The organism is Stutzerimonas stutzeri (assembly GCF_019090095.1).
GTDB classification, from domain to species: Bacteria; Pseudomonadota; Gammaproteobacteria; order Pseudomonadales; family Pseudomonadaceae; genus Stutzerimonas; species Stutzerimonas stutzeri_AN.
In genome coordinates this window covers 574,739-688,063 of the sequence record NZ_JAGQFP010000001.1, presented here as the reverse complement: position 1 = coordinate 688,063, position 113,325 = coordinate 574,739, and the positions used below count along the sequence as shown (strand labels likewise).

Annotated in this window: 101 protein-coding genes and 3 tRNA genes (2 of these 104 only partly in view); 56 read left to right on the top strand and 48 right to left on the bottom strand. The window is 63.2% G+C overall.

Annotated elements, in window-relative coordinates; translation table 11 throughout:
• From KVO92_RS02900 to KVO92_RS02890, 3 genes are all read left to right on the top strand, one after another.
• A protein-coding gene (locus KVO92_RS02900; RefSeq protein WP_217474178.1) for an ABC transporter substrate-binding protein crosses the window boundary here: on the top strand, positions 1-881 show its 3' portion. 334 nt of this gene lie to the left of the window's left edge; 881 of the gene's 1,215 nt are visible here — the last part of the coding sequence; its start codon lies off the left edge, out of view; the stop codon is at positions 879-881.
• Positions 882-950: 69 nt separating this feature from the next.
• Entirely contained in the window at positions 951-1,838 is an 888-nt protein-coding gene (locus KVO92_RS02895) for a branched-chain amino acid ABC transporter permease (protein ID WP_217474177.1), read from the top strand.
• A gap of 2 nt (positions 1,839-1,840) precedes the next feature.
• Positions 1,841-2,851, top strand: coding sequence for a branched-chain amino acid ABC transporter permease (locus tag KVO92_RS02890; RefSeq protein ID WP_217474176.1), 1,011 nt, complete (start codon positions 1,841-1,843; stop codon positions 2,849-2,851).
• A gap of 256 nt (positions 2,852-3,107) precedes the next feature.
• On the opposite strand, the gene KVO92_RS02885 is transcribed toward KVO92_RS02890, so the two are convergent.
• Positions 3,108-3,884: an enoyl-CoA hydratase gene (locus KVO92_RS02885; RefSeq protein WP_217474175.1), complete on the bottom strand. Its 777-nt coding sequence runs from the start codon at positions 3,882-3,884 to the stop codon at positions 3,108-3,110.
• Between the two features lie 173 nt (positions 3,885-4,057).
• On the opposite strand from KVO92_RS02885, the gene KVO92_RS02880 reads away from it, so the two are divergent.
• From KVO92_RS02880 to KVO92_RS02860, 5 genes are all read left to right on the top strand, one after another.
• Positions 4,058-4,948 (top strand): LysR family transcriptional regulator, encoded by an 891-nt coding sequence (locus KVO92_RS02880; protein ID WP_021206881.1) that lies wholly within the window; start codon positions 4,058-4,060, stop codon positions 4,946-4,948.
• Positions 4,945-5,988 carry an AraC family transcriptional regulator gene (locus tag KVO92_RS02875; protein ID WP_217474174.1) on the top strand — a complete coding sequence of 348 codons (1,044 nt, stop codon included), beginning with the start codon at positions 4,945-4,947 and terminating at the stop codon, positions 5,986-5,988. The genes KVO92_RS02880 and KVO92_RS02875 overlap by 4 nt, the downstream gene beginning before the upstream one ends.
• An 826-nt stretch (positions 5,989-6,814) precedes the next feature.
• On the top strand, positions 6,815-7,582 hold the full coding sequence (locus KVO92_RS02870; RefSeq protein WP_217474173.1) for an SDR family NAD(P)-dependent oxidoreductase: 768 nt from the start codon (positions 6,815-6,817) through the stop codon (positions 7,580-7,582).
• A 14-nt stretch (positions 7,583-7,596) separates the two neighbouring features.
• On the top strand, positions 7,597-8,784 hold the full coding sequence (locus tag KVO92_RS02865; RefSeq protein ID WP_217474172.1) for an acetyl-CoA C-acyltransferase: 1,188 nt from the start codon (positions 7,597-7,599) through the stop codon (positions 8,782-8,784).
• A gap of 9 nt (positions 8,785-8,793) precedes the next feature.
• Positions 8,794-9,927 (top strand): acyl-CoA dehydrogenase, encoded by a 1,134-nt coding sequence (locus KVO92_RS02860; RefSeq protein WP_217474171.1) that lies wholly within the window; start codon positions 8,794-8,796, stop codon positions 9,925-9,927.
• A 490-nt stretch (positions 9,928-10,417) separates the two neighbouring features.
• Here KVO92_RS02860 and KVO92_RS02855 read toward each other — a convergent pair whose 3' ends face one another.
• The 6 genes from KVO92_RS02855 to KVO92_RS02830 all read right to left on the bottom strand — a co-directional run bounded on the left by KVO92_RS02855 (position 10,418) and on the right by KVO92_RS02830 (position 18,204).
• A complete protein-coding gene (locus KVO92_RS02855; RefSeq protein WP_217474170.1) occupies positions 10,418-11,488 on the bottom strand; it encodes a CaiB/BaiF CoA transferase family protein in 1,071 nt (356 codons plus the stop codon).
• Positions 11,489-11,646: 158 nt separating this feature from the next.
• Positions 11,647-13,299, bottom strand: coding sequence for a long-chain fatty acid--CoA ligase (locus KVO92_RS02850; protein ID WP_254621266.1), 1,653 nt, complete (start codon positions 13,297-13,299; stop codon positions 11,647-11,649).
• A gap of 211 nt (positions 13,300-13,510) precedes the next feature.
• The gene (locus KVO92_RS02845; protein ID WP_217474169.1) at positions 13,511-14,662 is read right to left on the bottom strand and encodes an acyl-CoA dehydrogenase family protein; all 1,152 of its coding nucleotides are present in this window, start codon (positions 14,660-14,662) and stop codon (positions 13,511-13,513) included.
• A gap of 12 nt (positions 14,663-14,674) precedes the next feature.
• Entirely contained in the window at positions 14,675-15,730 is a 1,056-nt protein-coding gene (locus KVO92_RS02840) for an enoyl-CoA hydratase/isomerase family protein (protein ID WP_217474168.1), read from the bottom strand.
• 3 nt (positions 15,731-15,733) lie between these two features.
• Positions 15,734-16,624: a 3-hydroxyisobutyrate dehydrogenase gene (gene mmsB, locus KVO92_RS02835; RefSeq protein WP_217474167.1), complete on the bottom strand. Its 891-nt coding sequence runs from the start codon at positions 16,622-16,624 to the stop codon at positions 15,734-15,736.
• Between the two features lie 68 nt (positions 16,625-16,692).
• Positions 16,693-18,204 carry a CoA-acylating methylmalonate-semialdehyde dehydrogenase gene (locus KVO92_RS02830; RefSeq protein WP_217474166.1) on the bottom strand — a complete coding sequence of 504 codons (1,512 nt, stop codon included), beginning with the start codon at positions 18,202-18,204 and terminating at the stop codon, positions 16,693-16,695.
• A gap of 225 nt (positions 18,205-18,429) precedes the next feature.
• Here KVO92_RS02830 and KVO92_RS02825 point away from each other — a divergent pair, with 225 nt between their 5' ends.
• Both KVO92_RS02825 and KVO92_RS02820 read left to right on the top strand, forming a co-directional pair.
• A complete protein-coding gene (locus tag KVO92_RS02825; RefSeq protein WP_217474165.1) occupies positions 18,430-20,220 on the top strand; it encodes a PAS domain-containing sensor histidine kinase in 1,791 nt (596 codons plus the stop codon).
• The gene (locus tag KVO92_RS02820) at positions 20,217-20,606 is read left to right on the top strand and encodes a response regulator (RefSeq protein WP_336512599.1); all 390 of its coding nucleotides are present in this window, start codon (positions 20,217-20,219) and stop codon (positions 20,604-20,606) included. Before KVO92_RS02825 ends, KVO92_RS02820 begins: the two co-directional genes overlap by 4 nt.
• An 87-nt stretch (positions 20,607-20,693) precedes the next feature.
• Here the strand turns inward: KVO92_RS02820 and KVO92_RS02815 are convergent, their stop codons facing one another.
• Together KVO92_RS02815 and KVO92_RS02810 are read right to left on the bottom strand one after the other, a co-directional pair.
• Positions 20,694-21,791, bottom strand: coding sequence for a hypothetical protein (locus KVO92_RS02815; RefSeq protein ID WP_217474164.1), 1,098 nt, complete (start codon positions 21,789-21,791; stop codon positions 20,694-20,696).
• 226 nt (positions 21,792-22,017) lie between these two features.
• Positions 22,018-22,776, bottom strand: coding sequence for a hypothetical protein (locus KVO92_RS02810; protein ID WP_217474163.1), 759 nt, complete (start codon positions 22,774-22,776; stop codon positions 22,018-22,020).
• Between the two features lie 398 nt (positions 22,777-23,174).
• Between KVO92_RS02810 and KVO92_RS02805 the strand changes: the two genes are divergently transcribed.
• On the top strand, positions 23,175-23,939 hold the full coding sequence (locus KVO92_RS02805) for an SDR family NAD(P)-dependent oxidoreductase (protein ID WP_217474162.1): 765 nt from the start codon (positions 23,175-23,177) through the stop codon (positions 23,937-23,939).
• 272 nt (positions 23,940-24,211) lie between these two features.
• On the opposite strand, the gene KVO92_RS02800 is transcribed toward KVO92_RS02805, so the two are convergent.
• Positions 24,212-24,652: an HU family DNA-binding protein gene (locus KVO92_RS02800; protein WP_272876496.1), complete on the bottom strand. Its 441-nt coding sequence runs from the start codon at positions 24,650-24,652 to the stop codon at positions 24,212-24,214.
• Positions 24,653-24,823: 171 nt separating this feature from the next.
• Positions 24,824-25,252: a DUF2141 domain-containing protein gene (locus KVO92_RS02795; protein ID WP_217474161.1), complete on the bottom strand. Its 429-nt coding sequence runs from the start codon at positions 25,250-25,252 to the stop codon at positions 24,824-24,826.
• A 179-nt stretch (positions 25,253-25,431) separates the two neighbouring features.
• On the opposite strand from KVO92_RS02795, the gene KVO92_RS02790 reads away from it, so the two are divergent.
• The gene (locus KVO92_RS02790) at positions 25,432-25,908 is read left to right on the top strand and encodes a GreA/GreB family elongation factor (protein ID WP_217474160.1); all 477 of its coding nucleotides are present in this window, start codon (positions 25,432-25,434) and stop codon (positions 25,906-25,908) included.
• Positions 25,909-26,139: 231 nt separating this feature from the next.
• Here the strand turns inward: KVO92_RS02790 and putA are convergent, their stop codons facing one another.
• Positions 26,140-30,084, bottom strand: a complete 3,945-nt coding sequence (putA, locus tag KVO92_RS02785) for a trifunctional transcriptional regulator/proline dehydrogenase/L-glutamate gamma-semialdehyde dehydrogenase (RefSeq protein WP_217474159.1) — start codon at positions 30,082-30,084, stop codon at positions 26,140-26,142.
• A 308-nt stretch (positions 30,085-30,392) separates the two neighbouring features.
• Here putA and KVO92_RS02780 point away from each other — a divergent pair, with 308 nt between their 5' ends.
• Positions 30,393-30,851: a hypothetical protein gene (locus tag KVO92_RS02780; protein WP_217474158.1), complete on the top strand. Its 459-nt coding sequence runs from the start codon at positions 30,393-30,395 to the stop codon at positions 30,849-30,851.
• A gap of 34 nt (positions 30,852-30,885) precedes the next feature.
• On the opposite strand, the gene KVO92_RS02775 is transcribed toward KVO92_RS02780, so the two are convergent.
• Both KVO92_RS02775 and KVO92_RS02770 read right to left on the bottom strand, forming a co-directional pair.
• Positions 30,886-31,974, bottom strand: a complete 1,089-nt coding sequence (locus KVO92_RS02775) for an endonuclease/exonuclease/phosphatase family protein (protein WP_217474157.1) — start codon at positions 31,972-31,974, stop codon at positions 30,886-30,888.
• Between the two features lie 186 nt (positions 31,975-32,160).
• Positions 32,161-33,897 carry a glycoside hydrolase family 5 protein gene (locus KVO92_RS02770; RefSeq protein ID WP_217474156.1) on the bottom strand — a complete coding sequence of 579 codons (1,737 nt, stop codon included), beginning with the start codon at positions 33,895-33,897 and terminating at the stop codon, positions 32,161-32,163.
• A 567-nt stretch (positions 33,898-34,464) separates the two neighbouring features.
• Between KVO92_RS02770 and KVO92_RS02765 the strand changes: the two genes are divergently transcribed.
• Positions 34,465-35,601 carry an aminotransferase class V-fold PLP-dependent enzyme gene (locus tag KVO92_RS02765; protein WP_217474155.1) on the top strand — a complete coding sequence of 379 codons (1,137 nt, stop codon included), beginning with the start codon at positions 34,465-34,467 and terminating at the stop codon, positions 35,599-35,601.
• Between the two features lie 258 nt (positions 35,602-35,859).
• Positions 35,860-36,078 (top strand): hypothetical protein, encoded by a 219-nt coding sequence (locus KVO92_RS02760; protein ID WP_217474154.1) that lies wholly within the window; start codon positions 35,860-35,862, stop codon positions 36,076-36,078.
• 204 nt (positions 36,079-36,282) lie between these two features.
• On the opposite strand, the gene uvsE is transcribed toward KVO92_RS02760, so the two are convergent.
• Complete coding sequence (gene uvsE, locus KVO92_RS02755) at positions 36,283-37,296, bottom strand: UV DNA damage repair endonuclease UvsE (RefSeq protein WP_217475409.1); 1,014 nt, start codon at positions 37,294-37,296, stop codon at positions 36,283-36,285.
• A 200-nt stretch (positions 37,297-37,496) separates the two neighbouring features.
• On the opposite strand from uvsE, the gene KVO92_RS02750 reads away from it, so the two are divergent.
• Together KVO92_RS02750 and KVO92_RS02745 are read left to right on the top strand one after the other, a co-directional pair.
• Positions 37,497-39,494: an ATP-dependent helicase gene (locus tag KVO92_RS02750; protein WP_217474153.1), complete on the top strand. Its 1,998-nt coding sequence runs from the start codon at positions 37,497-37,499 to the stop codon at positions 39,492-39,494.
• A gap of 82 nt (positions 39,495-39,576) precedes the next feature.
• The gene (locus KVO92_RS02745; RefSeq protein WP_217474152.1) at positions 39,577-40,197 is read left to right on the top strand and encodes a glutathione S-transferase family protein; all 621 of its coding nucleotides are present in this window, start codon (positions 39,577-39,579) and stop codon (positions 40,195-40,197) included.
• Positions 40,198-40,203: 6 nt separating this feature from the next.
• Here the strand turns inward: KVO92_RS02745 and KVO92_RS02740 are convergent, their stop codons facing one another.
• Positions 40,204-41,088: a LysR substrate-binding domain-containing protein gene (locus tag KVO92_RS02740; RefSeq protein WP_217474151.1), complete on the bottom strand. Its 885-nt coding sequence runs from the start codon at positions 41,086-41,088 to the stop codon at positions 40,204-40,206.
• A 115-nt stretch (positions 41,089-41,203) separates the two neighbouring features.
• Here KVO92_RS02740 and KVO92_RS02735 point away from each other — a divergent pair, with 115 nt between their 5' ends.
• Both KVO92_RS02735 and KVO92_RS02730 read left to right on the top strand, forming a co-directional pair.
• Positions 41,204-41,839: an FMN-dependent NADH-azoreductase gene (locus KVO92_RS02735; protein ID WP_217474150.1), complete on the top strand. Its 636-nt coding sequence runs from the start codon at positions 41,204-41,206 to the stop codon at positions 41,837-41,839.
• Positions 41,839-42,150: a DMT family transporter gene (locus KVO92_RS02730; RefSeq protein ID WP_217474149.1), complete on the top strand. Its 312-nt coding sequence runs from the start codon at positions 41,839-41,841 to the stop codon at positions 42,148-42,150. The genes KVO92_RS02735 and KVO92_RS02730 overlap by 1 nt, the downstream gene beginning before the upstream one ends.
• Positions 42,151-42,233: 83 nt before the next feature.
• On the opposite strand, the gene KVO92_RS02725 is transcribed toward KVO92_RS02730, so the two are convergent.
• The 4 genes from KVO92_RS02725 to KVO92_RS02710 form a co-directional block, all read right to left on the bottom strand.
• Positions 42,234-42,995, bottom strand: a complete 762-nt coding sequence (locus KVO92_RS02725) for an SIR2 family NAD-dependent protein deacylase (RefSeq protein WP_217474148.1) — start codon at positions 42,993-42,995, stop codon at positions 42,234-42,236.
• A 154-nt stretch (positions 42,996-43,149) separates the two neighbouring features.
• Complete coding sequence (gene phrB / locus KVO92_RS02720) at positions 43,150-44,577, bottom strand: deoxyribodipyrimidine photo-lyase (RefSeq protein WP_217474147.1); 1,428 nt, start codon at positions 44,575-44,577, stop codon at positions 43,150-43,152.
• Positions 44,574-45,515: a MerR family transcriptional regulator gene (locus KVO92_RS02715; protein WP_217474146.1), complete on the bottom strand. Its 942-nt coding sequence runs from the start codon at positions 45,513-45,515 to the stop codon at positions 44,574-44,576. The genes phrB and KVO92_RS02715 overlap by 4 nt, the downstream gene beginning before the upstream one ends.
• A 1-nt stretch (position 45,516) precedes the next feature.
• Positions 45,517-46,479 (bottom strand): YbgA family protein, encoded by a 963-nt coding sequence (locus tag KVO92_RS02710; RefSeq protein ID WP_217474145.1) that lies wholly within the window; start codon positions 46,477-46,479, stop codon positions 45,517-45,519.
• Between the two features lie 394 nt (positions 46,480-46,873).
• Here KVO92_RS02710 and KVO92_RS02705 point away from each other — a divergent pair, with 394 nt between their 5' ends.
• Both KVO92_RS02705 and hemH read left to right on the top strand, forming a co-directional pair.
• The gene (locus KVO92_RS02705; RefSeq protein ID WP_217474144.1) at positions 46,874-47,773 is read left to right on the top strand and encodes a TIGR01777 family oxidoreductase; all 900 of its coding nucleotides are present in this window, start codon (positions 46,874-46,876) and stop codon (positions 47,771-47,773) included.
• Between the two features lie 74 nt (positions 47,774-47,847).
• The gene (gene hemH / locus KVO92_RS02700; RefSeq protein ID WP_217474143.1) at positions 47,848-48,873 is read left to right on the top strand and encodes a ferrochelatase; all 1,026 of its coding nucleotides are present in this window, start codon (positions 47,848-47,850) and stop codon (positions 48,871-48,873) included.
• Between the two features lie 48 nt (positions 48,874-48,921).
• On the opposite strand, the gene KVO92_RS02695 is transcribed toward hemH, so the two are convergent.
• A complete protein-coding gene (locus KVO92_RS02695) occupies positions 48,922-51,558 on the bottom strand; it encodes an EAL domain-containing protein (RefSeq protein WP_217474142.1) in 2,637 nt (878 codons plus the stop codon).
• 214 nt (positions 51,559-51,772) lie between these two features.
• Complete coding sequence (locus KVO92_RS02690; RefSeq protein ID WP_217474141.1) at positions 51,773-52,219, bottom strand: PAS domain-containing protein; 447 nt, start codon at positions 52,217-52,219, stop codon at positions 51,773-51,775.
• Between the two features lie 240 nt (positions 52,220-52,459).
• On the opposite strand from KVO92_RS02690, the gene KVO92_RS02685 reads away from it, so the two are divergent.
• From KVO92_RS02685 to nahK, 5 genes are all read left to right on the top strand, one after another.
• On the top strand, positions 52,460-53,407 hold the full coding sequence (locus KVO92_RS02685; protein ID WP_217474140.1) for a MerR family transcriptional regulator: 948 nt from the start codon (positions 52,460-52,462) through the stop codon (positions 53,405-53,407).
• Positions 53,408-53,515: 108 nt separating this feature from the next.
• A complete protein-coding gene (gene pqqF / locus KVO92_RS02680; RefSeq protein WP_217474139.1) occupies positions 53,516-56,047 on the top strand; it encodes a pyrroloquinoline quinone biosynthesis protein PqqF in 2,532 nt (843 codons plus the stop codon).
• 307 nt (positions 56,048-56,354) lie between these two features.
• Positions 56,355-57,542: a porin gene (locus tag KVO92_RS02675; RefSeq protein WP_217474138.1), complete on the top strand. Its 1,188-nt coding sequence runs from the start codon at positions 56,355-56,357 to the stop codon at positions 57,540-57,542.
• A gap of 242 nt (positions 57,543-57,784) precedes the next feature.
• Positions 57,785-58,912, top strand: coding sequence for a nitric oxide-sensing protein NosP (gene nosP / locus KVO92_RS02670; RefSeq protein ID WP_217475408.1), 1,128 nt, complete (start codon positions 57,785-57,787; stop codon positions 58,910-58,912).
• Entirely contained in the window at positions 58,842-61,478 is a 2,637-nt protein-coding gene (nahK, locus tag KVO92_RS02665) for a hybrid sensor histidine kinase/response regulator NahK/ErcS' (RefSeq protein WP_217474137.1), read from the top strand. Before nosP ends, nahK begins: the two co-directional genes overlap by 71 nt.
• A 228-nt stretch (positions 61,479-61,706) precedes the next feature.
• Here the strand turns inward: nahK and KVO92_RS02660 are convergent, their stop codons facing one another.
• The 6 genes from KVO92_RS02660 to KVO92_RS02635 all read right to left on the bottom strand — a co-directional run bounded on the left by KVO92_RS02660 (position 61,707) and on the right by KVO92_RS02635 (position 67,330).
• Positions 61,707-62,372, bottom strand: coding sequence for a response regulator (locus KVO92_RS02660; RefSeq protein ID WP_217474136.1), 666 nt, complete (start codon positions 62,370-62,372; stop codon positions 61,707-61,709).
• 270 nt (positions 62,373-62,642) lie between these two features.
• Positions 62,643-63,434 carry an ABC transporter permease gene (locus tag KVO92_RS02655; RefSeq protein ID WP_217474135.1) on the bottom strand — a complete coding sequence of 264 codons (792 nt, stop codon included), beginning with the start codon at positions 63,432-63,434 and terminating at the stop codon, positions 62,643-62,645.
• Between the two features lie 498 nt (positions 63,435-63,932).
• The gene (locus KVO92_RS02650) at positions 63,933-64,658 is read right to left on the bottom strand and encodes an ABC transporter ATP-binding protein (RefSeq protein WP_217474134.1); all 726 of its coding nucleotides are present in this window, start codon (positions 64,656-64,658) and stop codon (positions 63,933-63,935) included.
• Positions 64,655-65,626, bottom strand: a complete 972-nt coding sequence (locus KVO92_RS02645) for a YVTN family beta-propeller repeat protein (RefSeq protein WP_217474133.1) — start codon at positions 65,624-65,626, stop codon at positions 64,655-64,657. The genes KVO92_RS02650 and KVO92_RS02645 overlap by 4 nt, the downstream gene beginning before the upstream one ends.
• Positions 65,627-65,657: 31 nt before the next feature.
• Positions 65,658-66,137 (bottom strand): tetratricopeptide repeat protein, encoded by a 480-nt coding sequence (locus KVO92_RS02640; RefSeq protein ID WP_217474132.1) that lies wholly within the window; start codon positions 66,135-66,137, stop codon positions 65,658-65,660.
• Positions 66,134-67,330: an ABC transporter substrate-binding protein gene (locus KVO92_RS02635; protein ID WP_217474131.1), complete on the bottom strand. Its 1,197-nt coding sequence runs from the start codon at positions 67,328-67,330 to the stop codon at positions 66,134-66,136. The genes KVO92_RS02640 and KVO92_RS02635 overlap by 4 nt, the downstream gene beginning before the upstream one ends.
• A gap of 154 nt (positions 67,331-67,484) precedes the next feature.
• Here KVO92_RS02635 and KVO92_RS02630 point away from each other — a divergent pair, with 154 nt between their 5' ends.
• From KVO92_RS02630 to KVO92_RS02615, 4 genes are all read left to right on the top strand, one after another.
• Positions 67,485-67,922: a copper-binding protein gene (locus tag KVO92_RS02630; protein ID WP_217474130.1), complete on the top strand. Its 438-nt coding sequence runs from the start codon at positions 67,485-67,487 to the stop codon at positions 67,920-67,922.
• 38 nt (positions 67,923-67,960) lie between these two features.
• Positions 67,961-69,247: a histidine kinase gene (locus KVO92_RS02625; protein ID WP_217474129.1), complete on the top strand. Its 1,287-nt coding sequence runs from the start codon at positions 67,961-67,963 to the stop codon at positions 69,245-69,247.
• Positions 69,225-69,878, top strand: coding sequence for a response regulator (locus tag KVO92_RS02620; protein WP_217474128.1), 654 nt, complete (start codon positions 69,225-69,227; stop codon positions 69,876-69,878). The genes KVO92_RS02625 and KVO92_RS02620 overlap by 23 nt, the downstream gene beginning before the upstream one ends.
• 99 nt (positions 69,879-69,977) lie before the next feature.
• The gene (locus tag KVO92_RS02615) at positions 69,978-70,295 is read left to right on the top strand and encodes an EthD family reductase (RefSeq protein ID WP_217474127.1); all 318 of its coding nucleotides are present in this window, start codon (positions 69,978-69,980) and stop codon (positions 70,293-70,295) included.
• Here the strand turns inward: KVO92_RS02615 and KVO92_RS02610 are convergent.
• Positions 70,270-71,907, bottom strand: a complete 1,638-nt coding sequence (locus KVO92_RS02610; RefSeq protein ID WP_336512597.1) for a diguanylate cyclase — start codon at positions 71,905-71,907, stop codon at positions 70,270-70,272. The genes KVO92_RS02615 and KVO92_RS02610 overlap by 26 nt on opposite strands.
• 255 nt (positions 71,908-72,162) lie before the next feature.
• On the opposite strand from KVO92_RS02610, the gene KVO92_RS02605 reads away from it, so the two are divergent.
• Positions 72,163-73,182 carry a potassium channel family protein gene (locus KVO92_RS02605; protein WP_217474125.1) on the top strand — a complete coding sequence of 340 codons (1,020 nt, stop codon included), beginning with the start codon at positions 72,163-72,165 and terminating at the stop codon, positions 73,180-73,182.
• Between the two features lie 54 nt (positions 73,183-73,236).
• Here the strand turns inward: KVO92_RS02605 and KVO92_RS02600 are convergent, their stop codons facing one another.
• The 5 genes from KVO92_RS02600 to exaA form a co-directional block, all read right to left on the bottom strand.
• Positions 73,237-74,553 carry a methyl-accepting chemotaxis protein gene (locus KVO92_RS02600; RefSeq protein ID WP_217474124.1) on the bottom strand — a complete coding sequence of 439 codons (1,317 nt, stop codon included), beginning with the start codon at positions 74,551-74,553 and terminating at the stop codon, positions 73,237-73,239.
• Positions 74,554-74,744: 191 nt separating this feature from the next.
• Positions 74,745-75,290: a DUF421 domain-containing protein gene (locus KVO92_RS02595; RefSeq protein WP_217474123.1), complete on the bottom strand. Its 546-nt coding sequence runs from the start codon at positions 75,288-75,290 to the stop codon at positions 74,745-74,747.
• A gap of 98 nt (positions 75,291-75,388) precedes the next feature.
• Positions 75,389-76,075, bottom strand: a complete 687-nt coding sequence (locus tag KVO92_RS02590) for a 3'-5' exonuclease (RefSeq protein ID WP_217474122.1) — start codon at positions 76,073-76,075, stop codon at positions 75,389-75,391.
• Positions 76,076-76,114: 39 nt separating this feature from the next.
• Positions 76,115-76,765: a pentapeptide repeat-containing protein gene (locus KVO92_RS02585; RefSeq protein ID WP_217474121.1), complete on the bottom strand. Its 651-nt coding sequence runs from the start codon at positions 76,763-76,765 to the stop codon at positions 76,115-76,117.
• 117 nt (positions 76,766-76,882) lie between these two features.
• Positions 76,883-78,742: a quinoprotein ethanol dehydrogenase gene (exaA, locus tag KVO92_RS02580; RefSeq protein ID WP_217474120.1), complete on the bottom strand. Its 1,860-nt coding sequence runs from the start codon at positions 78,740-78,742 to the stop codon at positions 76,883-76,885.
• 344 nt (positions 78,743-79,086) lie between these two features.
• On the opposite strand from exaA, the gene pedF reads away from it, so the two are divergent.
• On the top strand, positions 79,087-79,524 hold the full coding sequence (gene pedF / locus KVO92_RS02575; RefSeq protein ID WP_217474119.1) for a cytochrome c-550 PedF: 438 nt from the start codon (positions 79,087-79,089) through the stop codon (positions 79,522-79,524).
• Positions 79,525-79,529: 5 nt separating this feature from the next.
• On the top strand, positions 79,530-80,429 hold the full coding sequence (locus KVO92_RS02570; protein WP_217474118.1) for a substrate-binding periplasmic protein: 900 nt from the start codon (positions 79,530-79,532) through the stop codon (positions 80,427-80,429).
• Between the two features lie 82 nt (positions 80,430-80,511).
• Here the strand turns inward: KVO92_RS02570 and KVO92_RS02565 are convergent, their stop codons facing one another.
• Both KVO92_RS02565 and KVO92_RS02560 read right to left on the bottom strand, forming a co-directional pair.
• Positions 80,512-81,708 carry an MFS transporter gene (locus tag KVO92_RS02565; RefSeq protein WP_217474117.1) on the bottom strand — a complete coding sequence of 399 codons (1,197 nt, stop codon included), beginning with the start codon at positions 81,706-81,708 and terminating at the stop codon, positions 80,512-80,514.
• A 220-nt stretch (positions 81,709-81,928) separates the two neighbouring features.
• Positions 81,929-83,164, bottom strand: coding sequence for an ABC transporter substrate-binding protein (locus KVO92_RS02560; RefSeq protein WP_217474116.1), 1,236 nt, complete (start codon positions 83,162-83,164; stop codon positions 81,929-81,931).
• 284 nt (positions 83,165-83,448) lie between these two features.
• On the opposite strand from KVO92_RS02560, the gene KVO92_RS02555 reads away from it, so the two are divergent.
• Positions 83,449-85,227, top strand: a complete 1,779-nt coding sequence (locus KVO92_RS02555; RefSeq protein ID WP_217474115.1) for a PQQ-dependent methanol/ethanol family dehydrogenase — start codon at positions 83,449-83,451, stop codon at positions 85,225-85,227.
• Between the two features lie 29 nt (positions 85,228-85,256).
• Here KVO92_RS02555 and KVO92_RS02550 read toward each other — a convergent pair whose 3' ends face one another.
• The gene (locus KVO92_RS02550) at positions 85,257-85,622 is read right to left on the bottom strand and encodes a hypothetical protein (RefSeq protein WP_217474114.1); all 366 of its coding nucleotides are present in this window, start codon (positions 85,620-85,622) and stop codon (positions 85,257-85,259) included.
• Here KVO92_RS02550 and KVO92_RS22885 point away from each other — a divergent pair.
• The 11 genes from KVO92_RS22885 to KVO92_RS02495 all read left to right on the top strand — a co-directional run bounded on the left by KVO92_RS22885 (position 85,612) and on the right by KVO92_RS02495 (position 97,315).
• On the top strand, positions 85,612-85,884 hold the full coding sequence (locus KVO92_RS22885; protein WP_217474113.1) for a hypothetical protein: 273 nt from the start codon (positions 85,612-85,614) through the stop codon (positions 85,882-85,884). The two genes, KVO92_RS02550 and KVO92_RS22885, sit on opposite strands and share 11 nt — an antisense overlap.
• A gap of 112 nt (positions 85,885-85,996) precedes the next feature.
• Positions 85,997-87,517, top strand: a complete 1,521-nt coding sequence (exaC, locus tag KVO92_RS02540) for an acetaldehyde dehydrogenase ExaC (RefSeq protein WP_217474112.1) — start codon at positions 85,997-85,999, stop codon at positions 87,515-87,517.
• A gap of 235 nt (positions 87,518-87,752) precedes the next feature.
• Complete coding sequence (locus KVO92_RS02535) at positions 87,753-88,871, top strand: NADH:flavin oxidoreductase (protein WP_217474111.1); 1,119 nt, start codon at positions 87,753-87,755, stop codon at positions 88,869-88,871.
• Between the two features lie 138 nt (positions 88,872-89,009).
• Positions 89,010-89,081, top strand: coding sequence for a pyrroloquinoline quinone precursor peptide PqqA (gene pqqA, locus KVO92_RS02530; protein ID WP_003253598.1), 72 nt, complete (start codon positions 89,010-89,012; stop codon positions 89,079-89,081).
• Between the two features lie 48 nt (positions 89,082-89,129).
• Entirely contained in the window at positions 89,130-90,041 is a 912-nt protein-coding gene (pqqB, locus tag KVO92_RS02525; RefSeq protein WP_217474110.1) for a pyrroloquinoline quinone biosynthesis protein PqqB, read from the top strand.
• 87 nt (positions 90,042-90,128) lie between these two features.
• Positions 90,129-90,881, top strand: coding sequence for a pyrroloquinoline-quinone synthase PqqC (gene pqqC, locus KVO92_RS02520; protein ID WP_217474109.1), 753 nt, complete (start codon positions 90,129-90,131; stop codon positions 90,879-90,881).
• 58 nt (positions 90,882-90,939) lie between these two features.
• Positions 90,940-91,218 (top strand): pyrroloquinoline quinone biosynthesis peptide chaperone PqqD, encoded by a 279-nt coding sequence (gene pqqD, locus KVO92_RS02515; protein ID WP_217474108.1) that lies wholly within the window; start codon positions 90,940-90,942, stop codon positions 91,216-91,218.
• On the top strand, positions 91,190-92,344 hold the full coding sequence (gene pqqE, locus KVO92_RS02510) for a pyrroloquinoline quinone biosynthesis protein PqqE (RefSeq protein ID WP_217474107.1): 1,155 nt from the start codon (positions 91,190-91,192) through the stop codon (positions 92,342-92,344). Before pqqD ends, pqqE begins: the two co-directional genes overlap by 29 nt.
• Positions 92,345-92,385: 41 nt before the next feature.
• On the top strand, positions 92,386-94,284 hold the full coding sequence (locus tag KVO92_RS02505) for an alpha/beta hydrolase family protein (protein ID WP_217474106.1): 1,899 nt from the start codon (positions 92,386-92,388) through the stop codon (positions 94,282-94,284).
• 153 nt (positions 94,285-94,437) lie between these two features.
• Positions 94,438-95,601: an alcohol dehydrogenase-like regulatory protein ErcA gene (gene ercA / locus KVO92_RS02500; protein WP_217474105.1), complete on the top strand. Its 1,164-nt coding sequence runs from the start codon at positions 94,438-94,440 to the stop codon at positions 95,599-95,601.
• Positions 95,585-97,315, top strand: coding sequence for a PAS domain-containing hybrid sensor histidine kinase/response regulator (locus KVO92_RS02495; protein WP_217474104.1), 1,731 nt, complete (start codon positions 95,585-95,587; stop codon positions 97,313-97,315). Before ercA ends, KVO92_RS02495 begins: the two co-directional genes overlap by 17 nt.
• A gap of 61 nt (positions 97,316-97,376) precedes the next feature.
• Here KVO92_RS02495 and arsJ read toward each other — a convergent pair whose 3' ends face one another.
• From arsJ to KVO92_RS02470, 5 genes are read right to left on the bottom strand one after another with little or no spacing between them, the layout of a single operon-like run.
• Positions 97,377-98,609 carry an organoarsenical effux MFS transporter ArsJ gene (arsJ, locus tag KVO92_RS02490; protein ID WP_217474103.1) on the bottom strand — a complete coding sequence of 411 codons (1,233 nt, stop codon included), beginning with the start codon at positions 98,607-98,609 and terminating at the stop codon, positions 97,377-97,379.
• Positions 98,610-98,641: 32 nt separating this feature from the next.
• On the bottom strand, positions 98,642-99,649 hold the full coding sequence (locus KVO92_RS02485) for an ArsJ-associated glyceraldehyde-3-phosphate dehydrogenase (protein WP_217474102.1): 1,008 nt from the start codon (positions 99,647-99,649) through the stop codon (positions 98,642-98,644).
• A 24-nt stretch (positions 99,650-99,673) separates the two neighbouring features.
• Positions 99,674-100,000 carry a YnfA family protein gene (locus tag KVO92_RS02480; protein WP_217474101.1) on the bottom strand — a complete coding sequence of 109 codons (327 nt, stop codon included), beginning with the start codon at positions 99,998-100,000 and terminating at the stop codon, positions 99,674-99,676.
• A 25-nt stretch (positions 100,001-100,025) separates the two neighbouring features.
• On the bottom strand, positions 100,026-100,757 hold the full coding sequence (gene arsH / locus KVO92_RS02475) for an arsenical resistance protein ArsH (RefSeq protein WP_217474100.1): 732 nt from the start codon (positions 100,755-100,757) through the stop codon (positions 100,026-100,028).
• Between the two features lie 18 nt (positions 100,758-100,775).
• Positions 100,776-101,123, bottom strand: a complete 348-nt coding sequence (locus KVO92_RS02470; RefSeq protein WP_217475407.1) for a metalloregulator ArsR/SmtB family transcription factor — start codon at positions 101,121-101,123, stop codon at positions 100,776-100,778.
• A gap of 201 nt (positions 101,124-101,324) precedes the next feature.
• Here KVO92_RS02470 and arsB point away from each other — a divergent pair, with 201 nt between their 5' ends.
• The 10 genes from arsB (at position 101,325) to KVO92_RS02420 (ending at position 107,457) form a co-directional block, all read left to right on the top strand.
• The gene (arsB, locus tag KVO92_RS02465; RefSeq protein WP_217474099.1) at positions 101,325-102,404 is read left to right on the top strand and encodes an ACR3 family arsenite efflux transporter; all 1,080 of its coding nucleotides are present in this window, start codon (positions 101,325-101,327) and stop codon (positions 102,402-102,404) included.
• Between the two features lie 224 nt (positions 102,405-102,628).
• Positions 102,629-103,273, top strand: coding sequence for a response regulator transcription factor GacA (gene gacA / locus KVO92_RS02460; protein WP_217474098.1), 645 nt, complete (start codon positions 102,629-102,631; stop codon positions 103,271-103,273).
• Complete coding sequence (uvrC, locus tag KVO92_RS02455; protein WP_423836218.1) at positions 103,273-105,093, top strand: excinuclease ABC subunit UvrC; 1,821 nt, start codon at positions 103,273-103,275, stop codon at positions 105,091-105,093. The genes gacA and uvrC overlap by 1 nt, the downstream gene beginning before the upstream one ends.
• 34 nt (positions 105,094-105,127) lie before the next feature.
• Positions 105,128-105,685, top strand: coding sequence for a CDP-diacylglycerol--glycerol-3-phosphate 3-phosphatidyltransferase (pgsA, locus tag KVO92_RS02450; RefSeq protein WP_217474096.1), 558 nt, complete (start codon positions 105,128-105,130; stop codon positions 105,683-105,685).
• Positions 105,686-105,755: 70 nt separating this feature from the next.
• A tRNA-Gly gene (locus KVO92_RS02445) sits at positions 105,756-105,831 on the top strand.
• A gap of 44 nt (positions 105,832-105,875) precedes the next feature.
• Positions 105,876-105,949, top strand: a tRNA-Cys gene (locus KVO92_RS02440).
• 180 nt (positions 105,950-106,129) lie between these two features.
• A complete protein-coding gene (locus tag KVO92_RS02435) occupies positions 106,130-106,324 on the top strand; it encodes a PLD nuclease N-terminal domain-containing protein (protein WP_217474095.1) in 195 nt (64 codons plus the stop codon).
• Between the two features lie 153 nt (positions 106,325-106,477).
• Positions 106,478-106,564: transfer RNA gene (locus KVO92_RS02430), tRNA-Leu, on the top strand.
• Between the two features lie 159 nt (positions 106,565-106,723).
• Positions 106,724-107,002, top strand: a complete 279-nt coding sequence (locus KVO92_RS02425) for a hypothetical protein (protein WP_254621265.1) — start codon at positions 106,724-106,726, stop codon at positions 107,000-107,002.
• A gap of 209 nt (positions 107,003-107,211) precedes the next feature.
• Positions 107,212-107,457, top strand: a complete 246-nt coding sequence (locus KVO92_RS02420; protein ID WP_217474094.1) for a hypothetical protein — start codon at positions 107,212-107,214, stop codon at positions 107,455-107,457.
• A 67-nt stretch (positions 107,458-107,524) separates the two neighbouring features.
• On the opposite strand, the gene KVO92_RS02415 is transcribed toward KVO92_RS02420, so the two are convergent.
• Positions 107,525-107,773 (bottom strand): hypothetical protein, encoded by a 249-nt coding sequence (locus KVO92_RS02415; RefSeq protein ID WP_217474093.1) that lies wholly within the window; start codon positions 107,771-107,773, stop codon positions 107,525-107,527.
• A gap of 165 nt (positions 107,774-107,938) precedes the next feature.
• On the opposite strand from KVO92_RS02415, the gene KVO92_RS02410 reads away from it, so the two are divergent.
• On the top strand, positions 107,939-108,697 hold the full coding sequence (locus KVO92_RS02410) for a FadR/GntR family transcriptional regulator (RefSeq protein WP_217474092.1): 759 nt from the start codon (positions 107,939-107,941) through the stop codon (positions 108,695-108,697).
• Between the two features lie 184 nt (positions 108,698-108,881).
• Here the strand turns inward: KVO92_RS02410 and KVO92_RS02405 are convergent, their stop codons facing one another.
• The 5 genes from KVO92_RS02405 to KVO92_RS02385 all read right to left on the bottom strand — a co-directional run.
• Positions 108,882-109,790, bottom strand: a complete 909-nt coding sequence (locus KVO92_RS02405; protein ID WP_217474091.1) for an EamA family transporter — start codon at positions 109,788-109,790, stop codon at positions 108,882-108,884.
• Positions 109,791-109,924: 134 nt separating this feature from the next.
• On the bottom strand, positions 109,925-111,205 hold the full coding sequence (locus KVO92_RS02400; RefSeq protein WP_217474090.1) for a TRAP transporter large permease: 1,281 nt from the start codon (positions 111,203-111,205) through the stop codon (positions 109,925-109,927).
• Positions 111,205-111,732 (bottom strand): TRAP transporter small permease, encoded by a 528-nt coding sequence (locus KVO92_RS02395; RefSeq protein WP_217474089.1) that lies wholly within the window; start codon positions 111,730-111,732, stop codon positions 111,205-111,207. The genes KVO92_RS02400 and KVO92_RS02395 overlap by 1 nt, the downstream gene beginning before the upstream one ends.
• Positions 111,733-111,796: 64 nt before the next feature.
• Positions 111,797-112,771 (bottom strand): TRAP transporter substrate-binding protein, encoded by a 975-nt coding sequence (locus tag KVO92_RS02390; RefSeq protein WP_021208227.1) that lies wholly within the window; start codon positions 112,769-112,771, stop codon positions 111,797-111,799.
• Between the two features lie 85 nt (positions 112,772-112,856).
• Positions 112,857-113,325: the 3' portion of an SMP-30/gluconolactonase/LRE family protein gene (locus tag KVO92_RS02385; protein WP_217474088.1), read on the bottom strand. 431 nt of this gene lie beyond the right edge of the window; only the last 469 of its 900 coding nucleotides appear in the window; the start codon falls outside the window, past its right edge; its stop codon occupies positions 112,857-112,859.

Genomic DNA, 113,325 nt, shown 5'->3' with positions numbered 1-113,325 from the left:
CGGCCAAGGTGGTGGAGCAGGGTGGCAAGCTGGCGCTGATCTCCGGCGCGGCGGCGTCGAGCATCACCAACGAGTTCTGCTCGCCCAACCACATCCACTGGACCTACGATACCTTCGCCCTGGCCAACGGTACGGCCAATGCCGTGCTCAAGGACGGCGGCAAGAGCTGGTTCATCCTCACCGCCGACTACGCCTTCGGCCACGCGATGGAAGCCGACATCAAGAAGGTGGTCGAGGCCGAGGGGGGCAGTGTCGTGGGTACCGTGCGTCATCCGTTCCCGAGCAGCGACTTCTCGTCCTACATCCTGCAGGCGCAAGGTTCCGGTGCTGACGTCGTTGCCCTGGCCAACGCCGGCGCCGACACGGTGAACTCGTTGAAGACCGCCAGTGAATTCGGCGTGACCCAGTCCGGGCAACGGTTGGCGGGCATGGTGGTGTTCCTGAACGATATCCATGCCATGGGCCTGAACGTGACCCAGGGCTTGATGCTTACCACGGGCTGGTACTGGGACATGAACGACGAAGCCCGCGCCTGGGCGAAACGTTACGAAGCGCGGGTTGGCAGCATGCCGACCATGGTGCATGCCGGTATCTATTCGGCGACCACGCATTACCTGAACGCGGTAAAGGCGACTGGCAGCGACGACACACAGACCGTCCGAGCAGAAATGGCCAAGACGCCGGTCAACGACATGTTCGCCAAGAACGGCAAGATCCGCGAAGACGGCCGCATGGTGCATGACATGTACCTCGTGCAGGTCAAGAAGCCGGAAGAGTCCAAGGGTGAATGGGACCTGTACAAGGTCATCCGCACCATCCCAGGCGATGAGGCGTTCCGTCCGCTTGCCGAGAGCCAGTGCAAGCTGGTCACCCAGAACTGATCGATCTGCACCGAGCCATCCCCGGCCAACGCCGGCCGGGGCGTCACGGACTTTTCTGGGTAGTGAATCATGACTCTCGTTTTCGGCGTTCCCCTGAGCGTATTGCTCGGACAGTTGCTGCTCGGGCTGATCAACGGCTCTTTCTACGCGTTGTTGAGCCTGGGGCTGGCGATCATTTTCGGCTTGCTGCGGATCATCAACTTCGCTCATGGCGCGCAGTACATGCTCGGCGCCTTCGCCGCGTACCTCGGGCTCAATTACCTGGGCATCAACTACTGGGCGGCGTTGCTGCTGTCACCCTTGCTGGTCGGGTTGCTCGGCATCGGCATCGAGCGCGGCTTGTTGCGCCGCATTGCCGGTGAGGATCACCTGTACGGGCTGTTGTTGACTTTCGGCCTGGCACTGATCGTCGAGGGCAGTTTCGTCAAGCTGTTCGGCGTCTCCGGCTCCTCCTATCCGATGCCCGAGCTGCTCAAGGGCGGCCACAACCTGGGCTTCATGTTCCTGCCGACCTATCGCGGTTGGGTGATCGTCGCCGCGCTTTCGGTGTGCCTGGTCACCTGGTACATGATCGAGCGCACGCGGCTGGGTTCCTACCTGCGCGCCGGCACGGAAAACCCCAAGCTGATGCAGGCCTTCGGCATCAACGTGCCGTTGCTGATTACCTTGACGTACGGCTACGGGGTTGCCTTGGCGGCGTTCGCCGGCGTGCTCGCAGCGCCGATCTACGCGGTGACGCCGGGCATGGGGTCGAACCTGCTGATCGTGGTGTTCGCCGTGGTGGTGATCGGCGGCATGGGTTCGATCATGGGGGCGATCGTCACAGGGCTCGCCATGGGCTTGATCGAAGGCCTGACCAAGGTCTTCTACCCCGAGGCGGCCAACACGGTGATTTTTCTGATCATGGTATTGGTCCTGCTGGTTCGTCCGGCTGGCCTGTTCGGTAAGGAGGCGTGAAGATGACGACCCCACAAAGCGTTTCAGCGTCTCCCATGAGCGTACGGGCCAATGCCGAGCGGGAACGGCGGCAGGCAGCACGGCGCCGTCAGCATCTGTTCTACCTGGCGCTACTCGGCGTGGCGCTGGTGGCACCGATGATGGTCTATCCGGTGTTCCTGATGAAGCTGCTGTGCTTCGCCCTGTTCGCCTGCGCGTTCAACCTGCTGCTGGGTTATGCCGGCCTGCTGTCGTTCGGCCATGCGGCGTTTTTCGCCTGTGGCGGCTATATCACGGGTTATATGTTGAGCACCTACAGCGGGCTGAGTACCGAACTCGGAATACTCGCCGGGACGTTGGCCTCAACGGTGCTGGGGGCGGTCTTCGGCTTGCTGGCGATCCGGCGGCAAGGCATCTATTTCGCCATGATTACCCTGGCGCTGGCGCAGATGGTCTTCTTCGTCTTCGTCCAGGCGCCATTCACCGGCGGGGAGAACGGCCTGCAGGGCGTACCGCGCGGACACTTGCTGGGGCTGTTCGACATGCAGAACAACCTGTCCCTGTACTACTTCGTGCTGACAGTGTTCGTGCTCGGCTTCGTGATCATCCAGCGCACCATCCACTCGCCCTACGGGCAGGTCCTCAAGGCGATCCGTGAGAACGAGCCGCGGGCGATCTCGCTCGGCTACAACGTCGATGCACATAAGCTGCTGGCCTTCGTCATCTCGGCGGCGCTGACCGGTCTGGCGGGTGCAACCAAGACCGTAGTGTTCCAGCTCGCGTCGCTGACCGACGCCCATTGGCACATGTCCGGCGAGGTCATTCTGATGACCTTGCTCGGCGGCGTTGGCACCATTCTGGGCCCGGTGGTGGGAGCGACGGTCGTGGTCACGCTGCAGAGCTCACTGTCCAACGGTCCGTTGGGGGAGTGGGTGCATGTGATTCTCGGGGTGATCTTCGTGCTCTGCGTGCTGCTGTTCCGCTCGGGGATCGTGGGCTGGATCGAACGGCTGATCAAACGCAATTTCAAGTAGAACGCGGCGGGCGGTTGAGGCGGAAGTGGCCGGGCTCTCTTGCTCGCCATTAGTGGGCGAGGCGAGTTGCCCCTGCGCAAAGCTGCAGGGCCGAAGAGTGCGGTCTGCTTCATTGCGCGGGCGGTGCGCCTTTCACAAAAACGGTTCAGTCTGGGTGCCCCGACAAGGAGCAGGCGGACTGATGGTAGGAGCCCCGACCCCGGGGCGAAGCTGTCTAGTGGCGAGCTAGCCCTGCGTTCACGCAGGGCCTTGTCACTCAGGCGTTTTTCCAGCTCGGGCTGCGCTTTTCCAGGAAGGCATTGACACCTTCCTTCTGGTCCTGCGTATCGAACAGCTCGGCGAACAGTTCTCGCTCTGCCGCCCAGCCATCGACATGGGTATCGTTGCGCGCATTCATCACCAGGCGCTTGCAGCGGCTGACGGAGGAGGGGCTTTGCTTGCTGGCGCCTTCGGCCAGTTTGAGCGCTGCCTCCAGCGCCTGGCCGCGAGGGACGACTTCTTCGACCAGGCCAATCTTCTCGGCACGCTGCGCATCGATACGCTCGCCGCAGAGAATCATCCGCTTGGCCCAGCCTTCGCCCACCAGCCACGGCAGATTCTGCGTGCCGCCAGCGCACGGCAACAGGCCGACGCTGGCTTCGGGCAGCGCCATCTGCGCCTGCTCTTCGGCGATGCGGATGTCGCAGGCCAGCGCGCACTCGAGGCCGCCACCCATGGCGTAGCCGTTGATCGCGGCGATGGACACGCCGCGGAAGCGCGTCAGCGCATCAAAGGCGCGGCCGAAGAGGGCGGCGACTTCACTGGCCGATGCCTTGTTGCCATCAGCGAACTGCTTGAGGTCGGCGCCAGCGGAGAAGAACTTCTCGCCCTGGCCGGTGATGACCAGCGCATAGACTTCAGGGTTTTCGTTGAGCTCTCCGATCATCCGTTCCAGGTCGGCGAGCGATTCGCGATCCCAGGTATTGGCGGGCGGATTGGCGATGGTCAGCAGGGCAGTATGGCCACGCATGTCGAGCTGGATCTTCTGGCTCATTCTCGGTTCCTTTGTTCTTGGAAAAATGCGGATGCCGTGAGGCGATACCGGTTCGATGGACGAGCCTAGCAGCGGAAAAATAGTAAACCCATGGTGCGAAATGCACAGGTATTCTGTGTTTTTGCACAACAGGCCTGCCGAGGCCTGCTCAACCGAAGGATCTGGAGCCTGCAGTGGACTGGGACAATCTGCGTTTCTTTCTCGAACTTGCGCGTGCCGGCAAGCTGACCATCGCCGCGCGCCGGTTGGCGGTCGACCACACCACGGTGGCGCGCCGCGTGCAAGCGTTGGAGAAGGCCCTGGACCGGCAACTGTTCATCCGCGCGAAGGCGGGTTATCGGCTCTCCGAGGCCGGGCGCGAATTGCTCGCCCAGGCCGAGGCCATGGAAAGCGCCATCGCTTCCATCGAACAGCCGAGCCTGACGGCCGATAAGCTGTCCGGTCAGGTGCGCATCGGTGCCACCGAGGGTTACGGCACGCTGATGCTGGCCGGCCAGTTGGCCAACCTGACCCGCGACTATCCGCACCTCGGCGTGGATCTGCTGGCCGTGCCGCGTTCGGTGCGTCTGGCCCGGCACGAAGCCGATATCGTCATCACGCTGGAACGCCCCGAACGTGGGCCGTACGTCATCACCAAGCTGACCGACTACGTGTTGCGGCTCTACGCGTCGGAAGCTTACCTGGCGGCGCATCCGCCCATCCGCAGCCGTGAGGATCTCGCTGGCCATGTGTTCGTCAGCTACATCGAGGATCTGCTCTACAGCAAGGAGCTGTACTTCCTCGATGAAATCGTTCGTCCGCGCCAGCATTCGCTGCGCAGCACCAGCATCATGGCCCAGCAGGAGGCGGTCGCAGCCGGCGCCGGGCTGGCGATCCTGCCCGCCTTCTCGGCACACAAGGAGCCCTTGCTGAAAGAAGTGCTGGTCGACGAGATAGAGTTCACCCGCACCTTCTGGATGCTGATGCCCGTGGAAAACAAGGATCTGGCGCGGATGCGGGTGTGCTGGGACTTCCTGCGTGACGTGGCCGCCAATACCCATGACGTGATGATGGGGCGCGCATGAACCGCGACGGCAAGGGCACGATTTCCGTCCAGCTGGTCGAGCAGGCGCTGCTGGCCTTAATCTCGCCAACGCTGCCCCCGGAACAGCTCATGCGCCAGCTGGGCTTGGCCCCGGTTGACCTTTCCGATCCTGACGGCCGGGTCGACGTCGCCGAGTACAGCAAACTGTGGCGGCGCCTGGCGCGGCATTTCGATGACGAATTCTTCGGCATGGACCCGCGGCGCATGCGGGCAGGCAGTTTCGCCTTCGTCTGCCGCGCCGCCATGGCCCAGCCGACGCTGGACAGCGCGTTGCGGGTGGCGCTGGATTTCTTCGGGCTGACCTTCGAGGGCTTTCGCGGCGAGCTGAAACGCAGCGAGAGCCTGGCGGAGGTAGCGCTTGTGGAGAAAGCCAACGCAACGCCGCTGCGTGCCTTTGGTTACTTCACGTTCTGGATGTTGCTGCACGGCCTGGCCTGCTGGCTGATCGGCCGACGCATACCGCTGCTGGCCGTCGAGCTGCGCTGCGAAGCGCCGAGCTATACCGACGACTATCGAGTGATGTTCTCGCGCAACCTGCGCTTTGCCCGTCCGAGTACGCGGATCATCTTCGCGGCTGAAGTGCTCGATCTGCCGGTACGGCGAAGCGAGCAGGAGCTGCACGGCTTCCTGGCCCAGGCGCCGGCCAACATCCTCGTGAGATACCGCGACCCGACCAGCCTGCCCAGCCACATCAAGAAGCAGCTGCGCGAGCTGCCAGCGGAACAGTGGCCGACCAGCGAACGAATGGCGCAATCGCTGTGCGTATCCCCATCGACCCTGCGCCGACGACTCGCCGAGGCCGGGCAGCCCTACCAGGCGATCAAGGACCAGATTCGCCAGGAAATGGCCACGCTCTGGCTGGCGGACGCCAGCGTCAGCTATGCCGACATCGCCGAACGGCTCGGCTTCGCCGACGTCAGCTCCTTCTACAAGGCCTTCCGCAAATGGACCGGGACCAACCCGGGCCAGTACCGCGGGCTGATTCTTCGCGGCGATGAAGCGCATCATTTGCCAGTCTAAGGTTCATTCACCGAGCCTCGTCGTTTAGCCGCGGGTCGCTACCGCTTCTGTAGGAACCGGCTCTGCCTGCGACCGGCGCCCGATAACCGACACCCTGTGGCGGCCGTACCCACCGGTCGCGGGCAGAGCCCACTCCTACAGCGGGCAGGCCTGAACGCGGACGCTTTTGTAGGAGCCGGCTCTGCCTGCCACCGGCGCCCATAACCGACACCCTGTGGAGACCGAACCCACGGGTCGCGGGCAGAGCCCACTCCTACAGTGATCAGGCCTGAACGCGGACGCTTCTGTAGGAGCCGGCTCTGCCTGCTACCGGCGCCCGATAACCGACACCCTGTGGCGGCCGTACCCACGGGTCGCGGGCAGAGCCCACTCCTACAGCGGGCAGCATAAACGCCGACGCGTTTGTAGGAGCTGGCTCTGCCTGCGACCGGTGCCCGATAACCGACACCCTGTGGAGGCCGAACCCACGGGTCGCGGGCAGAGCCCACTCCTACAGTGGGCAGCATAAACGCCGACGCGTTTGTAGGAGCTGGCTCTGCCTGCGACCGGTGCCCGATAACCGACACCCTGTGGAGGCCGAACCTCCGGGTCGCGGGCAGAGCCCACTCCTACAGCGGTCAGGCCTGAACTCGGACGCTTTTGTAGGAGCCGGCTCTGCCTGCGACGGGTGTGTCGATAACCGAGACCAGGTGGGGCTATGTTGGCCAAAACAGTCACCGCGATTGCGTGCAACGACCATTGTCGGTGGCTATTGGTCTGATGAAGATGAACTCATCGAACGGGCGCCGGTTGTGCAGCGTCCCGAACATCTTCGTGAGGTCGTGCAGTGAACATTCAAGACAAGATTTTCCTGATCACCGGTGGCGCATCCGGCCTGGGCGCGGCCGCTGCCGAAACCTTGGTCGCCGCGGGTGCAAAGGTGGTGCTCGCCGATATCAATGCCGAGCTGCTCAGCGAACGTAGCGAGGCGCTGGGTGCTAACGCTCACGCCGTGGTCACCAATGTTTGTGACGAAGCCGCCGCTCAAGCGGCAGTCAACGCCGCGGTCGAGCATTTCGGTGGCCTGCACGGGCTGGTCAACTGCGCCGGCGTCGCCAGTGGCGAAAAGATCCTCGGCCGCCAGGGCGCGCACGGCCTGGCCAGCTTCAGCAAGGTCATCAACCTCAACCTGATCGGCAGCTTCAACATGCTGCGTCTGGCTGCCGAAGCCATTGCCCGTGGCGAGCCGGATGCCCAGGGCAATCGCGGCGTGATCATCAATACTGCTTCTATCGCCGCTTACGACGGGCAGATCGGCCAGGCGGCCTATGCAGCCTCCAAGGGTGGCGTGGTGGCCATGACGTTACCGGCGGCACGTGAACTGGCACGCCATGGTATTCGCGTCATGACCATCGCCCCGGGTGTGTTCGAGACGCCGATGATGGCCGGCATGCCTCAGGAAGTGCGCGACTCGCTGGCCGCGGGTGTGCCGTTCCCGCCACGTCTGGGCCGCGCCAGCGAATACGCGGCGCTGGTCCGCCATATCGCCGAGAACGACATGCTCAACGGCGAAGTGATCCGCCTCGACGGCGCGCTGCGCATGGCCGCCAAATAATCGGGAGACAGATGATGAACAACGATCCAATCGTGATTCTGGGCTCGGCCCGCACCCCCATGGGCGGCTTCCAGGGTGATTTGAAAAGCCTCAGCGCGCCGGAACTGGGTGCCGCAGCGATTCGCGCGGCGGTGGAACGCAGCGGTGTTGCCGCCGAGCAGGTGCAGGAAGTGTTGATGGGTTGCGTACTGCCGGCCGGCCTCGGCCAGGCGCCTGCCCGTCAGGCGGCACTCGGCGCGGGGCTGGGCAAAGCGACCGCGTCCACCACGCTGAACAAGATGTGCGGCTCGGGCATGCAGGCGGCCATCCTCGCCCACGATGCGCTGCGCGCCGGCAGTGTCGATCTGGTCGTCGCCGGCGGCATGGAAAGCATGTCCAACGCGCCTTATTTGCTGGAAAAAGCCCGTGGCGGCTATCGAATGGGCCACGGCAAGGTGCTCGACCATATGTTCCTCGACGGCCTTGAAGACGCCTATGACAAGGGCCGCCTGATGGGCACCTTTGCCGAGGATTGCGCACAGAATCATGGCTTCAGCCGTGAGGAACAGGATGCCTATGCCTTGACCTCGCTGCAGCGTGCGCGTGATGCCATTTCCAGTGGCCGCTTCGCCAGCGAAATCGTCCCGCTGGAGGTTACCCAGGGCCGCGAACAACGCACCGTGCGCGACGATGAGCAGCCGCCCAAGGCGATGCCGGAGAAGATCCCCTCGCTCAAGCCCGCATTCCGTGAAGGCGGCACCGTGACGGCGGCCAACTCCAGTTCGATCTCTGACGGTGCCGCCGCACTGCTGTTGACGCGGCGGTCCCACGCCGAGCAGCTCGGGGTGAAACCCCAGGCCGTGATTCATGGCCATGCGGTGTTCGCCGACGCGCCTAACCTGTTTCCGACCGCGCCCATCGGTGCCATCCACAAGCTGCTCGAGCGCACTGGCTGGCGCCTCGACGAGGTCGATCTGTTCGAGATCAACGAGGCGTTTGCGGTGGTCAGTATGGTCACCATGCGCGAGTTGGGGCTCGACCACGCCAAGGTCAACGTCAATGGCGGCGCCTGCGCCCTGGGCCACCCAATCGGTGCGTCCGGCGCGCGGATTCTGGTGACCTTGATCGCTGCACTGCGCGACCGCGGCCTGCGCAAGGGCATCGCGGCCATCTGCATCGGTGGTGGCGAAGCGACCGCCATGGCCGTCGAACTGCTCGACTGAGGACTCGTCATGCTGCTTAACGAAGATCAAACCAGCATTCGCGACATGGCCCGGCAGTTCGCTCAGGAGCGCCTAAAGCCCTTCGCCGCCGATTGGGATCGCGAGCATCGCTATCCAGCTGAAGCGATCGACGAGATGGCCGAGCTCGGCTTTTTCGGCATGCTCTGCCCCGAACAGTGGGGCGGCAGCGAGACCGGCTATATCGCCTATGCGCTGGCGCTGGAAGAGATCGCGGCCGGGGACGGTGCCTGCTCGACCATCATGAGCGTGCACAACTCGGTCGGCTGCGTGCCGATCCTGCGCTTTGGCAACGAGGAGCAGAAGCAGCGCTACCTGACGCCGCTGGCCAGCGGTGCGCAGATCGGCGCCTTTGCCCTGACCGAACCCCATGCCGGCTCGGATGCCAGCAGCCTGCGCACCCGTGCGCGGCGAGACGGTGACGGCTATGTGCTTAACGGCGCCAAGCAGTTCATCACCTCGGGCCAGCACGCCGGTACGGTAATCGTCTTCGCCGTGACCGACCCGGACGCCGGCAAGCGCGGTATCAGCGCCTTTATCGTGCCGACCGACACGCCCGGTTATCAGGTGGTGCGCGTCGAGGACAAGCTCGGACAGCACGCCTCGGATACCTGCCAACTGGCGTTCGAGGACATGCGCGTGCATGAGTCCCAGCGCCTGGGCGAGGAGGGCGAGGGTTACCGCATCGCCCTGGCCAATCTGGAAGGTGGCCGTATCGGCATTGCCGCTCAAGCGGTCGGCATGGCCCGCGCAGCGTTCGAAGCCGCCCGCGACTACGCCCGCGAACGTGAAGCCTTCGGCAAGGCGCTTACCGAACACCAGGCCGTCGCCTTCCGCCTCGCCGACATGGCCACGCAGATTGCTGTTGCGCGGCAAATGGTGCTGCACGCGGCGGCCCTGCGCGAAGCCGGCCAGCCGGCACTGGTCGAGGCTTCCATGGCCAAGCTGTTCGCCTCCGAAATGGCTGAAAAGGTCTGCTCGGCGGCGATCCAGACGCTAGGCGGCTACGGCTATCTGCAGGACTTCCCGGTGGAGCGCATTTATCGCGATGTGCGGGTGTGCCAGATCTACGAAGGCACCAGCGATATCCAGCGGTTGGTGATCGCGCGTAATTTGGGTGAGTGACCGGCCCTGCGACGCACCGGACCGGAGTAGCGTGCGGGCGCGTGGTCGCAGGTAGAACCTGCTCCTACAGGTGGTTGCGTTGGGCTGTTGTAGGAGCTGCCTCTGGCTACGACCGGGGTGACGTGTGGGAGCGGGTCGCAGGTAGAACCTGCTCCTACAGGCGGCTGCGTTGGGCTTTTGTAGGAGCTGCCTCTGGCTGCGACCGGGGTGACGTGCGGGTGCGGGTCGCAGGTAGAACCTGCTCCTACAGGTGGTTGCGTTGGGCTTTTGTAGGAGCTGCCTCTGGCTGCGACCGGGGTGACGTGTGGGAGCGGGTCGCAGGTAGAACCTGCTCCTACAGGTGGTTGCGTTGGGCTTCTGTAGGAGCTGCCTCTGGCTGCGACCGGGATGACGTGCGGGAGCGGGTCGTAGGTGGTTGCGGTGGGGTTATGGGGACGCGCCACAACCGGGGCGGTTTCAGGTTGCCAGCGACGGAGGCATACAGACAGGTCTAGTCCCAACCTTCCGCGTTGCGCGAGGGGAGAATCGTGCCGGGGGTGCGGGAGAATCTCGGCGCGGGTGCAGCGTGGAGGACGCCGTCGATGTCGCGATACACGCCGCGCTGTTGCATGTGCGGGTGCTGCGCGGCTTCTTCGAGGGTCAGCACCGGGGCGAAGCAGGCATCGGTGCCTTCAAGCAGGGCGCACCAGTCGGCCTGGGTGCGGCTGGCGAAGAGGGTGGCGAGCTGTTCGCTTTGTGCCTGCCAATGGTCAGGATTGGCGCAACCTTCGAGCAGGCTCTCTGAGGCGCCGATACGCTTCATCAGCTCGGCAAGAAACTGTGGCTCCAGTGGCCCGATGGCAATTTCGCGACCATCGGCGCAGGTGTAGCAGCGGTAATGCGGGGCGGCGCCGGAGAGCAGGTTGCGGTCGCGCTCGAGGGAAATCGCGCCGCTGGGCAGCAGTCCGGCGAAGAAGGTCATCAGCGAGGACACGCCGTCGACGATGGCGGCGTCGACCACTTGTCCCTGGCCCGATCGCTCTCGTTCCCAGAGTGCAGCCATGATGCCGAACGCCAGATACAGCGAGCCGCCGCCGAAGTCGCCGACCAGGTTGAGCGGCGGAATCGCCGGCCCTTCACGGCCTCCAATGGCGGCGAGGGCGCCGGTCAGCGCGATGTAGTTGATGTCGTGCCCGGCACTCTGGGCCAAGGGGCCGATCTGGCCCCAGCCGGTCATGCGGCCGTAGACCAGCCGCGGGTTGCGTGCATGGACCTGTTCCGGACCGAGCCCGAGGCGTTCCATCACGCCGGGTCGCATGCCTTCGATGAGCACGTCGGCACCCTCCGCCAGGGCAAGGCAGCGCTCGCGTCCGGCATCGGTGCGGATATCCAGCGTCATGCGCTTGCGACCACGATCAGCCACCGGGTTGGGCCAACCATTGCCGCCCTCGCGCTCGATGCGGATCACCTCGGCACCGAGATCGGCCAGCAGCATCGCGCAGTGCGGGCCGGGCCCAATGCTGGCGAATTCGAGCACGCGCAGGCCGAGCAGAGGGCCTTGGCGAGGTTGCGATTGATCCATCGACATCGAGCTCCGGAGGCATAGCGCATCGAGTCAAGCGGATGATTCGTTCACCCGCATGGTTATCTGTAGGATGGGTGCAACCCATCGAGCGGCTGACAGCGTTACGGCGGGTCCCGGCTGACGCTCAATGTGATGAGTTGCACCCATCCTACGTTCTACAGGCTCGCCGCGCCGGCCTTGCTTTCTTCTTGCTCGATCAGATGGTCGCGGTAGCGGTCGCGCAGGGTCTTCTTGTCGATCTTGCCGGTGGCGGTCAGCGGAACGCTGTCGAAGATCACGGCATCGGGCATCCACCATTTGACAATTTGCGACTCCAGGAACGTGAGCACGGTTTCGGCGCAGACCTCGGCATCATCGTGGGCTTCGATGATGAGGATCGGCCGCTCCTCCCATTTCTCGTGGGGAACGCCGACCACCGCGGCGATGCGCACGCCCGGGCAGGCCACGGCAATGTTTTCAATGTCGATGGAGCTGATCCACTCACCGCCGGATTTGATCACATCCTTGCTGCGGTCAGTGATGCGCATGTAGCCGTTGGGGTCTAGGGTGGCGATATCGCCGGTGTCGAACCAGCCATCCTTGTCCAGCGCGCTGGTGTCGCTGCGGAAGTAGCGCTCGACCGTCCACGGGCCGCGTACCAGCAAGGCACCGGAACTGACGCCGTCATGCGGCAGCTCATTGCCCGCTTCGTCGACGATTTTGAGCTCGATGCCAAATTGCAGGCGGCCCTGGCGCGTCCAGATGGCCTCGTTGGTGGCCGCTTCGCCCATGGCGGCGAGCTTGGGCGTCGGGGTGGCGACGACGCCGAGCGGGCTGGTTTCGGTCATGCCCCAGAGCTGGCGGACGCTGACGCCGTATTTCGTCTCGAATTTCTCGGCCAGTGCCCTGGGTACCGCCGAGCCCGCGATCACCAGGCACTTGAGCCGGCCGGTGTCTTCGCCGGTGCGCTCCAGATGGTTGAGGTACATGGTCCAGATGGTCGGCACGCCACCGGAGAAGGTCACGCCCTCGGTCTGGATCAGCTCCTGCAGGCTGGCGCCGTCCATCTTGTCGCACGGCAGCACGAACTTGCAGCCGTTGATGGCCGCGGTGAAGGGCACGCCCCAGGCGGTGGCATGGTAGAGCGAAGAGCAGGGCATGATGCAGTCGAAGGCGGAAAAGCCGAAAGCGCCGGTGAGGCCCGCGGCCATGGCGTGCAGCACGACGGAGCGATGGCTGTAGACCACGCCCTTCGGGTTGCCGGTGGTACCGGAGGTGTAACAGAGCATGGCGCCGGCGTGCTCGTCGAACTGCGGCCAGTCGGTGAGTGGTTCTTCTCGCGCGATCAGCGTTTCGTAGCTGTGCGCACCCACTTCGCCGGGCTCGGTGCGTTCGGCATCCGAAAGCATGACGAAGGTATGGATATGTTCGAGCCGGGGCCGAACCCGCTCGACGACCGCGAGAAAGCTGCGATCGAACAGCAGTACGCCGCTGCCGGCGTGGTTCAGGGTGTAGATGATCTGGTCGTCCGACAGCCGCGGGTTGGCGGTGTGCAGCACGGCGCCGATGCCCGGGACGGCAAAGAACAGCTCGAAGTGACGATGGGTATTCCAGGCCATCGACGAGACGAGGTCGCCGGATTTGACGCCCAGCCTGCGCAGCATCGAGGCCGCCTGGCCTGCGCGTGTGGCGAGTCCGGCGTAGTCGTAGCGCCATATGGGTTCGTCCACCAGCCGGGAGACGATCTCGCGGTCGCCATGGGCGAGGGCGGCGTGGGTGAGGATGCCGCTGATCATCAGCGGGGCCTGCTGCATCGTACCTTTGAGCATCTTCGTATCCTTTTTATTGTTGTTGGATGGCGGCTCGCGTTGCCGTCATCGGGCGTTCGGAATACTGCTTGAGGTTGGTTGTACTTTAGCTCCTGTCGCCGGGGCTGTTCGCCAGCAAGCCGGCTCTTGCAAAAATTCGCCAGCACGCCGGCTTCTGCATAAGCAAGACCGTGCGAGCGTGTCGGAGCGGGCTTGCTCGCGAAGCGGATTGTCACAACCCGTAGTTATTCAGCTCCCTGGCAATCAACAGCCGCTGGATCTCGCTCGATCCTTCGTAGATCTGCGTGATGCGCGCGTCACGGTAGTAGCGCTCGACCGGATAATCCTCGAGATAACCGTAGCCGCCGTGGATCTGCATGGCCTTGGAGCACACATACTCGGCGACTTCCGAAGCGAACAGCTTGGCCTGGGAGGCTTCGGACAGGCACGGCAGATTGGCGCTGCGCAGGCGTGCAGCATGCAGAATCAGCAGCCGCGCGGCGTTAAGACGGGTGTGCATGTCGGCGAGCATGTTGGCCACGCTCTGGTGTTCGATGATCGGCTTGTCGAACTGGATGCGCTCGCGGGCGTAACCCAGCGCCGCCTCGAATGCGGCGCGGGCAATGCCCAGCGCCTGCGCGCCGATGCCGATGCGCCCGCCTTCGAGATTCGACAGGGCAATGGCCAGCCCCTTGCCGCGTGGGCCGAGCAAATTGGCTTCGGGGATGCGGCAGTCGCGCAGCGTGACGCCGCAGGTATCCGAGGCACGGATGCCCATCTTGCTTTCCATCCGGTCAACGACGAAACCAGGGTTGTCGGTGGGTACCAGGAACGCCGACAGCCCCTTCTTGCCCAGCTCCGGATCGGTGACGGCGAAGACAATGGCAATCTTGGCGCGCTTGCCGTTGCTGACGAACTGCTTGGCGCCGTTGATCACCCATTCGCCGTTCTCCAGCACGGCGCGGGTGCGCAGGTTGTGCGCCTCGGAACCAGCCTGGGGCTCGGTGAGGGCGAAGCAGCCGATGGCGCGTCCAGCGGCCAGATCCGGCAGCCACTCGTCCTGCTGTTCCGGCGTGCCGTACTTGAGGATCGGGCCGCAGCCGACCGAGCTGTGAATGCTCATCAACGCGCCGATGGCGCCATCGCCCGCCGAGATTTCCTCGACGGCCAGGGCATAGGCGACGTAGTCGATGTAGGTTCCGCCCCATTGCTCGGGCACGATCATGCCCAGCAGGCCGAGCTCGCCCAGTTGGGTCACGGTTTCGTCGTCGATCCAGCCGGCCTGTTCCCAGGCTTGCGCTTTCGGGGCGATCTCGGCGCGGGCGAAGTCACGCGCCATATCGCGGATCATCCGTTGTTCTTCGCTCAGTTCGATGTCTTGCATGGATGGCTCCTCTCAGACGCCCGCGAAGAAATCGGCAACCCGCTGCGGCGTAACTTCGGTCAGCGTAGGTGGGTTCCAGTGCGGGGTCTTGTCCTTGTCGACGATCAGTGCGCGAACGCCCTCGATGATGTCGCCGTGATCGAACCACTGCCGGTCCAGGTGCAGCTCCATGCGAAAGCATTCGGCCAGCGATAGGGTGCGCCCGCGACGGAGCATTTCCAGCGTGACGCAAAGCGACAGCGGCGAGCGGCTGTCGATGACCTTGAGTGTTTCGGCTGCCCAGTCGCGATAGTCGGGGCGAGTCTCCTCGGCGAGCGACTGGCGGATGTCGGCGATGCTTTCATGGGCGAAGTGCTTCTCGATGGCCGGGAACAGCGTCTTGAACGGCGCATCCGGTAGCGTGGTGCTGCCCATGGTGCTGATCAGGTTTGTCAGCGTCTCTTGAGCCGGCGCACGCCAGTCCTGCTGATCCAGGCGTTGTTCCAGTTCGGCGAACCGCTCGTAGGGCACGCAGTAATCAGCCAGGCCGGCGTACAGCGCATCGGCCGAGCCCACGTGATTGCCGGTCACGCCCATGTAGATGCCGAGATTGCCCGGCAGCCGCGGCAGAAAGTAGCTGCCGCCGACATCCGGGAAGTAGCCGATGCCCACTTCCGGCATGCCCATGCGCGTGCGCTCGGAAATCACCCGCAGCGACGCGCCCTGGACCAGGCCCATGCCGCCGCCGAGCACGAAGCCGTTCATCAGCGCCAGCAGCGGCTTGCGGTAAGCGTGGATGTACTGGTCGAGGGCGTACTCTTCCTCGAAGAAGACGCGGTGAAGGTCTTCGCCGTTCTGGTAGCTGTCGTACAGCGAGCGGATGTCGCCACCGGCGCAGAAAGCTTTCTCGCCGGCGGCGCGCAGTACCACGGCAACCACATCCGGATCGTCCGCCCAGTCCTGCAGCTGGCGATGAAGGCTGCGCACCATCGGCAGGGTCACAGCGTTCAGTCCCGCCGGACGGTTGAGGGTGAGGTAGCCGACGCGGTTGCGAACCTCGATCAGTACCGGCGCTTCTGCCTGGGTCATTGCTCAGTGCTCCTGACGGTAGAGTTTGATGATCGCGGAGAAGTCCAGCCCACCGTGGCCCTGCATACTGAAGGCCTGATAGAGCTGCTGCGCGAGACCGCCGAGGATAACCGGCTGGCGCACCTGTTTGGCCGCTTCACTGGCCAGTCCCAGGTCCTTGAGCATCAGATCGGTGCCAAAACCGCCGCTGTAATCGCGTGAGGCCGGGCTGTTCTCCACCACGCCGGGGAACGGGTTGTAGATCTCCGAGCTCCAGCAGCGACCGCTGGACGAGTTGATCACCCCGGCCAGGACCTTGGGGTCCATCCCCAGCGCGACGCCCAGGGACATGGCTTCGGCGGCGCCGATCATGGAGATGCCGAGCAACAGGTTGTTGGCGACCTTGGCCACCTGGCCGTTGCCGCTGCCGCCGCAATGGACGATGTTCTTGCCCATCGTCGCGAGAATCGGCTGAGCCTTCTGAAAGTCCGCTTCACTGCCACCGACCATGAAGGTCAGGGTGCCTGCTGCCGCGCCGACGGTGCCGCCGGAGACCGGAGCGTCGAGCATCGGGTTGCCTTTTTCCGCCGCGGCGGCGGCGACCTCGCGCGCGCTCATCGGGTCGATCGTGGATGAGTCGATCAACAGCACGCCGGCCGGCACGTGGGCGAGCAAGCCGTCCTCGCCGAGATAGACCTGCTTCACGTGCGCCGCTGCCGGCAGCATGGTGATGATCACGTCGACCCCGGCCTGGGCCACGGCGGCAGGCGAGGTGGACGCTTGCGCGCCGGCTTCTACCAGGTTGGCGACTGCCGCGGCGGACAGATCATAGACACAGACCTGATGGCCGGCCTTGAGCAGGTTGTGGGCCATGGGCCCGCCCATGTTGCCGAGTCCGAGAAAACCGATATGCATGGCCGTTTCCTTCTTCTTATTGGGGGCGTCTGGCAGCGCCGCGACCGAGGGCCACGACGCCAGCCGCGTTATTTCAGGTTGATGGTGGTATTGACCGAGCCGCCGACCTCGTTCTCGTCGAACCAGCGCTGGGTGACGGTCTTGGTTTGCGTATAGAACTGCACCACCTGCTTGCCGTACGGGCCGAGGTCGCCGAGCTTGGAGGCGCGCGAACCCGTGAAGGAGAACATCGGCACCGGTACCGGGATCGGCACGTTGATGCCTACCTGGCCAACATCGATCTCTTCCTGGAAGTGCCGCGCCGCAGCGCCGGAGCGCGTGAATACAGCCGTACCGTTGCCGTTGGGGTTGGCGTTGATCAGCTCGATGGCCTGGTCGAGGGTATCGGCCTGCATCACGCAGAGCACCGGCCCAAAGATCTCTTCGCGGTAGATGCTCATCTCAGGCTTCACACCGGAGAAAATCGTCGGTGCCACGAAGTTGCCTTTCTCGAAGCCCGCAACCTGAGGGTTGCGGCCATCCAGTACCAGCTCGGCCCCTTCGGACACGCCGCGTTCGATCAGCGAACTGATGCGGTCCAGCGCGGCACAGGACACCACCGGACCGACGTCGGTGCCGCTTTCGGCGCCGGCGTTGACCTTCAGCGTTTTCGCCTTGGCGACCAGATCCGGCAGCCAGCTTTGAGCTTCGCCCACCAGAATCAGCACCGAGAGCGCCATGCAGCGCTGACCCGCCGCGCCGAAGGCGGCACCGGCAATGGCGTTGAGCGTTTGCTCCTTGTGCGCGTCCGGCAGGATGATGCCGTGATTCTTCGCACCCATCATGCATTGCACGCGCTTGCCGGCCTGGCTGGCGCGGTTGTAGACATGGGTGCCGACCTTGGTCGAGCCGACGAAGGAGACCGCCTTGATATCCGGGTGGTCGCAAATCATGTTCACCACATCGGCGCCGCCATGGACGACGTTGAGCACGCCTGGGGGCACGCCCGCTTCCAGCGCCAGCTCGGCCAGGCGCATGGTGACCATCGGGTCCTGCTCGGATGGCTTGAGCACGAAGGTGTTGCCGGTGGCGATGGCCATCGGGAACATCCACAGCGGAATCATTGCCGGGAAATTGAACGGGGTGATGCCCGCGCACACGCCCAGCGGCTGGAGGAGAGTATAGGTATCGACGCCAGTGGCGACGTTGTTGGCCAGCTCACCGAGTTGCAGGTTGCCGATGCCGGCAGCGTGTTCGACCACTTCCAGGCCCCGGAATACATCGCCTTCGGCATCGGGCAGGGTCTTGCCCTGTTCGGCGGTGAGGATGGCGGCCAGTTCCTTCATGTTTTCGCGGATCAGCTGCTGGTACTTGAGGAATATCCGCGAGCGCGCGCCAATGGGCGTCTTGCGCCAGGTCTTGAAGGCTTCCTTGGCGCTGGCGACGGCGGCATTCATTTCCGCGTCGGTGGCAAAAGGTACACGGGCCAGGACTTCCTGTGTCGCCGGGTTGATAATGTCGCGCCACTCACGGGTGGCCGACTCGACCAGCTCACCGCCGATCAGGAGTTTGACTGTGGGGATGGCACTTGACTGGGTCATGGTGGGTCCTAGCGATTGTTGTTATTGGGATCGTTTACGCATATCCAGATCCTAGGGTGCAGATTTGTTTACATCAATGCGGGTTACCGCATAGTCGTTCTGCACAAATGCACACTGATGAGCGTAGTGCGAAAAGCGCTGGATGCGCCGGAACCCGCGAATGCGCCTGTTTTTCAGAGGAACCGACGAAGCGAGATCCAATCGTGACTTTGGGATAGAGACATCATGTTGAGTACAGATAGCCCCCCCGTTAGCTCTGTCGTCGAGACGTTCGAGCACCCGTTGCCTTTCGATGAGCAAATGCTCGACGTCCTGCCGATCGGTGTCTGCACGCTCGATGCCGACGGAGCGGTGCAGCGGTACAACAAGGTCGCCAGCCAGCTTTGTGGCGATGGGTTGCTGCTGTACGGGCGGCTGCGCATCCTGTGTCAGGACAGGACGCTCATGGCCTTTGCCGATACGCCATTGGCAGAAACGATACGGACGGGGCGTCCTGGACAGGATGTCGTCTTGCTGATCGAACGGTCCGACAACGAGGCGACACCGGTGCTGGCCAATATTCAGGCCTTGCGTAGCGATACCGGGCAGATCACTGGCGCCATCGTCTGCTTTCAGGCCAACACGCCGGCCCGCCAATGCGGCGCCGATCGCCGACGCAGCGTGGAATGGCTGACGGCCATCGTTGAGAACACCCCTGAGTGCGTCAAGATCGTCGACCAGGATGGCACCTTGGTGCAGATGAACCCGGCCGGCCTGCGCATGGTCGGCGCCCAGACCGCGGGCGATGTGGAAGGGCGGTGCGTGTACGACCTGATTGCACCGGAACATCGCGCGTACTGGCTCGATCAGCATCAACGCGTCTGCCAGGGCGAAAAGCTCAGCTGGGAATTCGACATCGTCAGCCTGAGTGGCACGCGCCGGCATATGGAAACCCATGCCGTGCCCATGGCACTGCCTGGTCCACAGTCGGGCGTATCGCCAAACTTCGCGCAACTGGCGGTGACGCGCGACATCACCGACCGCAAGCGCCTGGAAGCCGCCAATCGGGAGGCCGAGCGCCGCCTGCGTGAACTGCTCGATGCGTTGCCGACGGCTGTCTACACCACTGACGCGGCCGGCAAGGTAACCTTCTTCAATCAGGCCTGCATCGATCTGGCGGGCCGCACGCCAACCATCGGCACCGATGAATGGTGCGTGACCTGGCGCCTGTACTGGCCGGACGGCACAGCGTTACCTCACGATGCCTGCCCGATGGCCGTTGCGCTGAAAGAGCAACGCGCCATTCATGGCGCCGAAGCGGTGGCCGAGCGGCCCGACGGAACCCGCGTGCCGTTTCTCGCCTATCCCGCGCCATTGCGCAACCAGGCCGGCAAGGTGATCGGCGCGGTGAACATGCTGGTCGACATCACTGAGCGAAAGGTGGCTGAGGACCATCGTCAACTGCTGCTCAACGAACTCAATCATCGGGTCAAGAACACCCTGGCGACCGTGCAATCGATTGCTGCGCAAAGCTTCCGCCATGATGACGTCAGCGAAGGTTATCGCTGGTTCGAAGGCCGTTTGATTGCGCTGTCCAAAGCCCATGATGTGCTGTCTCGGGAGAACTGGGAGGCTGCGAACCTGAACGACATCGTCGAGCAGGCAGCAGCACCCTTCCAGGCGCATGACCACAAACGCTTCGTCGTCGAGGGCCCGTCACAGCGCTTGCGACCCAAAGCGGCACTGGCGCTGGCGATGGCACTGCATGAACTGTGCACCAACGCAGCCAAGTACGGGGCGCTGAGCAACGAGGCGGGGTATGTCCGCCTTCAATGGCAAATCGTTCCCTGCAAGACGGGCCGCTGCCTGCACCTGCATTGGCAAGAGCACGGTGGGCCTGCCGTGTCGTCGCCGCTACGCAAGGGTTTCGGGTCGCGCCTGCTCGAGCGCGGCCTCGCGGGTGAACTGGGTGCCGATGTGCAATTGGCCTACCCGGTCGATGGGGTGGAGTGCCATATCGAGGTGCCGCTGCCGTGACTGACGATCCCGATACCAGTCAAGGTCGCTTCGGCCACCTGCGGGTGCTGGTCGTGGAGGACGAAGCGCTGGTCGGTATGTTGCTGGAGGACATGCTGACCGACATTGGCTGTGCGCATGTCGAGCTGCTTTCGCAATTCGCCGACGGGCTGCAGGCGGCAGAGACCGGCGACTTCGATCTGGCGGTGCTCGATGTCAACCTCGACGGCGTGTCGAGCTTTCCTATCGCCGAGCAGCTCATCGCACGCGACATTCCGCTGCTGTTTGCCACCGGTTATGGCGCGAGCGGTATGGACTCGCGTTTTTCCGACATACCTACCTTGCAGAAGCCCTTCTTTTTCAGTGATCTGGAGCGCGGCGTCTGCCTGGCGCTGGAAGGCGCTTGAAACGCGGCAGCCTCGTGTTGACCTAGCCACTGCCAGCAAAAGCCCGCTTCTCAGCGGGCTTGCCGTACTGCGCCTAACGCTATGGCATCACGGGCCCTGGGTGACGAGCGCCGAGTTGCCCGTTCCGTTCTGCATGATCACCGCGTTGTAACTCTGCGCGCTTTCCACGGTGCCGGTCTGCACGACGGAGGCGTAGTTCTCGCTGCCGATCTGCCCGATGCTGGCCGTGCCGTAAAAGCCGGTTTGATCCACATCGATTTCGTTGGCGGTTCCGTTCTGGTCGATGATCAGGCTGCTGCCGTCGAAGTCCTGGCGAATATCCACCCGGTTGTAATCGCCGGTGGAACTCCCTTCGACGCTCGTCGAGCGTCCGCTCTGCATGGCCGTCAGTTCGTTGCCGGTGCCGTTCTGGGTGTAGGTGAACGAGCCGAAGCCAGCCGATTCCACGACATCCGCGACGTTGCTCGTGCCGATCTGCGTCAGGGTTACATCGCCAGAGGCATAACGGCCGGGTGAACGCTGGTCGAGCGTCGCCTGGTTAGCCGTACCGTTTTGGCTGATCGATGCGCTGGCACCGAAGGGGAAGCCATCCTGGGTCAGGGTGATGACGTTGTCCGTACCGGTCTGCTCGGTCTGAGCATAGGCATCGCCTGTTTGTTGGATATAGGCCGTATTGCCAACACCGTTCTGGACGCCGTTGTAATCCTTCCGGAGAAGGCCTTCCTGAAATACCTCGATGGCGTTGCTCTCTCCGGTCTGGCTGATCGCCGCGCTGTTGCCGTTAAATTCCAACTGTTCGATGTAGGCCAGGTTACTGGTACCCACCTGCGAGACGGAGGCCGAGTGGCCTACTTCTGCCGAAGACTGAAGCACGGTGGCGAGGTTGTACGCACCGTCCTGGCTGACCGAGATCACGCCGTTGGCGCCTGTTTGCTCGAGGGTGGAGATGTTGCCAACGCCGGTCTGGTCGCTGTCGGCCGTAAGACCGGCACCGCTCTGGTTGGTGTAAGCCACGTTGCCGTCGCCGTTCTGGGTCTGCGTGATGCTGTTGCCGTCGCCTTGCTGCATCACGTCGGCATAGTTGTCGGTACCCGTCTGGTCTTGCCTGGAGTCGCTGGCGGCGAAGGCATGGCCTGCGATGAATACTGAAATGGTGGCTGCCAGGATTGTTTTTCTTGTGTGCATTTCAGAGCCCCTTGGTGAAGGAGCTCGAGTTCTAGCCGGTGCGTCTGGCGCCGTGTATCCGTCGAATTGTTGATATGGCACGGGCGGCGCATTAATGCCGCTGAGCTTGAGCGCAGCAGGACGCCGATTATGGCGTCAGGCCGGGCGTCTGGATGGATGCTGCGACCCAGGCCAATTCGGCGCCTGTCGCGGCACTCATCCAGATCGCGGCATCTGTGCCCTGTGGCTAGCCGACCAGCAGTAGCGATTCCTGGCGGTTGCGGCGCCGCTGGTACAGCGTGGCGAGGGCGACCAGCCCGACCAGTATGCCGCCGAGGATCAGCGACGAGCCGACCGTTCCGAATCCCAGCCCGCCTTGTGCCGGTGCCTTGGTCAACACGTCGCCCAGCGTTGCGCCGAACGGGCGGGTCAGGACGAAGGCGGCCCAGAACAGCAGCACCGGCGATAGACGTGTACGCGCATGCAGCAAGGCGATACCGGCTATCAGGCTGCCGATCAGCAGCGCGCCGCCAGCGAAGCCCAGGCCGGAGTCATCGGCCAGGTAATCGGCCAGTGCCGTACCCAGGGTGTTGGACACCAGGATGGCCGCCCAGTAGAACGACTCGCCGCGCAGGTTGCGAATGCGCTCGACCGCCAACGTACCGCAGCTCACGCGCCAAACGAGGAAGATCACCAGCAGCAGCCCGATCAGCAAAGCCGAACCCGTGACGTAACCGAGACCCAGGGTGCGGTCCATGAAGTCCGACAGGGTCGTGCCTGCGGTGCTGGTCGTCAGGATGACTGCCCAGTACAGCGGCGGGTGGTACCGCTGGGTTCGCAGTTGGGCCAGCAGGGTGACGAGAAAGCCGCTGAGAAGGATAAGCGAGCTCATGGCGTAGCCCACATCAAGGGTCATCGACAGCAGGTCGCCGGCGGTTTCGCCGAGCGTCGTGGCGCAGATTTTCATGACCCAGAAAGCAAGGGTTATTTGGGGAAGTTTGTTCATCGTCTGATCTCGAGGGGCACAGCCAAGGGGGCGCAGCACGAAGCGCTGCGTGACGCCACGATGCACAGCGTCGTGTGAGGGCCAGGTGAAAAAAGCATCAACGATGTGTAGCGGCGCAATACGGCCCGCCGTTCGCGGCCAAGGCAGCTCCCACAGGTCAGGTTCTCGCGCGGTGGCAACGGGCTCGAGCGCGTCGGAAAGCCCGCGGCCCGGTTGATTTCGGGGCACCCGAAGCGGATCGGCTCGTGGATGTGCCAGGGTCGGCTGCTGAACAGTGGCGGCTGAGTGTTGCCGTACAGCTGGAAAAACCCTCGAAATTTTTCGCCGGTCGATCGACCATAGCGCACCGATACCCCCGCAGCGCTTCTACGAGCGCTGCCATCGAGAAGAGGAACCCCATGAACAGCAAGGTCGTTTTCATCACTGGCGCCACGTCCGGATTTGGACGCGCCACCGCTCACCGGTTTGCCGAGGCCGGTTGGTCGCTGGTGCTCACCGGCCGGCGTTCGGAGCGCCTGGACGCGTTGAAGAAAGAGCTCAGTGCCAAGGTGCCGGTTCATGTCGCGACGCTCGACGTGCGCAAGAACGAGGCGGTCAAGGAAGTGATCGCGGCCTTGCCGGAAGCCTTTCGAGCCGTGACTTGCCTGGTCAATAACGCCGGCTTGGCGCTGGCGCCGGAGCCGGCTCAGAAGACCGACTTGAACGACTGGCACACCATGATCGACACCAACATCACCGGGCTGGTCAATGTGACCCATGCGCTGTTGCCGACGCTGATCGAAACCGGCAAGGGCGCCAGCATCGTCAATATCGGCTCGGTGGCGGGCCAGTGGCCCTATCCCGGTAGTCACGTCTACGGGGCGAGCAAGGCGTTCGTCCAACAATTCAGCTACAACCTGCGCTGCGACCTGATCGCTACCGGCGTAAGGGTCACGGATATCGCGCCCGGCATGGCCGAAACCGAGTTCACCCTGGTGCGTACCAAGGGCAATCAGGCCGCCTCGGACGCGCTCTACAGCACGACGACGCCCTTGACCGCAGAGGATATCGCCGAGCAGATTTTCTACGTTGCCACGCTGCCGGCGCACATCAACATCAATCGCCTGGAGATCATGCCGACGCGTCAGGCCTGGGCGGGGTTCGCGGTCGACCGCGACAAGTGAGGTGAACGGCTGGGCCGGTGTGGGGCTGTAAGCGGCGCCCGCCGGCTCAGGTGTACGCAGGGCGGCTGGCCGCGTAGCGCATAGGGTTGAAGGACCGACGTATCAGCGCTGTCGCATGGACAGGCGCCTGAAGCGTGATAAGCGTGAGGGAAGCGCGCTGGACCGCCAGGCTAGGGAGGAGGCGGTAGGAAGGGCGACTGCGGTTTAGCGGTTGGGAGCAGGCGCTGCGTCCACGAGGGACGTCAGCGGCCCGGTATCCTGACAGCGGTGACTCAGTTAACCGCGTCTTTCAGCGACTTGCCTGGCTTGAAGCCCGGCAGCTTGGCTGCGGAAATCTTGATGGTGGCACCAGTCTGCGGGTTACGGCCATCACGGGCGGCGCGCTCCTTGACGGCAAAGGTGCCGAAGCCGACCAGCGTTACGCTGTCGCCGTTCTGCAGGGTGTTGGTTACGCTTTCGGTGAAGGCATCCAGTACGCGAGTGGCAGTGCTCTTCGGAACATCGGCAGAGGCGGCGATCGCTTCAATCAACTCGGCTTTATTCACGGGTATGGCTCCAGATTGGAAAGGGTGGTCAGTATAAGCAGCGTCTCGCTCCGTCGCCTGCGGCAAATTTCCCCTTTTTGCAAAAAATATCCCGCCTGGTCGACAAATCGCTTGTTTGGCTGATCCGGACGCTTCTGTCTGGACAGCGTTCTGCCGGCTTCGGTTCATTGGTATCCCGACCATCGGCCGTCCGTCAATCGCCCGCCGAGACGCTGTTGTAGCGCTTGATGGGGATATGTCGTGGTCCGCTGTAGCGCCGGCGGACAGTCCGGGTTGGGCGATCCACCAGGACTGTTTCGCTGCCAAAAAGGCAAGGCCGATCGGTCGCCGACGGTTGCTTCAGTAGCGAATATCGATGTCCACCTCGGTCGGCGCAGTGCCGCTGACCGTGAACTCGCTGTCCTCGAAGGCGGGCGGCCCCATGACTTTGGGGTTGTTGGACAAGCCGTAACCCTCGGTAGGAAACATGCCGAAGCGACGATCCAGCTCGCCGTTACCGTTCTCGTCGTGGTAGGCCATGATCGCGTACTGGCCCGCGGGTACGTCATCGAACCTGAGCGTGAGCGTCCCCGCAGCGGCGGCGACTTCACGGGTGGCGAAGGCCTTGTCCACTTTGCGAAAGCTCCTCGGGTCGGAAAACAGCGCGACCCGCACAGCGCCTTGATCGTGCTGGAGGCCGTTGAGCCTGACCGTCAGCGGCTGGCCGTCAGCGAATGCCGCGCCGCTCGCCGAAACGGCAAGCAGCAGAAGTAACGAACGTAACGTCATCGATAAGCTCCGGTAGGACTACTGGCATCAACGGGCCGACGCAATCGGCGGGGCGGCTCCGGCGTGCATATTGGCGTTGTTGCACCCGAACGGCTAGTCCCGCGGCGAATGCCCAGAATGGCTCCCGTGGTTCGGCAATGCGATGCTTGCCGGCCGGCCTTTTTCGCATCCGAGTTCACATGGACAAGATTCAACTTCAGGCACTGATCATCGACAAGCTGTACGCCGACCTGAGCATCGCCAAGGACGCGCTCAAGGCCTCTCACGAGGCGGCGACCCATGCCGAGAGCAAGGCGGAAAACAAGTACGACACGCGAGGGCTGGAAGCGGCGTACCTGGCCGACGGCCAACGTCGGCGAGTCGCGGAAATTGAGGTGGCGCTGGCGAGCTACCGCAATCTGCCGATGCTTGAGCTGGCCGACGAGGCGATTCGCCTGGGGGCGCTGGTTTCCCTTGAATTAGGGGGCAGCAGCCGTTGGGTGTTCCTGGGGCCGGACGCCGCCGGGTTGAGGGTGACGATGGACGATACCGAGGTCCTGGTCATCTCCCCGCAATCGCCGCTCGGACGCGCCTTGCTCGGCTGCCGGGAGGGTGATGAGGGCGAGCTGCGGGTGGAGGGCCGGCCCCAGCCGTACTGCGTGCTGTCGATTTGTTGATAGGGCCTCGCCCGGGGTAAGGGTTGGCTTCGCGAGAATGCTGGAAGTCCGCTTTCGCCGCGGTTCGCGGCCCACACAATGGGGGCGGCGCGCACCGCTTTATATGTTGTGGGAGGCCCGACCTCGGGCCGAAGCGTTTTCAGGCACCGAGCCGGCGCCGTTCGCCGCGGGTCGCGGCTCCCACAGTGGCGGCGTGGACGGCTTTTTTCTGTGGAGCCGCCTCACCCGGCATCAGCCAATGGTCATCAGGCTGGCATTACCTCCTGCTGCCGCCGTGTTGATGCTGAGCGCGCGCTCGATCAGCAGTCGTTCCAGCGGGATCGCGGTGTCGCCGGGCGCCATCCCCTGAATGCCGATGATCGGGCCGCTGCGGCGCGCAAGCTGTTGGCTGACGTCCCGCAGTTGGTCGGGCGTGCCATGATGCAGCACGAAATCGAAGCGTGCGGTATCGGAGGTCCAGTCTGAAACGCGGGTGATCCGGCTCTGTACGGCCTGCGGTAGCTTGTCGAGCACCGCGCGGCTGGCCGGAGCGTCCCGCACCATCGCTTTGCTGCCCAGTGTCAGTGCCGCAGCAAGCTGAACCTGCAGATCCTGCGCATCGTCGGCCAGGCACAGCACCTCGTCGCGCGGCAACAGGCTATAGCTGTTGCGCTCGCCCGTGGGGCCATTGAGGAGCCGCGTGGTGCCGGCCTGGGATTGCTCGGCGAAGCGTTCGCACAGCGCCACGAGTTCGCGCTGGCCCGTGTCCTGGGCCCATTGGCGGAACTGTTTCGCCGCCTCGATCTGCGCAGGCGAACGGTGTATCTCGGGGAGCGCGGGCACGCCGCCAAAATCCAGGGCTCGCAACAGCGCGTCATCGGGGCGCTCGGCCAGCAGGCGATACAGATACAACGGTCCCCCGGCCTTGGGGCCAGTGCCCGACAGCCCTTCGCCGCCAAATGGCTGCACGCCGACCACGGCACCCACAATGTTGCGATTGACGTAGAGGTTGCCGACCTTGGCGCGCTCGACGACCTTGGCGATGGTTTCGTCGATGCGGGTGTGGACGCCGAGGGTCAAGCCATAGCCGGCGGCGTTGATCTGTTCGAGCAGCTGGTCGAGTTCGGCGCGGCGATAGCGCAGCACGTGCAGCACCGGGCCGAAGACCTCTTGCTGCAGCTCGTCGAGGCGCTCCAGCTCGATGAGCGTCGGTGTGACGTAGGTGCCGTTGGAACAGTCGTGTTTGTCGATGCGCGCCACCTGATGGACCCTGCGGCCCTTGCTGCGCATGGCCTGCAAGTGCTGTTCGATGGTGTCGCGCGCCTCGGCGTCGATGACCGGCCCGACGTCGACGGACAGCCGCTGTGGATTGCCCATGCGCATCTCCGCCATGGCGCCCATGAGCATGTCGATGACCCGCTGCGCGACGTCTTCCTGCACGCACAGCACGCGCAGCGCCGAGCAGCGTTGGCCGGCGCTGTCGAACGCCGAGTTCATCACGTCCATCACGACCTGCTCGGCCAGGGCCGAGGAGTCGACGATCATCGCGTTCTGTCCGCCCGTTTCGGCGATCAGCGGGATGTTCCGGCCACGCTCGTCCAGCCGTCCGGCAATGCTGCGCTGAAGGAGCGAGGCCACCGCCGTGGAGCCGGTAAACATCACGCCGCGGACGCGTTCGTCGGCCACCAGGCGGGCGCCGACGGTTTCGCCGCGGCCGGGCAGAAGCTGCAGCGCGTCCCGGGGAATGCCGGCTTCATGCAGAATCTGCACGCCCAGCGTGGCGATCAACGGGGTCTGCTCGGCAGGTTTGGCCAGTACCGTATTCCCGGCACCCAGCGCAGCGCAGACTTGGCCGGTGAAGATAGCCAGCGGGAAATTCCAAGGGCTGATGCAGACCACCGGCCCCAGGGGCTGGTGGGTGTCGCTCGCGAAGTTGCTGCGTACCTCGGCAGCGTAGAAGCGCAGAAAATCCACGGCCTCACGTACTTCGGCAATGGCGTTGATGTAGGACTTGCCGGCTTCGCGGATCAGCACGCCCATCAAGGTCTGCATGCGCTGTTCCATGAGCACGGCTGCCTGCTCGAGGGCAGCGGCACGCGCCGCGGGCGGCGTGGATCGCCAGGCATCGAAGGCGTCGCTCGCACAGCGCAGGGCGTTATCCACGTCGGCTTCGCTGGCGTCCTGCACCTCGCCGACCACGTCCCGATGGTCCGCCGGGTTGAGCAGCGGTTCGGCCGGTGCGGTCGAGACGACCTCGCAACCAAGCAAGGGCGCCGCCACGTGGCGCTGGTGCGCATCAGCCAGCAGCGCGGAGGAGAGCGAGGCCAGCCGTTGTTCATTGGACAGGTCGATGCCGCACGAATTGAAGCGTCGTTCTCCGTAGAGGTTACGTGGCAGCGGAATACGCGGGTGCGGCAGACCCAGCGTGCCTTCTGCCGCCAGCATCCGCTCGACTGTCACCACTGGATCGGCCACCAGTTCTTCCAGCGAAATGCTCTTGTCGGCGATGCGGTTGACGAACGAGGTGTTGGCGCCGTTCTCCAGCAGGCGGCGCACCAGATACGCCAACAGCGTTTCGTGGCTACCGACCGGTGCATAAATGCGACACGGCCGGTCGAGGCGGCCGTCGCCCTTGCCGACCACCTGTTCGTACAGCGGCTCGCCCATGCCGTGCAGGCACTGGAATTCGTACTGGCCGGGGTAATAGTGCTGGCCCGCGAGTTCATACACGGCAGCCAGGGTATGGGCGTTGTGCGTGGCGAACTGCGGGTAGATCGCGTCTGGCGCGGCGAGCAGCCGGCGTGCGCAGGCAATGAAGGACACGTCGGTGTACGCCTTGCGGGTATAGACCGGGTAGCCCTCCAGTCCGTTGAGCTGTGCGAGCTTGATTTCGCTGTCCCAGTACGCGCCCTTGACCAGGCGGATCATCAGCCGATGGTGGCTGCGCTTGGCCAGATCGATGAGGAAATCCACCACGTAGGGGCAGCGCTTCTGATAGGCCTGAATGACGAAGCCGATGCCGTTCCAGTCATTCAGCGAGGGTTCGAAGCAGAGCCGCTCGAGCAGGTCCAGCGACAGCTCCAGCCGGTCCGCTTCCTCGGCATCGATGTTGATGCCGATGTCGTAGCGTCGTGCCAGCTGAGTCAAGGACAGCAGCGTCGGGTAGAGCTCGTCCATCACCCGGCCGTATTGCGCGCGGCTGTAGCGTGGGTGCAGCGCCGAGAGTTTTATCGAGATGCCTGGTCCTTCGTAGATGCCGCGGCCGCGCGATGCCTTGCCGATGGCATGGATGGCCTGCTCGTACGAAGCCAGGTAGCGCCGCGCGTCGCTGGCCGTCAGCGCCGCCTCACCGAGCATGTCATAGGAGTAGCGGAAACCCTTGGCTTCCATCGTCTGCGCATTGCTCAACGCCTCGTCGATGGTTTCGCCAGTGACGAACTGCTCGCCCATCAAGCGCATTGCCATGTCCACGCCCTTGCGAATCACCGGCTCGCCGCCTTTACCGATCAAGCGGTTGAGCGACGACGACAGGCTGGACTCATTATGGGTGGCGACCAGCCGGCCGGTGAGCATCAAGCCCCAGGTCGCGGCGTTGACGAATACCGACTGGCTGTTGCCCAGGTGGGGTTGCCAGTTGCCGGTGCTGATCTTGTCGCGGATCAGCGCATCCCGGGTGCCTTTGTCGGGCACGCGTAGCAGGGCTTCGGCCAGACACATCAACGCCACGCCTTCCTGGGATGAGAGCGAGAATTCCTGTAGCAGACCCTGCACCAGCCCCTGGCGTCCGCCGGCGCTCTTCTGATTGCGCAGCTTCTCGGCGATGCGCATTGCGAGTCGGTGCGCGCCTTCGGCCCGCTCCGGCGCCAGCCGTGCCTGCTCCAGCAGCATCGGCAGCGCCTCCTGTTCAGGACGACGGTAGGCGGCGGTGATCGCGGCGCGTAGCACCGACTGCGGTAATACACTTTCGGCCAGTTCGAGGAAGGGCTGAGCGCCGGGTTCGACCTCGGCCTCCAGCGCATCGGCGTGCGGCAAGGGCAGGTCGCTGAGCGGGGCGGTGCCGCGTTCGAGCTGCTCGAGGTAGTGCAGCAGTGCCTGTTTTATCAACCACTGCGGCGTGCGATCGATCCGGCGTGCTGCCGCTTCGAGTCGATCACGGGCAGCCTCGTCGAGCTTGATGCCGAGTGTGGTGGTCGCCATGTTGCCTACCCCTCAATCTGAGATGCGCGGGTTCGGTGGCCGCACCGCGGGAGGCACGGCTTGGGTACGATCGACAGCCTCTTATGAGCGTAGACGTTCCCGGTGAGGTGGTTGGCGGGCACAGGCGAGCGGCAAAACACTGATACAGCTCCAGTGGCCCCCCGGGCAGCCAACCAGGCAAGTCGTGACTAGTCTTAACTCATGGCTCGCCCAACGCGATCCAGAGACCCAACCGGGTGAGCCCGCGCGACGTCGGGCTCGCCCCAGGCCCGTCAGCGTGCGGTTGTGATCGGCGCTTTGGAGGGACTATGAAGATCGAGCGATTCGAGGACCTCATCGACTGGACGCGGGATACCCATCGAGAGCTGGCCAGGTGCTTGCAACGAAGCGCACGGCGACACGAAGAGCAGCGCGCGCAGTGGCTATTGGCCTATCTCGCCGACCACGAGAAAGCACTGGCCCACACCATCGAGCGCATCGAGCGCCACGCCGATCCGAACGCCTTGCATACCTGGATCTTCGACTATGTGACGCGTAATCCGGTGATTCGCGGACAGCCTTGCGCCATGCCGTACTCGACCATGAGTGTCGAGCAGATCTCCTACGAGCTGTTCACCGTTCATAACCAGGTGATGGATCTGTACCGGTCGCTGGCGCGGCGAGCCGAGATCGACGGTGCGCGCGATCTCGCATCCGAGCTGCTGGCGTTGGAATCGCACGAAACGATGCGGCTGGCGGTGCAGTTCAATCGGGTCAACGAGGTCTGAGCGGGCGGCGCTGGAGCTGGACCGGCTGCGCTGCTCAGCGCTTTTCCGGTTCCGGCACGTCGCTTTCCTCGGCGTCTTTCTGATCGATCTTGCGTTGCGCCTCCCGCTCGTCCGCTGCGTCAGCCTTCAAGCTCTGCTGTTCCGGCGCCGGGTCATACTGAAGCTCGACCATCACGGGGAAGTGGTCTGATCCGAACGCAGGCAGACGCTCGATACGCACCAGTTTGAAGTGGTGGCTGTGGAACAGGTGATCGAGCGGCCAGCGCAGGAACCAGTGCTTCGCATGAAAACTGTTGACCATGCAGCGACCCACCCGCGGATCGAGCAGTCCGCTGACCTTGCGAAACAGGCGCGTATTGGCCGACCAGGCGACATCGTTGAGGTCGCCGGTCACAATGATCGGTGTGTCAGGCTCATCGTCCTGAACGCTCTTGGCCACCAGTAGCAGCTCGGTGTCGCGCTCGGTGGACTCGTCGTTCTCGGTGGGGCTCGGCGGAGCCGGATGGAGAAAATGCATGCGTACCGCCAGGTGTTCGTTCAGCCGAACCCGTGCATGCATGGAGGGCACGTCCTCCTCGACGAGAAAGCAGGTCTCGCCGTTTTCCAACGCGAGCCGTGACCAGACGTGCATGCCGTAGAGGTTGTCCAGCGGACAGCGCATCACGTGTGGGTATTGGTCGGTGAGTTCCTCCAGCTGCGCTTCCCACCAACGATCGGTTTCGAGCGTGACCAGCACATCGGGACGGTGGCGGCGCACCAGGGCCTTGAGCTGGTCGGCCTGGCGATTCGGCGTCAGCACGTTGGCCGCCATTACGCGAATGCGGGGCCTGTCACAGCGCGCATCGGCGGACTGGACTTCCCGGGGCCACAGACGCGTGTAGGGGACGATCCACCAGGCCTGATAGACGAGGCAACCACCGACGAGCAGCGAGATCAGAATCTGCAACGGCTCGGAATAGGACAGCAGCAAGGCCTGAGCCAGCAATAGCGCAAAGGCCAGCACACACAGCTGCAATCGCGGAAAATCCAGGGCGCGAACCCACCAGGCTGGGTTTTTCCAGAGCGGCAGCACGGTCAGCACCACCAGCAGGCCGGTGGCCGTCAGCAAGATCCATTTCGTCATTGCCACTCCTCTGCGCGTTCGGCTCGATGCCCCTGCCGGCTGTTGCCATACAAGGCATTCGTCCCGCTGCCTTGCTGATTGGTTCCGCTTGTCTGCTCGCGCGCATATGCCGGGTTGCAGCACAGGAAAAGCAAAAAGGCCTGACAGGCAATGCCTGTCAGGCCTCCGGGGTCGCAGTGGGTGGCGTTACAGCGGTTCGCCGATGGCCGCGCAGCTGTTCGGCGTCGTGGCGTGCTTTCTCAGCACCGGCAGCTGGGGCTGTTCGGCACCGCCGGTGACGTCGAGCGCCAGGATGTAATTGCCCCACCAGGGACCTGCCGCCCAATAGGTCAGTGGAACGCAATTGTCTCGCAGGTAGCCAAGCAGGTTATCCATCGCAACGATGGCATCGGGTGCGTAGTTCGGCACGCCCATCTCGCCGATGAAGCCGCGCAGCTTGTTGGCCCGCAGCCAGTCAACGAAGGGCTTGGCGCGATTGATGCCCAAATCCGGCGCGAAGGTCTCTGTCTTGTCCTTGTACAGGCCCGACGTGTCGCGATCGAGGTACATGTGCGCTTCGAAAATCAGCTTGTTGGCAGGATCGCGCATCCATGGATCCGCGATGAGCTGAGTGTTGGACTGCGGCCAGTGCCAGGCGCTGGAGAACCGGTCGCCTGCGACGTAAATCCAGTTGGTCTGGTCGACCTTGCGGATCTCCTTGGCGGCGGCCAGTGCCGCTTCAGGCCAAAGCCCTTTGGTGTTCGGCTCGTTCATCAAACCGTAGCCGCTGAGGGCCGGGTGCTTGCCCACCTTCAGTGCGATACGTTTCCAGGCATTGGCGAATGCCTGAATCGGTACGGTCTCGGAGCCGATCGGCTGCTTGTAGTAGCGGTAGTAGTTATGCATGTCCAGCACCACCTTCACGCCATACTTCTGGGCGTAATCCAGCGACTGGGTGAGCAACGCCAACTGTGCGGCATCGATCTCGGCGTTGAGCCGAGGCTGCATGCGCTCCCAGAGGAAGGGCAGGCGGACCAGCTTAAGCCCTTGCGCGGCGTACTTCTTGTAATACGACTCGGCGGGATAGATGTAGTTGGTCCCATGTTTGCCGGGCAGGACGGATGGGCCGAACGCGGCGCCGGACAGCGCCACACCGACGAGTTGCACCGGTCCGGCTGCGGGCAGCGTAGCCGCGGTCGGCTCCGATGGGGCGGCAGGACGGATCGCGGGGGCTGTGGCCAGGCTGAGTTTGTTCGGATAGCCAACGAGGTTGCCGTTGAGCACGGGCCCGCTCATGAACACGCTCAGTGCGCCGCTGGCTGGCTTCACCGAGGTGATGGTACGAATCTGTCCGTCTGCGGTGCGCACCGAGGCACCCGGTACGAAGGCCGCCTTGTTCTGCGCGGTCGCGGCGACGGATACGCCGGCCGACGCACGCCAGGAGCCGTTCAGCCAGTACTTGTTGGTGAACTTGTTGATCAGCGCCGAGTAGCTCGGTGGCGCAACAGGCGCGCTCTTGGTCGTCGTGATCGGCGTTGAGCTGGCGATATTGCTGACGCTGAGCTTGTGCGGGTAACCGACCAGCTTGCCGTCGAGCGCCGGGCCGCTCATGAAAATGGTCAGCGCACCGCTGGCCGGGGTGACGGCGGTGACGGTGCGGATCTGTCCGTCGGCGGTACGCACCGAGGTTCCGACACGGAACGCAGCTTTGTTCTGCGCGGTGGCTGCGACCGATACCCCGGCCGAGGCGCGCCACGAGCCGTTCAACCAGTAAGTGTTGGTGAATTTGTTGATCAGTGCGGAATAGGCGATCGTCGATGTGCTGGTGGTAGCGGCGGTTGCAGCCTGAACCTCGCCACTGCCAGGGATACCGCCCATCAGCGCGGCAAGGGCAATGAAAGACAAAAGGCCCTTGCGGGCATTTGGGAAAGACGTGACGGACATTGGCTCACCATGTGTTGGGCATCGACGCGCGTTGCCGGCGTTGCGATGAATCGACAGGGGAGGTTGATCAATAAGCGGTGCTGCTAGGCAGGCGGAAACCACCGATAGAACGAACCACTGAATGAAACGGCCGCCGGGCAGGCGCCGTTTCGTTGCGCATTTATAATTTGTTTCTTTTATCTTTTGAATCTAAGTAGACGTAATATTGCCGCCAATATTACGTCTACTCGCTAAATGGCCATTGTTTTAATATCAAATGGCCGCTGGCCATCTTTTGCGATTAGCTCTGGATGGCCCGCACCATGCGGCTGGTAGGGGATGATGGCGCCGGTTTTTTGAATTGACCGTTAATCGGGTCACGAACCTGAATGTCTAAAAAACCGACGAATGGCGCGGACTGAATTGAACTTCTTCGACCTGTATTCAGGGCAAGGGTTCTTGCGGCGAGATATAGAAGCGGTTCTTTATGAGGCGAGTTACACCGGCGGGGCGTCACGCGGTGTCGTGCTTGTAAAGCCGTCGGGCTTGGTGCAGGGTCAAGATCGGTTCTTTCTGCGGAGTCCTGCCATGTCGCGTCTTTATCCTCGCGTCGACCCTGATGGGCTGATCGAATACTCGGTCGTTTACACTGATCGCTCGCTCAACCACATGTCCCGGTCATTCCAGGCCGTGATGAACGACATCTCCGCAACGCTCAAGGCGGTCTACAACGCCGATGCGGTCGTCGTCGTGCCCGGCAGCGGGACCTTTGGCATGGAAGCGGTCGCCCGCCAGCTGGCACACGACCGCCATTGCCTGGTGATCCGCAATGGCTGGTTCAGTTATCGCTGGAGCCAGATCTTCGAGATGGGGGGTATTCCGGCGCGCACCACGGTGCTCAAGGCGCGAGCGCAGAGTCAGGCGCCGCAAGCGGGTTTTGCGCCGGCGCCGCTGGATGAGGTGATCGCAGCCATAGCCGAGCAGAAGCCCGATCTGGTGTTTGCGCCCCATGTCGAGACGTCATCGGGGATGATCCTGCCCGACGATTACCTGCGCGCGGTCGGCGACGCCGTACATGCGGTCGGCGGTCTGTTCGTTCTGGACTGCATTGCATCCGGCGCGCTGTGGGTGGATATGCAGTCGTCGGGGGTCGATGTCTTGATCAGTGCGCCACAGAAAGGCTGGAGCGCGTCCCCTTGCTGTGCGCTGGTGATGCTGAGCGAGGCTGCTCGCCAGCAAGTGGAACGTACCCAGAGCAGCAGCTTTGCGTGCGACCTGAAAAAGTGGCTGCAGATCATGCAAGCCTACGAGCAAGGCGGGCACGCCTATCACGCGACGCTGCCGAGCGACTCGCTGGCGCTGTTTCGCGACGTGATGCTGGAGACACAAGCGCATGGATTCGAAACCGTTCGGGATCAGCAGATCGAACTCGGCCGACGCGTTCGCGTCTTGTTGGCGGAGCGGGGGTTCAGGAGCGTGGCGGCTGACGGCTTCGAGGCGCCCGGCGTGGTGGTGTGCTACACGGACGACCCTGATATCAAGAACGGCCGCAAATTCGCCGCGCAGGGCTTGCAGATCGCCGCTGGCGTGCCGCTGCAGTGCGACGAGCCCGCCGATTTTCAGACGTTCCGTATCGGCTTGTTCGGCTTGGAGAAACTGAACAATATCGATCGCACACTGGACTTGTTACGCGACGCGCTCGACGAAATTGCCGCGGCGCACTAGCGCGGTAATTAACGAAATGGATACGGGCCATTGCGACCGCTCGTCGCGTGGCCTGTGCAAGTTTGGTTGTTATTGATGGCCGTTGTTTGCTGGTGCTATCTGGCTAAAGCCCGCGTGGGCCCTGTAGCTGTTAAGAAAATAACGCTGAAACCTGCGAGCTAGACACATTCCTGAAACAAAAATGTGTTTGCAGGAATGGCAGGGCTGACTACGCTCAAGTTGTACGAAGCTTATTACAACAAGAGAGAGGGGCTAACTATGATCAACAACCAGAAAGCTCAGGTCGTTGCACTCGAGTTGTGGCGCTTCTGCGCTCACTGCATTGCAGCCATCGTTGTTGTAGGAGCGGTATTGATTGGGTTCCTCGGATCATGGGAGCTAGGCCTGAAGGTCGGGGTATTGCCATTGCTGGCGCTAATCGCCGCTGACATCCTGGCCAAACGTCGAGAGCATCACATTCAGCCAAGAAACTCCTGACCACCTCTTCATCCTGCGCGAGCCGCAACGGTTGGCGCAGGATCATCGTCCCGCATGACCGCCATTTCCACGAAGTCACCGTCTCGACGCTTCCGCTCGCCGAATCCCGCATATTTCCCAGCGATAACCCGCAACAACGTGCCGGCTCCGTTCGCCTGTGCCTGGTTTGGGCCGGCCTGACAGTAGAGCAGCGTTGCCGGGACATCAGGCGAGGTAATCACGGTAATAGTCGAGTGTCGCCAGGTTCTTGTCCTTGGCTTCGAACATGATGTCGAAGCGGTCGAGGAATTCACGCGCGTAGAGGTTGGTCCAGCGGTTCCACATCCGTTTGCTGTGGCTGTAAAGGTCGCGCTTGCTGACCTGCTCCAGCAGTGCCGGCATTTCCAGTTTGTCTTCGGCGGAAAACCCCAGCTCCATCAGGCGCTCAGGGGGCTGGGAGTAGTGCATCGTGGGTCGTACACCGCGCCAGCTTTCGATGATGCGTGACACCCTTGGGTCGTTGGGGTCGATGTAGGTGTCTTCGTTGATCCAGCAGTGATGGATATCCAGGACCACCGGCGCAAGATCGGCAAGTTGCAAGCAGTCATCGACGCCGTAGGTTTTCTCTTCATTCTCGAACGTGATGCAGTGGCGCGCTTCCTGCGAAAGGCGAGGCCAGATCGCTCGGATACCGTCGCCGCCTAGGCGCCCCGCGATGTGCACATTGCATTTGAAGTCCTGAAAACGCCGACCGAAACCCATCATGCGGATCATGTCGGCGTGGTATTCGAATTCGGCCAGGCTGTTTTCCACCACCTGCGGCTTGTCCGATCCGAGCACGCAATACTGGCCCGGATGCAGGGAAAGGCGGATGCCCAGCTCCCTGGCGCGCGACCCTATCTGCGCGAAGCCGCCTTCCATGACGCGGCGCACCTCGGGCTGCTCGTAAAAGGCCTGTGCTTGCGGATGGCTGTAGAACGGCAGCAAGTCGCTGCTCAAACGCAGCATGCGCAGGGGCTCGGGCAGGGTACCGACATAATCGAGCAGCCGCAGCTGCGCCGCGAGGTTGTGCTCGACGATCTCGTTCAGCTTTTCCCGCGCCGCCGCCTGCGACACGCTGTTGAGCCAGCGCAAGGTGGTCGAACGCGGATTGAAGGCGCGCTCAATGGCCTCCAGCTCCTTCAGCGACTCGCTGTGGCCAGGGTGGCGGTACATGCAGGCGAAACCGATTCTGTACATAAGGACCTTGGGCTTGGGCGCCATGACGTGTCCTTACTTAGTGGCCGCAGACGAAGCAGGGTGCCGGGCACCTGACGAACGCGCCCGTCGACTGGTCAGTCGCCAGGCGCTGGTCGGGACAAACGATGCCGATCGGCGTCCAGCCGATGCGGAAAACCTCGTACCATACCGCGTCCCTATATTGCTCCGGTTGGTTGTTCATGTTGTCTGCCGTCAAGCGCTACAAGCTGCTGGTGTCCAGCGCATTGGCCCGTTGTTTTCCGCGCACCTCGGCCTATGTGCAGTCCGAAGAAGAGCTGATTCTGCGGCGCTGGCCGGATGGCCGTAAGGCATCGACCGCAAAGCCCGCGAAGGGGCTCAAGGCACCAGCCAAGTCGGCGAAGGCCGTCAAATCACCACGGCCGCGGCAAGCCACAGCCAAGCCACGGGCGCAGACGCGCAAGGCTAAATCGTCCGCGGGCGAAGGCCTCTATGGTCCGGCCAAGTTGGCGGTCGACACGCAGCAGATTCAGGCGATGCGCCTGCGCGTGGGGCGCGCAGTCGAGGCCGGGGTCGTGCGGGCGCCCTCGGACGAGCAGTGGCGCATGATCCTCGATGACAGTCCGGTGACGCGAATATTTGCCGGAGCGGGCTCGGGCAAGTCCACCACCCTGATCCTGCGGGTGGTGTTCATGCTCTGCCATCTGAACGTGCCGCCGGAACGCCTGACAGTCATCTCCTTCACCAATGCCTCCTGCGCCGAGTTGCGCGACCAACTGACCCGGGTGCTGGGCTTCTGGAACGTCGACTTCGATCCCGCCCAAGTACGCCAGTGCGTGCGCACCTTTCATTCGGCGATGGCGGTATTGGCGAAGGCATCCCTGGGTAAACCGCAATGGTTCGAGCAACTGGACCAAAAGGGCGCATCGCCCGCCGAGCCGGATAACCCGCTGACATCGGCACGCCTGGGTCCCGCACAGCAGCGGCTGCTGAAGCAGGCTTATCAGGCGTGCTACGCCGAGCAGGAGGAGTTTCGGATCAAGGTCCACCAGCTGCTGGGGCTGCCTGCACCCGACGCTCGCGAGCGGCCCGGACGCACCTCACCGAAAGCGCCGCTGGACGGGTTCAAGCTGGCTGGCGAATTCGTTCCGGTTCCGCTGTTCGAAGCCTTCTACGCCCAGGCGGGCTTCATCGAGAGCATCGGCATTCGCATCGAGCAACTGCAGGTTCAGCGGCTCGATTGCGCCGAGCACGAGCGTGACTTCGTCGGGGCGCTGATCCTGTTCTGGCAGTATTTCCAGGCCGCATTGCAAGCGCAGGGGCTGATGACCTTCAACGGCGCCTTCCAGCGACTCACCCAGCAGCTGGCGGCCGGCGATTCGGACGTTGCGATGGACGCGCTCGCACCGTTCAGCCATCTGTTGATCGATGAGTTTCAGGACATCTCGCCGCAGATCGTCCAGTGGCTACAGGCCCTGCACGGAGCGCTCGCGCGACAGGGCGAAACGGTGAGCCTGATGGCGATCGGTGATGACTGGCAGTCGATCTACGGCTGGCGCGGCAGCTCGCCGGAGCTGTTCATGGACTTCGACAAATACTTCCCCGGCAAGGGCGCCACGAAGCAGAGCAGGGTGCTGATGATGGAAACCAACTACCGCTCCATCGAGCCGATCATTCGCGATGGCGAGGCGGTGCTCGATGGCGTCGAGTTCAAGCAGGCCAAGGCCAGCCAGGCGGCGAAAAAAGCTGAGTCCGGCGACCACGGTGTGAAGCTGGTGACGCGCTTCGACATCAAGACGGGCCTGCCAGCGCTGATCGCCGAGATCGAGGCGCAGTGTCGGCACGTCTCGACACGCCCGAATGCCGATCGCAACGCCGTGCTGGTACTCAGCCGCCGCAACGAACCGTTGCGCGTCATCCAGGCCGAGCTGGACAAGCGGTTGCCGGTCAAGGCCTGCACCATCCACCGCGCCAAGGGGCTGCAGGCGGAGGTCGCGATCATCGTCGATGACTGTCTGCCGGCGGAAAAACATCCGCTTCGCAACGCCTTGTACGCCTACTCGGGCTTCTTCCGGAACCGCTACGATCAGGCCATGGCGGATGAAAATCTGCGCCTGGCCTACGTGGCGATTACCCGCGGCGTGAGCCGCGTGCTCTGGTACACGCAAAAGCCTCAAGGGGCGACGCGCCTGCTCTCGGCGCGAAAGAAAGCACGATGAGGTTGGCAACGACGCGATGGCGATGAGGCTGCGGCCAGGTGTTGGGCTTGCCAGCGGACACTACGAACGAGAGGACAAATGCATGCTGAAACTATGGGGGCGAATCAACTCGACCAACGTGAGAAAAGCGCTCTGGTGCCTTGAAGAGCTGGCTATTCCCTATACCCGCATCGATGCGGGAGGTGCCTTCGGCGTGGTGGGCGAAGCCGAGTACCTGGCCAGGAATCCGAATCGCCTGGTGCCGTGTCTCGAGGATGGCGAGCTGGTGCTGTGGGAGTCCAACGCCATCGTTCGCTACCTCGCGGCGCAGTACGGTGAAGGCAGGCTGTGGAGTGTCGATCCGCGCGAGCGTGCCGGCGCGGACAAGTGGATGGACTGGGTGACGTCATCCCTGGCGACGCCTTTCCGGCCGTTGTTCTGGAACATCGTGCGTACCGCGGAGGACCAACGTGACATGGCCGCGGTACAGGCGGCGCTGGAGGCTTGCGGTACGCTACTGGCGATCGCCGATGAGGCCCTGGCCAAGCAGCCTTATCTGTCCGGCGAGCACTTCGGCATGGGTGATATTCCGCTGGGTTGCTTCGCCTACGCCTGGTTCGAGATGCCCATCGAACGGCCGGCCCTGCCGCATTTGCAAGCGTGGTATGCGCGACTGCAAGAGCGGCCGGCCTACCAGCGCGCCGTGATGACCCCGCTGACGTGACCGCTCTCAGCGGCTGCTCGATGCTTCGTTCAGCCAGTCGAAGAAGGCCTTGACCGGCGGGTGCCGCTCGCGGCCAGGCACACACAGCGCCGTGTAGTTCGCCCCGGGCACGGTTATCTCGGGGCGCAACGGTTGCAGCAGCCCCATCGCCAGGCTCTGCGACACCAGCACGTCGCTTGCCAGGACCAGGCCTTGCCCGGCGATGGCGGCCTGCAAGGCGTAATGCTCCTCGTCGTATTCGCGCAGCTCGGCGTGCGCCAGCCATGACTCGTCTGCCGCCTCGCACCAGGCCTTCCAGCTGCGATCGTAGAGCTGCGAGTTGCGCCAGCGCACCGTAATCAGTGTCAGCCGTGTCCGGTCCAGAGAGGCAAGCAGCCCCGGCGCACCATATACCCCGAAGCGTTCGTCGAGCAGACACTGGCTGTGCAGGCTGGGGTGACTGCCGTAACCGTAGCGAATCACCAGGTCAATGCTGGCGTCCTGCTGCAGGTCGAGCAGCTCGGTGCTGGTTTCGACGCGGACCTTGATGCCCGGATGCGCCTGATAAAAGCGCCCTAGGCGCGGGATCAACCACAGCGCCGCGAAGGCTGGCGTGGTGGATAACGTCAGGCTGCCGATGCTTGGATGCGGACGCAACTGATCGACGCTCTGCACGATGTCCAGCAAGGCGCCATGCACACGCCCGAACAACCGCTCGCCGCTTTCGGTCAGGCGGACACCGCGCGCCAAGCGGTGAAACAGCGGCACCCCCAACCAACTTTCGAGCGTCTTGATCTGGTGCGAAACCGCCGTAGGCGTGACCGCCAGCTCTTCGGCGGCGGCCTTGAAGCTATGCAGCCGCGCGGCGGATTCGAAGGTGCGCAAGGCGGTGAGTGGAAGAGTCGCGAACATGTGATGCCTCAGGTGAATTCATTTCATTCGGCGGCAGTATTGCTCATTTGTCGTCGTCGGCTTCGGCCAATACCTTGGCTTCGTAGGCCGCATGGTGCGGCGTCGGAGATGATAGATGAAAAGAATTCTGGCCATACAAGGTAGCCCGCGCGGTGAACGCTCGCACTCACGGCGCTTGCTCGAACACTTTCTACAAGAGCTGGCGGACGAGCAGGGCGACGTCGAGCTGTCGCGCCGCGAAGTCGGCCGTATCGTCCTGCCACCGGTAACCGAGGGCTGGGTGGCTGCCGCGTTCAGTGCGCCTGCCGAGCGCACTGCAGCGATGCATGCGGACCTGGCGCTCAGCGACACGCTGGTCGATGAGCTGCTCGATACAGATCGCCTGGTCATCGCCGCGCCCATGTACAACTTCGGCGTACCCAGTGGCGTCAAGGCCTGGATCGACCAGATCGTGCGCATCGGCCGCACCTTCGATTTCACGCCTGAGGACCCGGTCAGCCAGTACAAGCCGCGAGTGCTCGGCAAGCGTGCGCTGATCATCACCACCCGAGGCGATCGTGGCTACGGCCCGGATGGCATCAACGCCCACCTCAACCACGCCGATACCCACCTGCGCGCCGTGCTCGGGTTGATCGGCATTACCGATGTCGAAGTAGTCGCGGTGGAGAATGACGAGTTCGGTGGGCTGGTATTCGAAGATTCCTACCAAGCGGCGCGGCGTCGGCTGGCACAGCTGGCGTTGGACTTCTGATGGCCAGCGGCTGGGCATTTCTCCTGCTGGCGGCAGGCTTCGAGGTGCTCTTCGCAATGGCAATGAAGTACGCCGAGGGCTTCACGCGGCTACTGCCCAGTGTCCTGGTGGTCGTCGCCGCGAGCGCGGGGATCTATTGCCTGACGCTGGCGTTGCGGGAGCTGCCGGTCAGCATCGCCTATCCGATCTGGACCGGCATCGGCACGCTGGGCACGGTGCTGCTCGGGGCCTTGTTGCTGGGGGAGGCGCTGACGCCACTGAAGCTGCTTTCGGTCGCGTTGATCGTCTCCGGCATCGCCGGGCTCAAGTAGCGCGCCGGCTAGGCCGCTGCGTTCGGTTGAGCGCAACGGGACGGCTTTCTACTAGAAGGGCTGGCCACTGGGTGCGAAGGCGCTTACGGCTGCCCGAACACCAGCTCGACCAGCCTCGGCAACTGTTCCCCAGCCGGCCCCTTCAGCGCGTATTCCCGGGTGCGCCGAGTGAGTTCCGGTTGCGGATTGACCTGTACGACGGTCGCCCCGGCGCGCCAGGCCCGCCCTGGAACTTCGGCGGCCGGATAAACCATTCCGGAGGTGCCGACCGATAACAGCACGTCGCAGTGCTCGGCCGCTTCGAATGCCGCGGCCAATGCATTGGCCGGCAGGCTTTCACCGAACCAGACCACGCCAGGGCGAAGCGGCCCTGCGCAGGCCCGGCAGCGAGGCGGCTCCAGGCGCCGCCCGCCTTCGGGTTCGCTTGGCATGCCCGGCGGGTCGTCGGCCGCGCGACCGCATTCGAAGCATCGCGGTTGGTGCAAGCTGCCATGAAGATGGATCACCTCGCGACTGCCGGCACGCTCGTGCAGGTCATCGACGTTCTGCGTGATCAGCGTCAGCCGCGGTACATGGCGGGCCAGTTCGGCGATCGCGAGGTGCGCCGGGTTGGGTTGGGCCTGCAGGACCTTCATGCGGCGCCATTCATACCAGCCCCAGACCAACGCGGGATCGGCCCGGAACGCGTCCGCCGTCGCCAACGAAGACGCATCGAAACGTTCCCACAGCCCGGTCAGCGCGTCGCGAAAGGTTGGAATGCCGCTTTCCGCGGAAACGCCAGCACCGGTAAATACCACGACGTGCTGGGCACTACGCAAGGTTTCGGCGAGTGACATGGACTGCATCGGTGGCTCCTCGGCGGCGGACCGGACGGTCGAACAGCACCCACCAATACCATCCGGCACTACAGGATGCCAGAGCAGGTCGGCGTCCCGGCGGGCAGGTCGCTCGCCGCGTGCATGGCAAGCAAACTGCGCCTCCCGGATCGTCAGGCTGTGCTCAGCGCTGCTCGCTCAGTTGCCTGAATGCGGTCAGTGCGCGTTCACGGCTCATCGGCAGATCGACGATGGGCATCGGGTATTCGTCGGCTGGGAACAGGCCGTTCGCCTTCTGCGGGTGATGGATGTCGCGCCCGTCCAGGGCTTCAAGCTCTGGAAGCCAGCATCTGAGAAAGCGTCCGTCCGGATCGAACCGGGTCGACTGGCTCATGGGGTTGAACAGGCGGAAATAAGGCACCGAGTCGGTGCCGGTCGAAGCGCTCCATTGCCAGCCGCCGTTGTTGGCCGCCAGGTCGCCATCAATCAGATGCTGCATGAACCACCGTTCGCCTTCGCGCCAGTCGATCAGCAGGTTCTTGCTCAGGAACATGGCAGTCACCATGCGCAGCCGGTTGTGCATCCAACCGGTGGCCAATAGCTGCCGCATCGCTGCGTCGATGATCGGAAAGCCGGTGCGACCCTGCTGCCAGGCCGCCAGGTCGTCCGCTGCCCGTCGCCAGGGAAGTCGCTCGGTTTCGCTGCGAAACGCACGCCCCATCGAGACGCGCGGGTAGCCGACGAGAATGTGCTTGTAGAACTCGCGCCAGAGCAACTCGTTGATCCAGGTGACCGCGCCGGGATTGCCGCTGTCGAGCTCGCCACGATTACTGGCCAGTGCGGCGTGCAGGCATTGCCGCGGCGACAGGACGCCGGCGGCGAGATACGGTGACACCTGGCTGGTACCCGGTTCGGCGGGAAAGTCGCGCTGCGACTGGTAATCCGCCATGCCATGCTCGGCAAAGGCCTGCAGGCGTCTGTGTGCGGATGTTTCGCCAGCCGGCCAGTAGCGTTGCAGCGCCGGGAGCGGTGAGGCCATACCTGCTATCGACGCGGGCACTGGATCGCTCTTTACCGCCAGCCAGGGTTGCGCCGCGGGTGTCGGCAGGCAGCGTGGTAGCGAGTGGCTGAGCCGGTTGTAGCAGACCTTGCGAAATTGGCTGAACACCTTGAAGCATTCCCCCGCCAGGGTCCGGATACTGCCAGGGGCGAAGAGCAGCTGGTCCAGATGGCGGTGGAACGGCACGTCGTCCGATCGGAGTGCTTCGGCGACGGCCTGGTCGCGGCGGCATTCGTTGACCCCGTACTCATCGTTGGCATGCACGGCGCCGATCCGATGGGTCCGACACAGCTCGGCCATCAGCGCTGGAACTTCGCCCCAGTTGTCCAGGGTACGGATCAGGAGAGGAACGTTGAGTTCGCTCAGACGCCTCGACAGCTCGGCAAGGTTGCGTAGCCAGAAATCGATCTTGCAGGGCGCATCGTCGTGGGCGCGCCACTGACCTGGTGTAATCACGTACAGCGCCAGGGTCGGGCCGGCATTCATCGCTGCGGTCAGCGCCGTGTTATCGGCCACTCGCAGATCGGTGCGTAGCCAGTACAGCTGATTCATCGAATAGGACCTTGGGGTTTCTCGAACAAGGGATGTGCCTGCAGCGCGTCGAGCGCCGCGAGGGCGTCCGCGGCGAGGATCAGACCGTCCAGGTCACGTAGCTCGGCCTGATGGATGCTTGCGGTCGGGCCTGCCAGTAACAGGGGCAGCCGCTGCGGGTCGGCGAGGCGGGGCAGTTGTCGCCTCAGATCGCCGCTGTCCAGCGACTGGCTGCCATAGAGCAGCAGCCCGCAGGGATCCAGCCTTGCCAGTGCCAAGGGCAGTTCGGTAAGGGGAACGGGCCACTCGATGACCTCGACCGGCCAGCCTGCGCTGGAGACGAGCCAGGCACAGAGCCATAGACCGGGTTCGAAGCGCCGCTCACCCAGCGGCACCAGCAACAGTGGCGCACCGCTGTGCTGGCGGTTGAAGTGGTACAGGCGGCTCCCGAGTTTTGTCCGCAGCCAGGTATTGAACAGACCACGCTCCAACTCGGCGCCGAATTGTCCGGTCCAGCGGCGTTCGAGGCTCGTCAGCAACGGCAAAAGCAGGTGCTCGCAGAGCGTTCGCGGCGGATAGAGCGAAAAGGCACGGTTGAAGCTGTCGTCGAGCTGCCGCTCGTTCAGCTGCGCGATCGCCTGTTGCATGTGCTCATGCAGATCACGCCAGGGGTTATGTTCGTCCAGGTCAACGACCTGTTGGCTATCCATCAGGTGCCTGACCTGGCTGACTGCTACACCGCGGTCGAGCCAGCCGAGGATGCCGCGGATCCGTTGCACATGGCTGCTGTCGTAGAGCCGATGGCCTTTGGCAGTGCGGCGCGGCACGATCAGCCCATAGCGCCGTTCCCAGGCGCGCAGTGTGACCGGATTGACCCCAGTGAGGCGTGCCACCTCGCGGATCGGAAACCAGCCGTGCGAGCCCGTCACGCAGGATTCATCATCGAAAGTTGGGCTCATGTCAGATGCCATTGCGCAGGCTGAGGTCTTCCGGGTGGGGCTGCAGGTAGACCTGCGTAGCCACGTAGCGGTCGGGATGGCGGCGGAAATGATGCTTGAGCAAGGTCATCGGCACGACCAGCGGCACGACACCTTCACGGTACTGGTCGATCAATCGTTGCAGCTCCTGCTTGTCCTGCGTACCCAGGTCGCGCTTCAGGTAGCCACTCAGGTGCTGCAGCACATTGCTATGGGTGCCGCGCGATGCGGTCTTCTTCAATGCCACCATCAGCTGGCTGAAGTAGGTGGGCGCGAATTGTTCCAACGGTTGCTTGCCGACGGTGGCGACCAATCTGCCGAGTGCCTTGTACTGCACGGGGTCGGTTGCCATCAGCTGGTACTTGTAGCGCGAGTGGAATTCGACCAGCGCCTTGCAGGTCAGGCCGCTCGCCAGAAGTCGCTGCCATTCGGCGTAGGCGAATATTCGGGTCAGAAAGTTTTCTCGCAGCACCGGATCGTTGAGGCGGCCGTCTTCCTCGATGGGCAGATCTGGCTGTGCCTGCATCAGCGCGCGGGCGAACAAGCCGGAGCCGCCGCCCTCGATCGGATGACCGCTGGCCTGATAGACCTTTACCCGTTCCATGCCGCAGGAAGGTGACTTCTGCATGAGGATGAAGCCGCAGATGTCTTGCAGCTCCGCGGCGACCTGATTGCCGTAGGCCGTCAGCGCGTCGGTGACGTCCAGCTCGGCGTTCACGCTGCCTACCGCTCGCGGTTGGTCCGGGTCGCCAACCAGGCGAATGGGTTGACGCGGCGTGCCCAGGCCGATCGCCACCTCGGGGCACACCGGCACGAACTCGAAATGCCTGGCGAGCGTCTCGCTGCACAGGCGCGACTCCTTGTGGCCGCCGTTGAATCGCACCGGCTTGCCGAGCAGGCAGGCACTGATGCCGACTTTTATGGGCGCACGAAACGAGTTGAGCATGGGGCGACCTCACTGCGGATTGTACAAGTCGAAGTATTTGTACAAGTTGGATCATCTTAAGTTCTCTGTTGTACAAGTCAACGCCTCTTGTATAACCCTGCAGCGCAAAAGGCCCCGGGTTTGCAGCGTCCGGACGAACGGGCATAGGCGCACCGCTGCTGCGGGCTGGCGATCGGAACGGTCCAACGGCAGAGTCAAGCGCGCTATATGAAATGTCTGGGCAAGGTGGCTTCGGCTGCTTGGCCGCTGGGCTTGCGGGCCGTACCTCGCGTCTGTCGAGCGATCGGCTAAGCTGAAGTAAATCTGTACAAGAATTTGTAGATGTATAAGATGCCGCATTCGCCGTGCGGCTGTTCGCCGGCCGGCCAGCGTCGACGCAGGAGAGGAGGGCGCCATGAACATACTGATCACCGGCGGTACCGGACTGATCGGACGGGCCTTGTGCAAGCAGTGGCTTGCCCAGGGGCACCACCTCTGGGTCTGGAGCCGCTCACCTGAGCGGGTGGCCGAGCGCTGTGGCCAGGCAGTGACCGGGGTCGGTCGGTTACAGGAGATCGATCAGGTCCCTCTGGATGCGGTGGTCAACCTTGCCGGAGCGCCGATCGCCGATCGACCCTGGACGCGTTCACGGCGCTTGCTGCTGTGGAACAGTCGAATCAACCTTACCGAGCAGCTGATCGAGTGGCTTGGCGAGCGTCAGCAGCAACCACAGTTATTGATATCCGGCTCCGCGGTTGGCTGGTATGGCGATGGCGGGGAGCGCGAACTCAGCGAAGATGACGGCCCGTCTGGCAACGACTTTGCCAGTCAGCTGTGTGGCGCCTGGGAGGAAAGTGCGCTGCGTGCCAAGCGTCTCGGCGTTCGCGTCGTGCTAGTGCGCACCGGGCTGGTGCTGGCGCGCGAGGGTGGCTTTATGCAGCGCTTGCTGCCGCTGTTCCGGCTCGGGCTGGGCGGGCGTCAGGGCAACGGTCGGCAATGGATGCCGTGGATCCATATAGACGATGAAATCGCCTTGATCGATTTTCTGTTGCATCAGTCTGCGGCCGATGGTCCCTACAATGCGTGCTCGCCCAACCCGGTGCGCAATGCCGAGTTCGCCAAGGCGTTGGGCCGCAGCCTCGGTCGCCCGGCCTTGCTGCCGGTGCCCGCGTTGGTACTGCGAACGACTCTGGGCGAACTGTCCGGCTTGATTCTCGGCGGGCAGCGAACGGTCCCCGCGCGCCTGGAGGCGGCCGGGTTCCGTTTCCGCTTCGCCGATCTGGATGCGGCATTGGCGGACCTGCGCAAGGCATAGACCCTGTGTGAAAATAGCGCCGCCGGCCACGAGGGCAACGGCGCGATCCCTTAAATCAGTAGTCAGGAATGTGCATGTCCGAGCAGGCGTTGTTGTTGGTCAATCTGGGTTCGCCGGCCTCCACCGAGGTGGCCGATGTACGGCGCTATCTCAACCAGTTTCTGATGGACCCTTATGTCATCGACCTGCCGTGGCCCGTTCGCCGCTTGCTGGTTTCGCTGATTCTGATCAAGCGTCCGGAGCAGTCGGCGCATGCCTATGCCTCCATCTGGTGGCCAGAGGGCTCGCCGCTGGTGGTCCTCAGCCAACGCCTGACCGAAGCGGTCCGCCCGCATTGGACCGACGGGCCGGTGGAACTGGCGATGCGCTACGGTGAGCCGTCGATCGAGCGCTCGCTGCTCAAGCTGGCCGCGCAGGGCATTCGGCAGGTTACCTTGGCTCCGCTGTACCCGCAGTTCGCCGACAGCACGACGACGACCGCGATCGAGGAGGCGCGGCGGGTGATTCGTGATCACCGTCTGGACATGCAACTGGCGATCCTGCAGCCGTTCTTCGACCAACCGGAATACCTGGACGCCCTGGTGCACAGCGTGAAGGCGCACCTCGAGCAACCGTTCGATCACTTGCTGTTGAGCTTTCACGGTTTGCCGGAGCGGCATCTGCACAAGACCGACCCGACCGGCTCGCATTGCCTGCGTAGCGCTGATTGTTGCCAGCGGGCCGAAGGCGCGGTACTCGCCAGCTGCTACCGTGCCCAATGCCTCCAGAGTGCCGCTCATTTTGCCAAGCGGGCCGGGCTGAGCGCCGATCAATGGTCGGTGTCGTTCCAGTCGCGCCTGGGGCGGGCCAAATGGATCGAGCCCTATACCGAGGCGCATCTGGAGGAGCTGGCCGCCAAGGGCGTGAAGAAGCTGCTGGTGATGTGCCCGGCCTTTGTGTCCGATTGCATCGAGACACTGGAGGAAATCGGCGACCGCGGCCGCGAGCAGTTCATTGCGGCGGGTGGAGAGGATCTGCAGCTGGTGCCCTGTCTGAACACCGACCAGCGTTGGGTCGAAGCACTGGTCACCCTTTGCCGGCGGGCCCCGCTGGCGCTGTAACGGCGCCGCGAGGCGGGCCGTCTGCCCAGCGTGGCGGCCCAAGCAACGTCAGTGAAGATGCTCGAGCGGCAGCGCTTCGAACGCTTCCAGCGGCACCGGCTGGCTGAACAGGTAGCCCTGGAACATATCGCAGCCGTTAGCGATCAGCAGCGCGCGCTGCGCCTCGGTTTCGACGCCTTCGGCGATGACTTCCAGATTGAACCCGGCGGCAAGCGCGCAGGTGGCGCGCACGATGGTCTGGCTGGCGGCATCGTCGGCCAGCTGGCGAACGAACGACTGGTCAATCTTTAACTGGTCAAGCGGCAAGCGCTGCAGATAGGCCATCGACGAATAGCCGGTACCGAAGTCATCGATGGAAAAGCGGATGCCATGCTGTTTCAGCGTTTTCATTCGAATGACCGCTTCTTCCATATCGTCCAGCAGCAGAGATTCGGTAATTTCCAGTTTGAGCAGGCGCGGGTTGGCGCCGGTGCGCGCGAGCAGTTTGAGCAAGCGGCGGATGAAATCGGCCTGGTACAGCAGGCTGGCGCTGAGGTTGACGGCCAGCGTCAGATCGCGCCACTGCGGCCGTTCAGCCCAGGCGGCAAGCTGTTCGCAGGCCTGGGTGAGCACGACGAAATCCAGCACCTCAATCAGCCCGGCGCGCTCGGCTGGCGCGATGAAATGGATCGGGGAGAGCAGCCCGCGTTGCGGATGTCGCCACCTCACCAGCGCCTCGGCGCCGACCAGCCCGCGGTGCCGCTCGATCTGGGGCTGAAAATGGATCACGAATTCGCCCGCCTCGAGGCCACGACGAATTTCGTCTTCCAGCCGCAAACGTTCCTGGACCGCGTACTGCATGCGAGGGTCGAAGAAGCGCAGGGCGTTCTTGCCGGCCTGCTTGGCTTCGTACATCGACATGTCGGCGCGCTTCATCAGCTCTTCGGCATCGCCGTCGCTGGCGTTGATCAGCACCACGCCCATGCTCGCGCTGCTGTGCAGCAGCAGTGAGCCCAGGCGGTAAGGTTCGTTGAGCGCGGACAGGATCTTTTCGCCTATCTGCTCGGCTTGCGCGGCGGCATACTCAGCGTTGGTATCGAGGTCTTCGAGCATGACCACAAACTCATCGCCGCCCAGGCGAGCCACGGTATCGATGCTGCGCACTTCGCCACCGAGCCGCTCGGCGACGACGCAGAGCAGTTGATCGCCTGCCTGATGGCCGTGAAGGTCGTTCACGTTCTTGAAGTTGTCCAGGTCGATGAACATCAGCGCGCCGTACCGCTGACTTCGAGCCGTTGCAGCGAGGGCCTGCCGGAGACGATCGAGCAGCAGGCGGCGGTTGGGCAGACCGCTCAAGGGGTCATAGAAGGCCAGATGATGGATGCGTTCCTCGGCCTGCTTGCGCTCGGTGATATCGGTAAACGCCGCCACGTAGTTGGAAACATTGCCCTGAGCGTCGAGCACGGTGCTGATCGTCAGCCACTCGGGGTACACCTCGCCACTTTTGCGCCGGTTCCATATCTCCCCTTGCCAGGCGCCGGTCTGCTGGATGCTCCGCCACATGTTCACGTAAAACTCCGCCGAATGACGGCCGGATGCGAGCAGGCGCGTGTCCTCGCCGATGGCTTCTTCGGCGCTATAGCCACTGATTTCACTGAATGCCTGGTTGACCCGCAGGATGCGGTTTTCGGCATTGGTGATGATCATGCCCTGCTGCGACTCGAAGGCGATCGCGGCGATACGGCGCTCCTGTTCCGCATGTGCGCGGTCGCTGATATCCCGGCTCAGGCAGACCACCGCGGGCTTGAAGGACTGGGCCAGATTCAGGCGCTGGGCCCGAACCTCGTAGACCTTGAGGCCGTCGACGGTCTGAATGGAATACTCGAGCAGGCCCGGGTTGTGGGTGGCGAGCGTGGAGCGGATCAGTTCGTGGAACCGTTCGGCCTGCGCCGCCGGTAGTACATCGTCGAGCGTTTTGCCGACCAGCCTGTCCTTGATGTCGTGAAGCAGGGCAGCGTCGTTCGCGATGACTTCCACGTAGCGGCCGTCTTCATCGATTACCAGCAGGACATCGGGAATCGCCTGGGTAATCGCCCGCAGGCGGGCCTCGTTCAGGTGCATCGCCCGTTCGATCTGCTCCCGGTTGAGCATGTCCGCCAATAGCAGCCCCAGCAGCACCACCGCGGTCGGCAAGACAAGCAGCATCGGAATGGCTATTTGTTCGAGGGTAGGTTCGACGAAAGGGGCCGGTAGCAGCAAGAGCGAGGCCACCACCCCGGCATGCAGCAACAGACCGAACGCCAGCAACTGCCAGAAGCCAACCGCTATTCGCTCACGGCGATAGAAGTAGCGGTAGCCGAGCCCCAGCCCGATGGGCAGCAGCACGTTAATCAGCCCGACCCAGACCCCGGAACCGCCGAGCCATACCCGATAAGCGCCCGCCAACAGCCCGGCGATTCCGGCCACGAGCGGCCCTCCGAACAGCGCGGCCATGCTCAGCACTACAGTGCGCGCATCGAAGATGATGCCCGACTGTACAGCGATGGGCATGAGCATGCCGGTGATGCAGGCGCCGCCGAACCACAGGCCAGCGATAAGCTGCTCTGGCAGTTGGCGCTTCTGCCCCCAATGGCGCGCCGTGAAGGACAGCAACCAGCAGAGCGCGAGCAGCACCGTGGCGTTTTCGACGAAGGCGTAAGAAGTCAAATCAACGGATCCCGGTGTAGCCGCCGTAGAGCATGGCGATAACTTGATGGCAGATGGCTATTATTCGCATTTTGGTACGTCCGTACACCAGCAATGTACGAGCCACGTTCTCAAGTGCAAAAAGGCCAGCCTCGAACGGTGACCATCTGTGTTGGGTATCGGCGAAGCCGAAGCAGACTGAAGGGCGGCGTAACGACCGCCGGACGGCAGGCGCTCAACCGCCGATAGTGGCGAGCTGCTGACGCAGGGCGGCGACTTCGGCTTCCAGTTCACGCACACGCTGCTTAGCTTCGACGGTCGCGGTGACGTCTTTCTGGATGCCGATGTAGTAGGTGAGCTGGTCGCCTTCGTTGAAGACGGGGGTAATCGACAGCTCGTTCCAGAAGGCCGTGCCGTCCTTGCGGTAATTGCGAATGGTGTGCCGGCAAGGCCTGCCTTCGCGAATCGCCTCGCGAATCGCGGCGAGCTCAGGCTGGTTACGGTCGTCGGCCTGCAGGAAACGGCAATCCTGGTAGAGAATCTCGTCGACTTCGTAGCCGGTGAGCCGCTGAAACGCCGGGTTGGCGTAGATGAGGATGTTGTCGTCGCCTTCCTGCTCGGCAACCACGATTCCGTCATTGGAGGCCTCGACCACCAACTGCAGCAGTTTTGCATTGATCATGGGATGTCTCGTATCCGTCTTCGCCGGCATTCTAGTTCAGTTCCCCGGCGGTGGCGCAACGCTGGTGTGCCTGCAGCATGCTGCTCCGGCGCGGTGCTGCACTGGTCGGCAGCGGCCTCGAACGGGCACCTGCACGCCTGATCGAATGGCGCCCGATGCGGGGCGTATCGCCGCGGCGGGGTCTCGGGTCGACCACCCTGCGCTACAATGTCTAATCCTTTCTATTGAACCGACCGTGTCATGACCGAAAGCGCCCGTGCGTCCACCTTGCATTACTCCGAGTCGTTCAAGCAGCAAGAGCTGTTTCCGATCAGAGAGGTTTCCCGGCTGACCGGTGTCAACCCGGTTACCCTGCGCGCCTGGGAACGTCGCTATGGCTTGATCCAGCCGACCCGCACCGATAGCGGCCATCGTCTGTATTCCATGGCCGATGTCGAAGCGGTGCGCAGGATTCTGGCCTGGACCGAGCGTGGTGTGGCGGTCAGCAAAGTCGGCAGCATTCTGTCGCGCAGTGAGACAAGCAGGACCGGACGGCCTCTGGAACAGGCCCAAGCGATGACCAGTGAGTGGGGCGAGTGGCAGGCGCAGGTGCAGCATGCCGTGAGTCGTTTCGACGAGACCCGTCTCGATCAGCTATACGGCCAGATCTTCTCGACATACCCATTGCCGGTGGTGTTTCAGGACATCCTGCTGCCGCTGTGGCAGCAAATGCTGGTGTGCCAGAGTGAGTTCGGCCAGACCAGCGAATGGTTGTTCTTCGACAATTACCTGCGTGCGCGGGCGCTGCAACGGCTGCAACTGGGGCGGGCTCAGACGGAAGATCGCGTGGTCCTCGCGGCGATACCGGGACACTGTCGTGAGTTGGAGTTGCTGGTCGCTGGGCTGCTGCTGTCCTGTGATCAGGTGGCGGTCAGCGTACTGGCAATAGGGCAGCCGCTGGACGAGCTGGCACTGGTCTGCGAAAAACTGCAGCCGCGCGCACTGGTCCTGTATGCCAATGCCCCGCCGAAGATGCCGCTGCTCAGGCAGGTCGGCAAGCTGGCTCTGCGGCTCGACTGCCCGCTGGCCATGGCCGGCGAGACAGCTGAGGACGCGCTGCGAGGCTCACCCATCGCCAGTCTGGGTAGCGTCAGCAGACTGATGCAACGCCGGCTGCTGCAGTTCCTCGACGGCAAGCTGGACACCTAGCCGCGTCGACGCTTGCAGCGCGGCGCACGGCAAACGATGCTAAAGCGGCATTGTGACCGGTGGCGACAGGCGCGATGCTCATCGCGATCCAGCCGGAACGGGTAACTCATGCAGCCTCCATCCGACCTCTCCCGACGACCACCGCAGACGACGCTAGCCAACGGCCTGCGGGTGCGTCTGTTGCCCCAGTCGGGCCATTCGCAGGCGGCGGTCTTGCTGCGCGCCCATGCCGGAGCGCACGATGCGCCGCGGGACTATCCCGGATTGGCGCATTTCCTCGAGCATCTGCTGTTTCTCGGCAGCCGCGGCTATAGCGCGGAAGACGGCCTGATGGCGTTCGTCCAAGCCTGTGGCGGACAGCTGAACGCATCGACTCGGGAGCGGCACACCGACTTCTTCTTCCAACTGCCGGCCGCACAACTCGAACCCGCCTTGCATCGCCTGCTGGACATGCTGGCGCATCCGCTGCTCGATCCTGCCGCCCAGGTGCGCGAACGGGAGGTGCTGCAGGCGGAATTTCAGGCGCGCGCGCAGGATGTCGAAACGCTGTGCGACGCGGCGTTGGGCACGGCCTTCGACCAGCACCATCCATTCGCCGGCTTCCACGCAGGCAACCGCGACACCCTGCCGGTGGAGGATCACGCGTTCCAACAGGCGCTGCTTGGCTACCACCAGCGCTTCTACCACACCGGCCAGATGGAGCTGCTCATCACCGGCCCACAGACGCCTGCCCAGTTGCAGCGGCTCGCCGAGCGTGCCGATGGCCTGCTCGCCGCGGGCTGCACGGTCATGCGCGAGGCGCCGCCGCTACGCTGCACCCGCGATGCCTGGCTGCGGCTGCACATCGATAAACCCGAGCCCCGTCTGAACCTGCTGTTTGCCCTCGAACAGTTGCCCGAACAGGCGCAAGCGGCGCTGGATCTCCTGTCGTTCTGGATCACCTCGCAAGCGCAGCAGGGTTTTGCCCGACGCCTGCGCGACGCCGACCTGTGTCATTCGGTCAAGTTGCGCACACCCTACTGGTACGCGGGGCAGGGCGTGGTCGTGGTTGAGCTGTTCTTGACGACGCGGGGGCTGGCCGAGCGTGCAGCAATCGTCGACGCAGCGCTCGACTGGTTGCGTCACTGTTCGCGCGAGTCGTATTGGCAAAGCGGCTATCCGGAATACCAGCGTGTGCGTCAACGCAGCCTGCAGGGCGCCGAGCCTCTGGCGAGGCTGCGGCACTGGGTAGAGCCGCTGGCCTGGAGCCGCGACAGCGATGAGCACGCGGTTCGCCAGGCGTTCGCCTCGCTGGTGGCACAGATGGTCGCCTCGGGACCGCTGGTGATGACCGCTGACCAGTCCGACTGCGCGCCGCTCGCACGTGCGGGCTTCCCGTTACGACTCAAGCACGAGCCGCCACTGCATGCGACCCGAACGGCATGGCAATGGCAGCCGCCGGCGATCAATCCCTGGTTGCAGCCCGCCAGCCATACGTACGAAGCGAGTTCGCTTTCGCCGGCATTGCACTGGCACGGGCCGGTCGATGCGGGCGGCCAGGGCGCGCTGCATGTGCGTTGGCAGTTTCCAGCAGGGCAGGCCGAGTCGGGGCTGCGCCAGGTGCTGCGACACGCCCTCGAGGCCAGCGACTGGGCGGTGCAGCAGGCAGGTGTGACACTGCGCTTCGAGGATCTGGGACACGCCTGGTGCCTGAGCCTGATGGGTTTCGCCGAGGCCATCCCAGCGATACTTATCGATCTATCCCATGTGCTGCGAAACCCGCCCGAGGCATCCTTTACCCAGGGGCGGCGGCTTGCGGCGCGTGAGGCCGCACTGGCCGGCGACGGCATGTTAATTCGCCAATTGCTCGACCGCTTGCCGCGATTGCTGGCAGATGCATCGGCCGTCCAGGCGCGTGGCGAGTCGCTGGAGCCGAGCAGGCTCCTGGCACATTGGCGATCGGCGCAGTGGCAGGCGCTGGCGACAGGCTTCTCGCCGACCCTGAGTGGCCCCTTGTCCGATGCGCTCGACGCCTTGCCGGGGTCCGCCGCGCCAGCGCCGAAAACGCCAGTCGTTCAAACGGCGGGGCTGCGCTGGCATGACGTGAGCAGTGGGACGGTGCTACCCGAAACGGCTCTGCTGCTGTTCTGCCCGTTGTCGCAGCAAAGCGCTGGTTGCGAGGCCGCCTGGCGCGTATTGGCCCGGCTGATCGAAGGACACTTCTTCCGTCGCCTGCGCAGCGAACTGCAACTGGGCTACGCGGTTTTCAGCCGTTTCTGCCAGTTCGGCAGCCACCCCGGCATCCTCTTCGCGGTGCAATCGCCCACGGCGTCGGCGGCGCAGATACTCGCGCATATCGAGACGTTTTTCGCCGACTTCGCCAAGTGCCTGGACGCCATGCCGGCCGAGACCATCGAGCGAGCCTCGCAGGCTGCGAGTGAAACGCACCTCATCGCCGAAACGGACCTGCGGGCTCGCGCGGAACAGCTTTGGCAATGCCTGCAAGCCGGGCACGACAGCCATCGCCCGCGCGAGGTCGCAACGGCCATGCATGCATTGCAACGCCAGGACCTGACGGATGCCCTGGCAGCACTGCGCGCCCGCACCGCGGGCTGGGTCGTGGTGGCCAACGCCGCCGCACCCGATGCCACCTGGGCCTGATCCCGCAGCGCTCCAGCACTCGTTCTCGGTTACCACCGTCTGCCACCTCGCCTGCCGCGCCCCTTGGGCGGGCCGGGTGCGGGCCGGGTGCGGGCCGGGTGCGGTGCCCGTGTGCCTACCTAAGCGTGACGGCGTACGACCTAAGCGCTACTCCGGACGGAACGGCCACGATCGCCTTAATGCGCAAGACGGCGATAGCGGCGAAAGTAGTAGCCAGTCGCCGCTATCGGAGCCTATGGGCCCCCGGTTGTGCTTTCGATAATCCGCTTCGACACGACTGCCCGTCGTCACATCAGCGGAGAGCGCCATGCACAACAAGAAGAATGCGAGTAAAACCCTTATCCCGTTGGCCCTGGCCAGCGCGATTGCCATGACCCTGAGCCAATCGGCGGTCGCCGAAATCAAGCTGTACGACAAGGACGACACCACCTTCTCCGTCGACGGCTACTTCAACACCTTCTACGTCAGCAGCAAGGTCGATCGTGCCGGCGAACAGTTCGATCGCGACCAGTCACGGGTGAAGATGGGTTTCCTGCCCAACTACATCGGCTTCAACTTTGGCAAGCAGCTCGATGACGTCAAAGTCGGCGGACGTTCGTCCTTCTGGGTCACCATCAACGACAGCGACAGCAACGGCACCGAGACCGGCATCGATGTTCGCCAGTTCTACGGCACCGCCTCCAACGATCAATGGGGTGAGGTGCTCTTCGGTAAGGACTTCGGTTTGTTCGGCCGGTCCAACATCTTCCTCGACGAGATGCTCACCGGTTATGGCCAGGTCAGCGACACCCTGGGCCTGGTCGACTTCGGCGGCGTTTCCTTCGGCAACATCGGCACCGGCTACCCGTACCCGTTCCCGACCTCCCAGGTCACCTATCGCTCGCCAGTGATGGGCGGCCTGCGTATCGCTGCCGGCATCATGGACCCGGTCGATACCACGGACGACCAGAGCTCGGCACTGGATGAGGCCTACCAGGACAGCCCGCGCTTCGAAACCGAGGTCACCTATCAGTTCGACCTGGGCGGCGCGCAGTTCTACACCTGGATCAACGGCATGCAGCAGAGCTCCAAGAACACTGACAGCACGGTCGATGACGTGGATTCAAAGGGGCTCGGTTACGGCGTGCAGGCCAAAATGGCAGGCTTCTCGCTGACCGCGTCGGGCTTCCAGGCCGAGGGGATCAACCCGTTCTACACCAACAACGCCGGTAAGGCTCACCTGCGCGACGTCGACAGCGACGGTTACCTGTTGCAGGGTTCCTACACCTTCGGCAAGAACCGCATCGCCCTGTCCACCGGCAAGACCAAGGACGACGGCAACGGTCTGGGCACTGCAGCCGATTATCAGACCCGTGGGATCGCCTACTTCCGGACCATCAACGACAACCTGAAGCTGGTGGCCGAGGTGAACGAGTTCGAGTTGCGCGGCCATGACACCGACGCCCTCGACGAAGACACACGCACCTTCGCCATCGGCGCCACGCTCAGCTTCTAAACACAGTCAGCGGTCGCCAGACGGGCACCCTTTCGGGGTGCCCGTTTTCGTTTCCGTTTGCCTGAGGTTCGATCGCCGCCGCGCCCCGCGGTGTTTCGTCGCTTTGCTACCTAGGCAGGTCGCCGCCGGTACTGAAGTAGCATTTTCGTACCCTATGCCCTGACCAAGAATGAGGTCATACGATAAGTCTGTATTGGGGTGCGTGCGTGATCGAGCAAGAAGTCAAAGAAGTGCGCACGGCCATGTCGGAGGCGCGTGATCCCGAAACGGTCGCCCAGGACCTGGCGCGCCAACTGATTCACCCGCACCTGGGGTTCGTCCTGTTCTTCTGTTCGGCCGAGTACGACCTGCCTGCGCTGGGAGCCGCGCTGCATCAGTACTTCGGGGGCGTGCGACTGGTCGGCTGTACCTCCGCCGGCGAAATCACCTCGCAAGGCTACGGTCGCAGCTGCGTGACCGCCGTCGGCTTCGATCACCGCAGCTTTTCGATTGCGTGCGAACTGATCGACGAGATGGACCGCTTCAGCCTCATCGACGCACAGCAACTGGTGGAGCGCCTGGGCAGCGACTGCCGTAGCAACTCCCTGGCGCCAATCAAGGATCACAGCTTCGCGCTGACCTTGCTCGATGGCCTGTCCAGCCGCGAGGAGATCGTCTTGTCCGCGTTGAGTGCCGCCTTCGGCAGCATTCCGCATTTCGGCGGTTCGGCCGGCGACGACAACCACCTGACCGATACCCACGTCTATTACGACGGCAAGTTCCACAGCGGGGCGGCGATCGTCGTGCTGGTCAACACCTGGCTCGATTTCGAAGTGTTCACCACCCATCACCTCCTGCCGCGCAGCGAGAAGTTGGTGGTCACACGCGCCGACAGCCACTCGCGCCGCGTCTATGAGCTCAACGCCGAACCGGCGGCCGAGGAATACGCGCGCTTGATCGGCGTCCAGGTCAGTGACCTGGATCACCGTCTGTTCGCGGCGCACCCCTTGGCGGTGCGTATCAACGAGCACTACTACGTGCGCTCGATCCAGAAGGTCAACGAGGACCTGAGTCTGACCTTCTATTGCGCGGTGGAGAACGGCATCGTGCTCACCGCCATGCGCCCTGGGCCACTGATGCCCAATCTGGAGACGCTGTTCGAGCGCCTCGAGCAGCGCCTCGGGCCACCGCTGCTGACCATCGGCTGCGACTGCTTCCTCAGGCGGCTCGAAATCGAGAGCAACGGTTCCACCGACGACACGTCGGCCTTTCTTCGACGTCAGCAGGTGATCGGCTTCAACACCTACGGAGAGCAGTTCAATGGCATGCACATCAACCAGACCTTCACCGGCGTCGCCATCGGCCGGCCTGGAGGACGGGGCGGCCGCTGAGTTACTCGCCAGGCAGACCGAACTCGAGCGCGAAAACTACAAGCTGCGTCGTATCAACGCCGCGCTGATCGAGCGTATCGAGTCCAGCGGCAGCGGCCGCGATGCCTCCTATGCGGCCTTTCAGCATTCGGTCGAGCTGGCCGAGCAGGTGCGCGAGCGCACCGATGCGCTGAACCAGGCGATGGCAGAGCTGAAGGCCAGCAACCGGCTGCTCAGCGATGCGCGGCTGCGCGCCGAAACCGCGCACCAGCATCTGGTGGACGCCATCGAGAGCATCTCCGATGCCTTCGTGCTGTTCGACAAGGACCAACGCATCGTTCTGTTCAACAAACGCTTCAAGTCACTGTGGAGCCGTACCCGGGCGCGCATCAACAGCGGAACCCGGCTGTCGGAGCTCAAGCGGCTGGCCGAAAGCAGCGGCATGATCGCCGAAGAGCACCGCGGCAAGGCCAACGAGCCCACGGTCTACCGTCTGCACAATGGCCGCTGGGTCCAGGTCAGCGAACGACCGACCCGCGAGGGCGGGCTGGTGATGCTCTACACCGACATCACCGAGGTGAAGATCAGCGAGACGATGCGCCGGGAACAAGCCTTGGCGCAGAAGTCGCGGCTGTTGCAGCGTGCCGTCGACAACCTCTCGCAAGGGGTGGCGATGGTTAGTGCCGATGGCGGCCTCGAACTATGGAACGGGCGCTTCCTCGAACTCTGCGGCCTGGCACCGATCGAGGCGCATCGACCCTTCGAGGAGGTCATGGCCGACAGCGAACTCAAGCTGCTGACGCCCAATACCTTCGATGCCGACGGCCAACCCTTGACCGAACTGGAGCAGCACCTGTTCGACGGCCGCACGCTGGAGATCCGCACGCATCCGCTGCCCACCGGCGGCTTCGTCAATACCTTCACCGACATCACCGAGCGTTATCGCCATGCCGAAGCGCTGCGTGAAAGCGAGCGCTGGATTCGCCTGATCACCGACCACGTGCCGGCACTGATTGCCTATGTCTCGGCGGACCTGACTTACGAATTCACCAACAAGGTCTACGAGGAGTGGTACCGCTGGCCCAGCGACGGCATGCTCGGTCAGTCCTTGCGGGACGTACACAACGGCCAGCACTGGCAACAACTGGAGCCCTACATCGACCGCGCGCTGTCCGGCGAAAGCGTCAGCTTCGAACTGGCCGAGCGCAACCATTGCGGGCAGCAGCGTTACATGCTGCGTTCCTACGTGCCGAACCGTCAGGCCAATGGCGAGGTGGCGGGCATATTCGTGCTGATCCAGGACATCACCGATCGCCGGCGCACCGCCGAGGCGTTGCACCAGGCTTATCAGAATCTGGAGCAGCGGGTGCGCGAGCGCACGGCAGAGCTGACCAGCCTGAACGAGCAGCTGCTGTGCGAAATCGACGAGCGTGCCCACGCCGAGGCGCGGCTGCGCGAGGCCAAACGCGAGGCCGAGCTGGCCAACCTGTCGAAAACCAAGTTCCTGGCGGCGGTCAGCCATGACCTCTTGCAGCCGCTCAACGCGGCCCGACTGTTCACCAGCGCCTTGCTCGAACAACCTGACGCCCCCAGCAGCGGGCTGATCCGCAATATCAGCAATTCGCTGGAAGACGTGGAAAACCTGCTCGGCACGCTGGTGGATATCTCCAAGCTGGACGCCGGCGTGATCAAGCCGGACATTGCACCCTTCGCCGTCAGTGAACTGCTGGAAAACCTCGCGGTGGAGTTCCGTCAGATCGCCGGCAGCGAGCAGCTGCAACTGGACTTCATTCCCTGTTCGGCGCTGGTGCGCAGCGATATCCAGCTGTTGGCCCGCATCCTGCGTAACCTGTTGACCAATGCCATCCGCTACACCCGCAGCGGCCGCGTGATGCTCGGCTGCCGTCGTCGCCGGCAGAGCCTGTCGATCGAAGTCTGGGACACCGGTGTCGGGATACCCGAAGACAAGCTCGAAGAAATCTTCCACGAATTCAAACGTGGTGACGGCGTGCGCCCGCAACAGGACCGGGGGCTCGGCCTGGGCCTTGCGATCGTCGAAAAGATCGCGCGGATTCTCGGCCATCGCATTCAGGTCAGCTCGGCGCCAGGGCGCGGTTCCAAGTTCGCCATCGAGGTGCCACTGGCCAAGCGGGCCCCCAAGGCCAGCCCGGAGGTGGCCAATACCGATCTGCTGTTGGAGCGGCTCAAGGGCGCCCGCGTCTGGGTACTGGATAACGACACGGCGATCTGCGCCGGGATGCGTACCTTGCTGGAAGGCTGGGGCTGCCAGGTCATCACCGCGCTGTCGGAGCAGGATCTGGCCGGGCAGGTCGACAACTTTCATGCCGATGCCGACTTGATCATTGCCGACTACCACCTGGATAACGGCTGCAACGGCGTCGACGTGGTGGAAACCGTCAATGCCCGTCGGGCCAGCCCACTACCAGCACTGATGATCACCGCCAACTACAGCAACGAGCTGAAGCAACAGGTGCGAGAGCTCGGCCACATGCTGATGCACAAACCTGTGCGGCCGATGAAGCTCAAGACCGCCATGTGCCACATGCTGGACCAGGGCCATGGCTGAACGGTGCGGGGTTCGATCTCGCGGGGTTAGGCGGAAGGTGAGGGGGCTGCGGGGCTGTGCTACGGGCTGGCGGCTGACGCTCAGCGACGGGTGACGTCAGCCAAGCGGGTGGCTCGAAGCGCTGCACGCTTGTAGCGGTCGCGCGTCGTCGAATCTTATTTACGTGGCCCTAGAGCCTTTGAGCACGTGCGTGCTGGGGCCGGCCTGGCAATCGACCGGTTGTATGCCTCAACGACGCAAGTAGGAGGTGAAGTCGATATCGCCGGCCGAGAGGATCGCCTGCACGCGGTTGTGCACGTTGAGCTTGCGCAGGATGGCGGAGACGTGCGCCTTGACGGTGGTTTCGGCGATGTCGAGGTTGTAGGCGATCTGCTTGTTCGATTCGCCCTTGGTCATGCGCTCGAGTACCAGCAGTTGTTTGCGTGTCAGGGCCTGGAGCAGTTCGGGCGGGATGCTCTGTTCGTTTTGCTGGGCGCGGCGGGTGCCGGCTTTCTGGCTGCGGATGATGTCCGAGGGCAGGTAGACGTTACCGTTGAGGATCTGCTCGATGGCCTCGGTCATCTGCGCGCGCGGCGACGATTTGGTGATGAACCCGCAAGCGCCGTAGGTGATGGCCTGCAGCACGATCTGCTTGTCCTGCTCGGCCGAAACGATGACCACCGGAATGGTCGGTGCCTCGTTACGCAGGTTGATCAGGCCGTTGAGGCCATGCATCCCGGGCATGTTGAGGTCGAGCAACACCAGGTCGAGATCGTCGTTCTCCAGGGTAATGGCCAGCGCGCTATCGAGGTCGGCGGTCTCGATGATCTCGCTGCCGGGAAAACCGTCTCGAATGACGTTCTGAATGGCTTCGCGAAACAGCGGATGGTCATCAGCAATCAGTATCTTGTACAAGGCCGGTCACCTCATTTGTTGTGATTATGCGTAGGTGTGTTCGGTAACGCGTTCATGCCACGCGGCGTCGCTTGCGCACGCGTGCTCATCATTCCTGCCTGGCGCCAGCCGGCTCCCCCTCGGCTATCCGGCGTCATCTGCTGGCATCGCGGCGGGCGCCCGCATATCCGTTCTCCCAGTACTTCGGTCGGACACATTACAGGGCAAAACCCGCTGCATTGGAAATCCTACGATCGACATCCAAACCAGTACGAAGGTAGTAAAGCCTATTCACGCAACCCGTCGTAGCGCGGCGTGCTGCGGGTTGAAACTGAGCACCGCCAGCAAGCTGAACAGCAGCGTCAGGCCCAGGCAGACACCCAGCGACAGCGGGTCGAGGCGTTCATACAAGGCATAGCGAACCAGTTCCACCGCATGGGTGAACGGGTTGACCGAGCAGATCCAGAACAACCATTCGTTGGCTTCGCGCATCTTCCACAGCGGGTAGAGAGCCGAGGACAGGAAGAACATCGGGAAGATGACGAAATTCATCACCCCGGCGAAGTTTTCCAGCTGGCGGATGCCGTTCGACAGCAGCAGACCCAGGGCACTGAGCAGCAGCGCGACCAGCAGCAGTGCCGGCAGGGCCGTCAGTAATCCCGCCACGGGCGGCTGCACGCCATAGAACCAGGCGATCAACAGGAAGGCATAGACCTGCAGCAGCGAGATCAGCGAGGTCGCCAGCAGTTTGCTCGCCAGCAGGAAGCTGCGCGGCAGCGGGCTGGTCAGCAGTACCCGCATGCTGCCCATTTCGCGGTCGTAGACCATCGACAGCGAACCCTGCATGCCGTTGAACAGCAGGATCATGCAGGCCAGGCCCGGGACGATGTAGGTCTCGTAGGTGATGTAGGTTTCGTAGGGGTCGATGATGGCGATCCCCAGCGCCGCACGAAAGCCAGCGGCGAAGACCACCAACCACAGCAGCGGACGCACCAGGGCACTGAAGAAGCGCGAGCGCTGCTGAACGAAGCGCAACCACTCGCGGCCGATGATGGCCCGCAGGCATTCGCAATAAGCGGTCATGAAAGCTCCTGATCGAGGGGGCGGATGTTCAGGGGCATGATGGCTCCAGAAAACCGTTGCCGGTGCCGTGGGAGCGGTCTCGACCGCGAAGGTGCCTGTGCATGCGCTTCGCGGTCAAGACCGCTCCCACGAGGGGAAGAGTGCGGTTCTGGGTGCAAGCGCTCACGTCGCCACTGGCTGGCTGGCGAACCCTGCATGTCATTGGATAGGGCTTCAGATAAAAGTCGCGGGTGCCGTGGGAGCGGTCTCGACCGCGAACGTGTTTGTGCATGCGCTTCACGGTCAAGACCGCTCCCACGAGGGGATAGGTGCGGTTCTGAGCGCAAGCGCTCACGTCGCCATTGGCTGGCTGGCGAGCCCTGCATGTCATTGGATAGGGCTCCAGATAATAGTCTCGTGTGCTGTGGGAGCGGTCTCGACCGCGAACGTGTTTGTGCATGCGCTTCGCGGTCAAGACCGCTCCCACGACGGGATGAGTGCGGTTCTGGGTGCAAGCGCTCATGTTGCCTCCGGCTGCCTGGTGAGCCGCGCGAAGGCCTGCTGCAGGCCGCCGTCAGCTGCCGACAGCCCGGCGGCGCTGCCCTGTGCTACGAGCTGGCCGCGGTTGAGGATGATCAGGTCGTCGTCAGTGCTGACCTCGTCGAGCAGATGGGTCGTCCAGAGCACGCTCATGCCTTCATCGCACAGCGCTCGGACGTGATCGTTCAGGGCCTGACGGCTCGCCGGGTCGAGACCGGCGCTGGCTTCGTCCAGCAGCAGAAGACGCGGCCGATGCAGCAAGGCGCGGGCGATCTCGACACGGCGGCGATGCCCGCCATTGAGTTCGCGCACCTTGCTCTTGCGCCGTTCGCCGAGCTGCTGGCGGTCCAGTTCCAGCTCGATGCGCTCGTGGGCCAACGTACGCGGCATGCCATGCAGGGCGGCGTGGTAGCGCAGGCTCTGCTCGACGCTCAGGTCCAGGTCCAGCGTGCTTTGCTGAAACACCACACCCAGCCGCCGCAGTGCTTCGCGCGGCTGCTCGCGCAGGCTATGGCCGTCCACCCTGATCTCGCCGCGCTGCAGGTCGTACAGCCGGGTGAGCAGGGCGATCAGCGTCGATTTGCCGGCTCCGTTGGGCCCGAGCAGTGCGGTGAAGCGGCCGCTGGCGGCGCTGAAACTGACGTCCTGCAGGGCCTGTCGTTTCCCATAGGCGAAACTGACGCCGGCCACCTCCAGCGCGGTCATGGTGCGACCACCACGCCCCAGGGATAACGCCCGACCTTGATCGACTTGGTGACCTTGAGCGACGGCACATCGATGACCGACACGTCTCCGCTGACGCCATTGGTGGTCAGCAGCCGGCTCTCGTCGGGGTTGAACGCCATATGCCAGACGCGATGCCCCACCAGCAGATAATCCAGAACCTCGTACGTCTTGGCATCGACCACCGCCACGCGGTTGGCCGGGCCGAGGGCAACGAAGGCGTACTTGCCGTCCGAGCTCAGGCGAATGCCCACCGGCTGGATCTTGTCGCGGTGAACGCCCTTGATTTCGAAATCGAGGGTCTTGAGCACCTTGCGCTGGTCGACGTCGATCACGGTGACCGTCCCGCCGATCTCCGACGATGCCCAGATCGTCTTGCTGTCATGACTGAATTCGACATGGCGCGGGCGTTGATCGACCAGGGTGTTGTCCACCAGCGTGTTGGTGGCCGTATCGATCCAGTGCAGCATGTTGGTGGTTTCGCTGGTGTTGATCGCCCACTTGCCATCAGGCGACACCGCCATGCCTTCGGGCTCCACCCCGACTTCGATCTGGGCCAGCACCTGCTCGCTGTCGACGTCGACTACGGTGACCAATGCATCGTCTTCGTTGGAGATGTACAGCCACTTGTTGTTGGGGTGCAGCGCGAACTGTTCCGGATCCGCGCCGGAGGGCAGCTGCTTGATGATCCGGCGCGTCGCCAGGTCCATCACCTGAACGGTGTCCGAGTCGCTGGCACAGATGTAGAGCAGCTTGTTGTCGTGGGAAAGCGTCAGCCCACGCGGACGCTGACCGACCTCCAGCGTCTCGACGGTCTCCAGAGTGTCCAGGTCGATCACGCTGATGGTGTCGTCTTTCTCGTTGGATACGTAGGCGGTGGCGGCCTGCGCGGATGCGCCGGTCCAGGCGAGCCCGCAGGCAATGGCAGAGGCAAGGAGCGTTCGATTCATCTGAGGGTTCTCTTTCTTGTTGTCTGTGCGCTTAGCGGGGCGCGGCGGCGTCCAGCCGCAGCAGGTATTCGTCGGCTTCGGTCTGGCCACCGCTCGAGGCGCTTTGCAGCCAGCGCCGCGCGGCGTCCCGGTCCACGGCCACACCGCGCCCTTCGGCCAGCGCGACACCCCAGTGATAACGGGCGAGGCTGACATAGGCGGCGGTATCCGGCTGCTCGGCCCCGCGCTTGATGAGGGCGGCTGCCTTTTCCAGACTCAGCGGCACGCCAATGCCGGATTCATACATCTGCGCCAGCCAGATCATCGAATAGACGTCGTTCCAGCGCTCGACACAGTCCTCGAAGATCTTCAGCGCCGAGGCATGATCGCCGGTTTTCTGCGCCGCGTAGCCGTAGAGGCATTTGATTCGCTTGTCGCTATCGACGTAGGACTCGTAGCTCAGGTCGCTGGTCTCACCGAAGGCCGTGGGCGTGACCAGGAGCAGCGCCAGACGAAGCGAATGCGCCGTCATGGAAACTCCTTGTCGCTCAACCGGCATTGGCTTTCGGGCCGGTCGAAGCCCAGCGTGTCGAGCTCGCTGGTGGGATGCAAAAACCCTTCCTGAGGGGAGTTGGACACCAGGCCGCGTGGGTGGACCAACGGAATGGGTTGGCGTAGCTGGCCATTCCAGGCGCGGAAGGTGAGCTTGCGGCCCTTGAACCCGTCCACCGGTAGCGTTTCGCTCAAGGACATCTGCCGTATGCCTGCCGGGTCGGCGCTGCCCAGGCGGGTGACGGCGGTGGCAATGCTGCGTACGCCGATCCAGGCGGCGAAGTCGCGGTCGTTCATCCAGCGATTGGCACGTGCCTCGAAGCGTTTCTGCAGCTGAGCGGCACCATAGGTTTCGACCGTCTTGTGCCAGCCGGTCGCGATCAACCCCTGCGTGCCCACCACCGGGCGCGGTAGCCAGGTCTGATAGGGCACGTACTCGCCAAAGTCGCCTCGCTCGTCGGCCACCACGACCACGTCGTAATCCTCGGCCTGGGTGAATAGCGGCATTTCGGCCTGGGCAGTGCGGCGCTGATCATTGTCGAAGGTCCAGGGTTTCTCGAGGACGATCGTGTGGCCGAAGCGCTTGGCCGCGCGGCGCATGGCGGCAGCAAACGCCTGGTCCTCGGGCGTCGGCCCGGTGATCAGCAGCCAGCGCTTCCAGCGCCGCACGGCAAGAAACTGGCCCAGGGCGTCGGCCAGCATGCTGCGGCTCGGCAAGGTGTGCAGCACGTTGGCCAGGCAGGTCGTGGTGCGCAGTTCGTCACTGGCGCTGCCGGCATTGATCAACAGGCTGTCCGGAAGCGCCTCGGCGAGCTGTCGCAGGCTGGCGTCCGGTGCGTTGACGATGAACAGCCGCAGCCCTTCGTCACGCAGTTTGCGTGCCTCGGCGAGCAGCTGGTCGGGGGAATCGCTATTGCGTGTGTTCAGCTGGTAGTTGTGACCGAGGAAGCGCCCCGTGGTGTTGCTGTCGATGATCGCCAGTTCCGCGCCGCGTAGCCCGGCATCGTCGGGTTCGGGAATCACATTGGAGAGCAGTGGACCGGGATCGGGGCGGTAGCCGAGATAGCCGATGCGCACGTCCAGGGCCTGGCCGGCAATCGCTGCGGTGTTCGCCAGCGCGGCGCAGCAACACAGTGCCAGCAGGCGACCGGTGCGTAGCAAAGGATGGGGCATGGGCGACTCCTATGGCGTTGCGACCAGCATAGGAACCCCGGCAGGGCGGGGGAATATGCAGAAAGTACCAGTCGTTGTGTACCAAGGTAGTAGCCAGCCTGTTGGCGAGGCGCCCTAGGATGATGCCCACCAACAACAAGAAGAGCTGCTATCCATGACGCCTTGCCGAGCCCTTATCCTCAATCTCCTGTTGATCGGTAGCCTGATCGGTTTCGATCAGGTCCACGCAGCCGGCGACCTCACGCTGCGGCCCCAGGCATTGCCCGATCTACGCTTCGGCTCCGAAGAGAGCGACTACGCCGTCTCGCAAAAGGAGTACGCGCTGGAAACCGGCGTGGCCTATCGCTTGAAGGTGATCGCCGATGGACAGAAGGCCTGTGCCTTCCAGGCGCCGGAGTTCGCCCGTTCGATCTTCTTGCGCAAGGTCGAGGCCGGCGGTGTCGAGATCAAGGCCATGACCCTAGTGGAGCTGGAGTTCGAAGACGCCGGCGAGGCCGAGCTGTTCTTCGTGCCGGTCAAACCCGGCCGTTTTGCCTATTACTGCCAGGGGCTGCAGAACAAAGGTATGGAAGGGCACTTCCTGGTCAAGTGACGCACCGGCCAGCGGTCCAATCACTGCGGGTGGTGCGCATGTCGGCACTTTGGCGGATCAGTCTGTGGGTCTCGTTGTTTTTCACCCTGGTGGCCTGTGTCTGCACGGCGGTGCTGCTGCGCCAGGCCCGTCACGATGTCGAGCGGGAGCTCAATGCCGCCGGCGCCGTGGTTGGCTATCTCGTGGAGGTCGCGCAGCGCGATCCGGCCGCCTTGCAGTCCGGACTGACCCGTCACCTGCGCCACGTCAAGGTGCATGGGCTGGATGATGACGCCGCTCAAGCGCCGCCGCCGGCGTTGCCGCGCGACTGGCTGGAGAAGGCCCTGTATCCGGATCCGCTTCCCGCGCCGCTGACCGTCCGCTTGTCCGGCGGCCAGGGATTTCAATTGAGCGTCGATCCGCACGACGAGATCGAGGAGGTCCGCGATTCCCTGCGTCAGCTGCTGGTGCTTTTCGGCCTTGCGCTGCTGCTCTGCCTGCTGGCGATTCGCTGGGCCGTGCGCCCGGCATCGAAGCTGCTGCGCGAACTGCTTGCAGCCTTCGGGCGGGTTTCGCAAGGCCAGCTCGATACGCGTCTGCCGACGCGCTCGATGCGCGAGGCGCAGCAACTGGCTGGACACTTCAACCACATGGTCAGCTCGTTGGAAGATGCACGCCGGGACAACGACGATCTGACGCGCTCGCTCCTGGCCTTGCAGGAGCGTGAACGCACCCAGCTCGCCCAGGCGCTGCATGATGATCTGGGCCAATACCTGGCTGGAATCCGCGCTCAGGCCTGCCTGCTTCAGGCGATCAAGGACCAGCCCAGCCTGGTCAGCACGACCGCGCACCGCCTCGACGAGCACTGCGAGCAGTTGCAGGACGGGTTCCGCCGCCTGACCCGCGAGCTCTATCCGGTGATGCTCGACCATCTCGAGCTGCCCGAGGCCATGCATCTGCTGGCCGAGCAGTGGCAAAGCGCGCAGGGCATCGAGCTGCGCCTGCGGCTCGATCGTCGCCTGCCGAGCCTGTCACTGCCGGTCAAGGAGCACTTGTATCGACTGGTACAGGAGTCGCTGACCAACGTGGCCAAGCACGCACAGGCCAGCTTCGTCTGTGTGCGGCTGCGCCTGAGCGGACGGCGGTTACGGCTGCTGATCCGGGACAATGGCGTCGGTCATCGGTCGGCTCGGCGGCCAGGCATCGGCCTGCGTTCGATGCAGGAGCGGGCGCGCGCGCTGGAAGGCTCGCTGGTGGCCGCCCACTGCAGGAGCGGCGGCTGGATCGTCTACCTCGATATTCCTTACCCGGAGGCAACAGCGAATGAACATACTGCTCGTCGATGATCACGCCGTGGTCAGGCAAGGCTACGCCGCCCTGCTGCGTGTGTTGCTTCCCGCGGCGCAGGTGACCGAGGCCTGCGACGGCGAGCAGGCGCTGGCGAGGGCGCAGGAGGCACCTCCCAGCCTGGTGATCATGGATGTTGGCCTGCCGGGCATCAGCGGGGTGGAAACCACGCGGCGATTGCTCCAGCGACTGCCGCAACTGCGCGTGTTGTTCTTCAGCATGCACGATGAGCTGCCACTGGTGCGACAGGCGCTGGACGCCGGAGCTGCGGGCTACATCACCAAAAGCTCGTCGCCCGAGGTACTGGTGGACGCGGTGCGGCGCATCCTGGCGGGCCATGCCTATATCGAACAGCCCCTGGCGATTCAGCTGGCGCGCAATCCGGTCGCCGCCAACGCGTCGGACCCGCGCCTGCAGGGGATGACCCAACGCGAGTTCGAAATTTTCGTGATGCTGGCCAAGGGGACACCGACCCGGTTGATCGCCGAGCGACTGTGCATCAGCAGCAAGACTGTCTCCAACTACCTGACCCTGCTCAAGAGCAAGCTGCAGGTCAGTTCGCACGCCGAGCTGGTTCACCTGGCCATCGACACCGGCGTTCTGCGGGTCGGTGAACGGGCGGCCGGCTGAGGGCAGTGGCAGGTTTCTCTGCATGGCTGTCCGTGCGCAACCGTGCAATATTGTCCGACCCTATCTGCGGGTAGCGCCCGCGCTCGAGGAGCCGTTGCAATGATAAAAGTCAGCGTGATGTACCCCAACACACCGGGTGCCCGATTCGATCATGACTACTACCGTGACAAGCATCTACCGCTGCTCAAGGCCCGCATGGGCGATGCGTGCCTGTACTACACGATCGACAAGGCCATCGCCGGCTTCACGCCCGACGAGCCTGCCCCCTACATTGCGATGTGCCACATCTTCAGTGAGTCGCTCGAAGCCTTTCAGGCCGGTATTGGGCCGCATGCCGAAGAGATCGTCGCGGACATTGCCAACTACACCGACCTGACGCCGATTCGGCAGATCAGTGAGGTAGTGGTAGGGCACTGACGCCAGCATCCGGGGTGTCGGATGCCGCTTTGACCTGATTTCGCCCGCTGTTCTTGGCCAGGTAGAGCTGCCGATCGGCCTGTTGCATGAGGCCGTCCAGGTCGCTGGCTTGCGATGGATAGCAGGCGACGCCAATGGACATGGTCAGGCGTAACGCGCCGGCACGCGTCTCCAGGGGCTGGGCCGCAAATTGCGCGCACAGCCGCGTCAGCTTCGCCAGGGCATCGTCCGGCTGGGTGCGCGGCAAGACGAGCAAGAATTCCTCACCACCGACGCGGAAAACCGCATCGGTGTTGCGCAAACCGCTCAGCAGAAAAGCCGCCACGCCTTTCAACGCGTCGTCACCGGCTGAATGACCGTAGGTGTCGTTCAGCCTTTTGAAGTGATCGAGGTCGGCCATGGCCAGCACGATGGGTGTTCCGTCACGCTGCGCGCGAGCCATCTCGCGGGCAAAGAATTCCTGCAGGTAACGACGGTTGTAGAGCCCCGTCAGCGGATCGCGAAGTGCCTGGTTCTGCAAGCTTTCATGAAGACTGGAAATGGTCTCCAGCTGCTGTTTGCTCAACGCCAGCGCTTCGGCCAGTTGCTGCTGGCTGTGCTGGAACTGGGTGATGTCGCGCAGGTAGAGCATCTGTCCCAGTGTCACCGACCCCTCCCGCGTCGTGCGGCAAATCGCGCGAACGCGGACCTCGAAGTGCTGCTGCTGTGCATCGACGCTCAGTACCTGCGGTGCGTCTCCGAGCTCCGCCCGTTGCACGAGGTTGTCCAGCAAGTCGCCTATGTAGGGCCATTGCGCCAGTGGTCGGCCCTGCCAGTCGCGCTTCAGGTGCGCCAGGCGCAGTGCGGCGGGGTTGGCCTCGATCACGCGGCGTTGCGGGTCGATCACCAGCACCGGGTCGATCAGCGCATCGAGCAGCAGATGGCGCGCTATCGGCAACAGGTCGAACAGACGCAGCCCGCTGATTGCCCAGCTGAATCCTGCAAGCGTCAGCGCAAAGCTGAACGGCGTGGGATCGAAGCCGAACAGCGTCCAGCCAAGCGCGACGTAACTGATATTGGCTGCCCACGGGAGGGTGGTGAGCACCAGAAACACCAGGTAGTGCCGCCGGTGCAAGCCACGGCTGAGCGCCGCTGCGCGCAAGGTGATAGCGATGCAGAACAGCATGAACGGGTAGCCGTAGGCCGCCGCCAGGTAGAACAGCGGCCCATGCTGGTAGGCAATCGGTGCGTTGGGCGCGGATGAAATCGGTGCGCTGGCAGCACCATAGAACAGCCAGTGCCAGGGATTGCTCAATGCCAGCAACCAGAACAGCACCGGCATCGCCAGCAGGGCGGCGATGGCGAGCGGCCTGAGGGGGCGATGGATGCTGTTGGCGTATTGCCAGAGAAACACCGACCAGAATGTCGGCACGCCGAGGATCGCCGGCCAGGCCATGCCAGCCCAGAACATCTTGCAGCTCTGCTGGTGAACACTCATTTCCAGCGCCGCAACGCCAAGCCACCAGAGGATGGCGAGATGCATCAAGGTAAAGGCGGAACTGCCGGCAAATTGCCGCTGATGGCGGACCCAGCGCGCCAATACCGCGACGCCGAGGCCAACCAGCAGAGCCATCAGCGCGGGGGCTGAAAAACTCCAATCCGAATTCAAACAGGCCAACATCGGGCCGTCCTCGATACGTGCGCAGGTGAGCGATTTTCTGAGCGGCGAAGATACCTGAAAGCAGCGTGTCCGGGGGCAGGATTGTAGTGGCGTTGTGCCTTTTCGACCGGCGGTGTCAGCAAAGCCCGGGCGCCGGGGCTGAACTTACGACGGCCGTCGTTCTTCCTATTGTCTGAACCCTTAGCGATGGAGCGACACGGCGTCGATATGGTCTTTCTCATCTCGGGCATTGTGCTTTTTCTGGTTACGGCGACAGATATCACCAAAACCACGCTGTCGTCGCGCGGCGGCGGGACCATCACCAATGTTGTCTCCAGGCTGGTGTGGCAGGGCTTTTTCATCGCGGCGGGGCGGCGAGGGGAATCGAAACTGCTCGAATATGCCGGCCAGTGCGTGCTGTTGCTAGTACTGCTGACCTGGATCGCCTGCTTGTGGCTCAGCCTATTTCTGATGCTCGCCTCGGATCCCGGCTCGGTGGTCAACGGCACCACCAAGCAAGCCGCCAATGCGTGGGAGACGCTGTACTACGCCGGTTTTACCCTGTCGACATTAGGCGTGGGCGACTACGCCGCCTCGGGCGACGGCTGGCGGGTGCTGACCAGTGCCGCCGCGTTCTGCGGGTTGACCTTCATCACGGCTGCAATTACCTACATCGTTCCGGTGCTGTCGGCCGTCAGCCTGCAGAACCAGCTCAGCCTGCTCGTCACCAGCATGGGGCGCACGCCACAGGAGATCGTGGTCAACAGCTGGAACGGCGCCGATTTCTCTCGCTTCTATGACAACGCCAGCGACATCCGCCAGATGTTGGTGGAGCACACCCTGAATCATCACGCCTATCCGGTGATCCGCTGCTTTCACAATCGGCACGCCAGCAAGAGCGTCATTCCGGCGGTCGTCATGCTCGACGAAGTGCTGCGATTGCTCGACCAGGTCTCCCACGAAATTCCCCAGGACGGACTCAAGCGCAAGATGCTCGGGTCGGTTGTCGACAGGCATCTGGAGATGCAACGCACCCACTATCTGGGTGGATTCCCGTCCGAAGTGAAGGGGCCTGAGCTCGACGTCTCAACACTGGAGGGTGCGCAAATCCCGCTCGATACTGACATGGGCCTGCCGGGAAATGCCGAGCAGCAAAGGCAACGCCGAGCGCTGCTGACCGCGCTGCTCAAGGCGGATGGCTGGCGTTGGGAACACATCTACGGAGGCGCCGCTGAGCGTTCGAGCTGACGGACCTGCGCCTGGTAAGGCCAGCGTAGATCCGAAGGCTTAGGTGAGTTGCGTTCAGTTCTTCAGTTGGCTGGCGAACTGGCCCACCGCGCTGACCACGCGCTGGGCGCCGTCTTGAATTTCGACGATGACCGAGCCGGCCTGGTTGGCGAGCTCCAGCCCGCTTTCGGCCTGGCTTCGGCTGGCCGACATGCTATGTACGGCGGCCTGGGCGAGTTCCTGGTTCTTGCCGACAACACCGACGATCTCGCCCGCTGCTTTGCTGGTCCGCGCCGCGAGCTGACGGACCTCGTCGGCCACCACGGCGAACCCGCGGCCCTGGTCGCCGGCCCGTGCGGCTTCGATTGCTGCGTTCAGTGCGAGCAGGTTGGTCTGATCGGCGATATCGCTGATGGTTTTAAGAATGGCGCTGATGAGCTGCGATTGTTTGTCCAGCGCTTCGATCCCGTCGGATGCTTCCTGCATCTGTGCGGCGATCTTGCGCATGACGCCGACCGTCTCCTGTACCACAGCGGCGCCTCGCTGGGCGCTCAGATCGGTGTGCTGCGAGGTGTCGTAGGCAATGGTGGCGGCCTCGGCGACCGCCAGTTCCCGATTGACCTGATCGGTGATCACTGTTGCGAACTTGATCACCTTGTACAACTTTCCGTACGCGTCGTGTACAGGATTATAGGACGCTTCGAGCCAGACGACCTGGCCGTGCGCGTCGATACGCTTGAAGCGTTCGGCGACATACTCGCCTCGGTTCAAGCATGCCCAGAAGTCGCGGTAGGCTGAGGAATCGCTTTCTTCGCGGGTACAAAACAAGCTGTGGTGCTTGCCCCTGATCTGTTCCAGGCGGTAGCCCATGGCGTTTAGAAACTGATCGTTGGCGGTGATGACGTGCCCGTCCAGATCGAATTCGATCACGGCGGTCGACCGTTTGAGCGCACTGATGATGCTGTCATGCTCTCGTGAGGTCGCGATGGTGCGGGTCAGGTTGTTGGCGCACAGGATGAAGTGATGCAGCGTGCCGTCAGCCGCTTTGACCGGCTGCCAGATCGACCTCAGCCAGGCCTCCTTTCCGTTGGCATGCAGCATGCGGAAGGCACCGCTGAAATGTTCGGCGCGCTGCATGGCGCGCTTAAGGCTGGCGTAGTTGGGCTCTTTGCGGAACTCATCGGAAAAGAAGCTATCGAGCGAGCGGCCGACGATATCGCCGAGCCGGAATCCCATCTCGTTCAGAAATACCGGGTTGGCGAACTGAACGTGCCCGTTGGGATCAACCTCCAGCACCATCATCTCCCGGTACAACGAGTCCTTGATCTGTCGGGTGGTTGCGGCTTCTTCGCGCAACGCCGCTAGCTCCAACTTCAACTGCTTGTTGAACATGTTTGAGGTCCGATGAGTGAAAGTACGAATGTTGTACAAGTTCATCGGCGTGTACAAGTTTTACTTGAGCGACTTTCAAAGATATTTTTTCCGGACCGGGCGCCGCCACTGCTGGCGCGGCAAGAGGTTCATACCAACGCTCAAGTGCTGCGCATTCAACAGCCAGCCGTGCGGCGTGGGTGCTTGGTGAATCAAGGTTTCACCTGTACGTCCCTTGGGCCAGGTGTCACCACGCCCGCCAAGGTGGAGCGACTATTACCGGCGCCGGTCTTGACGACGCTAAAGCTGCCATCCGTCTCGAGCACCACCGCCTCGACGTCGTCCAGCGCCGAGATGCCACTGGAGCGCACGGCAGAGCGGACTTCTTCGGCGGTCACCCGCGCCTTGCGCATGGCCGCGCTCAACATTTGGCCTTTGTAGTACAGCAAGGCCGGTTCACCGGTCACCAGTTTGCGCACCCAGCCGACCCGCACGCTGGTCCAGGTCACCAGGAACTGCAGACCGATCAGCAGGGCGAGCGCCAGCGTCCCTTGGGCCAGCGACACGCTCTTGTTCAACAGGATGGTGGCGAATGTCGAGCCCAGCGCCACGGTGACGATGAGGTCGAATGCATTCATCTTCGAAAGGGTGCGTCTGCCCGATATACGCAGCAACACGATGAGATTGATATAAGCCAGCACACCGATAACCAGCGTGCGAAACAGGGTCGACCAGCCGCTAAAAAACATGCCGTCCACGGGTATCTCCGTTGGGGATCGTCTGTGGTAGACGGCGATCGTGCGCGCAAGGTTGCACAGCGCTGCCCGGCTGATGAGCGCCCACGTCCGTCGAGCCGTCAGGATTGCTGTCGATGCGCCGGCCTGATGTGGTCGGCCAGCAGCCGCTCGGGATCGTCGCCGAGTGCCAGGAACACCATCAGGGCGGCGTAGGCATCGTTGGCGGCGTAGCGCTGCTGAGCCTCCGTCAGGCACGGATTGGCCCAGTTGGATGTCGACACGCTCCGTGACTTGCGGATGGCGGCGCCCAAGACCGCCGCCACCGCACCACGCAGCCCGACCTGGCCCTTCTTGCCTTCGTACCGCAGTGCAGATCCAAGGTCGATGCTATGCCGCAGCTCGATCCCAAGCCGGGTGCGTAGACGACCGCGGTCGGATCCCAGGCCGAAACCCACCTTGAGCACCTGTTCAGCTTCCAGCACCTGTTTCGCCGCCTCCGTGCAGCCTGGGGTGCCGATCTGAAACAGATAGGCTCTTTGGGGCGTTGCGAGTTGGATAAGGTGAGGGCCGCTGGAGAGTTCCCCTACACGGAATGTGGGCTTGGATTCAGTATCGAAGCCTATTTGCGCGTGGCCCAGCATGTCGTCGACCGCCTGACAGATTTCGGCCGGCGTGCGAGGCAGGACGATCTGATCCAGGGCCAGACCCGCGAAGGGCGGAAGGCTGTCGAGCTGCGCAATCTGAGGGATGCGAATGATGGTGTGCCTCCGCTGGCAAGCGCGCCGTGATGGCGAATTCGGTTCCATCAGTAAAGCGCATCGAAGCACCGGCAGCACAGCGCAGGCCTAGCGCGCCCAGTCGCTTGGGCAATCCCGGCAGCCGTCCATGTAGGTGCCCTGGAAGTTTGCATAGTGCCGCCGTGCGCCGGTCAGGGTCGCGTTCGCGAGGCTGGCTTCGTTGAGCTTGGCCTCCTGCAGGTTCGCATCGGTCAGGTCGGCCTGACTGAGGTCGGCCTTGCTCAGCCAGGTCATTTCCAGACTGGCAGCGGTCAGGTTGGCGCGCTGTAGCTTCGCCCCGCTCAAGCGGGCGAACTCGAGATTGGCAGCGGTCAGGTTCGCACCGTCGAACCGCGCGGCCTGGGCGAACAGCCCCCAGCCCTGTACCGCGATCAACTGGGCGGTGCGCAGATCCGCCAGGCGCAGATTCGTCTGTTGCAGGCTGGCCCGGGTGAGGGTAGCGCCGGACAGATTGGCCTTCTCCAGATTCGCCAGGTCGAGGTTGGCGTGGCGCAGGTTGGCGCCGCTGAGGTCGGCCTGCGTCAGATCCATCTTGCGCATGTCCTGGTTGCTCAGGTCCGCACCACGCAGATCGGCGTGAGGGCATTTGCTCTCCGGTTGGATGACGCAACCGTTGATGGTCAGGGGTTGATCGTCGTCAGCATGCAGTGGCGCGCTTACGAGCAAAGCGATGGGCAGCAGACAGCGGAACAGGTTCATGGTGGCTCCGAAAGATCAAGAAAAGACCGGCCATCTAGGTGATGGCCGGGCCGATGGCGGGGCGCTGAGAGCGCCAACTCCGGTTGCGCTCCCGCCGTCGCAACAGTGAGGCGCCGATCAGCGCTTGGCGGTCTGGTTTTCCCAGTTGGGGATACGGAACACCCAGAACGAGCCACCCTGGGCGACCGGTTTGGTCAGCGCGGCCATGTCTCCGCCCCACAGGGGGACCGCGCCGCCATAGCCGACCGTCACGCCAATGAATTGCTCGCCGTCCTGCTCCCAAGTGATCGGAGGGGCGATGATTCCGCTGCCGGTCTGGAACTTCCACAGCTCTTCGCCTGTTTTCGCGTTGAATGCCTTCAGGTAGCCGTCGCCCGTTCCGGTGAACACCAGGTTGCCCTTGGTCGCCAGTACGCCGGCCCAGAGCGGTAGCGCTTCCTTGTGCTCCCAGACCACCTTGCCGCTGCGCGGGTCCATGGCACGCAGGATGCCGACGTGATCGTCGTACATGCGTTTGATGCGGAACCCCTGTCCGAGGTAGGCATTGCCCTTCTTGTAGTGGACCTCTTCGGTCCAGTAGTCCTCCTTCCAGTGGTTGGCGGGAACGTAGAACAAGCCGGTCTCCTGGCTGTAGGCCATCGGATTCCAGTTCTTGCCACCGAGAAACGGTGGCGAGACCTCCACTGGCTTGCCATGCGCTTCGCCGGGCTCGGGCTTCGGTGGGCGCTGGCCTGCATTTTCCACGGGTCGGCCTGTCTTCAGGTCGATATGGCTGGCCCAGGTGATGTTATCGACGAAGGGGAAGGCGTTCTGCAGCTTGCCGTCCTGGCGATCGACGACGTAGAAGAACCCGTTGCGGTCCGCGTGGGCGGTCGCCTTGATCGTTTTGCCGTCCTTGCCCTTGTAGTCGAACAGGACCAGCTCGTTGTTGCCGGAGAAGTCCCAGGCGTCGTTGGGGGTGTGCTGGTAGAACCACTTCACTTCGCCGGTGCTGGCATCGACGCCGACCTGTCCGGAGGTGTAGAGGCTGTCGTAGTCCTTCGGCTGGCCGCCGTCGGCGGTGCGTGCCCAGCCGTTCCAGGGCGCCGGGTTGCCCGCGCCGACGATGATGGTGTTGGTCTCGGCATCGAAGCTCGCGCTCTGCCAAGGCGCGCCGCCGCCCTGACTCCAGGCTTCCTTCTTGCCGGTGGGGGAGTTGGGGTCGTCGGGCCAGGAGGGTGCCTTGACGTCTCCAGTCGGCGTGCTGTCCTTGCCGTTGAGGCGGCCCACATGACCTTCTACGAAAGGCCGCATCCAGACTTCCTCGCCGGTGTCCGGGTCGCGGGCGAATAGCTTGCCGACGACGCCGAATTCGTCGCCGGAGCTGCCGTGGATCAGCAGCACCTTGCCGCTCTTCTGGTCCTTGATCAGAGTCGGCGCGCCGGTCATGGTGTAACCCGCCCCGTGATCACCGAACTTCTTCTTCCAGACGACCTTGCCGGTGTCCTTGTTCAGCGCGACCACCTGAGCGTCGAGGGTGCCGAAGTAGATCTTGTCGCCATAGATCGCGGCGCCGCGGTTGACCACATCGCAACACGGGCGAATGTCGGCCGGCAGGCGGTGCGCGTAGCTCCACAGACGCTTGCCGGTGCGTGCGTCGAGCGCGAAGACACGCGAATAGGAGCCGGTCACGTAGATGACGCCGTCATGCACGATGGCCTGGGATTCCTGACCCCGCTGTTTCTCGTCGCCGAAGGAAAAGGACCAGGCGGGCGTCAGCTTGAAGACGTTCTCGTCGTTCACCTGGGCCAGTGGGCTCCAGCGCTGGGCGTTGGTTCCCATGCCGTACTGCAGCACATCGGCGGTCGAAAGATGATCGTTGGCGATGTCTTCCCAGGTGACATTCTTGGCAGTGGCCATGCCGCTGGAGACGAGGCCGGCAACGAGCACGGCAATGGCTAGCGGGCGGCGGTGGCCCAGAGGTGATCGAGTTGTCATGGTTGGTTTCCCTTGGTCGATTCAAACGAGGCCAGGCGTTGCGCTCGCGAAGCGGTTGGTTGCGTGCGGCAAGCGACGGCCCAGGCGATTCGAATAGTGGAAGCCGGGCGTGGCGGACGATACGGAAAAGCTCCCGCTGATCCAGGGAAAACTTCCCAATCGGCCTGTGTTTTCGAATTGCTACGCCGGTGCTGCGCATGGGCGCCATGAGGCCCTACTACCAAGGGAGTAGAGCCGGACAACCAAAGCACCATTCTGCGGCGAGGCCGCACGCTCCAAGATGACCACCATGCGCTCCGACTGGGGTTGCCTTGCTCAGGTATTCGAAATCAACGGTGGTAGTCATGAATAATAAAATCGCACTGCGCGCTCTCTTCGCTGCTGGTCTGCTCGGCGTTGCCGGCCTGGCGCTGGCCCACGGCGACGTCACGCCACAAAAGGTCGACACCAAGGGCCTGACTCCACTGGGAGAAGAATGGGTCGACGAGAACCCCTATCGCGCCCCCAGCGAAGACCATGACAAAGCGGTCGAGATCGGTGCTTCTGCCTACAACCAGAACTGCGCCCGTTGCCACGGCCTGGAGGCGATTTCCGGTGGCATCGCGCCCGATCTGCGTGATCTGGAAGTCAGCTACGACGGCGACGAATGGTTCAAGGAACGTGTGATCAATGGCGCGGTGCGCGACGGTGCCGTGTACATGCCGCGCATGGCTGACTATCTCAGCCAGGAAGCGCTCTGGGCGATCCGCACCTACATCGAAAGCGAAGCTGCCAAGCGGTGATCGCCATGCGCCAGTTGCTAGCGGTTCTGTGCCTATCGATGTGGTGCGCGCTGGCTCAGGCGGGCGTGATCAAGGTGCGGGCATACGACGACATCATCGCCTCGGGCGTGCTCAAGGTGGCGATGTACGAGAACTTCCCGCCCTACAGCTTCATGGAAGATGGCAAGCCGCGTGGGGTCGACGCCGACCTCGCCAACACGCTGGCCGAGGCGCTCGGATTGAAGGTCGAGGTGCTCTGGGTCACGCCCGGCGAAACGCTGGATGACGACCTGCGCAACTTTATCTGGAAGGGCCACTACCTGCGGCCGAATGTGCTGGCCGACGTGATGATGCGCGTGCCCTACGACCGTGAGTACGCACTCAAACGCAACGACGTGGGCGAGCTGGTCAACGAGCAGGTGGTGATGTTCGCGCCGTACCAGCGTGAACGCTGGCAGTCCGCCTATGACGATCGCCGTCTGGATGAACTGTCCAGCGTCGGTGTGTTGCGTTTCCACCCGGTCGGCGTCGAGGTGGAGAGCGTGCCGTCTTTCTACCTGTCCTCGGTGTTCAACGGCAGTATCGCCAAGATGCTGCACCACTATCCCACTGCGCAGGCGGCCTTCACCGCCATGCAGACGGGCGAGGTGGACGCCACCATGGCCATGCGCGGCGAGATCGACTGGATGCTGCACAAGGCCAACGATGAGCACCTCAAGCTGGCCGAAAACGCCTACCCGAACATGGGCCGCCAGGCCTGGGACCTCGGCATGGCGGTCCATGAGTCCAACCGGCAACTGGCCTACGCACTCGAAGCCAAGGTCGAGGAGGTCATCGAGGATGGCAGCCTGAAGAAGCTGTTCGGCGGTTACGGCCTGCAGTACGAATTGCCGGATCTGTATCAGGCCGAGCAAGCGGCCAACTAGCGGGTTGCCGCTACACATGGGGCCTCGCAAGAGGCCTCTGCGCGTTTCGGCACGATCGTTTCCGACACCTTTCGGGCGCGGCTCAGCTGGCGCGCATCCGCGGATGCACGAAGAACCACAGGGCCTGCGGCGTGGCGATCGCCATCACAGCTAATCCCAGCGACGTTACCGCCACCGGCAGGCCGTAGTGGTCGGCCACCCAGCCGACCCCGAGCAGCGGCACGATGCTGCCAACGTAGCCGCACACCAGGTACGTCGAGATCAACCCGGACCGCTCGGCCGGGCTGGCGATGCGGTTGACCATGCTGATGCCGGCCAACAGGCACAGGCCATGACCGGTGGCCGCGGCGCAGACGCCGATGATGAAGACCAGGGTCGAACCGAGGCTGAAATTGAGCACCAGCATGGCGTTGCTGAGCACCACCGCCAGCAGGCCGAGCAGGCCGCCCCAGCGCAGCGGCAGCCGCGCGCAGGCGAGCTGCACCATGGCCGAGGTGAGCAGAATCACGCCGATCGAGGTCCCGCTGACCACCGGCCCGTGCCACGGCAGCATCTTCTTCAGGAACAACGGCGCCATGGACGCGTAGAGCCCGAACACGCCGAAAGCGAAGAACGGGCAGGCGCAGGTCAGCAGGAAGGCCTGCGAATCGCTGCGTCGCGCCCAGGCCAGGCGCGGGGTGAAGGTGCGCCAGCCGAGCGCGGCACCCGGACCTGCGGCGGTTTTTCCCAGATCCAGCCGCAGCAGTGCGTAGACGGCCAGCACACCGAGCCCCAGTGACGGCAGATAAGCGGTTAGCAGAGGGTCGGCGACCCACTGGCCGATAATCCCTCCGGTCAGGGGCCCGAGCCCGAAGCCGAAGGCGAGCAGAAAACTGGTGAGCGTAGAGATGCGTTGCGACGCGCCGTCGCGGGAAATCTGCACTAGCCCCACGGAGGCGCTGGTCACGATCAGGCTCGAGGCGAGCCCGACGGCGATACGTCCGACGTTCAGGCTGGGCAGGTTCCACGCCAACATGGTCAGCAAGGTGCCAGCCCAGCCGAGCAGCAGGCCCGCCAGCATCACGCGGTGGAACCCCAGCGTGTCGGACAGCCGGCCCATGAACAGCAGCCCTGCCAGCGCGCCCAGCATGTACAGCACGTAGATCAGCGATACATCGCTGGTGCGCAGCTGCCAGGCCTGTTGATAGAGCGGGTAGAGCGGGGAAATCAGCGCGGTGCCCATGACGCCGACACACATGGCGAAACAGACCCAGGGAAACGCTGGCCATCGTTGCTTCATTGCTCATCCTGCGGCAAATGATCGGGACCTGCCGATACCGCTCGCCCGCGCCTCGTCACGGCACCACAGCGCTGCGCGGTGCTGCGCTCAGGCATCGCCTCGACCGCGGTTCGGTGCGGCAGCGATCGCCTGCAAAAACGAAAGAGCGTCAGCGCCCGCTGGGCCTGCTGACGCTGAAAAGAGGCGGAGCTTGAAGGTACACGGCACGACAGGCCGGCGATTATCGCAGGATTGGGTCGTCGCCGCGCTCCTCGAGCCAATCGTCACGGCTGGGCGCCGCTTCCTCGCCGACCATGCGGTGGATGATGCTGAAATAGTCCTGCTTGAACCGGTCCTGCATGATGTCGCTGCGCGAACGGACCCGCACGGCATAGATGCTCTGGACGTTCTGATGGTCGAAGCCGCGCCAGTACTGGTCGTCCTTGAGCAGGCTGTAATGGTGTTCCTCCAGCGCGCCAATGATCTTTTCGCTGTCCAGACTCCCGGCTCGCTGAACGGCTGCAGCCCACTCCCGAACGATGCTGTAGGCCGAGGCGGTGGTGCTGTCCGGGTAGCGTTGATGCTCAGCGATGTAGGCGTCGACGAAAGCCTGGCCATCAGCGCTCTTGACCAGCGCGGGCACCTGCCAGGTCCAGGCGGTGGTGCCGATGACATACTCCATGACCTGCGGGCCGGCTTGTTCGACGATGCTGCTGGTCAGGTTGGGCACGATGATCTGCATTCTCCGGTCGAGCCGCATATCGTGCACGAGACGCATCATCTGCACCAGGTCCTGTCCGAGCAGCACGACAACCAGCACGTCGGCGTTGCTGGCGGCCGCCTTGTTCAAGGCGGCGAGGTATTCCTCGTGCCGCGCGCCCCTGACGCTGACGCGGCTGAAGCCGTGGCGCGCACGGTCGCGGCTGCGGGTGGCTTCGCGCAGCGCCTGCTCCATGCTTTGGCCCCAGCTGTCATCGAGGCAGATGTAGTGATAACGGCGGTTGGGCAGGTGCCAGCTGAGGTACTCGCCCAGCACGCGTGCGCTCATCCAGGCGCTGTTGGTTTCGCGGAATAGGTAGCGTTGCCCGTCGCGGCCGGTGATGGAGTTGGCGTAGGCCAGCGTCGGGAAGAACAGCAGACCGAGCTCGCGCGCCCGTTGTCCGGCGGCGATGGCTTCCTCGCTGGTGGCGCCGCCGAACGCCATGGACACGCCTTGCTCGACGAATCGATCGATATTGGCGCGAGCCTTTTCATCGCGCGCCGCCGTGTTGTGACTGACCAACTCCAGCGGCCTGCCGAGCACGCCGCCGTCACGGTTGATGGCCTCGAGGGCGAGCAGGGCGCCGCGCCGTAACTCCAGGCCTTCGCTCTTGTAATTGCCGGTGCTGGGGTAGTTCAGGCCGATGCGAATCGCGGAGGCCGCGTGACTGTCTGCCGTCAATACCAATAGCAGGGTGAGGAAAACGGGACGAAGCATGGCTCATGTCCTTGTGAGCGAGGGGGAGTGTTTTTTTACGGGCAGTCGTCGCCGCGAGAAATTGTCTTTTCGGGCCCCCGGGCTGCGACTTCGGTGTCGGGTTGCGCTCGGCAAAGGACCTCTAACGCTGGATTGGCGCGCCCTGCATGGGGGTATTGCTACCAAGGGAGTAGGAAAATCGGTACTGCGTGCAATTGTTGGCAAAGGGCCTGCAACGAAGAATCGGCAGCAGACCGGGAAAACTTCCCGGCGACGATAACAATGAACCCGTAGAGGTAGCCGCAATGAAGCACACCGGTCTTCGCAAGCCCTTCGCCCTGACCGCGCTATGCGCCGCCATGGCGATGTCCAGCGTGTCGGCTTGGGCAGTCACTGATCAGGACATTCTCAATGACGCCAAGTCCACCGATCAGATCGTGACCAACGGCCTGGGCCTGCAAGGGCAGCGCTACAGCCAACTGGACAAACTGAACACCGAGAACGTCAGCCAACTGCGTCCGGTCTGGGGTTTCTCCCTCGGCGGTGAGAAGCAGCGTGGCCAGGAAGCACAGCCGCTGGTCAAAGACGGCGTGATGTACCTGACCGGTTCCTATTCCCGTGTCTTCGCCGTGGACGCCCGTACCGGCAAGGAACTCTGGCAGTACGATGCGCGCCTGCCCGACGGCATTATGCCGTGCTGTGACGTGATCAACCGTGGCGTGGCGCTGTATGACGACCTGGTGATCTTCGGCACCCTCGACGCCAAGCTGGTCGCGCTGAACAAGGACACCGGCAAGGTCGTCTGGAAGAAAACCGTTGCTGACTACAAGGCCGGCTACTCGATTTCCGCCGCGCCGCTGGTCGTTAAAGGCAAGGTCATCACCGGCCTGGCCGGGGGCGAATTCGGTGTCGTCGGCATGATCCAGGCATTCGATGCCAAGAACGGCGAGCTGCTCTGGACCCGTCCGACCGTCGAAGGCCACATGGGCTACGTGATGAAGGACGGCAAGAAGGTCGAGAACGGCATCTCCGGCGGCCAGCCCGGCAAGACCTGGCCGGGTGACCTGTGGAAGACCGGTGGTGCCGCGCCCTGGCTGGGCGGCTACTACGATCCGGATACCGACTCGCTGCTGTTCGGCACCGGTAACCCGTCGCCCTGGAACTCGCACCTGCGTCCCGGCGACAACCTGTTCTCGTCGTCCCGCCTGGCGCTGGACCCGAACGATGGCTCGATCAAGTGGCACTTCCAGTCCACCCCGCATGACGGTTGGGACTTCGACGGCGTGAACGAGCTGGTGTCCTTCGATTATCAGGACGGTGGCAAGACCATCAAGGCTGCGGGCACCGCCGACCGTAACGGCTTCTTCTACGTGCTCGACCGCACCAACGGCAAGTTCATCCGTGGCTTCCCGTTCGTTGACAAGATCACCTGGGCCAAGGGCCTGGACAAAGATGGCCGTCCGGTCTACGACGATGCCAACCGTCCTGGCGCGCCGGGTGATGCGGACAAGGGCAAGTCGGTCTTCGTCGCGCCGTCGTTCCTCGGTGGCAAGAACTGGATGCCGATGGCCTACAGCCAGGACACCGGGCTGTTCTACGTGCCGTCCAACGAGTGGGGCATGGACATCTGGAACGAAGGCGTTGCCTACAAGAAAGGCGCGGCCTACCTGGGTGCCGGCTTCACCATCCATCCGCTGAACGAGGAATACATCGGCGTGCTGCGCGCCATCGATCCGAAGACCGGCAAGGAAGTCTGGCGCTACAAGAACTACGCGCCGCTCTGGGGTGGTGTGCTGGCGACCAAGGGTAACCTGGTCTTCACCGGTAACCCGGAAGGCTACCTGATGGCCTTCGACGCCAAGACCGGCAAGAAACTCTACGAGTTCAACACCGGTTCCGGCGTGATCGGCTCGCCCATCACCTGGGAAATGGACGGCGAGCAGTACGTCTCCGTTCTGTCCGGTTGGGGCGGTGCGGTGCCGCTGTGGGGTGGCGAAGTGGCCAAGCGCATCAAGGACTTCAACCAGGGCGGTATGGTCTGGACCTTCAAGCTGCCGAAGGACCAGGTCGTCGCCAAGCGTTGATCACCAAGCGCCAAACGAAAGGCCGGCTTTTATAGCCGGCCTTTTTCTTGCGTCAGCAACCCGTCGAAGCCCAACTCCAGCAGCAGCGCCGCCAGCGCAAAGGGGATCTGTCCCGGCACGCAACGCAGCTTCGCGACCAGCGGCACTCGCTGCTTGCCCGCCTGGTTCAACCGGTGCTGCTGATCGCGAAGCAGCACCGCGACCCGTCGGCCGAGACGACCCTCGCGATCGAACCCGGCTGCGATGCCCAGCGGCGAGGGGAACTGCACACTCATCGCCATCACCGGCCGATGAATCGCACGGTGGGGCATGCGGCACGCCATCCCGACATAACCTGATGCCAGCTGTAATGCCAGCCCCTTGCGCAACGCGTGGAGATCAGTCATGCCAGCCATGGATGCGCTCGAAATGGGCCATGAATGCCGTCAGTCGATTCACGCCCTCGAGCGGCATGGCGTTGTACAGGCTGGCGCGTACGCCACCGATGGCGGCATGTCCCGCCAGATGATGAAGGCCATAACGTTCGGCTTCGGCGAGGTGCGTCGATCGAGGCTTAAGCTGGCGGTTTTTTCGCTTGTTATGAGGCGGGCTTTTTGCTTGCAGCGCCCGCTGCTCGCGGGCTGCGTCGTGCGCTGGCATCTACTACCAAATGAGTAACGCATCGGTCCCTTGGGTGCATTCCGGCTGACCTGCCAGGCTGCCTAATATCGTTCCATGCCCTGTCCACCCCCGGTCAGGCTCGATAAGCAGAACATTGGAGAGGCCGCTCATGATCTACGCCCAACCCGGTACGGAAGGCTCCGTCATTTCCTTCAAGCCACGCTATGGCAACTTCATCGGCGGTGAATTCGTCCCGCCGGTCAAGGGCGAGTACTTCGTCAACACCTCGCCGGTCAATGGTGAAGTCATCGCCGAATTCCCGCGTTCGGGCGCCGAAGATGTGGAGAAGGCGCTGGATGCCGCTCACGCCGCCGCTGATGCCTGGGGCAAGACTGCCGTCCAGGATCGCGCCCTGATCCTGCTGAAGATCGCCGACCGCATCGAAGCCAACCTGGAAAAGCTCGCCATTGCCGAGACCTGGGACAACGGCAAGGCCGTGCGTGAAACCCTGAACGCCGACGTGCCGCTGGCCGCCGACCACTTCCGTTACTTCGCCGGCTGCATCCGCGCCCAGGAAGGCAGCGCTGCCGAGATCAACGAGCACACCGCGGCCTATCACTTCCACGAGCCGCTGGGCGTGGTCGGGCAGATCATCCCGTGGAACTTCCCGCTGCTGATGGCTGCGTGGAAGCTGGCTCCGGCGCTGGCCGCCGGCAACTGCGTGGTGCTCAAGCCCGCCGAGCAGACCCCGCTGTCGATCATGGTCCTGGCTGAAATCATCGCTGACCTGCTGCCGGCCGGCGTGCTGAACATCGTCCAGGGCTTCGGCAAGGAAGCGGGGCAGGCACTCGCCACCAACACCCGTATCGCCAAGATTGCCTTCACCGGCTCGACTCCGGTCGGCTCGCACATCATGCGTTGCGCTGCCGAGAACATCATCCCGAGCACCGTGGAACTGGGCGGCAAGAGCCCGAACATCTTCTTCGAAGACATCATGAACGCCGAGCCGGCCTTCATCGAAAAAGCCGCCGAAGGTCTGGTGCTAGCGTTCTTCAACCAGGGCGAAGTCTGCACCTGCCCGTCGCGCGCACTGATTCAGGAATCGATCTTCGAGCCCTTCATGGAAGTGGTGATGAAGAAGATCAAGGCGATCAAGCGTGGCAACCCGCTGGATACCGACACCATGGTCGGCGCCCAGGCGTCCGAGCAACAGTTCGACAAGATCCTTTCCTACATGGAGATCGCCCAGCAGGAGGGTGCGCAGATCCTCACCGGCGGCGCCGCCGAGAAGCTCGAGGGCAGCCTGGCGACCGGTTACTACGTGCAGCCGACCCTGATCAAGGGCCACAACAAGATGCGCGTGTTCCAGGAAGAGATCTTCGGGCCGGTGGTCGGTGTTGCGACGTTCAAGGACGAGGCTGAAGCTCTGGCGATTGCCAACGACACCGAGTTCGGCCTGGGCGCTGGCGTCTGGACCCGCGACATCAACCGCGCCTATCGCATGGGCCGTGGCATCAAGGCCGGGCGCGTCTGGACCAACTGCTACCACCTGTACCCGGCGCATGCCGCGTTCGGTGGCTACAAGAAGTCCGGCGTCGGCCGTGAAACCCACAAGATGATGCTCGACCACTATCAGCAGACCAAGAACCTGCTGATCAGCTACGACATCAACCCGCTGGGCTTCTTCTAAGTTGGCATCGTCACTCGTTGGACCCGGCGCGTTCGCTCCAGCGCGCCGGCAGGATTTGCTCGCACCCCTGAGTGCGGGACCATCGACTGGCTGAATGCCGTCGTGGTTCGTCAACGCAGCGCGGCCGTCAGGCCGCGTTTTTTTTTGTTCGCGCCGAACCAGCCATCGCGCCCGCCGAACTCCGCTGTGCTAATGCCCCTCAGATTCGGAAATGCCCCGTCATGAGGAAAAGCTTATGCCCCAGCTGTTCGAACCCTTCTCGCTCAAGCACCTGAGCTTGCGCAATCGCACCGTGCTGGCACCGATGACGCGCGTCAGCGCCGAACCGGACGGGACGGCCAATGAGCTGATGCGCGATTACTACCAGGCGTTCGCCGAAGGTGGTTTCGCGCTGCTGATCACCGAAGGAACCTACACCGATACGGCCTACAGCCAGGGCTATTTCAATCAGCCGGGGCTGGCGACCGAAGTCCAGCGTGACAGCTGGAAACCGATCGTCGAAGCCGTGCACGAGGCCGGTGCCTCATTCGTCGCGCAGCTCATGCACGGCGGCGCCCAGACCCAGGGCAACATTCACCACGCCCGCCACGTGGCACCTTCAGCGGTACAACCGGGTGGCGAACAGTTGAGCTTCTATGGCGGCGAAGGCCCGTACGCGACGCCCGCCGAGATGACCGAGGAGGATATCGAGCAAGCCATTGCAGGGTTCGTCCAGGCCGCCCGGCACGCACGGGATGCCGGCTTCGACGGTGTCGAGCTTCACGGCGCCAATGGCTATCTGCTGCACGAATTCATGAGCGCCGAGTTCAACCAGCGCACCGATCGCTGGGGCGGCGATTTCAAGGCTCGGCTGGCGTTGCCGCTGGCGGTGATCAGGGCGGTGCGCGAGGCAGTCGGTGGGCAGTTTCTCGTCGGGATGCGGCTGTCCCAAGGGATGGTCACGGCGAGCCGGCTGAAATGGGATGGCGGGGTAGAGGCAGCCAGGATCCGCTTCGCGACCCTTGCCGAAGCCGGACTGGACTACCTGCACATCACCGAATACGACGTCGGCGCGCCCGCGTTCGGTGAAGGCCCGACGTTGTCGGCCATTGCCAAGGCCACGGTGTCGATTCCGGTCATTGGTAACGGTGGCGTGAGCACCCGCGAGCAGGCGCAGACGCTGCTGGACGACCAGGAGCTGGATCTCGTTGCGGTTGGCAAGGCCGCGCTGGCCAATCACGACTGGCCGCTGCGCGCCCAGCAAGGCGACCAGATGTCGGCATTCAGTTACGACATGTTTTCCCCCATGGCCACGCTCACCAACGAGCTGGCCTGGCGAGGCACGAACGATCGCCCGGCCACGCGGCAACGATAGGCGTGACTGCTGACGATGAACGGGCACTACCAACGCAGGGCGCGGTCTCCTTCCAAAGTACCATTCTGCTTTTGGCGGAAAGGGGTGCTTAATGAGTCGTCGGGATAACCCGCCAACCATAACAAGAGGAATCGAACCATGTGGACCAAACCTGCTTTCACCGACCTGCGCATCGGTTTCGAAGTCACCATGTACTTCGCCAATCGCTGATTGTTCAGCCCCGGCCCCGGTCGGGGCTCCGTTTTTTGGGAGCTGCCCATGTTCATCCAGATCCTCGGTTCGGCTGCTGGCGGCGGCTTTCCACAATGGAACTGCAACTGTGCCAACTGCGCCGGGCTGCGGGCCGGCACACTACGTGCCCAGGCGCGCACCCAGTCGTCGATCGCCATCAGCGACAACGGCGAGGACTGGATTCTGTGCAACGCCTCGCCGGATATCCGCGCGCAGCTCGAATCGTTTCCCAAGCTGCAACCGGCGCGGGCACCGCGTGACACCGCGATCGGCGCCATCATTCTGCTGGACAGCCAGATCGATCACACCACCGGGCTGCTGACCCTGCGAGAAGGCTGCCCGCATGAAGTCTGGTGTACCGAGATGGTCCATCAGGACCTCACCACCGGTTTCCCGCTGTTCAACATGCTCGAACACTGGAACGGCGGCCTGCGTTGGCACCCGATTGCACTGGAAGGCAGCTTCCGCATCCCGACCTGTCCGAACCTCGAGATCACGCCGATCCCGCTGCGCAGCTCGGCACCGCCGTATTCGCCGCACCGTAACGACCCGCATCCTGGGGACAACATCGGCCTGCTGATCGAGGACCGCAACACCGGCGGCAAGCTGTTCTACGCGCCCGGCCTCGGCAAGGTCAGCCCGGAATTGCTGGAGTTGATGCGCGGCGCCGATTGCCTGTTGGTCGACGGCACGCTCTGGCGCGACGACGAAATGTTGGTGCGTGAGGTCGGCACCAAGCTGGGCTCAGAGATGGGTCATCTGCAACAGAGCGGGCCTGGCGGCATGATCGAGGTGCTCGATGGCATGCCGGCCAGCCGCAAGATCCTCATCCACATCAACAACACCAATCCGATCCTCGATGAGGATTCGGTCGAGCGCGCCGAGCTCGACCGACATGGGATCGAGGTGTCGTTCGATGGCATGAGCATCGAGCTCTAACAGACGCCTCGCCGAGCCTACCGGTATCGCCGTCACACGCAGCCAGACCGCCTCGACAGCCGCCCGCTATCACCGTAAGGAAACTCTATGACTCAGCCAGCCATGACCCCCGCCGAGTTCGAAGCGGCGCTTCGCGCCAAGGGCGACTATTACCATATCCACCACCCGTTCCATCGAGCGATGTACGAAGGCCGCTCGACCCGAGCGCAGATCCAGGGCTGGGTCGCGAACCGCTTCTACTATCAGGTCTGCATCCCGGTGAAGGACGCGGCGATCATGGCCAACTGCCCGGATCGCGAGACGCGGCGCGAGTGGGTACAGCGCATCATCGACCACGACGGCAGGCCCGGCGAGGAGGGCGGCATCGAGGCCTGGCTGCGTCTGGCAGAGTCGGTGGGGCTCGACCGCGAGCAGGTTCTGTCGCAGGAGTTGGTGCTGCCGGGCGTGCGCTTTGCCGTGGATGCCTACGTCAATTTCGCGCGCCGTGCGGTCTGGCAGGAAGCGGCCAGCAGCTCGCTCACCGAACTGTTCGCACCGACCATCCATCAGTCCCGCCTGGACGCCTGGCCGCAGCACTACCCGTGGATCGATGCGTCCGGCTATGACTATTTCCGCAAGCGCCTGAAGGAAGCCCGCCGCGATGTCGAGCATGGGCTGCGCATTACCCTCGAGCATTACACGACCCGGGAAAGCCAGGAGCGCATGCTGAACATTCTTCAGTTCAAACTGGACGTGTTGTGGAGCATGCTCGATGCCATGAGCATGGCCTACGAACTGGACCGCCCGCCGTACCATACGGTTACGAACGAGCGCGTCTGGCACACGGGCATCACCTTCTGACGGTAGCTCACGAACCACCACTGGCAGGCCATCGTCTGCCCGAGGCGAGACAGAGAACATGAGCGATATCCAACTGACGCAAATCCCAGCCTTTCGCCGCGGCTTTCGTTACCAATGGGAGCCGGCGCAAAACTGCCATGTCCTGCTTTACCCCGAGGGCATGATCAAGCTCAACGAGAGCGCGTCGGCGGTCCTTGGCGAAGTGGATGGCACGCGCACGGTCGGCAACATCGTCGCCGATCTGCAGAGCCGGTTTCCCGATGCCGAAGGAATCGAGGAAGACATCACTGCGTTCCTGGAGGTAGCCGTTGAACGGTTCTGGATCGAGCTTCGCTAAACCGGGTTTCGAAGCTGGCCCGCCGCTGTGGCTGCTGGCCGAGCTCACCTACCGCTGCCCGCTGCAGTGTCCGTATTGCTCCAACCCGCTGGACTTCGCCCGCAGCCATGATGAACTGACCACCGCGCAATGGATCGAGGTGTTCCGTCAGGCTCGTGAGCTGGGCGCGGCGCAGCTGGGGTTTTCCGGTGGCGAGCCCCTGGTTCGCCAGGACCTGGCCGAGCTGATCAAGGCCGCGCGTGAGCTGGGCTATTACACCAATCTCATCACTTCGGGCATCGGCCTGACCGAAGAAAAGATCGCCTCGTTCGCCGAGGCCGGGCTTGATCATATCCAGATCAGTTTCCAGGCCGCGGACGAGGAGGTGAACAACCTGCTCGCCGGTTCGCAGAAGGCCTTCGCGCAGAAGCTCGCCATGGCGCGAGCGGTGAAGGCGCACGGCTATCCGATGGTGCTCAACTTCGTGACCCACCGGCACAACATCGACAACATCGACCGCATCATCCAGCTCTGCCTGGAACTCGAGGCCGACTTCGTCGAGCTTGCCACCTGCCAGTTCTACGGCTGGGCTGAGCTCAATCGCGCCGGATTGCTGCCGAGCAAGGCGCAATTGGTGCGTGCCGAGCGGATCACCAATGAGTGGCGCGACAAGCTCGCTGCCGAGAATCATCCGTGCAAACTGATCTTCGTCACGCCCGACTACTACGAAGAGCGCCCCAAGGGCTGCATGAACGGCTGGGGCAACCTGTTCCTCGATATCACGCCGGACGGCACGGCGCTGCCTTGCCACAGTGCGCGCCAGCTACCGATCAGCTTTCCAAACGTACGCGAGCAGAGCATCGAGCAGATCTGGAAGCACTCGATGGGCTTCAACAAGTTTCGCGGTTTCGACTGGATGCCCGAGCCGTGCCAGTCATGTGACGAGAAGGAGAAAGACTTCGGCGGCTGCCGTTGCCAGGCCTTCATGCTGACGGGCGATGCGGGCAATGCGGACCCGGTGTGCAGCAAGTCGGCTCACCACGGCAAGATCCTCGCGGCACGTACCGAGGCCGAGCAGTCTCCGCGCGGACTGGACGAACTGACCTTCCGCAACGAGAGGGCGTCGAAACTGATCCTCAAGGTGTAAGGTTGCTCGACCCGAGCTTATTGCTGTCGAGCGCGATCACGATGACCAAGACCGTTACACCGTTCGGCTTCTGGCCCAGCGATTGGAGTGCCGAAAATGCAGCCTCGGCAAGCCGTGACTTCGCGGAGATCCGTACAGGCCACGACGGGCTGTTCTGGATCGAATACGACCCGACGGACGCACGCTGCACGCTGTGGCACTGGCGTGACGGCCAGGCCACGTGTGCGACGCCTGCCGGTCGCTCGCTGCGCAGCCGGGTGTACGAGTACGGCGGCGGTGCCTTCTGCGTAACGGCGCAAGGTGTCGCCTTCGTCGATGAAGCGGACCAGCAGATCTACCTGCAAACTTTCGAGGACGGCCGGTTCGCCGAACCTGTCGCGCTGACCGATCGACCTGACTGCCGCTACGGCGACTTGCAATTCGATCCGCTCAAATCGACCCTGACGGCGGTAGAAGAAAGCCACGCGGCAGCGCCTGTCGTGCACCGGCTGGTCAGCTTTTCGACGGTCGATGGCACGCGCAGGGTGCTCGGCGAAGGCGCCGACTTCTATTCGAGCGCAGTCATCGATGCCCAATCCCGGCGGATGGCGTGGATTCAGTGGCAACGACCCGAGCAGCCATGGACGTCGACCAGCCTGTGGATGGCTGAACGAGGCGACGATGGTGCGTGGCTGCCGCCACGCTGCCTGGCCGGCGCGGAGGGTGGCGAATCCCTGCAACAACCGCGGTTTGCCGCCGACGGCACGCTCTATTGCCTGAGTGACAGGGCCGGCTGGTGGCAACCCTGGCGCGAGGAGGGCGGCCAGCTGGTCCCGGCATTTGCTGCGGCAGACGGCCTGCCGCAATCTCCCTACGACCATGCACCGGCGCCTTGGCAGCTCGGAACTGTCAGCTACCTGCCTTTGGGCGACAGCGACCTGCTGCTGACCCGCATGATCGACGGCTATGGCCTGCTGTTCGAGTGCCGTGGCGACGGCCAGGCGCGGCAGTTGGCCCTCGAGTACGACCGTTGCCGGCAACTTGCCGCTGACGATCATCATTTTTACTGCGTCGCCGGCGCAGCCAATCGAGTGCCCGCTGTGCTGGCTATCGCGCGGCGTACGGGGCGAGTCCAGATCATCGCCGGTGGCGCTGAGCCGCTGCCGGCCGAGCAGCTGTCGAGGCCGCAGCCGTTCAGCTTCGCCACGGCCAATGACGAAACAGCTCACGCCTTCTTCTACCCCCCGAGCAACGCTAATTGCCGAAGCCTGATGGGGGAGAAGCCGCCGCTGGTTGTCTTCCTGCATGGCGGGCCGACGTCTGCCTGCTACCCGGTGTTCGACCCACGAATTCAGTACTGGACCCAGCGCGGCTTCGCCGTTGCCGACCTGAACTATCGGGGCAGCAGCGGCTTTGGCCGGGCCTATCGTCAGCGCTTGAAGCACCAGTGGGGTGTGGTCGACGTCGAGGATGCCGCGGCCTTGGTTCGGGCGCTGAACGCGAGCGGTCAGATCGATCCGGCCCGCACCTTCATTCGCGGATCCAGTGCCGGTGGCTTTACCGCCCTTTGCGCATTGATGTCAGATGCCGGGTTCAGGGGCGGCGCCAGCCTCTATGGCGTCAGCGATCCGCTTGCCCTGCGCCGAGTCACCCACAAATTCGAGGCGGATTACCTGGACTGGTTGATCGGTGATCCCGTCCAGCAGCCTGACCGCTTCCGCCAGCGCGCGCCGCTGAGCAATGCCGAGTGGATCAAGGTGCCGGTGATCTTCTTCCAGGGTGGCAAGGATGCGGTGGTATTGCCCGCGCAGACCGAATCCATGGTCGCGGCCCTGGAACGGCAAGGCGTCGCGGTGGAGTACCGTCTCTACCCGCAGGAGCGCCACGGCTTCCGACAAGCGGCCAACCTCGCCGATGCGCTTGAGCGCGAGTATCGTTTTTATCAACGCCTGCTCGGCTAGCGTTCGTCCTGGCCGGCACTGCGCAACCACCGGTTTCGCCTGCGAACCTGTAGACTTGCCCGGCCGCCCCAGGCTGCACCTTTTTGCCAATTGCTTTGATTGCATAAAGCAGTAGGCTTGGCACCGGTAACAAATAATTACGAAGGCCGTTGTATGAGCCCAAACCTTAGCCTGCAGCGTAAGTTCGTCTCGCCAGAGATCATATTCGGCGCAGGATGCCGCCACAGCGTCGGCAACTATGCGAAGAATTTCGGTGCACGCAAAGTGCTGCTGGTGTCGGACCCGGGCGTGCTAGCCGCCGGCTGGGTCGGTGATGTTCAGGCCAGCCTGAGCGATTTGGATATCGACTATCACCTGTTCACCCAGGTATCGGCCAACCCTCGCGCTGAAGAGGTGATGCTGGGCGCCGAGGTCTATCGCAGCGAAGGGTGCAACGTCATCGTGGCGGTCGGCGGCGGCAGCCCGATGGATTGCGCCAAGGGTATCGGCATCGCGGTGGCTCACGGGCGCAGCATCATCGAGTTCGAAGGCGTCGACACCTTGCGGGTGCCGAGCCCACCGTTGATCTTGATCCCGACCACCGCCGGTACCTCGGCGGACGTCTCGCAGTTCGTGATCATTTCCAACCAGGAAGAGCGCATGAAGTTCTCCATCGTCAGCAAGGGCGCCGTGCCCGACGTGTCGCTGATCGATCCGGAAACGACGCTCAGCATGGATCCGTTTCTTTCGGCCTGTACCGGTATCGATGCGTTGGTGCATGCGATCGAGGCGTTCGTCTCGACCGGCCACGGGCCTTTGACCGACCCCCATGCGCTCGAGGCGATGCGGCTGATCAACGGGCATCTTGTACAGATGATCGCCAATCCTGCCGACATCCAGCTACGCGAGAAAATCATGCTCGGCAGCATGCAGGCCGGTCTGGCGTTCTCCAACGCCATTCTCGGTGCGGTGCACGCGATGTCGCACAGCCTCGGTGGCTACCTGGATTTGCCCCATGGCTTGTGCAATGCCGTGCTGGTCGAGCACGTGGTGGCCTTCAACTACGATGCGGCGCCGGATCGTTTCAAGGTCGTTGCCGAAACCCTCGGGATCGACTGCCGCGGCCTGAATCATCGGCAGATCCGCGAGCGGCTCGTCCAGCATCTCGCTGCGATCAAGCAGGCCATCGGCTTCCACGAAACCCTGGGGCTGCATGGGGTCGATCTCTCGGATATCCCGTTCCTGTCGCAGCACGCGATGCAGGATCCCTGCATCCTGACCAACCCGCGCTCATCGACCCAGCGGGACGTCGAAGTCGTCTATGCCGAAGCGCTCTGAACAGGACGAAGCGCTGGCCGGGCTGCTCGGCCTGGGCAGCCATTCGGCGCGCAAGAGCTACTACCCCGAGCTAGTCGCTCGCCTCGAAGAGCTCGAGGCCGAACGCAACCGCTACAAGTGGCTGTTCGAGCATGCGGTGCATGGAATTTTCCAGGCCAGCCTGCAAGAGGGCATCCGGGCCGCCAACCCCGCCCTGGCGCGCATGCTCGGCTATGAGAGTCCGGAGGAAGCGCTCTGGACGCTGACCGATCTGTCCCATCATCTGTTCATCGGTGGCGACGAGGAGCTCAAGCAGATCCGCCACATCCTGACCACTCAGCGTGGACTGTTCGGCTATGAGACCCGGCTACGGCGAAAGGACGGCAGCACCCTGGACGTGATGATGAACCTGCTGCTCAAGCCTGACGAAGAGGGCCTGGTCGAGGGGTTCGTCGCCGACATCACCGAGCGCAAACTGGCGCAACTGCGCCTGTTGCAGCTCAACGAGCAACTGGAACAACGGGTCGCCGATCGCACCTTGGAGTTGCGCAAGGCGCGCGATGCGGCCGAAGCGGCCAACCACAGCAAGGACAAGTACCTGGCGGCCGCCAGCCATGATCTGCTGCAACCGCTCAATGCGGCGCGTCTGCTGATCTCGACGCTGCGCGAGCGGGGGCTGCCGACCGCCGAGCAGACACTCGTCGAGCGCGCCCATCAGGCGCTCGAAGGCGCCGAAGACCTGCTGACCGATCTGCTGGACATTTCCAAGCTGGACCAACAGGCGATCAAACCGGATATCGATGTCTATCGGCTCGATGAAGTGCTGTTGCCCCTGGTCTCCGAATTCCAATCGGTGGCCGAGGCGAAGGGGCTCGGCTTCGATTGCTACCTACCGGCGTACGCGTTGCGCAGCGATTTTCGTCTGCTGACCCGCATCTTGCGCAATTTTCTCAGCAACGCATGCCGATACACCGATCAGGGGCGCGTGCTGCTGGGCGCGCGCCGACGCGGCGACAGCCTGCGGATCGAAGTGTGGGACACGGGCCAGGGGATTGCCGCCGACCAGATGCAGGCGATCTTCCTCGAATTCAACCAGCTGGGCGTACAACGGGCGGCCGAGCGGGCGGGCGTCGGACTTGGCCTGGCCATTGTCGATCGCATCGCCTCGATGCTCGGCTACCACGTCCAGGTACGTTCACAGCTTGGGCGAGGCTCGGTTTTCAGCATCGACGTGCCGCTCGCCGATAAGCCGACACAGCGTCCGGCCGAGGCGCCGGTCGCCATGCCCGGGCCGGGCGATCCGCTACCCGGGCGGCGATTGCTGGTCATCGACAATGAAGTGAGCATTCTGCACAGCATGGCGGCGTTGCTCGGGCAGTGGGGTTGCGATGTACTGACCGCCGTCGATCAGGACGCGGCCATGGCCGCACTGGACGGTTCGCCGCCGGAGGTGATCCTGGCCGATTACCACCTTGACCACGGCGTGACAGGCTGGGAAGTGGCGACGGCGATACGGGCGTACTTCGGGCAACCGATACCCGTCGTCATGATTACTGCCGATCGCAGCGACCAGTGTCGCAAGGAACTGCAGGGGCTCGACGTACCGGTGCTGAACAAGCCAGTCAAAGCCGGAAAAATGCGCTCGGTGCTGAGTCATCTGCTCGGTAGCAAGCCGTTGCACGCCAACGGCAATAGCGGATCTGAAACGGCTATTCGATCGCAACCGGCGAAATAAGCGCTCCGCGCCGAAACGCGGCGGACATTGTGCTGGGGCGATGGTCGGCCCCGCGCTCTCGTCAATCCGTCCGAGGGTGTACCTGCAAATGGCGCGGCAGACCCATAGAGATCACGGCAGCGAGCAGAAGGAAGGCACTGGATATCCAGAGGCAGGCTTCCAGGCCATAGCCTTGGTAGACCCATCCGGACAACAACGTACCGAGCAGCCGGCCCAGGGCGTTAGACATGTAGTAGAAGCCGACATCCAGTGATACGCCGTCGGCCTTGGCATAGGAAACGATGAGATAGCTATGCAGCGAGGAGTTCACGGCAAACAGCGCGCCGAATACCAGCAGACCACCTAGCAACACGCCCTGTGGCGCCAGCTCGGTACCCAGTCCCAACGCGATGGCACCCGGCAAGCCGGCCAGCAGTAGTGCCCAGCCACAGGCCGCGCGACCGTCCGGGACCTGGCCACGCGTTTTGCCCGTTATCGCCGGCGCCAGCGACTGGACCAGTCCGTAGCCGATTACCCAAAGCGCGAGAAACCCACCGACTTGCCAGAAGTCCCAACCGAACACGGCGGACAGGTAGACCGGCAGCGCCACCACGAACCAGACGTCTCGCGCACCGAACAGGAACAACCGAGCAGCAGACAGCACGTTGATCGCGCGGCTTTTGGACAGCAGTTCGCGGAATTTAGGTTTCGCCTTGGCCTTGCCCAGGTCCTTTTTCAGCAAACACAGGCTGGCGATCCAGATCACTGTCAGCACTGCCGCCATGGCGAGCAACGCGCCGCGAAAGCCGATGCCGGCGAGCAAGGCTCCGCCGAGGAAGAAACCAACGCCCTTGAGGGCATTCTTCGATCCGGTGAGCAGCGCAACCCAACGGTACAAGGTGCTTTGCTGAGCATCCGGCACCAGGAGCTTGATCGAACTCTTGGCGCTCATTTTGTTCAGGTCCTTGGCGATGCCGGACAGTGCCTGCGCGCCCATCACCCAGGGAATCGTCAACCAGGCGCCCGGTACCGTCAGCATCAGCAATGCCACGACCTGCATGGCCAAGCCGATATTCATGGTGCGGTTGAGCCCCAGCCGCGCGCCCAGATAGCCGCCGACCAGGTTGGTGACTACGCCGAATATTTCGTAGAACAGAAACAGCGCCGCGATCTGCAACGGCGTGTAGCCCAGCGCATGAAAGTGCAGCACGACCAGCATGCGCAGGGCGCCGTCAGTCAGGGTAAACGCCCAGTAGTTGCCGGTGACCAGAAGGTACTGGCGCACCTCGGGCGCCAGACGGGAGAGGGCATGCATGACCGATCCTCAGCTGTGAGATGAGGCCGGGGTCAGCCGGCCAGGCCGACTTTGCGCGCCAGTTCCACCGTCCGGTTGGCGTATCCCCACTCGTTGTCATACCAGGCGTAGAGCTTTACCTGGGTGCCATTGACGACCATGGTCGATAACGCATCGATGATCGAAGAGCGCGGATCGGTGCGGTAGTCGATCGACACCAGTGGGCGCTCCTCATAGCCGAGGATGCCCTTGAGCGGTCCCTCGCTCGCTGCCGCCAGCAGTAGCTGGTTGACTTCGTCGACCGAGGTGGTGCGTTCCACCTCGAAAACACAGTCGGTCAGCGAGGCGTTGGCCAGCGGCACGCGCACGGCATGGCCGTTGAGCTTGCCCCTTAGTTCGGGAAAGATCTCGGCGATCGCGGTCGCCGAACCGGTGGTGGTGGGAATCAGGCTCATGCCCGAGGCGCGGGCGCGCCGCAGGTCTTTGTGGGGCTGATCGAGGATGCTTTGGGTGTTGGTCAGGTCATGGATGGTGGTGATCGAGCCGTGGCGTATCCCCAGATGCTCATGGATCACCTTGACGACCGGCGCCAGGCAGTTGGTGGTGCAGGACGCGGCCGTGACGATGGGGTGCTGTGCCGGGTCGAACAGCTGGTCGTTGACGCCCATGACGACGTTGAGCGCGCCGGGTTCCTTTACCGGAGCGCTGACCACGACGCGTTTGACGCCTTGGTCCAGATACGCCTGCAGGGTCGCCACCGTCTTCATCTTGCCGCTGGCTTCAATGACCAGATCGCAGTCCGACCAGTCCGTTTCGGCAATCGTCTTGTTGGCGGTGACCTGGATTCGCTTGCCCTCGATGATCAGTTGATCACCCTCGCTGCCTGCTTCGTGCGCCCAGCGGCCGTGGACCGAGTCGAAATTCAGCAGATGGGCATGGGTCGCCGCGTCGCCGGCCGGATCGTTGATGTGGACGAATTCCGCTTCAGGCCAGCCCCAGGCGGCGCGAAGCGCCAAACGTCCGATGCGGCCGAAGCCATTGATGCCAATCTTGATGGTCATTGCGGTCACTCCGAAGTGAAAGAATCAGCTGGTACGCGGGGCGAACATGATGATCGCCATGCCGAGCAGCGCAACTGCGCAGCCGAGCAGATCCCAGTGGCTCGGCCGGACGCCGTCGACGAGCCACAGCCAAAGCATCGCCACGCCGACATAGACGCCGCCGTAAGCGGCATAGACGCGGCCGGCGGCGGTCGGGTGCAGGGTCAACAGCCAGGCGAACAGGGCCAGGGACAACGCGGCTGGCACGAGCAACCAGACGCTCTTGCCCTGCTTGAGCCAGAGATAGGGCAGGTAGCAACCGAGGATTTCGGCCACGGCGGTGGCGGCGAACAGGGCAAAGGTCTTCAGCATTCGATCCTCGCTGGGTCATCTGCGGCTATAGCGAGCGCTGGTTGACGCGCCGGGACAGCGCCTCGGCCGTTTCCTTGCGTTCCGAATAACGATCGACCAGATAGTCCTGCCGGCCTCTCAGCAGCAGGGTGAACTTCATCAGCTCTTCCATCACATCGACCAGGCGGTCGTAGAAGGAGGACGGCTTCATGCGCCCGGCGTCATCGAACTCGAGAAAGGCCTTGGGCACCGAGGATTGATTGGGGATGGTGAACATGCGCATCCAACGGCCCAGTACACGAAGCTGGTTGACCACGTTGAACGACTGCGAGCCCCCACAGACCTGCATCACCGCCAGCGTCTTGCCTTGCGTCGGGCGCACGGCGCCGAGCGCCAGTGGTACCCAGTCGATCTGTGCCTTGAATACCGCACTCATCGAGCCGTGCCGCTCAGGAGAGCACCAGACCTGTCCTTCCGACCAGGTCATCAGCTCGCGCAGCTCCGCTACCTTAGGGTGCGAGTCCGGTGCATCGTCCGGCAATGGCAATCCCGACGGATCGAAGATGCGCGTCTCGGCGCCCAGCTCGCGCAGCAAACGGGAGGCTTCCTCGACCAGCAGACGGCTGAACGAGCGCTCGCGGTTCGAGCCATAGAGCAACAGTATCCGTGGCGGGTGGGGCAGGTCGTGGGCGGATTCCAGCCGTTCCAGGTCGGGTAGCGCAAACAGCTCGCTGTCGAGGTTCGGCAGCTCGGCCTGATGCGATTCAGGAGTGGTCATGGTGCTTCCTCGTTGCGTTCAGCTGCAGGCTGACGGTCGGTTACGCATGGTGTCCAAGCGCTGGCTGCTGTCCGCGAGCCAATGCTTGTTGGCGCCGAGAATGAGGTCGAGCATCTGATGAACCCAATCGGGCAGGTGCGGATGGAGACGGTAGTAGACCCATTGCCCTTGGCGTCGGTCTGCCAGCAGCCCACAGCTGCGCAGCTGTGCCAGATGCCGTGACACCTTCGGCTGGATTTCAGCCAAGGCACAGGTCAGTTCGCAGACACAAAGCTCACCTTCGCGGGCGACGAGCAGGGTGATCCGCGCACGGGTTTCGTCTGCCAGACATTTGAAGACGGTGACGGGCGTCAGGTGCTCGACCATGGGGTGGATCCGTTCAGACATGCGTTTGCCCGAATATATTGAAATCCATATATAGCGTAAAGCTCTGACTGCGCAGACGCGTGTTTGCGCAGCGGTACGATCGTTACCGCGCGGTGGGGCAATAGGTCACGCTTTACCCTCTGAAACATATAATTTAGCGTATGTTTTTACTATCGATTCAACGCAGAGGAACGGGGCCAGATGTCCAGCCAATGTGAATCCGACGGCAAAGCGGTCGCCGGTACGTCAATCGGTTTCTTCGAGCGCTACCTGACGCTCTGGGTGATGCTCTGCATCGTCGCCGGAACGCTGCTAGGGCTGTATGCGCCGGCGACCGCTCAGGCGGTGGGTGCGCTGGAACTCGCCCATGTGAACATCCCGGTCGGGTTGCTGATCTGGGTGATGATCGTCCCGATGTTGATGAAGATCGATTTCTCATCATTGCGCGAGGTGTATGCGCAGCGGGCGAGCATGAGCATCACCTTATTCGTCAACTGGGCGGTGAAGCCTTTCACGATGGCATTGCTCGGTTGGCTGTTCATCAAGCATCTGTTCGCCGCCTGGCTGCCCGCGGCGGAGCTAGACAGCTACATGGCCGGCCTGATTTTGCTGGGTGCGGCACCCTGCACGGCGATGGTCTTCGTCTGGAGCAACCTCTGTCACGGTAATGCGAACTTCACCCTGACCCAGGTGGCGTTGAACGACGTGGTGATGGTGTTCGCGTTCGCGCCGATCGTGGCCTTGCTGCTGGGCGTTACATCGATACCCGTGCCTTGGGATACGCTGCTGCTCTCTGTGCTGATGTACATCGTGATCCCGCTGGCCATCGCTCAGGTGATTCGTACACTGCTGCTTCGGCGCGGCGAGGCGGTCTTTCAAGCCGCACTGGCCAGCAGCGCACCCTTTTCCATCCTGGCGCTATTGGCCACGCTGGTGCTGCTGTTTTCGTTCCAGGGGGAGGCGATTGTCGAGCAGCCCCTGATCATCGCCATGCTCGCAGTGCCCATTTTCTTGCAAACCTTGCTCATCGCCGGTCTCGGTTATTGGCTGAACCGCCAATTGCGCGTTCGTCATGATGTGGCCGGCCCCTCGGCGATGATCGGGGCCTCGAACTTCTTCGAGTTGGCCGTGGCCGTGGCAATCGTGCTCTATGGTTTCGATTCGGGCGCCGCGTTGGCCACGGTGGTCGGTGTGCTGATCGAAGTGCCCGTCATGCTCTGGCTGGTTCGCATCGTGAACCGCAGCCGTCAATGGTACGACCGCGGATTGGCCCGCGCCTGAAGCGTTGGGAGCCGACTCCGCGCTAAGCCGAGGCGGCAACGTAACCGGCGGCTAGCTTGTATGCTGCCTTGAGCGCCCGCCGGGCCGGATTAAAGGTGTCGCATGCTGTCATCTGGCCACGTAGCGATGTATGGTCTGGGTAAGCCAGTAAGATTTTGTTAGAGTTCGCCGCTGATGAAGCGAGCAGCCAGCCAGCTTTGAATTCGCAATAAAGAGGTGTCTGCTTGATTAGGGTGCTAGTGGTCGATGACCACGATCTGGTACGCACAGGCATTTCCAGGATGCTCGCCGATATCGATGGCCTACAGGTGATCGGTCAGGCGGAATCCGGTGAGGCCGCGATCAAGAAGTCGCGCGAGCTCAAGCCGGACGTCGTACTGATGGATGTCAAGATGCCGGGTATCGGTGGTCTCGAGGCCACTCGCAAGCTCCTCCGCAGCCATCCGGACATCAAGGTCATTGCCGTCACCGTCTGCGAGGAAGATCCCTTCCCGACTCGCCTGTTGCAGGCCGGTGCAGCCGGTTATCTGACCAAGGGCGCCGCACTCGATGAGATGATCCAGGCGATCCGAATGGTATTCGCCGGACAGCGTTACATCAGCCCGCAGATTGCCCAGCAGCTCGCATTGAAATCGTTCCAGCCCAAGGTAAACGGCTCCCCCTTCGATCTGTTGTCCGAACGTGAAATTCAGATCGCGCTGATGATCGCCAACTGCCAGAAGGTTCAGGCCATTTCCGACAAGCTGTGCTTGTCGCCCAAGACGGTCAACACCTACCGCTACCGTATCTACGAAAAGCTTGCGATCACCAGCGACGTCGAACTGGCCTTGCTCGCGGTTCGCCACGGCATGGTCGACACCATCAATTGATGAGCGGGTTCGATTCTTCCGCGTTCCTGGCCTCATGCAGCGGACGTCCCGGCGTGTACCGGATGTTCGATGCCGACGCCAAGCTGCTTTATGTCGGGAAGGCGAAAAACCTCAAGAAGCGGCTGGCGAGCTACTTCCGCAAGACCGGACAGGCGCCGAAAACCGCAGCGCTGGTGGCCAAGATCGCGCAGGTCGAGACCACTATCACGGCCAACGAAACCGAAGCGCTATTGCTCGAACAGACACTGATCAAGCAGTGGCGTCCGCCGTATAACATCCTGCTGCGCGACGACAAGTCGTATCCCTACGTGTTTCTCTCGAGCGGCGACTTTCCCCGGCTCAGTATTCACCGCGGTGCAAAAAAGGAGCCGGGACGCTATTTCGGGCCCTATCCCAGCGCCGGCGCCATTCGCGAAAGTCTCAGCCTGTTGCAGAAGGCGTTCTTCGTGCGCCAGTGTGAAGATAGCTATTACCGCAATCGCACCCGGCCCTGCCTGCAGTACCAGATCAAGCGCTGCAAGGCGCCCTGCGTCAATCTGGTCAGCCCGGACGAATACGCCGAGGACGTCCGGCATTCGGTGATGTTCCTGGAAGGGCGCAGCAATGCCCTGGCCGAAGAACTGTCGCGCAACATGGAAAAGGCCGCGATGGCGCTCGATTTCGAGCGTGCCGCTGAGATCCGCGACCAGATTGGCATCCTGCGCCGAGTGCAGGACCAACAGAGCATGGAGGGTGGTAGCGGTAACGTAGACATCGTCGCCGCCGTGGTCAGCCCCGGTGGCGCCTGCGTGCACCTGATCAGCGTGCGTGCCGGGCGGGTGCTCGGCTCCAAGAATTTCTTTCCGCAGGTGGCCATCGAAGAGAGCGTCAGCGATGTGTTGCAGGCGTTTCTGGAGCAGTACTACCTCAGCTCCATGGAACGCGATCTGCCAGCTGAGCTGATCGTCAATTCCGTTCACGAAGACTTCGAAACGCTGATCAGCGCGATCGCCGAGCTGCGCGAGGTCGAACTGACCATCAGCCATCGCGTCCGCGGCACGCGCGCGCGCTGGCAACAGCTGGCCCTGACCAACGCTGAGCAGGCATTGGGCGCCCGCCTGGCGAATCGACAGCATCTGGCTGCGCGCTTCCAGTCGCTTGCCGAGGCGCTGGAGCTGGACGAGCTGCCGACCCGGCTCGAATGCTTCGACATCAGCCATTCCAGTGGCGAGGCAACGGTTGCATCCTGTGTCGTCTTCGGTCCGGAAGGTCCGCTGAAGTCCGACTATCGCCGCTACAACATCGAAGGCGTGACCGCCGGTGACGACTATGCCGCGATGCACCAGGCGCTATCCCGCCGCTTCAAGAAGGCCGCCGAAGGGGAGGGTAAGCTGCCGGACATCCTCTTGGTGGACGGCGGCAAGGGGCAGCTCAACATGGCGCGTGAAGTCCTTCAGGAGCTCGCGGTACCGGAGTTGATCCTGCTCGGCGTGGCCAAGGGTGTGACCCGCAAGCCCGGCCTGGAGACGCTCTATCTCAATGATGCGGCGCATGAATTCACGCTGCCCGGGGACTCGCCGGCGCTGCATCTGATACAGCAGGTGCGCGACGAGGCCCACCGCTTCGCCATCACCGGTCACCGGGCAAGACGTGGCAAGGCGCGGATGACCTCGACCCTCGAAGGCGTACCGGGTATAGGGCCGAAGCGCCGCCGAGAACTGCTCAAACACTTCGGTGGTCTTCAGGAACTCTGTCGCGCCAGTCTCGATGAAATCGCCAAGGCACCAGGCATCAGCAAAAAGCTCGCCGAATCGATTTATGCCGCTTTGCACAGTGAGTAGAATCACCTCCTACATTCGCGGATCAGTGGTATCGATGAACATTCCAAACATTCTCACCGTGCTGCGCGTACTGCTGATACCGATCATCGTCCTGCTGTTCTATCTTCCGTTTCAGTGGAGCTACCTGGCGGCCAGCGCTGTGTTCACCATTGCCGCGGTCACCGATTGGCTGGATGGTTATCTGGCTCGCAGGCTTCAACAGAGCACCCCATTCGGCGCCTTCCTGGATCCGGTGGCCGACAAGCTGATGGTGGCGGTGGCCTTGGTACTGCTGGTCGAAGAACACGCAAACCTCTGGCTGACCCTGCCGGCGACCATCATCATCGGTCGGGAGATCGTGGTATCGGCGTTGCGCGAATGGATGGCCGAGCTGGGCGCGCGTGCTCATGTAGCGGTATCGAACCTGGGCAAATGGAAGACGGCGGCGCAGATGGTGGCGTTGATCATTCTGCTGGCCAACCCGCCTTTGGCGACGGTTTGGGTCGGGCTTGGCTATGCCTTGCTGATCATCGCCGCGGCGTTGACGCTATGGTCGATGGCCAATTACCTGATGGCCGCCTGGCCTCACCTCAGCCCATCCGAAAAGAAATAAAAAACTTTTTTAATCAAAGGCTTGACGGGCGCTGCTGAAACTATAAAATGGCGCCCGTCACCAAGACGATGCGGGAATAGCTCAGTTGGTAGAGCACGACCTTGCCAAGGTCGGGGTCGCGAGTTCGAGTCTCGTTTCCCGCTCCAGTTTGTTGACGATGACGCCGCAGTATGCGGCGTCATCGTTTTGAGGCCGGTTGGCAGAGTGGTTATGCAGCGGATTGCAAATCCGTGTACGCCGGTTCGATTCCGACATCGGCCTCCATTAGTAAAGAAACCGCAAGCGCAAGCTTGCGGTTTTTTTATGCCTTCGATTTGGCGCACGGCGGGTCAGTCGAATGCACCGGCGGTCGATAGCGGCGCGGTGCGGCTTGCCGAAGCCTGAAAACGGAACTGTACCGGCTTGCTCGTGGCCTCACGCACAGAGGCCAACGAGGAGCAGGGTATGTCGGATGCAGTAAGTTACTTGGCTATAGCGGCTGCCGTGATTGTCATCGCACTGGATCTGCTCGCTATCGTCAGCGTTTTCAAGAGCGATCGTACGGTTGGCGCCAAAGCTCTGTGGGCGATCGGCATCGCACTGTTTCCTGTCCTTGGTCTGGTGTTCTGGCTGATCGTCGGCCTGCGTCGCCAGCATTGAAAAACCACGTTGCCACCGCGCTCGCGGTGGTGGTTGTCTGCGCTGATGCACATCACGCGAAGCTCGTTGTATGTTCAGTGTCGTTCGGGTTGCACCTGGACGGGTGGCTGGTTATAGTCCTGCGCCGCGATGGAGCATCGCGTTCACCGTCCTGCCCGGATGGCGAAACTGGTAGACGCAAGGGACTTAAAATCCCTCATCCGAAAGGGTATGCGGGTTCGATTCCCGCTCCGGGCACCATCGGCGTGACGATATCGTAATCTCTTGAAGACCGGCCTCTGCAGCCGGTTTTTTCGTTTCTGCGGTCCGCAAGTTCGTATTTGACCAACGGCAACCTGTCTGCCTGAACGCACACGCCTGTCGATCCTCCTATCTGTACGGGTAACGAAGAGGTGAGACATGAGTACCGAGCGAGACGATCAGAAACCGCAGGGCGCATTCCCTACGAACGGCCGCGCTGAAAGCGACGATGACGGCGTGGTGATTCCTGGCTCCGCACCGCCACTGAGCCCCGGGCGCACCGACGTGAACCCGGATGACCAGGCGGGCGTCGATGAATTGCCGAATAACGAACTGGGCCGACCGCGGGATCGTGCGGATGGCGTTCCGATCGAGCGCGAAGCGCCAGACATCGATGTCGACAACGCCGAAATGGACGACACGCCCAACCCGCGCTAGGTCTGGTTGCCACTTGCTTGCGATACCCCTCGCGCGGGACCGTTCATAGTGCTGAGCAAGCTTTGATGGTGCCTGAGCGTCGCACGGCAAATGCTCATCACGCTTCGTCTCTCTGCAATCGGCGAGGCGCCCTACGAACTAAGCGTGTCTGTTCCGGATCGCGTTCGACCAGGGTGTCTCGTTCCACCTGCATCATGTTCGGACTGACAATGAATAATCTGATCAAGCCATACGGTGTGATTGCCGGCCTGGCTCTTCTGGCCGGTTGCAGCGCCATCGAGCACGTTCCTCCTGCCGACGGGAGCGATGAGTACGTCTTCGCTTGTACCAAAGTCGCCGGGCAACCCGGCTGTGAGACCCAGGCGCAACGAGCCTGCCCGGCGGGCTACGAGACGTTGAGTAGCGAAGAGAATTTCGATCGCAAGGAGCTGCGTATTCGCTGCGTGGCGGACTGACCGCGACGCCGCCCGTCCCTGCCGAGCGGCCGCCCACACGGCAACCGCTCGGCAGGGACGGGTAGCACTATTCGTTTTTCATCCCGAGCAGCTCTTCGGCTTCTCCCAATACCTTGAGCGACTGCTCATGATCCCCGGCGTTATGGAGCTTTTCGCCTTCGGCACGCAGGGCTTGCACCCTGGTGAGGATGGCCGGGTCGCTCGGCGGATTGGTTTTCAGCTGTTCGTCGATCTTCGCCATGTCCATTGGGCAATGCATTGCCCAGAGCGGGGTGCTGATGAGGGCGGCGGCGAAAGTAAGCACAAGGCGGCGCATGATGTCGGTCTCCTGAGAGGGTGGCCTCGTCAGTATAGGAGCCAGTTGCGGGCGCGGCGGGTTTCGGACGCGAGGTCGAGGCCTATGTACTGAAGGCCGATAGTTATCGTACAACTACTGGGCTATGATACGGCTTACTTCGCTTCACATAGAGATCGATGCGTCATGGAAAACCAGATCGCTCAGCCACGCGCTCGCCGAAAGCACCGCAGCCTTGCCCAGGAACTGGTGACCGAGCTGTCTCAGCAAATACGCGACGGGGTCATCAAGCGTGGCGACAAGCTGCCTACCGAGTCAGCCATCATGCAGGCGCAGGGTGTGAGCAGGACGGTAGTACGCGAGGCTATTTCCCGTCTGCAGGCCTCGGGCTTGGTGGAAACCCGCCATGGTATCGGTACCTTCGTGCTCGATACGCCCAGTACCACCGGGCTTCGTATCGATCCGGCGACCATCGGCACCTTGCGCGATGTATTGGCCATTCTCGAGTTGCGTATCAGCCTCGAGGTCGAATCGGCCGGGTTGGCGGCAACGCGTCGGACCCCTGAGCAGTTGGCAGCGATGCGGGCATTTCTCGACTCGTTGCAGCAGAGCGCCGCGCTCTCGAGCGAGGCGGCGGTGTCGGACTTCCAGTTCCACCTGCAGATCGCCGAGGCGACCGGCAATCGCTATTTCACCGACATCATGAACCATCTGGGCACCGCGATCATTCCGCGTAGCCGCCTGAACTCGGCGCGTCTCGCGCATGACGATCAGCCGCACTACCAGCAGCGTCTCGGGCGTGAGCATGAGCAGATCTATGATGCGATCGCCCGGCAGGATGCTGAATCCGCTCGCGCCGCGATGCGCCTGCATTTAACCAACAGCCGCGAGCGGCTGCGCCACGCGCACGAAGAGGCCGAGACCGACAAGGTCGAGCAGGGCTGACCAACGCCGTACGTTACAGTGAGAGGCCGCCGTCGTACGGCTGGCCTTGCGTTCGGGACCTGTCCAACCAGCGAGGCTGTCCGGGCGCTTTGCTGATCCCTGCAACCGCTCACCGTCCTGTCAGACGGCGGCCCGACACGACAAAGCTTGCGCGCCGGTTCGCTCGTTGCTGTTTTCCCTTCCCTCAGTGCTTGCGGTAGGCCAGCAGAACGATCCCGCTGACCACGATCAGGCCGCCCAGCACCTGCCAGGGGCCGAGTAATTGGCCCAATACCAGCCAGCCCAACAGCATGCCGGCAACCGGCTCCATGTTCATCACCGGTGCATTGCGCGCGATGTTCAGACGCGGCATGAAAATGAACAGCGTCGAGAACGCCGCCCCGTAGAGCAACACCAGGCACCCCAGCGCAACCCAACCGGCGGTGGCGCTGGGTAGGCTCAAACCGCCCGGTATCAGGCCGCTGGCACCGAGCAGGGTAGACGCCGTGAACACTACGATCAGCGTCAGCATGCTGCGAACCGAGCCGGCCATTTTCGATAGCTTGTGCTCGGTCACCCACAGCGCCACGGCAAACACCGCGGCGGCGGTCAGGCTGAACAGAACACCGGCGGTCCACTGCCCATCCGGTGCCTCGCTGCTGAGCAAGCGTGCCGGAACGTCGAGTACCAACACCAGACCGAACAGGATCATGCTCATGATTGCCAGCGCCTGGCGGCTCGGCCGTGGCCCACCTAGCGCCCAGGTCAGCAGCGCAAGCATGATGGGCGAAAGATTGACCACCAAAAGAGCCAGCGCAACGGGGATACGCGCCACGGCCGAATAGATGCAGAAGCTCTGAACCGCGATCAGCAGGCCGAGCAGGATCTGCCAACGCCAGGTGGCGCCGCTCAGACGCAGGGATTCGCGCCGCCAGAACACCAATCCGCTCAAGACCAACAGCGTGACGCCGGCACGGCAAAGCATGGCCAGCAGCAGGCCGGTGTCGTGATCGAACGCGATGCGGGCAGCGATATGGTTGCCGGCGAACGAGCAGGCCAGCGTGGCCAGAATCAGTACGGCGATATGGCGTGGAAATGGCGCAGCAGTTTGCATGAGGTCAGTCCTGGCCTGGGCCATCCGTTTTGGCGTCGGCACTATTCATGTCGATGGTTTGTGAATCATTTCCTGGCGTGCAAAGCAAAACGCCGCCCGGGTGGGCGGCGTCCTCATTCCTGCGCCGAGGACTGTCAGAGCACCATGCTCGGCAGCCAGAGGGAAATGGCGGGAATGTACGTGACCGCAAGAAGCACCATGAACAGCGCGATATAGAAGGGCAGCAGCGCCTTCACGGTATTCTCGATGGTCACTTTGCCAATCGCTGCGCCAACGAAGAGTACCGCACCGACCGGTGGCGTGATCAGCCCGATACCGAGGTTGACCAGCATGATCATGCCGAAGTGCACCGGGTCGACTCCAATGCCGGTGATGACTGGCATCAGGATCGGTGTGAGGATCAGAATCAACGGCGCCATGTCCATCAGCGTGCCCAGCACCAGCAGCATCAGGTTGATGCACATCAGGATCACGTAGCGGTTGTCTGACAGCGTCAGGAACAGCGTGGTGATCTTCGACGGGATCTGCATCAGGGTCATGATGTAGCCGAAGCTGGCGGCGAAGGCGATCAGGATCATCACCACCGACAGGGTGCGCACGGTGCGGTGCAGCAGTTTCGGCAGCTCGTGCCACTTGTAGTCGCGGTAGATGAACATGGTCACGAAGAACGCCCAGACCACGGCGATCGACGCGGACTCGGTCGCGGTGAAGACGCCCGAGAGGATGCCGCCGAGAATGATGACCATGGTCATCAGGCCCCAGAGCGCTTCGGCGCAGATCTTCAACGCCTGGCGCAGCGGAATGACCTCTCCCTTGGGATAGTTGCGCGCCCGAGCGAACAGCAGGCACATGCTCATCATCACCGCGCTCAGCAGCAGCCCAGGGCCGATGCCGGCGATGAACAGCGAGGAAATCGATACCGTTCCGCCAGCTGCCAGCGAGTAGAGCACCGAGTTGTGGCTGGGTGGGGTGAGCAGCGCCTGCACCGAGCCACTGACCGTGACCGCGGTGGAGAACTCGCGCGGGTAGCCCTTCTTCTCCATTTCCGGAATCAGTACCGAGCCCACCGAGGCGGTGTCAGCCAGAGACGAGCCGGAGATGGCGCCGAAGAAGGTCGAGGCCATGATATTGACCAGCGACAGTCCGCCACGAACGAAACCGACCAGCACACCGGCGAACGCCACCAGCCGGCGGGACATGCCGCCTTCGGCCATGATCGCGCCCGCCAGCACGAAGAAGGGGATGGCCAGCAGCGAGAACTTGTTGACGCCGCCAGCGACCTGAATCATCACCGCATCGAACGGAATGTCGATCCACCAGGCGCCGATCAGTGCGGACAAACCCAGGGCGTAGGCCACCGGCATACGCAACAGAAAGAGGATGGCAAAGCTGCCGAGCAGAATCAGTGCGTCCATTACACGGCCTCCTTGCTGTTTTCAACGAATTCGTAATCAACGACGCGACGCTTGCTCTGGTCGCCAAATAACAGCCGTTCGAGCACGAACAGCAGCGTGATGGCGCCACCAATCGGAATCGGCGAGTAGGTAATCCCGACGCGCAAGGTCGGCAGCGTACTCATGAACTGGTTCCAGGTCGCGATACACAGCTTCACGCCCCAGATGGCCATGAACAGACAGATGATGCCCATCAGAATCTGCACCACTAACTCGACGTGGCGGTGCAAAAACGGCGGCAGGCGATCGGTGAACATGCTCACGGCCATATGCGCGCCGGCCCTGTAACTGGCGGCAGCGCCGAGAAAGGTAAAGATCACCATCAGCAGGATGGCTACGGGTTCTGGCCAACCGGCCCCAGTGCCCAGCACGTAGCGCGCGAAGATCCCCCAGGGGATGATCATGGACATGACCACGATGGCCAGGCCAGCTACCCATACGCAGGTCATGTAGATCGCGTCGTTGACGCGCAGCAGCGTGTTTTTCATCAGGTTCACCACAAGCGCGGCGGCGGTGCAGGCCCGCCGCCGCGAGTTTTTCAAAGAGAACGAATCACTGGACCGCTTCGATACGCTTGATCAGGTCGGCATAGGGCGCGCCGTACTTCTCACGAATCGGAGCGGTAGCATCGAAGAAGGGCTTCTTGTCCACCTCGATGAACTCGACGCCGGCTTCCTTGAGCTTGGCTTCGCTGCTGGCGGTCTTTTCGTCCCACAGCTTGCGCTCTTCGAACTGCGCTTCCTTGGCGTACTTCTTGACGATCTCCTGCTGCTCGGGCGTGAGCTTGTTCCAGGTGGCCTTGGAAATCACGATCGGCTCGGGGAGGATCAGGTGGCCGGTCAGGGTGTAGTACTTGGCACTACGGAAGTGGTTGTGCTCGAGCATAGTCGGCGGATTGTTCTCCGCGCCATCGACCACACCGGTTTGCAGCGCACTGAAAATCTCACCGGTGTCCATGGCGATGCCGCTGGCACCCAATGCGTTGAAGGTCTCGATGAACATCGGGTTACCGATGACTCGGATCTTCATGCCCTTGAGGTCTTCGAGGCTGCGTACCGGCTTTTTGGTGTAGAGGTTGCGAACGCCGCCGTCCATCCACGCCAGGCCGACCATGTTGAATTCGGAGTTGGTGATCTTGTCGAGGATCTCCTGACCGATTTCGCCATCGATGACCTTGCGCATGTGTTCATGATCGCGGAACACGAACGGCATGTTGAACACGTTTACATCCGGGACCACCGGACCGAGCGTGCCCAGGCTGACACGGGTCATCTGCACGGCACCGATCTGGACCTGCTCGACGACTTCCTTTTCCGAACCCAGTACGCCGCCGGAGAACATGCGGAACTTGAGCTCGCCGTCGGTGGCCTTTTCGATGTTCTCGCCCATGTGCTCTTGAGCGACCACGGTGGGGTAACCGGCGGGATGAATCTCAGCGATCTTGAGTGTCATGGCCGCGTGAGCGGTGCTCGACAAGCAGAACGCGAGGGGGAGTGCCGCGATGAGCAACTTGCGTTTGAAGTTCATGTGAATCTCCGTCTTGTTGTTGTTGGTTTGCAGCGTTGCGAAGCGTCAAGGCCGGTCAACCCGAGCCTGTCCTTGGGGTGAAGCGTCAGTGAAAACGAGGTTCCTCCAGTCCGGCGACGCCGGCTTGCAGCGCGAAGACCCCGCCGGCCAATGGTTGGTCGGTCAGGTCGCCGACTGGACGAATGGATGTGACGAACAAAGTATCCAGGCCAGGCCCGCCAAAAGCGCACATGGCGGGCTTCTTGACCGGTACCTGCAGAGAGCGATCGAGGCGGCCGTCCGGCGTGAAGCGATGGATCAGCCCGGCGTCGTTGCCGCAGATCCAGTAGCAGCCATCGACGTCTACCGCCGCTCCGTCGGGGCGGCCGGGGTGCTCCTTCATATCGACAAACAGCCGGCGATTGCTCGGTATGCCAGTGTCGATGTCGTAATCGAAGGCCCAGATGGCTTGCACGCTGGGGTGGGAGTCGGACAGGTACAGGGTGCGACCGTCCGGGCTGAAGGCCAGGCCGTTGGGCACCACGAAATCCTGCAGGCGGGCCTGGCTCGATTCG

Coding starts and splice junctions, on each gene's coding strand:
- KVO92_RS02895 (WP_217474177.1), top strand. CDS start 951: ATGACTCTCGTTTTCGGCGTTCCCCTGAGCGTATTGCTCGGACAGTTG.
- KVO92_RS02890 (WP_217474176.1), top strand. CDS start 1,841: ATGACGACCCCACAAAGCGTTTCAGCGTCTCCCATGAGCGTACGGGCC.
- KVO92_RS02885 (WP_217474175.1), bottom strand. CDS start 3,884: ATGAGCCAGAAGATCCAGCTCGACATGCGTGGCCATACTGCCCTGCTG.
- KVO92_RS02875 (WP_217474174.1), top strand. CDS start 4,945: ATGAACCGCGACGGCAAGGGCACGATTTCCGTCCAGCTGGTCGAGCAG.
- KVO92_RS02865 (WP_217474172.1), top strand. CDS start 7,597: ATGAACAACGATCCAATCGTGATTCTGGGCTCGGCCCGCACCCCCATG.
- KVO92_RS02860 (WP_217474171.1), top strand. CDS start 8,794: ATGCTGCTTAACGAAGATCAAACCAGCATTCGCGACATGGCCCGGCAG.
- KVO92_RS02855 (WP_217474170.1), bottom strand. CDS start 11,488: ATGGATCAATCGCAACCTCGCCAAGGCCCTCTGCTCGGCCTGCGCGTG.
- KVO92_RS02850 (WP_254621266.1), bottom strand. CDS start 13,299: ATGCTCAAAGGTACGATGCAGCAGGCCCCGCTGATGATCAGCGGCATC.
- KVO92_RS02845 (WP_217474169.1), bottom strand. CDS start 14,662: ATGCAAGACATCGAACTGAGCGAAGAACAACGGATGATCCGCGATATG.
- KVO92_RS02840 (WP_217474168.1), bottom strand. CDS start 15,730: ATGACCCAGGCAGAAGCGCCGGTACTGATCGAGGTTCGCAACCGCGTC.
- mmsB (WP_217474167.1), bottom strand. CDS start 16,624: ATGCATATCGGTTTTCTCGGACTCGGCAACATGGGCGGGCCCATGGCC.
- KVO92_RS02830 (WP_217474166.1), bottom strand. CDS start 18,204: ATGACCCAGTCAAGTGCCATCCCCACAGTCAAACTCCTGATCGGCGGT.
- KVO92_RS02825 (WP_217474165.1), top strand. CDS start 18,430: ATGTTGAGTACAGATAGCCCCCCCGTTAGCTCTGTCGTCGAGACGTTC.
- KVO92_RS02815 (WP_217474164.1), bottom strand. CDS start 21,791: ATGCACACAAGAAAAACAATCCTGGCAGCCACCATTTCAGTATTCATC.
- KVO92_RS02810 (WP_217474163.1), bottom strand. CDS start 22,776: ATGAACAAACTTCCCCAAATAACCCTTGCTTTCTGGGTCATGAAAATC.
- KVO92_RS02805 (WP_217474162.1), top strand. CDS start 23,175: ATGAACAGCAAGGTCGTTTTCATCACTGGCGCCACGTCCGGATTTGGA.
- KVO92_RS02800 (WP_272876496.1), bottom strand. CDS start 24,652: ATGAACCGAAGCCGGCAGAACGCTGTCCAGACAGAAGCGTCCGGATCA.
- KVO92_RS02795 (WP_217474161.1), bottom strand. CDS start 25,252: ATGACGTTACGTTCGTTACTTCTGCTGCTTGCCGTTTCGGCGAGCGGC.
- KVO92_RS02790 (WP_217474160.1), top strand. CDS start 25,432: ATGGACAAGATTCAACTTCAGGCACTGATCATCGACAAGCTGTACGCC.
- putA (WP_217474159.1), bottom strand. CDS start 30,084: ATGGCGACCACCACACTCGGCATCAAGCTCGACGAGGCTGCCCGTGAT.
- KVO92_RS02780 (WP_217474158.1), top strand. CDS start 30,393: ATGAAGATCGAGCGATTCGAGGACCTCATCGACTGGACGCGGGATACC.
- KVO92_RS02775 (WP_217474157.1), bottom strand. CDS start 31,974: ATGACGAAATGGATCTTGCTGACGGCCACCGGCCTGCTGGTGGTGCTG.
- KVO92_RS02770 (WP_217474156.1), bottom strand. CDS start 33,897: ATGTCCGTCACGTCTTTCCCAAATGCCCGCAAGGGCCTTTTGTCTTTC.
- KVO92_RS02765 (WP_217474155.1), top strand. CDS start 34,465: ATGTCGCGTCTTTATCCTCGCGTCGACCCTGATGGGCTGATCGAATAC.
- KVO92_RS02760 (WP_217474154.1), top strand. CDS start 35,860: ATGATCAACAACCAGAAAGCTCAGGTCGTTGCACTCGAGTTGTGGCGC.
- uvsE (WP_217475409.1), bottom strand. CDS start 37,296: ATGTACAGAATCGGTTTCGCCTGCATGTACCGCCACCCTGGCCACAGC.
- KVO92_RS02750 (WP_217474153.1), top strand. CDS start 37,497: ATGTTGTCTGCCGTCAAGCGCTACAAGCTGCTGGTGTCCAGCGCATTG.
- KVO92_RS02745 (WP_217474152.1), top strand. CDS start 39,577: ATGCTGAAACTATGGGGGCGAATCAACTCGACCAACGTGAGAAAAGCG.
- KVO92_RS02740 (WP_217474151.1), bottom strand. CDS start 41,088: ATGTTCGCGACTCTTCCACTCACCGCCTTGCGCACCTTCGAATCCGCC.
- KVO92_RS02735 (WP_217474150.1), top strand. CDS start 41,204: ATGAAAAGAATTCTGGCCATACAAGGTAGCCCGCGCGGTGAACGCTCG.
- KVO92_RS02730 (WP_217474149.1), top strand. CDS start 41,839: ATGGCCAGCGGCTGGGCATTTCTCCTGCTGGCGGCAGGCTTCGAGGTG.
- KVO92_RS02725 (WP_217474148.1), bottom strand. CDS start 42,995: ATGCAGTCCATGTCACTCGCCGAAACCTTGCGTAGTGCCCAGCACGTC.
- phrB (WP_217474147.1), bottom strand. CDS start 44,577: ATGAATCAGCTGTACTGGCTACGCACCGATCTGCGAGTGGCCGATAAC.
- KVO92_RS02715 (WP_217474146.1), bottom strand. CDS start 45,515: ATGAGCCCAACTTTCGATGATGAATCCTGCGTGACGGGCTCGCACGGC.
- KVO92_RS02710 (WP_217474145.1), bottom strand. CDS start 46,479: ATGCTCAACTCGTTTCGTGCGCCCATAAAAGTCGGCATCAGTGCCTGC.
- KVO92_RS02705 (WP_217474144.1), top strand. CDS start 46,874: ATGAACATACTGATCACCGGCGGTACCGGACTGATCGGACGGGCCTTG.
- hemH (WP_217474143.1), top strand. CDS start 47,848: ATGTCCGAGCAGGCGTTGTTGTTGGTCAATCTGGGTTCGCCGGCCTCC.
- KVO92_RS02690 (WP_217474141.1), bottom strand. CDS start 52,219: ATGATCAATGCAAAACTGCTGCAGTTGGTGGTCGAGGCCTCCAATGAC.
- KVO92_RS02685 (WP_217474140.1), top strand. CDS start 52,460: ATGACCGAAAGCGCCCGTGCGTCCACCTTGCATTACTCCGAGTCGTTC.
- pqqF (WP_217474139.1), top strand. CDS start 53,516: ATGCAGCCTCCATCCGACCTCTCCCGACGACCACCGCAGACGACGCTA.
- KVO92_RS02675 (WP_217474138.1), top strand. CDS start 56,355: ATGCACAACAAGAAGAATGCGAGTAAAACCCTTATCCCGTTGGCCCTG.
- nosP (WP_217475408.1), top strand. CDS start 57,785: ATGTCGGAGGCGCGTGATCCCGAAACGGTCGCCCAGGACCTGGCGCGC.
- nahK (WP_217474137.1), top strand. CDS start 58,842: ATGGCATGCACATCAACCAGACCTTCACCGGCGTCGCCATCGGCCGGC.
- KVO92_RS02655 (WP_217474135.1), bottom strand. CDS start 63,434: ATGACCGCTTATTGCGAATGCCTGCGGGCCATCATCGGCCGCGAGTGG.
- KVO92_RS02650 (WP_217474134.1), bottom strand. CDS start 64,658: ATGACCGCGCTGGAGGTGGCCGGCGTCAGTTTCGCCTATGGGAAACGA.
- KVO92_RS02645 (WP_217474133.1), bottom strand. CDS start 65,626: ATGAATCGAACGCTCCTTGCCTCTGCCATTGCCTGCGGGCTCGCCTGG.
- KVO92_RS02640 (WP_217474132.1), bottom strand. CDS start 66,137: ATGACGGCGCATTCGCTTCGTCTGGCGCTGCTCCTGGTCACGCCCACG.
- KVO92_RS02635 (WP_217474131.1), bottom strand. CDS start 67,330: ATGCCCCATCCTTTGCTACGCACCGGTCGCCTGCTGGCACTGTGTTGC.
- KVO92_RS02630 (WP_217474130.1), top strand. CDS start 67,485: ATGACGCCTTGCCGAGCCCTTATCCTCAATCTCCTGTTGATCGGTAGC.
- KVO92_RS02625 (WP_217474129.1), top strand. CDS start 67,961: ATGTCGGCACTTTGGCGGATCAGTCTGTGGGTCTCGTTGTTTTTCACC.
- KVO92_RS02620 (WP_217474128.1), top strand. CDS start 69,225: ATGAACATACTGCTCGTCGATGATCACGCCGTGGTCAGGCAAGGCTAC.
- KVO92_RS02615 (WP_217474127.1), top strand. CDS start 69,978: ATGATAAAAGTCAGCGTGATGTACCCCAACACACCGGGTGCCCGATTC.
- KVO92_RS02610 (WP_336512597.1), bottom strand. CDS start 71,907: ATGGCTCTGCTGGTTGGCCTCGGCGTCGCGGTATTGGCGCGCTGGGTC.
- KVO92_RS02605 (WP_217474125.1), top strand. CDS start 72,163: ATGGTCTTTCTCATCTCGGGCATTGTGCTTTTTCTGGTTACGGCGACA.
- KVO92_RS02600 (WP_217474124.1), bottom strand. CDS start 74,553: ATGTTCAACAAGCAGTTGAAGTTGGAGCTAGCGGCGTTGCGCGAAGAA.
- KVO92_RS02590 (WP_217474122.1), bottom strand. CDS start 76,075: ATGGAACCGAATTCGCCATCACGGCGCGCTTGCCAGCGGAGGCACACC.
- KVO92_RS02585 (WP_217474121.1), bottom strand. CDS start 76,765: ATGAACCTGTTCCGCTGTCTGCTGCCCATCGCTTTGCTCGTAAGCGCG.
- exaA (WP_217474120.1), bottom strand. CDS start 78,742: ATGACAACTCGATCACCTCTGGGCCACCGCCGCCCGCTAGCCATTGCC.
- pedF (WP_217474119.1), top strand. CDS start 79,087: ATGAATAATAAAATCGCACTGCGCGCTCTCTTCGCTGCTGGTCTGCTC.
- KVO92_RS02570 (WP_217474118.1), top strand. CDS start 79,530: ATGCGCCAGTTGCTAGCGGTTCTGTGCCTATCGATGTGGTGCGCGCTG.
- KVO92_RS02565 (WP_217474117.1), bottom strand. CDS start 81,708: ATGAAGCAACGATGGCCAGCGTTTCCCTGGGTCTGTTTCGCCATGTGT.
- KVO92_RS02560 (WP_217474116.1), bottom strand. CDS start 83,164: ATGCTTCGTCCCGTTTTCCTCACCCTGCTATTGGTATTGACGGCAGAC.
- KVO92_RS02555 (WP_217474115.1), top strand. CDS start 83,449: ATGAAGCACACCGGTCTTCGCAAGCCCTTCGCCCTGACCGCGCTATGC.
- KVO92_RS22885 (WP_217474113.1), top strand. CDS start 85,612: ATGCCAGCCATGGATGCGCTCGAAATGGGCCATGAATGCCGTCAGTCG.
- KVO92_RS02550 (WP_217474114.1), bottom strand. CDS start 85,622: ATGGCTGGCATGACTGATCTCCACGCGTTGCGCAAGGGGCTGGCATTA.
- exaC (WP_217474112.1), top strand. CDS start 85,997: ATGATCTACGCCCAACCCGGTACGGAAGGCTCCGTCATTTCCTTCAAG.
- KVO92_RS02535 (WP_217474111.1), top strand. CDS start 87,753: ATGCCCCAGCTGTTCGAACCCTTCTCGCTCAAGCACCTGAGCTTGCGC.
- pqqB (WP_217474110.1), top strand. CDS start 89,130: ATGTTCATCCAGATCCTCGGTTCGGCTGCTGGCGGCGGCTTTCCACAA.
- pqqC (WP_217474109.1), top strand. CDS start 90,129: ATGACTCAGCCAGCCATGACCCCCGCCGAGTTCGAAGCGGCGCTTCGC.
- pqqD (WP_217474108.1), top strand. CDS start 90,940: ATGAGCGATATCCAACTGACGCAAATCCCAGCCTTTCGCCGCGGCTTT.
- KVO92_RS02505 (WP_217474106.1), top strand. CDS start 92,386: ATGACCAAGACCGTTACACCGTTCGGCTTCTGGCCCAGCGATTGGAGT.
- ercA (WP_217474105.1), top strand. CDS start 94,438: ATGAGCCCAAACCTTAGCCTGCAGCGTAAGTTCGTCTCGCCAGAGATC.
- KVO92_RS02495 (WP_217474104.1), top strand. CDS start 95,585: ATGCCGAAGCGCTCTGAACAGGACGAAGCGCTGGCCGGGCTGCTCGGC.
- arsJ (WP_217474103.1), bottom strand. CDS start 98,609: ATGCATGCCCTCTCCCGTCTGGCGCCCGAGGTGCGCCAGTACCTTCTG.
- KVO92_RS02485 (WP_217474102.1), bottom strand. CDS start 99,649: ATGACCATCAAGATTGGCATCAATGGCTTCGGCCGCATCGGACGTTTG.
- KVO92_RS02480 (WP_217474101.1), bottom strand. CDS start 100,000: ATGCTGAAGACCTTTGCCCTGTTCGCCGCCACCGCCGTGGCCGAAATC.
- arsH (WP_217474100.1), bottom strand. CDS start 100,757: ATGACCACTCCTGAATCGCATCAGGCCGAGCTGCCGAACCTCGACAGC.
- KVO92_RS02470 (WP_217475407.1), bottom strand. CDS start 101,123: ATGGTCGAGCACCTGACGCCCGTCACCGTCTTCAAATGTCTGGCAGAC.
- arsB (WP_217474099.1), top strand. CDS start 101,325: ATGTCCAGCCAATGTGAATCCGACGGCAAAGCGGTCGCCGGTACGTCA.
- uvrC (WP_423836218.1), top strand. CDS start 103,273: ATGAGCGGGTTCGATTCTTCCGCGTTCCTGGCCTCATGCAGCGGACGT.
- pgsA (WP_217474096.1), top strand. CDS start 105,128: ATGAACATTCCAAACATTCTCACCGTGCTGCGCGTACTGCTGATACCG.
- KVO92_RS02435 (WP_217474095.1), top strand. CDS start 106,130: ATGTCGGATGCAGTAAGTTACTTGGCTATAGCGGCTGCCGTGATTGTC.
- KVO92_RS02425 (WP_254621265.1), top strand. CDS start 106,724: ATGAGTACCGAGCGAGACGATCAGAAACCGCAGGGCGCATTCCCTACG.
- KVO92_RS02420 (WP_217474094.1), top strand. CDS start 107,212: ATGAATAATCTGATCAAGCCATACGGTGTGATTGCCGGCCTGGCTCTT.
- KVO92_RS02415 (WP_217474093.1), bottom strand. CDS start 107,773: ATGCGCCGCCTTGTGCTTACTTTCGCCGCCGCCCTCATCAGCACCCCG.
- KVO92_RS02410 (WP_217474092.1), top strand. CDS start 107,939: ATGGAAAACCAGATCGCTCAGCCACGCGCTCGCCGAAAGCACCGCAGC.
- KVO92_RS02405 (WP_217474091.1), bottom strand. CDS start 109,790: ATGCAAACTGCTGCGCCATTTCCACGCCATATCGCCGTACTGATTCTG.
- KVO92_RS02400 (WP_217474090.1), bottom strand. CDS start 111,205: ATGGACGCACTGATTCTGCTCGGCAGCTTTGCCATCCTCTTTCTGTTG.
- KVO92_RS02395 (WP_217474089.1), bottom strand. CDS start 111,732: ATGAAAAACACGCTGCTGCGCGTCAACGACGCGATCTACATGACCTGC.
- KVO92_RS02390 (WP_021208227.1), bottom strand. CDS start 112,771: ATGAACTTCAAACGCAAGTTGCTCATCGCGGCACTCCCCCTCGCGTTC.